The organism is Pseudoalteromonas translucida KMM 520, from assembly GCF_001465295.1.
Taxonomy (GTDB): Bacteria; Pseudomonadota; Gammaproteobacteria; order Enterobacterales; family Alteromonadaceae; genus Pseudoalteromonas; species Pseudoalteromonas translucida.
This window is the reverse complement of record NZ_CP011034.1, coordinates 922743-1038085: the sequence shown is the minus strand read 5'-3', so window position 1 is coordinate 1038085 and position 115343 is coordinate 922743. Positions and strand designations below refer to the sequence as shown.

The 115343-nt window shown below is 41.5% G+C and carries 106 protein-coding genes, 1 tRNA gene and 1 pseudogene (2 of these 108 cut by a window edge); 31 read left to right on the top strand and 77 right to left on the bottom strand.

What is annotated here, in order from left to right; all coding sequences use genetic code 11:
* From PTRA_RS04845 to PTRA_RS04825, 5 genes are all read left to right on the top strand, one after another.
* A protein-coding gene (locus tag PTRA_RS04845; RefSeq protein ID WP_058372898.1) for a vWA domain-containing protein crosses the window boundary here: on the top strand, positions 1–1240 show its 3' portion. The gene continues 638 nt to the left of window position 1, outside the view; 1240 of the gene's 1878 nt are visible here — the last part of the coding sequence; the start codon falls outside the window, past its left edge; it ends in the stop codon at positions 1238–1240.
* On the top strand, positions 1234–2880 hold the full coding sequence (locus tag PTRA_RS04840; protein ID WP_058372897.1) for a BatD family protein: 1647 nt from the start codon (positions 1234–1236) through the stop codon (positions 2878–2880). The genes PTRA_RS04845 and PTRA_RS04840 overlap by 7 nt, the downstream gene beginning before the upstream one ends.
* Before the next feature lie 101 nt (positions 2881–2981).
* Positions 2982–3497, top strand: a complete 516-nt coding sequence (locus PTRA_RS04835; RefSeq protein WP_231613562.1) for a sigma-70 family RNA polymerase sigma factor — start codon at positions 2982–2984, stop codon at positions 3495–3497.
* Complete coding sequence (locus PTRA_RS04830) at positions 3497–4255, top strand: DUF3379 domain-containing protein (RefSeq protein WP_058372896.1); 759 nt, start codon at positions 3497–3499, stop codon at positions 4253–4255. Before PTRA_RS04835 ends, PTRA_RS04830 begins: the two co-directional genes overlap by 1 nt.
* Positions 4256–4414: 159 nt before the next feature.
* On the top strand, positions 4415–5266 hold the full coding sequence (locus PTRA_RS04825) for a Tim44 domain-containing protein (protein ID WP_058372895.1): 852 nt from the start codon (positions 4415–4417) through the stop codon (positions 5264–5266).
* 74 nt (positions 5267–5340) lie between these two features.
* On the opposite strand, the gene PTRA_RS04820 is transcribed toward PTRA_RS04825, so the two are convergent.
* The 4 genes from PTRA_RS04820 to PTRA_RS04805 all read right to left on the bottom strand — a co-directional run bounded on the left by PTRA_RS04820 (position 5341) and on the right by PTRA_RS04805 (position 9904).
* Positions 5341–6534 (bottom strand): amino acid aminotransferase, encoded by a 1194-nt coding sequence (locus PTRA_RS04820; protein ID WP_058372894.1) that lies wholly within the window; start codon positions 6532–6534, stop codon positions 5341–5343.
* Positions 6535–6921: 387 nt separating this feature from the next.
* Positions 6922–7581: a GAF domain-containing protein gene (locus tag PTRA_RS04815; protein WP_058374526.1), complete on the bottom strand. Its 660-nt coding sequence runs from the start codon at positions 7579–7581 to the stop codon at positions 6922–6924.
* Between the two features lie 55 nt (positions 7582–7636).
* Complete coding sequence (locus PTRA_RS04810; protein ID WP_058372893.1) at positions 7637–9286, bottom strand: SpoIIE family protein phosphatase; 1650 nt, start codon at positions 9284–9286, stop codon at positions 7637–7639.
* Between the two features lie 312 nt (positions 9287–9598).
* Complete coding sequence (locus tag PTRA_RS04805; protein ID WP_011327642.1) at positions 9599–9904, bottom strand: STAS domain-containing protein; 306 nt, start codon at positions 9902–9904, stop codon at positions 9599–9601.
* A 130-nt stretch (positions 9905–10034) separates the two neighbouring features.
* Here PTRA_RS04805 and PTRA_RS04800 point away from each other — a divergent pair, with 130 nt between their 5' ends.
* Positions 10035–10364 (top strand): SUI1 family translation initiation factor, encoded by a 330-nt coding sequence (locus PTRA_RS04800; protein ID WP_011327641.1) that lies wholly within the window; start codon positions 10035–10037, stop codon positions 10362–10364.
* Positions 10365–10379: 15 nt separating this feature from the next.
* Here PTRA_RS04800 and PTRA_RS04795 read toward each other — a convergent pair whose 3' ends face one another.
* Entirely contained in the window at positions 10380–13388 is a 3009-nt protein-coding gene (locus PTRA_RS04795; RefSeq protein WP_099046586.1) for a bifunctional diguanylate cyclase/phosphodiesterase, read from the bottom strand.
* A 438-nt stretch (positions 13389–13826) separates the two neighbouring features.
* Here PTRA_RS04795 and PTRA_RS04790 point away from each other — a divergent pair, with 438 nt between their 5' ends.
* Positions 13827–14987 carry a chorismate mutase gene (locus PTRA_RS04790; RefSeq protein ID WP_058372892.1) on the top strand — a complete coding sequence of 387 codons (1161 nt, stop codon included), beginning with the start codon at positions 13827–13829 and terminating at the stop codon, positions 14985–14987.
* Between the two features lie 58 nt (positions 14988–15045).
* On the opposite strand, the gene tyrA is transcribed toward PTRA_RS04790, so the two are convergent.
* Positions 15046–16179: a bifunctional chorismate mutase/prephenate dehydrogenase gene (gene tyrA / locus PTRA_RS04785; RefSeq protein WP_058374524.1), complete on the bottom strand. Its 1134-nt coding sequence runs from the start codon at positions 16177–16179 to the stop codon at positions 15046–15048.
* A 307-nt stretch (positions 16180–16486) separates the two neighbouring features.
* Between tyrA and PTRA_RS04780 the strand changes: the two genes are divergently transcribed.
* Positions 16487–17320 carry a mechanosensitive ion channel family protein gene (locus tag PTRA_RS04780; RefSeq protein ID WP_058372891.1) on the top strand — a complete coding sequence of 278 codons (834 nt, stop codon included), beginning with the start codon at positions 16487–16489 and terminating at the stop codon, positions 17318–17320.
* 748 nt (positions 17321–18068) lie between these two features.
* Here the strand turns inward: PTRA_RS04780 and rplS are convergent.
* The 5 genes from rplS to ffh form a co-directional block, all read right to left on the bottom strand.
* Positions 18069–18428, bottom strand: coding sequence for a 50S ribosomal protein L19 (rplS, locus tag PTRA_RS04775; RefSeq protein WP_011327636.1), 360 nt, complete (start codon positions 18426–18428; stop codon positions 18069–18071).
* Between the two features lie 33 nt (positions 18429–18461).
* Positions 18462–19229 (bottom strand): tRNA (guanosine(37)-N1)-methyltransferase TrmD, encoded by a 768-nt coding sequence (gene trmD, locus PTRA_RS04770; protein ID WP_011327635.1) that lies wholly within the window; start codon positions 19227–19229, stop codon positions 18462–18464.
* The gene (gene rimM / locus PTRA_RS04765; protein WP_011327634.1) at positions 19229–19765 is read right to left on the bottom strand and encodes a ribosome maturation factor RimM; all 537 of its coding nucleotides are present in this window, start codon (positions 19763–19765) and stop codon (positions 19229–19231) included. Before rimM ends, trmD begins: the two co-directional genes overlap by 1 nt.
* A 17-nt stretch (positions 19766–19782) precedes the next feature.
* A complete protein-coding gene (gene rpsP / locus PTRA_RS04760) occupies positions 19783–20031 on the bottom strand; it encodes a 30S ribosomal protein S16 (protein WP_011327633.1) in 249 nt (82 codons plus the stop codon).
* A 261-nt stretch (positions 20032–20292) separates the two neighbouring features.
* Entirely contained in the window at positions 20293–21672 is a 1380-nt protein-coding gene (gene ffh, locus PTRA_RS04755; RefSeq protein WP_058372890.1) for a signal recognition particle protein, read from the bottom strand.
* 252 nt (positions 21673–21924) lie between these two features.
* Between ffh and PTRA_RS04750 the strand changes: the two genes are divergently transcribed.
* Positions 21925–22731 (top strand): cytochrome C assembly family protein, encoded by an 807-nt coding sequence (locus PTRA_RS04750; protein ID WP_058372889.1) that lies wholly within the window; start codon positions 21925–21927, stop codon positions 22729–22731.
* 61 nt (positions 22732–22792) lie between these two features.
* Positions 22793–24061, top strand: coding sequence for an HlyC/CorC family transporter (locus PTRA_RS04745; RefSeq protein WP_157756039.1), 1269 nt, complete (start codon positions 22793–22795; stop codon positions 24059–24061).
* Between the two features lie 59 nt (positions 24062–24120).
* Here the strand turns inward: PTRA_RS04745 and PTRA_RS04740 are convergent, their stop codons facing one another.
* The gene (locus PTRA_RS04740) at positions 24121–24732 is read right to left on the bottom strand and encodes a transglycosylase SLT domain-containing protein (protein WP_058372888.1); all 612 of its coding nucleotides are present in this window, start codon (positions 24730–24732) and stop codon (positions 24121–24123) included.
* Positions 24733–24865: 133 nt separating this feature from the next.
* Positions 24866–26443: a glutamate--cysteine ligase gene (gene gshA, locus PTRA_RS04735; RefSeq protein ID WP_058374522.1), complete on the bottom strand. Its 1578-nt coding sequence runs from the start codon at positions 26441–26443 to the stop codon at positions 24866–24868.
* Between the two features lie 427 nt (positions 26444–26870).
* On the opposite strand from gshA, the gene PTRA_RS04730 reads away from it, so the two are divergent.
* Positions 26871–28418, top strand: coding sequence for a methyl-accepting chemotaxis protein (locus PTRA_RS04730; protein WP_058372887.1), 1548 nt, complete (start codon positions 26871–26873; stop codon positions 28416–28418).
* A gap of 61 nt (positions 28419–28479) precedes the next feature.
* Here the strand turns inward: PTRA_RS04730 and clpB are convergent, their stop codons facing one another.
* From clpB to rluD, 3 genes are all read right to left on the bottom strand, one after another.
* Entirely contained in the window at positions 28480–31056 is a 2577-nt protein-coding gene (gene clpB / locus PTRA_RS04725; protein WP_058372886.1) for an ATP-dependent chaperone ClpB, read from the bottom strand.
* Between the two features lie 97 nt (positions 31057–31153).
* On the bottom strand, positions 31154–31888 hold the full coding sequence (gene pgeF, locus PTRA_RS04720) for a peptidoglycan editing factor PgeF (RefSeq protein WP_058372885.1): 735 nt from the start codon (positions 31886–31888) through the stop codon (positions 31154–31156).
* The gene (gene rluD, locus PTRA_RS04715) at positions 31888–32865 is read right to left on the bottom strand and encodes a 23S rRNA pseudouridine(1911/1915/1917) synthase RluD (protein ID WP_058372884.1); all 978 of its coding nucleotides are present in this window, start codon (positions 32863–32865) and stop codon (positions 31888–31890) included. Before rluD ends, pgeF begins: the two co-directional genes overlap by 1 nt.
* 141 nt (positions 32866–33006) lie before the next feature.
* Here rluD and PTRA_RS04710 point away from each other — a divergent pair, with 141 nt between their 5' ends.
* The gene (locus tag PTRA_RS04710; protein ID WP_058372883.1) at positions 33007–33771 is read left to right on the top strand and encodes an outer membrane protein assembly factor BamD; all 765 of its coding nucleotides are present in this window, start codon (positions 33007–33009) and stop codon (positions 33769–33771) included.
* A 60-nt stretch (positions 33772–33831) separates the two neighbouring features.
* Here PTRA_RS04710 and glnB read toward each other — a convergent pair whose 3' ends face one another.
* Entirely contained in the window at positions 33832–34170 is a 339-nt protein-coding gene (gene glnB, locus PTRA_RS04705) for a nitrogen regulatory protein P-II (RefSeq protein WP_011327621.1), read from the bottom strand.
* A gap of 160 nt (positions 34171–34330) precedes the next feature.
* On the opposite strand from glnB, the gene PTRA_RS04700 reads away from it, so the two are divergent.
* Both PTRA_RS04700 and PTRA_RS04695 read left to right on the top strand, forming a co-directional pair.
* Positions 34331–34879: a GspH/FimT family pseudopilin gene (locus PTRA_RS04700; protein ID WP_058372882.1), complete on the top strand. Its 549-nt coding sequence runs from the start codon at positions 34331–34333 to the stop codon at positions 34877–34879.
* A gap of 75 nt (positions 34880–34954) precedes the next feature.
* A complete protein-coding gene (locus PTRA_RS04695; protein ID WP_058372881.1) occupies positions 34955–35491 on the top strand; it encodes a GspH/FimT family pseudopilin in 537 nt (178 codons plus the stop codon).
* On the opposite strand, the gene PTRA_RS04690 is transcribed toward PTRA_RS04695, so the two are convergent.
* The 13 genes from PTRA_RS04690 to murJ all read right to left on the bottom strand — a co-directional run bounded on the left by PTRA_RS04690 (position 35492) and on the right by murJ (position 50383).
* The gene (locus PTRA_RS04690) at positions 35492–35902 is read right to left on the bottom strand and encodes a type IV pilin protein (protein ID WP_058372880.1); all 411 of its coding nucleotides are present in this window, start codon (positions 35900–35902) and stop codon (positions 35492–35494) included. It lies immediately after the preceding gene.
* Between the two features lie 10 nt (positions 35903–35912).
* Complete coding sequence (locus tag PTRA_RS04685) at positions 35913–39119, bottom strand: pilus assembly protein (protein WP_058372879.1); 3207 nt, start codon at positions 39117–39119, stop codon at positions 35913–35915.
* A 1-nt stretch (position 39120) separates the two neighbouring features.
* Entirely contained in the window at positions 39121–39624 is a 504-nt protein-coding gene (locus tag PTRA_RS04680; protein WP_058372878.1) for a hypothetical protein, read from the bottom strand.
* Positions 39612–40613, bottom strand: coding sequence for a PilW family protein (locus tag PTRA_RS04675; protein WP_058372877.1), 1002 nt, complete (start codon positions 40611–40613; stop codon positions 39612–39614). The genes PTRA_RS04680 and PTRA_RS04675 overlap by 13 nt, the downstream gene beginning before the upstream one ends.
* 1 nt (position 40614) lies before the next feature.
* Positions 40615–41175, bottom strand: a complete 561-nt coding sequence (pilV, locus tag PTRA_RS04670) for a type IV pilus modification protein PilV (protein ID WP_058372876.1) — start codon at positions 41173–41175, stop codon at positions 40615–40617.
* Between the two features lie 142 nt (positions 41176–41317).
* A complete protein-coding gene (locus tag PTRA_RS04665) occupies positions 41318–42019 on the bottom strand; it encodes a LytR/AlgR family response regulator transcription factor (RefSeq protein WP_058372875.1) in 702 nt (233 codons plus the stop codon).
* Entirely contained in the window at positions 42016–43050 is a 1035-nt protein-coding gene (locus PTRA_RS04660) for a sensor histidine kinase (protein WP_058372874.1), read from the bottom strand. Before PTRA_RS04660 ends, PTRA_RS04665 begins: the two co-directional genes overlap by 4 nt.
* Before the next feature lie 47 nt (positions 43051–43097).
* Positions 43098–44027, bottom strand: a complete 930-nt coding sequence (ispH, locus tag PTRA_RS04655; protein ID WP_058372873.1) for a 4-hydroxy-3-methylbut-2-enyl diphosphate reductase — start codon at positions 44025–44027, stop codon at positions 43098–43100.
* Positions 44027–44467 (bottom strand): FKBP-type peptidyl-prolyl cis-trans isomerase, encoded by a 441-nt coding sequence (fkpB, locus tag PTRA_RS04650; protein WP_011327610.1) that lies wholly within the window; start codon positions 44465–44467, stop codon positions 44027–44029. Before fkpB ends, ispH begins: the two co-directional genes overlap by 1 nt.
* Complete coding sequence (lspA, locus tag PTRA_RS04645) at positions 44464–44964, bottom strand: signal peptidase II (RefSeq protein ID WP_058372872.1); 501 nt, start codon at positions 44962–44964, stop codon at positions 44464–44466. The genes fkpB and lspA overlap by 4 nt, the downstream gene beginning before the upstream one ends.
* A gap of 10 nt (positions 44965–44974) precedes the next feature.
* Entirely contained in the window at positions 44975–47803 is a 2829-nt protein-coding gene (gene ileS, locus PTRA_RS04640; RefSeq protein ID WP_058372871.1) for an isoleucine--tRNA ligase, read from the bottom strand.
* A 29-nt stretch (positions 47804–47832) separates the two neighbouring features.
* Positions 47833–48759, bottom strand: a complete 927-nt coding sequence (ribF, locus tag PTRA_RS04635) for a bifunctional riboflavin kinase/FAD synthetase (protein ID WP_058372870.1) — start codon at positions 48757–48759, stop codon at positions 47833–47835.
* Positions 48760–48844: 85 nt separating this feature from the next.
* Positions 48845–50383, bottom strand: coding sequence for a murein biosynthesis integral membrane protein MurJ (gene murJ / locus PTRA_RS04630; protein ID WP_058372869.1), 1539 nt, complete (start codon positions 50381–50383; stop codon positions 48845–48847).
* Between the two features lie 295 nt (positions 50384–50678).
* Here murJ and rpsT point away from each other — a divergent pair, with 295 nt between their 5' ends.
* Positions 50679–50939, top strand: a complete 261-nt coding sequence (gene rpsT, locus PTRA_RS04625; protein WP_002958225.1) for a 30S ribosomal protein S20 — start codon at positions 50679–50681, stop codon at positions 50937–50939.
* A gap of 174 nt (positions 50940–51113) precedes the next feature.
* Here rpsT and PTRA_RS04620 read toward each other — a convergent pair whose 3' ends face one another.
* Positions 51114–51497: a response regulator gene (locus PTRA_RS04620; RefSeq protein WP_058372868.1), complete on the bottom strand. Its 384-nt coding sequence runs from the start codon at positions 51495–51497 to the stop codon at positions 51114–51116.
* Positions 51498–51601: 104 nt separating this feature from the next.
* On the opposite strand from PTRA_RS04620, the gene PTRA_RS04615 reads away from it, so the two are divergent.
* Positions 51602–52045: a hypothetical protein gene (locus PTRA_RS04615; RefSeq protein ID WP_058374521.1), complete on the top strand. Its 444-nt coding sequence runs from the start codon at positions 51602–51604 to the stop codon at positions 52043–52045.
* A gap of 106 nt (positions 52046–52151) precedes the next feature.
* Positions 52152–52397 (top strand): hypothetical protein, encoded by a 246-nt coding sequence (locus tag PTRA_RS04610; RefSeq protein ID WP_011327603.1) that lies wholly within the window; start codon positions 52152–52154, stop codon positions 52395–52397.
* A gap of 211 nt (positions 52398–52608) precedes the next feature.
* On the opposite strand, the gene PTRA_RS04605 is transcribed toward PTRA_RS04610, so the two are convergent.
* The 16 genes from PTRA_RS04605 to PTRA_RS04530 all read right to left on the bottom strand — a co-directional run bounded on the left by PTRA_RS04605 (position 52609) and on the right by PTRA_RS04530 (position 69424).
* Positions 52609–54186 (bottom strand): amidase, encoded by a 1578-nt coding sequence (locus PTRA_RS04605; RefSeq protein WP_058372867.1) that lies wholly within the window; start codon positions 54184–54186, stop codon positions 52609–52611.
* Positions 54186–55067 (bottom strand): SDR family oxidoreductase, encoded by an 882-nt coding sequence (locus tag PTRA_RS04600; protein WP_058372866.1) that lies wholly within the window; start codon positions 55065–55067, stop codon positions 54186–54188. The genes PTRA_RS04605 and PTRA_RS04600 overlap by 1 nt, the downstream gene beginning before the upstream one ends.
* A gap of 14 nt (positions 55068–55081) precedes the next feature.
* The gene (locus PTRA_RS04595; RefSeq protein ID WP_058372865.1) at positions 55082–56233 is read right to left on the bottom strand and encodes an acetyl-CoA C-acetyltransferase; all 1152 of its coding nucleotides are present in this window, start codon (positions 56231–56233) and stop codon (positions 55082–55084) included.
* A complete protein-coding gene (locus PTRA_RS04590) occupies positions 56230–57294 on the bottom strand; it encodes an acyl-CoA dehydrogenase family protein (RefSeq protein ID WP_058372864.1) in 1065 nt (354 codons plus the stop codon). Before PTRA_RS04590 ends, PTRA_RS04595 begins: the two co-directional genes overlap by 4 nt.
* Positions 57295–57305: 11 nt before the next feature.
* Complete coding sequence (locus PTRA_RS04585) at positions 57306–58469, bottom strand: acyl-CoA dehydrogenase family protein (protein ID WP_058372863.1); 1164 nt, start codon at positions 58467–58469, stop codon at positions 57306–57308.
* 8 nt (positions 58470–58477) lie between these two features.
* On the bottom strand, positions 58478–59230 hold the full coding sequence (locus PTRA_RS04580) for an enoyl-CoA hydratase family protein (protein ID WP_058372862.1): 753 nt from the start codon (positions 59228–59230) through the stop codon (positions 58478–58480).
* A gap of 3 nt (positions 59231–59233) precedes the next feature.
* Positions 59234–60349, bottom strand: coding sequence for an NAD(P)H-dependent flavin oxidoreductase (locus PTRA_RS04575; protein WP_058372861.1), 1116 nt, complete (start codon positions 60347–60349; stop codon positions 59234–59236).
* Between the two features lie 2 nt (positions 60350–60351).
* On the bottom strand, positions 60352–61221 hold the full coding sequence (locus PTRA_RS04570) for an enoyl-CoA hydratase (protein ID WP_011327595.1): 870 nt from the start codon (positions 61219–61221) through the stop codon (positions 60352–60354).
* Positions 61221–62027 (bottom strand): CoA-transferase subunit beta, encoded by an 807-nt coding sequence (locus PTRA_RS04565; protein WP_058372860.1) that lies wholly within the window; start codon positions 62025–62027, stop codon positions 61221–61223. The genes PTRA_RS04570 and PTRA_RS04565 overlap by 1 nt, the downstream gene beginning before the upstream one ends.
* Before the next feature lie 14 nt (positions 62028–62041).
* Positions 62042–62917, bottom strand: a complete 876-nt coding sequence (locus tag PTRA_RS04560) for a CoA transferase subunit A (protein WP_058372859.1) — start codon at positions 62915–62917, stop codon at positions 62042–62044.
* Positions 62917–63807, bottom strand: a complete 891-nt coding sequence (locus PTRA_RS04555; protein ID WP_058372858.1) for a VOC family protein — start codon at positions 63805–63807, stop codon at positions 62917–62919. The genes PTRA_RS04560 and PTRA_RS04555 overlap by 1 nt, the downstream gene beginning before the upstream one ends.
* 192 nt (positions 63808–63999) lie before the next feature.
* Positions 64000–64935 (bottom strand): bifunctional OB-fold nucleic acid binding domain-containing protein/MaoC family dehydratase, encoded by a 936-nt coding sequence (locus PTRA_RS04550; RefSeq protein WP_058372857.1) that lies wholly within the window; start codon positions 64933–64935, stop codon positions 64000–64002.
* Between the two features lies 1 nt (position 64936).
* Entirely contained in the window at positions 64937–66148 is a 1212-nt protein-coding gene (locus PTRA_RS04545) for a thiolase family protein (RefSeq protein ID WP_058372856.1), read from the bottom strand.
* Entirely contained in the window at positions 66148–68016 is a 1869-nt protein-coding gene (locus PTRA_RS04540; RefSeq protein ID WP_058372855.1) for a long-chain-acyl-CoA synthetase, read from the bottom strand. Before PTRA_RS04540 ends, PTRA_RS04545 begins: the two co-directional genes overlap by 1 nt.
* A gap of 20 nt (positions 68017–68036) precedes the next feature.
* Positions 68037–68672, bottom strand: a complete 636-nt coding sequence (locus tag PTRA_RS04535; RefSeq protein WP_058372854.1) for a nuclear transport factor 2 family protein — start codon at positions 68670–68672, stop codon at positions 68037–68039.
* An 8-nt stretch (positions 68673–68680) separates the two neighbouring features.
* Positions 68681–69424 carry an SDR family NAD(P)-dependent oxidoreductase gene (locus PTRA_RS04530; protein ID WP_058374520.1) on the bottom strand — a complete coding sequence of 248 codons (744 nt, stop codon included), beginning with the start codon at positions 69422–69424 and terminating at the stop codon, positions 68681–68683.
* 270 nt (positions 69425–69694) lie between these two features.
* Here PTRA_RS04530 and PTRA_RS04525 point away from each other — a divergent pair, with 270 nt between their 5' ends.
* The 3 genes from PTRA_RS04525 to PTRA_RS04515 all read left to right on the top strand — a co-directional run bounded on the left by PTRA_RS04525 (position 69695) and on the right by PTRA_RS04515 (position 73641).
* On the top strand, positions 69695–70549 hold the full coding sequence (locus PTRA_RS04525) for an alpha/beta fold hydrolase (protein WP_058372853.1): 855 nt from the start codon (positions 69695–69697) through the stop codon (positions 70547–70549).
* 42 nt (positions 70550–70591) lie between these two features.
* On the top strand, positions 70592–72712 hold the full coding sequence (locus PTRA_RS04520) for an oxidoreductase (RefSeq protein ID WP_058372852.1): 2121 nt from the start codon (positions 70592–70594) through the stop codon (positions 72710–72712).
* 140 nt (positions 72713–72852) lie between these two features.
* Positions 72853–73641 carry an SDR family NAD(P)-dependent oxidoreductase gene (locus PTRA_RS04515; protein WP_058372851.1) on the top strand — a complete coding sequence of 263 codons (789 nt, stop codon included), beginning with the start codon at positions 72853–72855 and terminating at the stop codon, positions 73639–73641.
* Between the two features lie 90 nt (positions 73642–73731).
* Here the strand turns inward: PTRA_RS04515 and PTRA_RS04510 are convergent, their stop codons facing one another.
* Genes PTRA_RS04510 through PTRA_RS04475 form a run of 8 tightly spaced genes read right to left on the bottom strand, consistent with a single transcriptional unit; the run spans position 73732 to position 81778 of the window.
* Positions 73732–74844 (bottom strand): acyl-CoA dehydrogenase family protein, encoded by a 1113-nt coding sequence (locus PTRA_RS04510; RefSeq protein WP_058372850.1) that lies wholly within the window; start codon positions 74842–74844, stop codon positions 73732–73734.
* The gene (locus PTRA_RS04505; protein ID WP_058372849.1) at positions 74844–76043 is read right to left on the bottom strand and encodes an acyl-CoA dehydrogenase family protein; all 1200 of its coding nucleotides are present in this window, start codon (positions 76041–76043) and stop codon (positions 74844–74846) included. Before PTRA_RS04505 ends, PTRA_RS04510 begins: the two co-directional genes overlap by 1 nt.
* Before the next feature lie 14 nt (positions 76044–76057).
* On the bottom strand, positions 76058–77227 hold the full coding sequence (locus tag PTRA_RS04500) for an acyl-CoA dehydrogenase family protein (RefSeq protein WP_058372848.1): 1170 nt from the start codon (positions 77225–77227) through the stop codon (positions 76058–76060).
* Between the two features lie 9 nt (positions 77228–77236).
* Positions 77237–78412 carry a lipid-transfer protein gene (locus PTRA_RS04495; protein ID WP_058372847.1) on the bottom strand — a complete coding sequence of 392 codons (1176 nt, stop codon included), beginning with the start codon at positions 78410–78412 and terminating at the stop codon, positions 77237–77239.
* A gap of 17 nt (positions 78413–78429) precedes the next feature.
* Entirely contained in the window at positions 78430–78840 is a 411-nt protein-coding gene (locus tag PTRA_RS04490) for a MaoC family dehydratase (protein WP_231617931.1), read from the bottom strand.
* On the bottom strand, positions 78821–79954 hold the full coding sequence (locus PTRA_RS04485; protein ID WP_058372846.1) for an acyl-CoA dehydrogenase family protein: 1134 nt from the start codon (positions 79952–79954) through the stop codon (positions 78821–78823). Before PTRA_RS04485 ends, PTRA_RS04490 begins: the two co-directional genes overlap by 20 nt.
* Positions 79954–80940 (bottom strand): OB-fold domain-containing protein, encoded by a 987-nt coding sequence (locus tag PTRA_RS04480; RefSeq protein WP_208855516.1) that lies wholly within the window; start codon positions 80938–80940, stop codon positions 79954–79956. The genes PTRA_RS04485 and PTRA_RS04480 overlap by 1 nt, the downstream gene beginning before the upstream one ends.
* Before the next feature lie 55 nt (positions 80941–80995).
* Entirely contained in the window at positions 80996–81778 is a 783-nt protein-coding gene (locus PTRA_RS04475) for an SDR family oxidoreductase (protein WP_011327576.1), read from the bottom strand.
* Positions 81779–81939: 161 nt separating this feature from the next.
* On the opposite strand from PTRA_RS04475, the gene PTRA_RS04470 reads away from it, so the two are divergent.
* On the top strand, positions 81940–82725 hold the full coding sequence (locus PTRA_RS04470; protein ID WP_058372845.1) for an enoyl-CoA hydratase: 786 nt from the start codon (positions 81940–81942) through the stop codon (positions 82723–82725).
* Between the two features lie 138 nt (positions 82726–82863).
* Here the strand turns inward: PTRA_RS04470 and PTRA_RS04465 are convergent, their stop codons facing one another.
* From PTRA_RS04465 to PTRA_RS04445, 5 genes are all read right to left on the bottom strand, one after another.
* Positions 82864–84024, bottom strand: coding sequence for a helix-turn-helix transcriptional regulator (locus PTRA_RS04465; protein WP_058372844.1), 1161 nt, complete (start codon positions 84022–84024; stop codon positions 82864–82866).
* A gap of 287 nt (positions 84025–84311) precedes the next feature.
* Positions 84312–85379: an alkene reductase gene (locus PTRA_RS04460; protein WP_058372843.1), complete on the bottom strand. Its 1068-nt coding sequence runs from the start codon at positions 85377–85379 to the stop codon at positions 84312–84314.
* Positions 85380–85388: 9 nt separating this feature from the next.
* The gene (locus tag PTRA_RS04455; protein ID WP_058372842.1) at positions 85389–86159 is read right to left on the bottom strand and encodes an SDR family NAD(P)-dependent oxidoreductase; all 771 of its coding nucleotides are present in this window, start codon (positions 86157–86159) and stop codon (positions 85389–85391) included.
* A 90-nt stretch (positions 86160–86249) separates the two neighbouring features.
* Positions 86250–87320 (bottom strand): ferredoxin--NADP reductase, encoded by a 1071-nt coding sequence (locus PTRA_RS04450; RefSeq protein ID WP_058372841.1) that lies wholly within the window; start codon positions 87318–87320, stop codon positions 86250–86252.
* Between the two features lie 14 nt (positions 87321–87334).
* Positions 87335–88555 carry an acyl-CoA dehydrogenase family protein gene (locus tag PTRA_RS04445; protein ID WP_011327570.1) on the bottom strand — a complete coding sequence of 407 codons (1221 nt, stop codon included), beginning with the start codon at positions 88553–88555 and terminating at the stop codon, positions 87335–87337.
* A gap of 568 nt (positions 88556–89123) precedes the next feature.
* Between PTRA_RS04445 and PTRA_RS04440 the strand changes: the two genes are divergently transcribed.
* Positions 89124–91481: a TonB-dependent receptor gene (locus PTRA_RS04440; RefSeq protein ID WP_058372840.1), complete on the top strand. Its 2358-nt coding sequence runs from the start codon at positions 89124–89126 to the stop codon at positions 91479–91481.
* Between the two features lie 138 nt (positions 91482–91619).
* Here the strand turns inward: PTRA_RS04440 and PTRA_RS04435 are convergent, their stop codons facing one another.
* The 9 genes from PTRA_RS04435 to rlmE form a co-directional block, all read right to left on the bottom strand.
* Positions 91620–93233: a GMC family oxidoreductase gene (locus tag PTRA_RS04435; RefSeq protein WP_058372839.1), complete on the bottom strand. Its 1614-nt coding sequence runs from the start codon at positions 93231–93233 to the stop codon at positions 91620–91622.
* 159 nt (positions 93234–93392) lie between these two features.
* Entirely contained in the window at positions 93393–94190 is a 798-nt protein-coding gene (locus PTRA_RS04430; protein WP_058372838.1) for an SDR family NAD(P)-dependent oxidoreductase, read from the bottom strand.
* Between the two features lie 245 nt (positions 94191–94435).
* Positions 94436–94520: transfer RNA gene (locus PTRA_RS04425), tRNA-Leu, on the bottom strand.
* 85 nt (positions 94521–94605) lie between these two features.
* Positions 94606–94959: a preprotein translocase subunit SecG gene (gene secG / locus PTRA_RS04420; protein ID WP_058372837.1), complete on the bottom strand. Its 354-nt coding sequence runs from the start codon at positions 94957–94959 to the stop codon at positions 94606–94608.
* The gene (tpiA, locus tag PTRA_RS04415; RefSeq protein WP_058372836.1) at positions 94941–95717 is read right to left on the bottom strand and encodes a triose-phosphate isomerase; all 777 of its coding nucleotides are present in this window, start codon (positions 95715–95717) and stop codon (positions 94941–94943) included. The genes secG and tpiA overlap by 19 nt, the downstream gene beginning before the upstream one ends.
* Positions 95718–95789: 72 nt before the next feature.
* A complete protein-coding gene (glmM, locus tag PTRA_RS04410) occupies positions 95790–97139 on the bottom strand; it encodes a phosphoglucosamine mutase (protein ID WP_011327565.1) in 1350 nt (449 codons plus the stop codon).
* A complete protein-coding gene (folP, locus tag PTRA_RS04405) occupies positions 97140–97985 on the bottom strand; it encodes a dihydropteroate synthase (protein WP_058372835.1) in 846 nt (281 codons plus the stop codon).
* Between the two features lie 98 nt (positions 97986–98083).
* Positions 98084–100030 carry an ATP-dependent zinc metalloprotease FtsH gene (ftsH, locus tag PTRA_RS04400; protein WP_179808221.1) on the bottom strand — a complete coding sequence of 649 codons (1947 nt, stop codon included), beginning with the start codon at positions 100028–100030 and terminating at the stop codon, positions 98084–98086.
* Between the two features lie 57 nt (positions 100031–100087).
* The gene (gene rlmE, locus PTRA_RS04395) at positions 100088–100717 is read right to left on the bottom strand and encodes a 23S rRNA (uridine(2552)-2'-O)-methyltransferase RlmE (RefSeq protein WP_058372834.1); all 630 of its coding nucleotides are present in this window, start codon (positions 100715–100717) and stop codon (positions 100088–100090) included.
* Positions 100718–100805: 88 nt separating this feature from the next.
* On the opposite strand from rlmE, the gene yhbY reads away from it, so the two are divergent.
* Positions 100806–101102 (top strand): ribosome assembly RNA-binding protein YhbY, encoded by a 297-nt coding sequence (gene yhbY / locus PTRA_RS04390; protein WP_011327561.1) that lies wholly within the window; start codon positions 100806–100808, stop codon positions 101100–101102.
* 76 nt (positions 101103–101178) lie between these two features.
* Here the strand turns inward: yhbY and PTRA_RS04385 are convergent, their stop codons facing one another.
* Positions 101179–101700 (bottom strand): SixA phosphatase family protein, encoded by a 522-nt coding sequence (locus PTRA_RS04385; RefSeq protein ID WP_083497537.1) that lies wholly within the window; start codon positions 101698–101700, stop codon positions 101179–101181.
* A gap of 7 nt (positions 101701–101707) precedes the next feature.
* The gene (locus tag PTRA_RS04380) at positions 101708–102853 is read right to left on the bottom strand and encodes a serine hydrolase domain-containing protein (protein ID WP_058372832.1); all 1146 of its coding nucleotides are present in this window, start codon (positions 102851–102853) and stop codon (positions 101708–101710) included.
* A 114-nt stretch (positions 102854–102967) separates the two neighbouring features.
* On the opposite strand from PTRA_RS04380, the gene PTRA_RS04375 reads away from it, so the two are divergent.
* The 6 genes from PTRA_RS04375 to PTRA_RS04350 all read left to right on the top strand — a co-directional run bounded on the left by PTRA_RS04375 (position 102968) and on the right by PTRA_RS04350 (position 108689).
* Positions 102968–103786: a hypothetical protein gene (locus PTRA_RS04375; RefSeq protein WP_058372831.1), complete on the top strand. Its 819-nt coding sequence runs from the start codon at positions 102968–102970 to the stop codon at positions 103784–103786.
* A gap of 92 nt (positions 103787–103878) precedes the next feature.
* Positions 103879–104736, top strand: a complete 858-nt coding sequence (locus tag PTRA_RS04370) for a MipA/OmpV family protein (protein ID WP_058372830.1) — start codon at positions 103879–103881, stop codon at positions 104734–104736.
* The gene (locus tag PTRA_RS04365; protein ID WP_058372829.1) at positions 104726–105112 is read left to right on the top strand and encodes a DUF3019 domain-containing protein; all 387 of its coding nucleotides are present in this window, start codon (positions 104726–104728) and stop codon (positions 105110–105112) included. Before PTRA_RS04370 ends, PTRA_RS04365 begins: the two co-directional genes overlap by 11 nt.
* 12 nt (positions 105113–105124) lie before the next feature.
* Complete coding sequence (locus tag PTRA_RS04360; RefSeq protein WP_058372828.1) at positions 105125–105829, top strand: response regulator; 705 nt, start codon at positions 105125–105127, stop codon at positions 105827–105829.
* A gap of 6 nt (positions 105830–105835) precedes the next feature.
* Positions 105836–107134: an ATP-binding protein gene (locus PTRA_RS04355; RefSeq protein WP_058372827.1), complete on the top strand. Its 1299-nt coding sequence runs from the start codon at positions 105836–105838 to the stop codon at positions 107132–107134.
* A 199-nt stretch (positions 107135–107333) separates the two neighbouring features.
* Positions 107334–108689, top strand: a complete 1356-nt coding sequence (locus tag PTRA_RS04350; RefSeq protein WP_011327552.1) for a sodium-dependent transporter — start codon at positions 107334–107336, stop codon at positions 108687–108689.
* A 51-nt stretch (positions 108690–108740) separates the two neighbouring features.
* Here PTRA_RS04350 and PTRA_RS04345 read toward each other — a convergent pair whose 3' ends face one another.
* Positions 108741–109190 (bottom strand): GNAT family N-acetyltransferase, encoded by a 450-nt coding sequence (locus PTRA_RS04345; protein ID WP_058372826.1) that lies wholly within the window; start codon positions 109188–109190, stop codon positions 108741–108743.
* A 167-nt stretch (positions 109191–109357) separates the two neighbouring features.
* A complete protein-coding gene (locus PTRA_RS04340) occupies positions 109358–110101 on the bottom strand; it encodes a sporulation protein (protein WP_011327550.1) in 744 nt (247 codons plus the stop codon).
* 309 nt (positions 110102–110410) lie between these two features.
* Here PTRA_RS04340 and PTRA_RS04335 point away from each other — a divergent pair, with 309 nt between their 5' ends.
* Together PTRA_RS04335 and PTRA_RS04330 are read left to right on the top strand one after the other, a co-directional pair.
* On the top strand, positions 110411–111982 hold the full coding sequence (locus PTRA_RS04335; RefSeq protein WP_058374517.1) for a cation:proton antiporter family protein: 1572 nt from the start codon (positions 110411–110413) through the stop codon (positions 111980–111982).
* Between the two features lie 266 nt (positions 111983–112248).
* Entirely contained in the window at positions 112249–112470 is a 222-nt protein-coding gene (locus PTRA_RS04330) for a DUF3820 family protein (RefSeq protein ID WP_041454363.1), read from the top strand.
* Positions 112471–112628: 158 nt separating this feature from the next.
* Here the strand turns inward: PTRA_RS04330 and PTRA_RS04325 are convergent, their stop codons facing one another.
* The 4 genes and pseudogenes from PTRA_RS04325 to PTRA_RS04310 form a co-directional block, all read right to left on the bottom strand.
* On the bottom strand, positions 112629–113870 hold the full coding sequence (locus tag PTRA_RS04325; protein WP_058372825.1) for an ATP-binding protein: 1242 nt from the start codon (positions 113868–113870) through the stop codon (positions 112629–112631).
* A gap of 26 nt (positions 113871–113896) precedes the next feature.
* Positions 113897–114589: pseudogene (locus PTRA_RS04320) on the bottom strand (response regulator).
* A gap of 14 nt (positions 114590–114603) precedes the next feature.
* Positions 114604–114978, bottom strand: coding sequence for a DUF3019 domain-containing protein (locus PTRA_RS04315; RefSeq protein ID WP_058372824.1), 375 nt, complete (start codon positions 114976–114978; stop codon positions 114604–114606).
* Position 114979: 1 nt separating this feature from the next.
* Positions 114980–115343: the 3' portion of a MipA/OmpV family protein gene (locus PTRA_RS04310; RefSeq protein ID WP_058374516.1), read on the bottom strand. 488 nt of this gene lie beyond the right edge of the window; only the last 364 of its 852 coding nucleotides appear in the window; the start codon falls outside the window, past its right edge; its stop codon occupies positions 114980–114982.

Sequence of the window (115343 nt, the reverse complement as noted above, 5' to 3'; positions counted from 1 at the left end):
CCAATACCGATTAAATATTTACGGTGTAGGCACTGCCCAAGGTGCGCCAATTAAATTACCCGAAGGCGGATTTTTAAAAGACCACTACGGGCAAATTGTAGTGCCGACTATTAATACCAGCCAACTAAAAAACTTAGCTACAAACAGCGGCGGTAAATTTGCCAGTTATCAGCCAAGTAGCGCCGACATTGCTGTTTTTGCACCTAGCGCTAATGGCGAATTATTAAAAGATGAAAAACAAAACCATGCGCTTTGGCGTATAGACGCCGGTATTTACGGCTTGTTACTGCTGCTACCTTTAAGCCTTTATTTATTTAGACGCGCGGCTTTGCTGAGTGTGTTTTTAGTGTTTAGCTTTTTACCACAACAAAATGCCTATGCCGTAGAGCTGCCCACTGTTTTAAAGAATACCGACCAGCGGGCACTTGATGCTTATAACAATAAAGATTATGAGCAAGCAATAACAGCCCAATCGAGCCAATTAAAAGGCGCTGCGCTTTATCAGCAAGGGAACTTTGAGGCCGCGGTTAATCAATTTAGTGATGATAAATCGGCAACCGGTTTTTATAACTTTGGTAACGCACTTGCTAAAGCAGGCAAGCTAGAGGAAGCAATTAATGCTTACCAACAAGCTCAAGCATTACGCCCTAACTTTACACAAGCCGCAGATAACCAAGCACTGGTTGAGCAATTACTGAATCAGCAGCAAGAGCAACAAAACCAAGACGGCGGCGAATCACAAGACGGGCAAAAAAGTGATGAGCAAAACCAACAGCAAAATTCTGATGAAGCCAAGCAAGATCAGCAACAAAATGATGAACAAGGCGAAGCGCAAAGCGACAGTGAAAAAAACAGTGACGATAAGTCGGATAAAGACTCTGAGCAAGCACAAGAGCAATCTGATCAGCAAAATAAACCTGACATGCAAGCTGAGTCGCAAAACGAGCAAAGTGAAAATCAACCGGCCGAACAGCCAAACGATAACGCCGAGCAACAAAGTGAGCCACAGGCTGTAAACGAAGCTGCGCCCGACGAGCAACAGCAAACTGCCGAGCAACAAGCGCAAGCAGTACAAGCCAGTGAGCTGACTAACGAAGAAAAAGAACAAGCACAGCAGCTTAACCAGCTGCTGCGAAAAGTGCCCGACGATCCCGCTATTTTATTACGGAATAAAATGCAATTAGAAGCCCAAAAAAGACAATATCAACGTCGCCCCACAGGAGTAGAAAAGTCATGGTAATGCGATTATTTTGCTGTTTATTGCTATTAAGTGCGATGCCATTGATGGCTGCCACCAAACTCGAAGCCAGTGTAAATAAAAACCCGGTGTTAGCGGGTGAGTTTTTTATTCTTAATATTACAGTAGACGACACAATTAAAGATGAACAACCCGATACCTCCATGCTGTTAAAAAGCTTTGTGGTTGGCCCTACTAGCTTAAGTACCCGCACCAATATTATAAATGGCAGCATGAACAAGCAAACCACTTGGTCGGTTAAGCTAATGACCCGCCGCGAAGGTGAATACACTATACCGTCGTTTACTGTTGCGGGGCTTAGCTCGCAGCCTATTACTTTAAAAGTAGCCAAGCGCGCAGCTGATGCCGATAAAAATAACGATATATTTTTAAAAACATCGCTCTCAAGTAAATCTTTGTTTGTACAAGAAGCCGGTGTTTATACGCTTAAACTTTATTTAGCCAAAGAGCTACTTGACGGCAGCTTAGGCACGCCAAGCATGGAAAATGCACAACTTAGCCAATTGGGTAAACAAACAGAGGATTATGAACTGGTTGACGGTAAACGTTATTTAGTAATTACCCGAGAGTATTTAATTCAGCCGCAAAAAAGTGGTGACTTCACTATTACCGGCCCTGCTTTTCAAGGCCGTGTGCAGCAAAATTACCGCCAGTTAGAAGTATCGGCGCTTGGCAATGATCAACAAATAGAAATAAAGCCTATACCAAGTAATTACAATGGCGCTTGGCTGCCTAGTGAGTTAGTAAGTTTAGATGAGCAATGGCAACCAGAGGATAATACAGTTGAGGTAGGCACTCCTATCACACGCACAATTACCTTAACGGCACTTGGTGTAACCAAAGAGCAACTCCCCGAAATATCAATGCCCGATATTACAGGGATCCGTAGCTACCCAGATCAAAAAGAAAATAACAATGCGGTGCGTAACGGCCGTGTAGTATCGCAGCAAATTGCCTCTTATGCTTTGTTACCACAAACACCCGGCACTTATACGTTGCCCGAAATAAAACTGCCCTGGTATAACACTAAAATAAATCGTATTAGCTTTGCCACTTTACCAGAGCGCACTATTACTGTGATCCCTAGTAGCAATGCTGCTAATCCTGTGATTATAAATGATTCGAAAAATACCAATAACCAAGCAGCAGGACAAAATAGTGTAGATGCAACTAACCCACAGCAAATACAAAGCTCAGCACCATTATGGTTAATAGTTGTTGCTGTACTGGGCTATTTATTATGGATTGTGACTGCAATTTTTTATTGGGTAAGCCGTTCTACTCAGAATGCGCATGTAGCAACTACAACTGATAAAACGCCCGCGCTGCCTAGTTTGAAAAACTTATTACATGCAGCAAATAAAAACGATGCAAAAATGTTTTATAGCGCATTAAATATATATGCAAAAACAGTAACTAAGCAAAATATGGGCGCTATTGATACTTTATGCCGTGCTATTAATGATGCAGAACTAACTAATAATGTGATGCAGTTACAAACACAATTATACAGTAATAAAAAAACAACCAGCGATCTTACAGCTATAGTTAAATTACTTAAAAAGTATCAGGCTCAAACATTAAAGTCGCAACAAGCTGTATTAAAAGACCTTTACCATTAAATTTTAATGCGTGTAGACCTTTTATTATATTAAATAATATTTCACTAAAAAAAGAACTTATGTTTGGAAATAAAAAATCGAATAATCAGGTCTTAATTGATATGGCACAAAAGCAAAAGCGCTACGAAGCCTTGGTTCATGTTTACCATAAAGAGCTTTACCGCTTTGCCTATTGGTTATGCCGTGATCCACACATTGCCGATGACTTAGTACAAGAAACTTTTTTGCGTGCCTGGCGCTCGCTCGACTCTTTGCTGGATCAAAAAGCAGCAAAGTCGTGGTTACTTACGATTTTACGTCGCGAAAACGCGCGACGATTTGAGCGCAAACAATTTGATTATAGCGATATAGAAGATGAATTATTGGTTGATGAAAGCAGCCACTCTTTAGACGATGAAATGGAGCAAACTGTTATTCAGCGCCAAATTGCACTCTTGCCTGATGAATACAAAGAGCCGTTATTACTGCAAGTAGTAATGGGCTGCTCAGGCGAAGAAATTGCAAATATACTCGATTTAAATAAAAACACGGTAATGACACGTCTCTACCGTGCTAGAAACCAACTTAAAGAGGCTTTAAGCCGTGATGATGAGCAACTTAAAGGGGCATCAAAATAATGGATGAGCTTGAGTTTCGTCGCCGCACTATTGCGCAGCCAAACGATATTGATAATGAGCTTACCGAGTTTGCTAAAGACAACTCAGAGCGACAGCGGTTTATTAACGACATGAAAGATTTTGATAAATACTTACAAAGTGCAGCTAATGACGTTCCGGTACCTGAAAACCTAGCCGAGCGAATTCTTTTAAACACCTCTTTAAAAGAAAAAGCACAGCAACAAGCGCAAATACCGGCTAATAAAAATGTTATTGCATCGCGATCGCGATTTAAATTTGACCGAGTACATTTAGCCCTAGCCGCTTCATTTGTTGTTACTATAAGTGCATTCTTTTTTAGTTCTGGGCAAAATACCCCCTATGGCGCAGGTGAGCATGCTTTAGCTCACGTTTATCACGAGATAAATTCTCTCGATAAAACACAAGCAATTAGCCTGCAAAGCGTGAATGAAAAGCTCGCCTTACTTGGCGGACAATTAAGTGAGCTACCCGGTAAAATTACTTACGCTATGTTTTGTGACTTTAAAGGGGAGAAAGGCATACATTTAGTGTTTGAATCTGACTTTGGCCCTATGACGGTATTTATTGTGCCGACTAAAAATAAAGTGTTTGAAATGGGCTCTGACGATTTTCATGATGACAGATTTGAAGGCCATATTAATAGAGGCCAACAAGCCGATACCGTATTAATTGCCAGCTTAGGTGCGCCGGTAAATATGTATAATGAACGTGTTTCTGGCGCTATTCGCTGGCTTTAACCTTGTAGCTTATTGCACCGCTTAGACCTGCTAAGCGGTGCGCTTAATGTTTAGTAATTTACGCCTGCCCCTTAAATATTACCAACCAGCCAACTGATTTTTAAAGTAAATAATATTTCTATAGGTATAATCGACACTTTATTTTATTTAAGGATTTTCATGAAGAATTTTGTCGTTATTTTATCTTTGTTGGCATTGCTAATAACTGCAAGCTTTGATGCGCAAGCACGTAAAAAGTTTGGTAGTAGCAAGCGTGGTAAAACTCCAGCTACGCAACAAACCGCACAAAAGCAACAAACAGATACCAAGGCAGTTGCGCCTGCGGCAAAGCCAGCATCAAATAAAAAAGGCATTATGGCGGGTGTATTAGGTGGGCTGCTTGCTGGTGGCTTAATTGCTGCTATGTTAGGTGGTGATTTTGAAGGGTTTCAGCTACTAGAGATGATTTTACTTGCAGGTGCTGCCTTTATAATATTTAAACTTGTTCGTGGCTTTATGCGCGCAAGGCAGTCCCCTCAACTAGCCAGTGCTGGTATGTCACAAAATGCATTTAAACAAGCGCCTATTGAGCATGAACAAACAACAAGTACAGGATTTGCTAATAGTACTGCGCACGGCGACGATGTGCCTTTTAACTTACCGCCTGGCTTTGATACAAACGGCTTTTTACAAGGTGCTCGTGAGCATTACCACACACTACAAAATGCATGGAACGAAGCCGATTACCATACTATGGCTGAGTATTTAAGCCCAGAATTAGTGGCAGAATTTAAAACAGAGCGCGAAGCAATTACAAGCGTAGCTACTGAAGTAATGTTTATAGATGCAGAACTAGTACGCGCAGATACGCTGACTGACAAGTGGCAAGTAAGTGTGCGCTTTAAAGGTAAGTATCGCGATTTAGCAGATAAACAAGAACAACCTATTTTCGAAATTTGGCATTTAGAGCGTTTAACGCTTACTGATGCACCTTGGTTAATTGTTGGCGTTGAAGATTTAATAGACGCATAGACTCTAAATACGAGGCAAAAATAAACCGCACTAACCCAAGGTTAGTGCGGTTTTTTAGTTAAATAATTTAACTATTATGACTTACATACATCGGCAACTGCATTTGCAAAGTATTCAATATTTGCATCACTCACGCCCGCTACGTTTACACGACTTGAGCCAACAATATAAATGCCGTACTCTTTTTGTAGGCGAGTAATTTGCTCTTTATTAATTCCTAAGAAAGAAAACATACCGTGCTGACGCTCAATAAACGAGAAGTCTTGCGCTATGTCTTTAGTCGCTAGCGTTTCTTTAATTAATGTACGTAAACCATTTATACGGCTACGCATTTCATCAAGCTCTTGATGCCACATTTGCGTAAGCTCAGTGCTGCTTAAAATTGTATTTACAATGTCGGCACCATGCGCTGGCGGCATTGAATAAATACTTCGTACAACACTAAGTAATACTGAGTTTGAAATATCAGCAGTTGCGCTGTCTTTTGCAATCAGTGAACACGCACCAATACGTTCGCGGTAAAGACCAAAGTTTTTAGAACATGAAGAACAAATAATTAACTCTTCAACTGCGTCAGCTAAAATACGTAAACCACGTGCATCTTCTTCTAGTGAAGAGCCAAAACCTTGGTATGCAATATCAACAAGCGGCGTAAAGCCCACTTCTTTTGCAAGCTCAGCAACTACCTTCCACTGTGCTTCGTTTAAATCCATACCACTTGGGTTATGACAACACGCATGTAGTAAAACTACATCGCCTTTAGGCACTTGCTTAAGCGTGTTGATCATCTCATCAAATAGTAAATCTTTATTTTCGTAATCGTAATAAGGGTATTCTTTTACTGTTAAGCCCGCTGCTTCAAATAAGCTAATGTGATTAGCCCATGTTGGTGTAGTTACCCACACTGTTGCTTTTGGATTACAACGCATAATAAATTCAGCAGCAACACGTAATGCCCCAGTACCACCTGGCGCTTGCGCCGTACGTACACGGTTAGCTAGTAATGTTTTGTGCTCACCTAATAGTAAGCTTTCCATTTTTTGACAGTAATCTAAATTACCCGCTAAACCAATATAAGATTTGCTGGTTTCATTTTCTAAACGAAACGCTTCTGCTTTTTTTACCGCTTTAAGTACCGGTGTATTGCCTAGCTCATCTTTATAGACACCCACACCTAAATCAATTTTATTAGGGTTAGTATCTTGCTTATAGGCCGCCATAAGGCCAAGAATAGGATCTGTGGGTAATGGTTTTAATACTGAGAACATTGACTATCTCTTATCATTATTTAGGGGGTTGGTGTGAGCTTAAGCTTATCATAAAAACACGCTATGTTGACTAGTGTTATTCGTACAAAAAAGTGAGGAATTTTAATACAGCATGCCATTAATACAGTTAATACCTTTTGCATGCAAAAATCATTATTAAAAACCTCAACATAATAGATTTGTGTTATTTAACCTGGACTCTGGTTAAGAGATTTACTAACGTATTGAATCATAGTTATATTTAATTTTATTTTCTCTAGCCAGAGGTTTTCAGTGAAAACAAGGCGAATTTACGCGTCAATAGCTGGCCTATTGCAAGTAAATTCAACGCAGTTAGCACTGAAAATCGCTGCTTGAGATAAGTTTATTATCCGCAGATCAGGTTATTTAAACTAAAAATTGAGGGATTTTAATACAGCATGCAATTAGAACTGCGAGGACTTTTTCATCAAAAAAATCATTATGAAACGCCTCAGCATCAATAATCCCTACGCATTCACCACTACTATTAAATAAAGGTAAGCACACCTCAGACTTAACCTTTGGGTCGCAAGTATAATACTCCCCCCCTTGGCTTAAGTATTGCTCAACATTATTAATAATACGGCCCGTTTTAGAGAGCGCAACTTGCACGTTGTTACTGCCCGCGGCAAAAGCGGCTGTAAGCGGAAAAAGCGGCCTACTTGGCGCGCCATGATAAGCTAACTTTAAAAGCTGTTTACCTTGTGCAGTATCGTGTGTTTGATAAATACCATACCAATCAACCCCAGTTTGCTGCTGTATGTAGTTTACAATAGCCTGTAAGTTAGCAAGCTTAGTTTGCGTTTGCTCATTGTTAGTTACGTAAGTAGTTAACTTAAACGGTTCATCTTGCAGATAACCAAATAAACTACATGCTCCGCCCTCACCTAGCTGTGGAATTTGATACTCCCAGCGAACTTCAGGCAAGCTATTGCTTACAAGTGCTTGCTCAAGCGCTGTTAGCTCTGCTGAAATTAAACGGGTGTCGGCACTGAGTTGTGCTTGTTGTAAATAGGAATCAATCATTTGGCCATCCATACTTCTATAATGCGCAAATATTAGCATGGATTTTTTTACAGTGCTAGCTCAACTTATAACACATTTCAACTTGGTTCCCGCTGCTGTTATAAGTCACTCTCTGTGCTATTTCACCAAGCAGTGACAGCCCGCGGCCAAACTCAGCTGCGTCATCAAACAGGGTATCTTGATGGTGAGTGTACCCGCAGCCGCTGTCGCAAATAGTAAAGTATAAGCTCAGGCTATCTGGGCAGTAACTTACCTCTATAGAGAGTTTTGCATGACTAAGTTCTGCAAGTTTTTTTGCGCGCAATTCGTAATATTTAAAAAAGCCATCATCTTGAGCTTTTAATTGTGAGTCTAATTTAAGTACACCATGATCAAGCGCATTATTGTATGCCTCCGATAGGAGTAAAAATACATTCGCTCTATGTGCTTTTAAGCCACTAATACTGCTAAGTATATTAACTAAATCATAAACCGGATCGCTGTTTTTTATTTGCTTCGAATCTAAACTCAATGACATATTAAACGCTAATTTAGAAAATGCTTCTCTGGGTTCAGGCTTTACACTTAGTGGCAAACAATTAAGTAACACTATGCTTATATCGTCTTGTTGTTTAGTGCCATCAGCAAACTGATTCACGCTATTAACGATGTTTTCACTGCTGATCATCGGGTTCATTTTTAAGGTTTCGATAAAGCGTTGTTCACTAAAAAAAACACCTTGCTTATTCGTTGTTTCAATTATGCCATCGGTTGCAAGTACAAGCCGTGTTTGCTCATTTATTTCAAAGTGAATAACCTCATGTTCAAACTCTTGATTGTTTAATATACCCAATGCCATATGTTGCGATTCGAGCGTTTTTTTAAGATTACCTTGCTTATCTATTAAGTAAGTGTCGGGAAGTCCGCCTAGCCATGCCGATATACTTTTACCCGATGCACTTAGCTCTATAATAGTTGCTGCGCAAAACATATGTCCGGGCAGTAAATTATATAATAATAAATTTAATTCGCGGGCAATGTCGTGTACCGCCATGCCTTTTTTAACCATAGTGTAAAACACACGCGATGCAGGTAAAGCGCCTATTGCCGCCGCCAAACCATGACCGGTAAAATCACCCAACATGCAATATAAATTACCTATAGGACTTTGCGCGACTAAAAACATATCGCCGTTAAACATGGTGGCAGGCGATAAATTAAAATCGAGGTGGGTTTTAAATTGATCTTGATTTTCGAGGGAGTTATTAAAAATATGCTCAATAATTTCATACTCTCGCTCACGCTGATTTTGATGCTCCTCAAGTAATATTTTTTGCTGATTAGCCTTTTTACTTAATTCACGGGTTCTGCAGTGGGCTTTAATTTTGGCATGTAAAATTACTTTTTCGAACGGCTTTTGAATAAAGTCATCACCACCAACTGCTAAACAACGCTCAAAGCTGGCGTGATCATCCAGTGCCGTAATAAAAATAATAGGTAAGTGAATATCGTTAAAGCGTTGTTTTATTATTTTTGCCGTTTCAAAGCCATCCATAATAGGCATTACTACATCAAGTAGCACAATATCAATTGGGGTTTGCGAGAGTATTTTTAGAGCAGCAACGCCATTATACGCCAAAGAAACTGTATAGCCTTCTTGTGTTAATAGCCTTTGCAGTAATATTCGGTTAAGGGCTTGATCGTCAACAACTAAAATATGCATCATAGGGCCTATTTATCTTTCGAGGTTAAATTTTCAGCAGTATGTTTGGTATTTAGGCAAAGCAGAGCCTATGTAGTGTGGTTATTCCCCATAAATAGGCGATAACGCAGCATAAATGCCAAACATGCGCTGCCCTTTGGGTTCTTTCTAGGGACGATTAACTCTTTGTTGTTCGATTTTTACTTATTCTTACATGGATGTAAGCCAGTAGAATAACGCAGGAGCAGTTATCGAGCCCACTAGGTTACAAACCTCGCGCCGCGATTTAATCGCCCCTAGATTGAACATATTTTAATCCTGAAAGGTCAACAGGCCCTAGTTAATATCAAACTTTTTATCAAACCGAGATATTTGTAATATTTTTTTTAATTGTGGTTGGCAGTTGCTGATCTCAAATTTATTGACCTGTGTATCTATGCTTTTTTGCATATTTAGCAGCATACCTAATGCTGAGCTGTCCATGTAATCGGTTTCTCTGAGGTCGATAATTACTTTAGTGATGCTTTTATCTATTTGCGCATACGCTTGGCGAAAAGATTGCACTAAATTAAAGTCAAACTTACCCTTTATATGTATTGTTAACGTAGCTGCATCGGCCGATATACTTTTAGTTAAACTCATATTATGTCCTATTAATATTCTTTGAATCAAATATAACTGTTTAAAACTAATTAGCAAAAATAAAAACATCAATACACAAATTTGCTATTATTTACGCCATTGTTTGATTCAATTTTTGTATAGGTTAATGATGAGCGATAGTCACTTAGTATATTCAACACAAACGGGGCGAATAGAGCAACCAAAACCAGAGAAAGAAGTTGCAGGTAAACTATTTAAAGACGGGTTTGTGCGTATTGAACGCCAAACAAAAGGACGTAAAGGTAAAGGCGTTATGCTAGTAGTTGGAGTCGATCCTAAAGAGCATGATTTAAAAAAATTAGCTAAAACACTGAAAAGTAAAATGGGCCAAGGCGGCGCAGTAAAAGACGGTCTTATTGAAGTACAAGGTGATGATCGCGATAAACTAAAAGCTATTTTAGAAAGCTTAACCTTTAAAGTAAAAATTGCGGGTGGCTAAACCCGCAATTTAATTTTATTTTTCGTCCTTCGCCATTTGCTCTAATCGTTCAAAAAGCGTGGGTAAATCGCACTCTGCAATTGGCGGGCTAAAATAATAGCCTTGCACTATGAAGCAATTGTTATTTTTCAAAAACTCTACTTGCTCCACAGTTTCTACCCCTTCGGCAACCACATCGAGTTTTAGTTTTTGTGCCATGGCTATAATTGCCGCTGTTATTGCCATATCGTTATTATCGTCTGGAATGTCTTTTATAAATGAGCGGTCAATTTTAAGAATATCCACCGGAAAACGCTTCAAGTAACTTAATGAAGAGTAACCAGTGCCAAAGTCATCAATAGAAATAGAAACACCGAGTCCCTTTAATTCGTGTAGTTGTGCTATAGCGGCTTCTACATTGCCCATCAGCATACTTTCGGTTAATTCTAAATGTAGGCTTTTAGCCGATACCTGTGTACTGGCTATTATTTTTTTCAGGGTAGGTAATAAGCTGGCATCTTTAAACTGTCTGGCCGATAAGTTAATCGCAATATTACTCGCTCTACCTTGGCGCTCTAACTTAACTGCAAAATTACACGCTTGGTGTAATACCCATTCTCCCAATTCAACAATTAAACCGGTAGCTTCTGCAATGGGTATAAATTTAGTAGGTGCAATCGCCCCTTCAGTTGGATGAAACCAACGTAGTAATGCTTCGTAACCCACTACAAGCTGAGTGCGGCTATCAATCTGCGGCTGGTAATAAACCGTCAGTTGTTTATCTTTTATCGCTTGGCGTAGCTCGTTTTCTATAAACAAGCGCTCATTTGCCGCAGTATTGAGCTCTTGGCTATAAAAGTGAAAGGTGTTGCGCCCTTTTGCTTTTGCTTCATACATGGCTAAATCGGCATGCTTTAACAGTTGGTCTTCTTCTTGGCTGTCGTATGGCGCCATAGTAATGCCTATACTGGCACTAATAATAACTTCGTTGCTGCCAAGTTGAATAGGCTCATTGAGGGTTTTTTGAATGGTATTTGCCACTTCGGTTGCATGCTCTTGATGCTCAATGCCACTGAGTAATATAGCAAACTCATCACCGCCTAAACGCGCAATAGTATCCTCGGCTCTTAGTCGCTGCTTTAATCTATTTGCAACTTCAACAAGTAATTGATCGCCTGCATTATGGCCTAGGGTATCGTTAATACGTTTAAATTCATCTAAATCAAAATAAAACAATGCAAAGGCATAATGTCCGCGTTCAGCGAGCGCCATCGATTTACGTAACTGCATTCTAAAAAAGGTACGATTAGCAAGCCCTGTTAAAGTATCAAAATAAGCAAGCTGCTCCATTTTACGCTGGCTTTCTTTAACAAACGAAATATCCTGCGCAGAGGCTACGTAACTGGTAATTGTTCCGTCATCTTCACGAATAGGTGAAATACTTAAAGAAACCCAAATAGGCGCTTTATTATTGCTTGCAATTAAGGTGTCGCCACGCCAACAATTACGACTGCGTAAATCAACATCTATATCATCAATTAATATAGCCATTTCGCTCGCAATAATGCTTAATAAAGGCGAACGATTAAAGTGCTCCTCTGAAAAACTGGTCATTTCGAGCATTTTAGGATTTACATATTCAATGACAAAGTTTTTATCGGTGATCACCACACCAGTACCAGAAAACGCCACGGCTTTGGATAGTCGCCTGGCTGCTTTTTCTGCAATTTCTTTTTCAATAATACGCTGATTAAGCCCATCTATTAGCTTTCTGATTTCAATGGTCATGTCTTTAAATGAGCCGTTGAGAGTGCCTATTTCATCTTTGTTTTCTTTTGGAAACTCTATTTGTAACTGGCCTTGACCAAAATTGGTAACAGCATAAACCAAAGAATGTATACGCCTAAGTACTAGCTGATAAAGTGCTTGATGTAAGAGTAAGGCGACTAAAATGGCATATAGTATAAATAGCCCAAAAAACTTCATCTTTAAATCTGCTAACGCTGAGAATGTTGAAGAACGCTTTTTATATACCCCTACATACCAATCTAAGCCATCTACTTTATGAATATTAATAATATGCGCTTCATTATTTAATTTGAATGAGTCGGCATATTCGGGCAGTTGCATTTTAATCGCATCATCTACAATTACTTGTAATGTGGGATCAATAAAGTCCTCAGGGAGTAGCTGTTTACCTGCTTTACCATATTGTGCATAACTTGATTGGGTTAAATTGGGGTGCGCTAATAACTGCCCTTGGCTGTCAAATACCACTAAGTGTTTTTCTTTGCCACCAATTGCCAGTTGCGAAATTAATGTTTTTAGCGCGATGTCGCTGCCAGTAACACCTAAAAACTCACCCTCTTTATAAATAGGAACCGTTAAGCTAATAGCCCATTTTTGCCATATATTATCGTAATAAACTTTAGACCAAACAGGCCTATGTTGAGGATTAGTAAGCGCCTTAGCGTAATTAAAGCGCGTACTTTGTGTAAATGTATAATTAGCTGGCGCATTTAAAGCCTCGTTAGGCGGCGCTATGCGAATAAAGTTATCTTTCGTAATTAGGTAAAAATTAAAAAAATCTTGAGTAAGTGTTGGCGATATAATTTTCCAGAGCGTTTCAGAGTCTGATATTAATTGTTTATAAAAAGGGGTATAGCTAGTTTGTGGGATAAATGCAGCCGAAAGCCCATCAGTAGAGGCGCTGCGTACCGTACCGTCATTATTGAATTGCAGCGTATTTACTTTATTGTTTATTAACGATAACTGATCACTAAATAGCTGCTCACCTACGACTATATTTGCTTGCTCAGCAACTTTGATTTTAGTGTTAATTAAGTTTTTGAATTGTTTTATAAGTAATTCGTTAGATTGCTTTAATACTTCATGCTCTTCAAAAACCAGTTGTTTTTCTTCAGATTTGAGCATTAACGCAGCTGCACACACTCCAGCAATTAAACATATTGCAGAAATCAACAATGACAACTTGACGCTAAGTGAGTTTATCCCGAAACGAGATGGGGGGCGTCGATACACCACAGGCTAACCTTTTTATTATTAATAATTATTATTATTTGAACCAGTAATAGAAATATACCAGATCCAAGATCATATTTATAAATTATTTGTAAACTATATAAAAAAACAAAAGGGAGAAGACAAATTTATGCAACAATCACGGCTTATTACAAGTAAATCCAACACAATTAACGTTGAAAATAGCCACTAGAGATAGATTTATTTTTCAGAGCTTAAGTTATTTAACAAAAGCGCTGTTGACATTAACAGTAACTCTCCATACATTATCAGCATGAACATTACTTACGCAGTTACTTTTTTTTCGTTTTTTAGCTTCTTTATATAGAAGAGGCTGAACTGTTTGTGAGATAAAATCAATCGAATAGCAAAGCCTCCCAACCGGGAGGCTTTTTTGTTTTTGCTGTATTAACAGCATACTTTTGGAATGAGGAAAGCCAAATGAGCAATGACGTACTAAATACACTTCGACACGATATAAATGAGATAGATTCTGATTTACTGGTTTTACTAGCCAAACGACGTCGTATTAGCCATGGTGTGGTGGAATATAAAATAGCGAACAATAAACCGATTCGTGATGAAGCCCGTGAATTAGCACTACTAGAAAAACTAATAGGTTATGGTAAATCGTTAGGTTTAGATGCCTATTACGTAAATAATGTTTTTCAAACTATATTGGAAGACTCAGTATTACATCAACAAGCTATGCTGCAAAAAAACCTTAACCCCGACGCGTTAAGCGAAACCCATCGAGTTACGTATTTAGGTGGGCAAGGCTCATACAGCCAGTTGGCCTGTCATAAATATTTTAGCCGTCGCCCTGGTAAATTAGTTGAAATAGGCTGTAGCTCGTTTGACGAAATTACCGGTAAAGTAGAAAACGGCCAAGCCGATTTTGGTTTGCTACCTATTGAAAACACCAGTTCAGGCAGTATCAACGAAGTATTTGATTTACTACAACATGCACAAGTGTCTATTGTTGGTGAAGTAACGCACAGTGTTGAACATTGCTTACTTGCTAACCCAGATACTGAGCTTAGCCAACTTACAAAAATATTTGCTCATCCGCAGCCATTTGCGCAATGTAGCCGCTTTTTACAAGGCCTTGGTGAGCTACAACACGAAACCTGTGACTCAACTTCAAGTGCCCTGCAATCAGCATTAAACACGCCAAACAGTGCCGCTATTGGCTCTGCCCAAGCAGGTAAAAATGTAGGCCTCGAAGTGATTAAATCCAACTTAGCAAACCAAAGCGAAAACCACAGCCGCTTTATTGTTGTAGCGCGTAAGCCATTGCAGGTATCAAAGCAAATACCCACTAAAACCAGCTTAATTATGGCCACTAAGCAGCAAGCGGGTTCACTTGCCGATGCATTAATGATTTTTAAACAACATAAAATTAATTTGGTTAAGTTAGAGTCTCGCCCTATGCCGGGTAACCCATGGGAAGAAGTGTTTTACGTCGACTTAGAAGCAAACCTTGCCGACAGCCAAGTAAAAGATGCATTAGAGGAGCTAAAAGAGTACACCCAGTACGTACGTATTTTAGGCTGCTACCAAAGCGAAACGCTTCAAGCTGTGAGTGTAAATACGCAATAGAGAGCAAGGCTTATAATGTAAAAAGGGCTTGATTAAGCCCTTTTTTGTTTTACCCGTTTTAATCTAGCACTTTTGCGTCATTCGCTTTATTTAACAAACTGCGACTTTGGGTTAAAAAGTGTGCTGTCGAATCTGAAAAATAAGCTTTCGCATCAGCAAAGGCATCAATAAGTGCGGGCTTATCTCCTGCTTTTAACTTTTTAAGTGTGTCTGCAAAAGTCTGTTGATACTGCGCCAGCAAGCTCTCTACATTATCAAATTGCGCCAGCATAATATCTGAATATAACTCTGGCGATTGCGCAAATAAGCGCCCAACCATCATTAACTCTAATTGATAAATAGGTGATGAACAGCTGCGTAGCTCTGCTAGTGTATGACTTTGTTTTGCTAAAAACTGCCCATATACAAAGGTAGTTAAATGGCGCATTACCTGAATTATTTGCATTGCTTCGTCGTGTTTTTTCGCATCAAGTTCAACTAGCTGGCAACCCCATACTTGCAACTGTGCTAACAAGCCCTGTGCAACATCATGGTCACGCCCTTCACACACCACCACTGTTTGCTTAACCCAGTGCGAAATATCTGGGCCAAACATAGGGTGCAGCCCTACAACTGGGCCGCTATGCGCTGCTTTTAGTGCTTTAATTGGCGCTTGCTTAACTGACGTTATATCTACCAACAAACACCCTTCATCTAACTTAGGTAGCTCAGCAACTACCGTTTCTAACGCATTAATAGGTACACTTAACAGTACTAATTTAGCGCCCTTTAAAATTGCTGCAGCGTTTGCTTGATCTTGCTTATCAAGGGTTTTCACTTCGTAACCAGAGCGCTGAAATTGCTTGGTAAATAATTGCCCCATCGCACCTTGCCCACCCACAATAACAATAGGTGACAAATGCGGTGCAGCACACGCGAGTTTAGCTTGCTGGTTTTGATACGCTTCGCGCATCATGCGCCTAAGAATATCTTCAACTAACTCTGGGCTTACTCCCTGATTAATTGCTTCTTGGCGCCTTGCAGCTAATAAATCAGCTTCACGGTCGGGTGCATGAAGTGGCGCACCAGTTTGCTGCTTTATTGCACCAATTTTTTGAGTAAGCGAATTACGCCTTGCCAGCAATGCCACCAACTGTGTATCACACTCATCAATACCCACTCTTAACTGGGCTAAATCATTTATATCCGCCACTTGCATACCACCTTAAAAAGCAAAAATGCCAACTTAAGTTTACATAAAAGTAAACTAATCAATACGATAAATACTAACAGGATCAATAGCCTGATAAAAGGCTAAATAAGTAAAAGGTTAAGTTGAAAAACAATACATTGAGAAGCACCGAATACCTTTAGGGTAAATATTGATTATTTACCCTAAAGCCGCAGTCAATAAAAGCAAATCAGCAAGCTAAAAAGCCTGCGTTTTATTGCATAGTGGAGTTATCACGTTTATTCTTATATTATTCAATATAGTAATTAAAATAAACAGGACCCACAAAATGGAAGAAGTTTTAGGAACAGATGTAGATGCTTCACAATTAATAGACCAAGCCATATCACTCGTTATGACTTACGCACCAAAATTTGTGCTCGCTATTATTACTTTACTGGTTGGCCTATGGCTGATCAACCGCTTTATTAAGGTTTTAGATAATCGACTAGGCAAAAAAGATCCAACACTAAACAAGTTTTTGTGTGGCTTAATTAGCGCTATAGTAAAAATTATGCTACTTATTTCGGTGGCCTCTATGGTGGGTATCGAAACCACCTCATTCATCGCAGTAATTGGTGCTGCAGGCCTGGCAATAGGTCTTGCACTGCAAGGCAGTCTAGCTAACTTTGCTGGCGGTGTGCTGTTGCTAATATTTAAACCGTTCAAGGTTGGCGATACTATCGAAGCACAGGGCTTCACGGGCGCAGTTGTCGAAATTCAAATTTTATACACAGTAGTAGATACCTTCGATAACCGCCGCATTGTTATTCCAAACGGCAGCCTATCAAATGCGGCACTAGTAAACGTGAGTATTTATGACAAACGCCGCTGTGATATGACCTTTGGGATTTCGTATAACGATGACATAGATACGGCAAAGGCTATCTTAAAACGCTTATTTGAAGAAGACGAGCGCTCTTTAACAGAGCCTGGACCGCGTATTTGTGTTGCCAGCCTTGGCGATAACTCAGTTAACTTAATGTTCCGCGCTTGGGTTGCCACAGGTGACTTATGGCCTTACTACTGGGACATGCAAGAAAAAGTGAAAAAAGCGTTTGATAAAGAAGGTATTTCTATTCCTTTCCCACAACGCGATGTACATGTTCATAACGTTAAGTAATTTATATTGTGCATAGGTTCAACTAGCCTAATAACATAGTCGCGGTAAGGTCGTATAAAGCGCCCTTACCGCAATCTTTACTGCCCACCCAATACCCTTCAAGTTATAACCTAATTACACTTAGCGCCCTCTTTTTGAGCGATTTTCATCATCCTATTTCCTTAAAAAACCTGAGCTCCGGATAATAAACTTATCTCAAGCAGCTATTTTCAGCGCTAACTACGTTGAATTTTCTTGCAATAGGCCAGCTATTGACGCGTAAATTCGCCTTGTTTTCACTGAAAACCTCTGGCTAGAGAAAATAAAATTAAATATAAATATGATTCAATACGTTAGTAAATCTCTTAACCAGAGTTCAGGTTTAATACTATAATCCATCAGCCGTTTTTTATTTGTTGCACTTTATTTATTTGGCTTAGGTGTATTGAGCTTAAGTTTTGCTTGAGCAAAATTATTACTATGCTGGCGTTAATTGGGTTATTACGTATTCTGCGGGTAAGTTAAAAAGGTGTTAAAACACGCATTGATGAAGATTTTATCGGGGTGAACTTTGTGTTTAGCAATAAAGGAAGCCTAACTATGCCAGTAAATATAACTACAGTGCTGCTTCTAGTCCAACGGCTGTGGTTTTATCTTTAGTTTGAGTTTGAGCTTTAGCATTTAGCCTGAAATTTTATGTTATAGAAACCAAAACGGGTTGCAACCCGAAGGATGCAACCCGTTTTTTTGCGTTGATAAACAGCGCGTATTAGTTAAGTTTTTCTCTAATACGTGCAGATTTACCAGAACGCTCACGTAGATAGTAAAGCTTAGCACGGCGAACTGCACCGCGACGCTTAACTGTTACGCTATCAATAAGAGGGCTGTGCGTTTGGAATACACGCTCAACGCCTTCACCGTTCGAAATTTTACGAACTGTGAATGCTGAGTGAAGACCACGATTACGCTTAGCGATTACAACACCTTCAAAGGCCTGTAGACGCTCTTTAGCACCTTCTTTTACTTTTACCTGTACAACTACTGTATCACCAGCGCCGAATGCAGGTACGTCTGTTTTAAGCTGCTCATCTTCAAGCGCTTTAATAATATTTTGGTTTACTTTTGCCATTATGTTTCTCACTTTCCTAGGTGTAACTGTCTTCTAGCCACAAGCTTTTTGGTACTCTTGCTGAAATTTCGCGAGTAATACCGCTTGCTCCTCAGTCAGAGCTAGGTTATGCAACAAGTCAGGACGGCGTAGCCAAGTTCTGCCTAATGACTGCATAAGCCGCCATTTTGCTATCTCTTGGTGGTTTCCGCTGAGCAATACAGCAGGCACCTGTTTGTCGTCCAATGTTTCTGGCCGTGTATAGTGAGGACAATCTAACAAGCCATCCGAAAATGAGTCTTGTTCTGCTGATTGGTTATGACCTAATACGCCAGGCACTAATCGCGCTACTGCGTCAATTAATGTCATGGCTGGTAGTTCACCACCACTCAAAATAAAATCACCAATTGACCATTCTTCGTCAACGTATGACTCTATTATTCTCTCATCTATACCTTCATAGCGACCGGCAATCAAAATCAGTTTTTTAGAGCTTGCGAGTTCGCTAGCTCCTTGCTGATCTAGTTTGCGCCCTTGTGGGGACATATAAATTACTTTAGCACCATCACCTGCAGCTTTTTTAGCCTCGGCAATCGCTTTTTTTAATGGCTCAACCATCATTAACATACCTGGTCCGCCCCCGTAAGGACGATCGTCCACGGTTCTATGCTTATCTAAAGCGTAGTCTCGCGGATTCCAGCAGTTAAAATCAATTAAGCCACTTTTTACTGCGCGACCGGTAACACCCTGGTCTGTAATAGCGTCAAACATGTCAGGAAAAAGGCTTATCACCCCTACCCATAATGAACTCGTTTGCGTCATTAAAACCCTGGATCCCAGTCTACGGTAATTTCTCTTGCGTCGTGTTTAACTTCGATAATAACTGTATCAGTTAAAAACGGAATTAAACGCTCAGCTTGACCAAATGCATCTTTACTGTTTGCTTTCACAACCAGTACGTCATTTGACCCTGTCTCCATTAGGTCATCAACAATGCCTAAATCGTAACCTTTATCAGTTACAACCGACATGCCAATGAGATCTCGCCAATAAAACTCACCTTGCGGGAGTTCTGGTAATTGCGCTGAATCCATTGAGATTTCTGCGTGGGTATAAGCCACTGCTTCGTCTCGATCGTTTACTTGCGCAAATTTAGCGATAAAGCCTTTGTTGTGGCGACGCCAGTCGACCACTTCTAAGGTCTGCCATTTACCTTGCTGCCCTATCAACCACGGGCTGAAATCGAAGATCCCTGCGGGATCATCAGTAAATGAATGTACCTTAAGCCAGCCCTTTATACCATACGGGGCACCGAGCTTTCCTACGACAATTATTGATGAGGTGTTCTCTTGACTCATGGTTACACTTACGCCTATTAAGCCGCTTTACGAGCGTCTTTTACTAACTTAGCTACGCGATCTGAAAGAGACGCGCCCTGACCTACCCAGTGTTCAACACGTGGTAAATCTAAACGAATTTTTTCTTCTTGACCTGCAGCAATTGGGTTAAAAAAGCCTACTTTCTCGATGAAGCGACCGTCACGCGAGAAACGGCTATCCGCAACCACAATTTGATAGAAAGGGCGTTTTTTAGCGCCACCACGTTGCAAACGAATAGTTACCATACCGTCCTCTATAAAGATTGACTGTTTTCATTAATAAGATTTACTCCCCAGAATGGGGAGCTGGGGAATTGTACGAGTTTTTAGCAACAATGCAAGTAAGAAGTGATGCTAAAAGCCAGATTAGTAGGTTAAAGCGTGATCCCAACTTTAAATTAGCGTTAATAGCGTTTAGCACGCATAATTTATTCAACAAAAAAGGAGCTATTTGCTCCTTTTTATATATTTTATATCGTTACGTTTAAGCTAACGCTAAACTCAACTTTAAAATTTAGGGCCACCGCCACCCATCATGCCCGGCGGTAACATACCTTTCATGCCGCGCATCATTTTGGTCATGCCGCCTTTGCCTTTCATTTTTTTCATCATTTTTTGCATTTGGGTAAACTGTTTTAGCAGTTTATTAATTTCTTGTACTTGCGTACCAGAACCTGCTGCAATGCGTTTTTTACGTGACCCTTTAATGATTTCTGGGCGGGCGCGCTCTTTTTTTGTCATTGAGCTAATGATGGCTTCCATTTGAATAAAGGTTTTATCGCCCATTTGGCCTTTAACGGCATCAGGTAAGTTAGACATGCCTGGCAATTTATCTAGCATCGACATCATGCCGCCCATGCTTTTCATTTGCTTAAGTTGATCCGCAAAGTCATCAAGGGTAAAACCAGCGCCTTTAAATACTTTTTCAGCAACTCTGGCAGCTTGCTCTTTATCTACTTTCATTTCGACTTCTTCGATCAATGAAAGTACATCACCCATGCCTAAAATTCGTGACGCTATACGGTCAGGGTGGAAAGGTTCAAGTGCATCAATGCGCTCACCCACACCCATAAATTTAATTGGCTTACCGGTAATATGACGAATAGATAAAGCAGCACCACCGCGTGCATCACCATCAGTTTTAGTTAATATAACACCGGTTAGCGGCAGTGCTTCATCAAATGCTTTTGCTGTATTTGCCGCATCTTGACCTGTCATTGCATCTACAACAAACAAGGTTTCGATTGGGTTAATTGCTTTATGAAGGTTTTTAATCTCATCCATCATGTCGCTATCAACGTGCAATCGACCTGCAGTATCGACTAATACCACATCAATAAATTTCTTTTTCGCATGAGAAATAGCTGCGGTTGCTATATCAACCGGCTTTTGCGAAATATCACTTGGGAAAAAATCAACACCAACTTCAGCGGCGAGCGTTTCTAGTTGCTTAATTGCTGCAGGGCGGTATACGTCGGCACTTACTACAAGTACTGATTTTTTCTTGCGCTCTTTTAAAAACTTAGCCAGTTTAGCAACACTGGTGGTTTTACCAGCACCTTGCAGACCCGCCATCATAACAACCGCTGGGGGTTGTGCATTTAGGCTTAGCTCTTCGTTGGCTTCACCCATGGCTTTTTCGAGTTCTTCACGTACTATTTTTACAAATACTTGGCCTGGGCTTAAGCTTTTTGTAACTTCAACACCTACCGCACGTTCTTTAACTTGTTTTACAAAATCGCGAACAACGGGCAACGCCACATCGGCTTCTAAAAATGCCATGCGCACTTCACGAAGAGTGTCTTTAATATTCTCTTCTGTTAGGCGGCCACGGCCACTAATGTTTTTTAAGGTTTTACCTAATCGTTCTTGGAGATTCTCAAACATATTACGGTTCCGATAAGACGTTTATACCAACCCAATTAAAGCGCCTTTAACTCTGCGCGCTGTATTAATAGAATTAATATTATTAAATTTCAATTAAAAGCAGTATACCGTAAATGGTGTCTTACAATACAGTGTTCAAGTGCAGCTTGTTGAGTTTCTTTTTTTAAGGTCTATGCATTTGCTTTGCTATAAAATACAATGGCTATATAACAATCATTAATTATTTGACTCAAATTAAGTGGCCCAAGCACAATGCTGATTATTAGCTTAACTATTATTGCCAGTTTATTTTATGTGTTAGCAACGTCTTACGTGCTCTCACGGTTGTTTCATCAACAAGGCCCTAGCCAAAAGCTAACTATTATATTGAGTACTGTGGCTATTTTGGCGCACATGCTGTTGTTAGTAAATTCGGTTTTTAGAGCTGACGGGCAAGATTTAAGTATTGTCAATGTGGCGCTTTTAACCTGTTGGGTTATTGTGATTTCTGTCACTACGGTATCGTTAAAGTTTCCGGCGACCTTATTATTGCCGGTCGTGTACGGCTTTGCTGCACTATTAACTATGGCAAGCTTGTTTATACCACACCATGTTTTACTGCAAAGTATTGATGTTGACGTGGGCTTAGTAACCCATATTTCGTTATCATTACTCGCTTACTGTATTTTAATTATTGCTACTTTATATGGCGTACAATTTTACTTTATTGATAAGCGCTTAAAGCGCAAAGACTTAGCTATTGTACACAGCCATTTACCACCACTAATGGTGGTTGAACGCCAACTGTATCAGTTAGTTAATTTAGGTACTGTATTACTCACTTTGGCACTATTGTCGGGATTTGTGTTTCTCGATGGTATGTTCGCCGCTCAATTTATCCATAAAACGACATTATCGCTTGTTGCATGGTGTATTTTTGCTGTGATCGCGCTTGGCCATATGAAAAAAGGCTGGCGTGGTAAACCTGTGGTTATTGCTATTATGGTTGCTGCTTTTATTCTTACACTGGCTTATTTTGGCAGTCGTTTTATACAAGAAGTTATTCTAAATAAATTTTAACTTGACTCTACTAACTCACTCTAGCCTAATACACGCTAGTTTATAATAAAAGGATCCATCGTTGGACGCCATATCGACCAGTACCTTGTTTATCATTTTAGGTTTTTTGGTACTTTTTTCTGCTTATTTTTCTGGCTCAGAAACCGGAATTATGTCAATCAATCGTATACGCCTGCGACATCTCACCAAAGAGAATCATCGCGCTGCTAAACGTGTCAGTAAATTACTTAGTCGTCCGGATAGGCTCATTGGTTTAATTTTAATCGGTAATAACTTAGTTAATATTGCCGCTGCACAAGTTGCTACTATTATTGGTATTCGTTTGTACGGTGATTTAGGTATTGCTGTAGCAACTGGTGCGTTAACCTTAGTAGTACTTATTTTTGCAGAAATAACCCCAAAAACACTTGCTGCTCTCTACCCTGAAAAAGTTGCTTTCCCAAGTTCTATTGTGCTTAAAGGATTGCTAAAAATCCTTTTCCCATTTGTCGTTGTTATTAACTGGCTAACCAACGGTATATTGCGGTTATTCGGTATTAGTGCGGCACAAATAGATGAGCACAGCATGAGTAAAGAAGAGCTAAAATCAGTGCTTAATGAGTCTGGTGCACTTATTCCTGCGCGCCACCAAAGTATGTTGACCTCTATTTTAGATTTAGAACAAGTAACCGTTGAAGATATTATGATCCCACGTAACGAAATTGTGGCCATAGATATTAACGATGAATGGAAACTTATTAGCCGCCAACTGACTCATGCCCAACATACGCGTGTATTGCTATATAGAGATAACATAGATGACGCGGTGGGCTTTATTCATTCGCGTGATGCGCTTAGATTACTTACAAAAGAGCAATTTGATAAACCATCGTTGCTACGCGCGGTACGTGAAATTTATTTCATTCCTGAAGGTACATCACTAAATACACAGCTATTAAAATTTCAGCAATCTAAAGAGCGTATTGGCTTGGTAGTCGATGAGTACGGCGATATTCAAGGTTTAGTTACCCTAGAGGATATACTTGAAGAAGTGGTAGGCGATTTTACCACCACCCAAACTCGTACGCCAAGCGAAGAAGTAACCACACAAACCGATGGCTCGTGCATTGTAGATGGCGGTGCTAACGTGCGCGATTTAAATAAAGAAATGGGCTGGGAGTTTCCACTCGACGGGCCTAAAACACTCAGTGGCTTAATAGTTGAGTATTTAGAAAACATTCCTGATGCCAATTTAAGTTTGCGTATTGCCGGCTACCCTATTGAAGTACTTGAAGTAAAAGAAAACATGATAAAGCTGGTGAAGATACAGCCGAAAAAACGTAAAAAATAAACTAAAAAAGGAGCCAATTGGCTCCTTTTTTGTAGGCTAAATAAATACAACAGATATTATTAGCCAAAAAACAAGCGCTCTAACCACCCTTTATTTAAATCTGCTTCACAGCGTTTTAACTGCGCACCATAACGGCTCGCACGGTGTTTTACTTTATTAGCAACACCCATTAACCATTTTTTCTTTTTGTAGGTACCGCGCTTGTAACCGCCCCACCCTTCGTGATAATTAAGATATTGACCGTAGGCATCCCATTTAGATACGCCGTTTATTTTATGGGTTTTATAAGCAAACCAGCCCATAAAGTCGATAGCATCATCAAAGTCGTCTCTATCGGCGCCACTATTCTTACTTTCGCGAATATAATCAGACCAGGTCATCGTTTTTGCTTGTGAGTAGCCATACGCAGAGCTTGCTCTACCGGTAGGAATAATCCATAAAAAATACTGCATTGGTGGAGCTGCGTCATGTTTAAACGAGCTTTCTTGGTACATCATACTCATAAGTACGTGCTTGGGAGCGCCCCATTTTTCTTGAGCATCTTTGGCACCAAAGTACCAACTTCTTTTTTCTTCAAAAATCTTACAAATATCATCCGGCTGTTTTGGCGGAGCGGTGGCGCAACCGGCTAAACTAAGCGCTAATGATAAAACAACTACATTTTTTTTCATTTGGTTTATCTCGCTGAACTTTTGCAAAAATCAGTAGTCTGATTTTAACAATGCAGCAGAGCAGCATTGTTTCTTCCCTAAAATAATTACGCAGCTACCTTGAGCTGCGTTTTTTTTGCTTAAAACTAACTATTTATTTAGGATCAAAATAAGCATTTAAAAATGCGGTAAATGATACTGAGTCACTTTGCTCAATAGCACGCTGAGCGTCGTTAGAGCGTGTAACTTGCTCCTCTAACCATTGCTTTGAAAACACTTGATAGTCTGCAGCTTGATGACTTTGCTTATACTTTTCAGCAATTGCTAGCGCATAATGGCCGTTATCTAGCCCAGAAGCTTCTAACTCAGCTACATAACGCCCAGAATATGTAAGTCCTGGGTTATTAATCCAAGTTGCCATGCGCTCAATAGTACTTGAATAGTAACTAACGCCGTAGGCACTATCCATGTATTTTGCCACTTCACTTAATTGCGAAAATATATCTTCACCCCATGATTGAAGGGTACGCGGCTGATTAAAGTAATTAAGTTCAAGGTCTTTTTCTCGTCCTTTATTTACTACTGTATCAAGATTTTCTGTGCTGCGCGTTTGCTCTTCCCAATCCATTGCTGGTGAATCTTTTAATAAACAGTAGGTTAAAAACACATCTAAAAAGTGAAACTGCTCTATATCTATGCCCACTTCACTAAATGGATTAACATCCAATGCACGAATTTCGACATATTCAATACCGGCTCTAAGTAGTGCATCTGTTGGTGTTTCACCATTTTTAGCATTACGTTTAGGGCGAATTGGCGAATAAAATTCGTTTTCTATTTGCAGAATGTTTTTATTTAACTGTTTTGGGTTTTCGCTGGTGTAATCGTCAAGATTGCCGTAAATATCTGAAGGTGTGTTAATTGATTTTTTCAAACCAGCTACGTATTCATCTAACGAGTTATACATTACACGCAGTGATGATTGTGCGCTATTGGTGTAACCTAAGTTACCTAAGCGCAGCGCAGTGCCTACTTCTAAATACAGGGTGCCTTTACCTAGCTTTTTAAACGGTAAATCGGTTTTTCTACCCTGTAAAAACGAGCTACATAACGCAGGAGATGCACCAAATAAATAACTGATCAGCCATAATTCACGTTTAAAATTACGAATAAGCGCTAAGTAACCATCAGATATAAAATCTTCTAAACTAAGCTCGCTATTTTTTAGCGTATGTAATGACTGCCACAATGAATCAGGGAACGAAATATTAAAGTGCACACCAGCAATAGCTTGCATCATACTGCCGTAACGGTTTTTTAGCCCTTCACGGTAAAGTGTTTTCATTTGCCCCACATTTGAACTACCAAATTGCGCAATAACTATGTCGTCTTGATGTTCAATAAAGCACGGCATACTAATAGGCCAAAGTAATTCGTCACCCATTTTTTCTAGGGTAAACTTTTGTAAGTCTTTTAATTGCTGTAGCGTTTGTGTAGACGATTCACTAACTGGGGTAATAAATTCAAGTAACGACTCTGAAAAATCGGTCGTAATTTGGCCATTGGTAAGCGCACTGCCCACCCCTTCTGGGTGTTTTTGTGCAGAGATAACGCCATCACTTTTAATTCTTAGTGACTCACGCTCAATACCACGTTTTATACCGTTAATTGCATGTTTATGCTGCGTTACTGAAAGAGCGTCAAGCGCGTTTGTTAGATCATGTGTTGCCAAAAAATACTTCCTCGAGCCAAGTGGCTTAATCATAAGGTTATGGGGTCTAATTACCTATACTCAAGATAAATACTAAGAAAAAATACTATTTATAGCTCTATTGTATCTGCTTTGCTTTAAACACGCTTTATTTAACGCCATAAACGATAATCTTGCCATTGCTATACAAAATATACAATTGCTTTGCACTATTATTTATCTTATCAAAACAAAAGCTAACTGTACTAAAGTAAATAATTAGCTAACTATTAGCCGTATTAGTCCCATACTGGTATGTTATATATAGCTTATATAACTTTAATCTTGATTTAGATCACAAATATAGGCAATAAATATACCGAGTGACCTTCATAATGGGATTACCCTACTACCGCTTTATATAAGCAAGTATAATAATAAGTATTACAAAGGATGATTAAAGAATAATATGCGTCGTAATCAAAGCTTAACAAATGAAGAAGTGACCTTCGAAGAACAGCAAGAGCTGGTATCAACAACTGACTTACGCGGAGTGATTACTTATGCTAATCAAGCGTTTTGTACTATAGCAGGGTATGATATAGCAGAACTTATGGGTAAGAACCATAGTATAGTGCGCCACCCTGACATGCCAAAAGCTGCATTTAAAGAAATGTGGGAAACATTAAAGCAAGGCCACTCTTGGCGCGGCGCAGTTAAAAACCGTTGTAAAGATGGCCGCTATTACTGGGTTGATGCATTTGTAACCCCTATTTTTGAGCACAGCCAATTAATTGGTTATCAATCTGTAAGAACCAAATTAAGCCCAGAGCTAAAACGCCGTGCAGAACTATTTTACAATAAAGTAAATGCTAAAAAATCATTCTTTAATTGGCGCGAGCGCACAAGCTTAAGACAAAGCCTAAGTGTATTTGCTTTATTATGTTGGTTAGTTGCAACTGCTATATGGGCTTCATTTGCTATTGCACTAATTAGCTTAGTGGTTTGCTTAGTTATACTTGCTTTAAATTATGATGAGCTAATAACAACGCCAAGAATATTGAATCAGCAAAAACAACAAGCCGACTCTATATCTCGTTATATATATAGTGGCCGACACCCTCACAGTATTAGTGATTACAGAGAGCAAATGCTGAACGCTAAATTACGCACTGTACTAGGGCGTATGAAAGACTCGACCTTAAGCTTTAATGATATTGCTTTAAATTTAGATCAACAATCAACGCTTACAGAGCAAGGTATTTCATCGCAAGGCTCGCAGCTTGAGCAAATAGCATCTGCAATGGCGCAAATGAGCTCGACTATAGGTGAAATATCAAGTAACACCTGCACCACTGCCGATAAAGTAAGTGTTACTTATCAAAGTTGCTCCGATATAAAAGTACACATTGCCGATAATAATGCCATGGTTTCTGATTTAGCCGTTCAGGTAGAGCAAGCAGCAACAACGGCTAATAGCCTAGCTTCAGAAGCCGATAAAATTGGCCAAGTAATGAGTGAAATAGAAGGTATTGCCGAGCAAACTAACTTACTTGCGCTAAATGCTGCAATAGAGGCTGCAAGAGCAGGGGAACATGGCCGTGGTTTTGCTGTAGTTGCTGATGAAGTAAGAGCGCTTTCATCAAGAACACAAAATGCCACTGCGCAAATTCACAGCTCAATAAAGGAAATTCAAGACACCCTGTTTAGCTGGTCAAAAATAATGCAAAATACGAAACAACAAGCCGACAGCTGTGTAAATACTACAACGCAAACACAGCAAGAGCTTGATAGCATTTTCACTCAAATTAGCGAAATAGCGCAACTTGCTACTGGCATTTCGGCTGCTGCAGAAGAGCAACAAGTAGTGAGCCACGATATAGGTACTAATGTGGAGCAGATTAAAAACTTAGGTGATGATAATTTAAACTTAAGCTTTAATGTTGCCAGAGGCGCCGCTGAGTTAGTTGAAGGTTCAAGAAAGATCAACGACTTACTGCTTACTTTTAAAATTTAATTATAAACTCTAATAAAAAAGCCGCTATGTTAGCGGCTTTTTCGTTTTTACTTTATAACGCTTAACGGCTTGAAAACACTAAACCGTCGTCATTTGCATCAATTACAACAACACTGCCTGGCATATAATCACCATTGAGTAACTTTTGTGCTAATGGATTTTCAATCGTTTGTTGAATAGCTCGTTTTAACGGACGCGCACCATAAACCGGATCAAAGCCACTTGCAGCAATACGATCTAAAGCAGCGTCGCTTATTTCGAGTAAATAACCCATTTGCGTTAAACGCTCTCGTAATTTAATCAACTGAATGTCAGCAATTTCTTTAATGTGCTCGTTAGCCAGTGGGTGGAAAACAACGGTTTCATCAATACGGTTAATAAACTCAGGTCTAAACTCATTGATTAAAACATTCATCACTTTTTCTTTCAAAGTAACGTAATCGTTATTACCCGCTTGCTCTTGAATTATATCTGAGCCTAAGTTTGAGGTCATGATGATAACGGTATTTTTAAAATCAACCGTGCGTCCTTGACCGTCGGTTAAACGTCCATCATCTAAAACCTGTAGCAAAATATTAAACACATCTGGGTGGGCTTTCTCTATTTCGTCCAATAAAATAACTGAGTAAGGTTTACGACGAACGGCTTCGGTTAAATACCCGCCCTCTTCGTAGCCAACATACCCAGGAGGCGCACCGACTAGACGTGCCACTGAATGTTTTTCCATAAACTCAGACATATCAATACGCACCATGGCACTTTCGGTATCGAACATATATCCGGCGAGTGCTTTGGTTAGTTCTGTTTTACCAACCCCGGTTGGGCCTAAAAACAAAAACGAGCCAATTGGGCGGTTAGGATCGGCAAGCCCCGCACGTGAGCGACGAATCGCATTAGCCACCGCTACAACCGCTTCATCTTGTCCAATTACTTTTTCATGCAGCTTTTCTTCCATCTGCAATAGTTTTTCTCGCTCACCTTGTAGCATCCGTGATACTGGAATACCGGTCCAACGCGAGAGTATTTCGGCTATTTCATCTTCGCCCACTTGGTTTTTTAACAAAGTCATTTCTTGCATTTCTGCTTGCGATGCTAAATCAAGTTTACGCTCAAGCTCTGGTATGCGGCCGTATTGTAGCTCCGACATACGCTGTAAATCGCTGGCTCTTCGAGCTACATCTAAATCAAGTCGTGCTTGTTCTAGCTCAGCTTTAATAACCTGAGTGCCTTGTAAAGATGCTTTTTCGGCAGTCCATATCTCATCAAGTTCATTGTACTCACCTTCAAGATCGGTGATCAGCTCTTGCATTTCTGTACGGCGCTTTAAACTTGCTTCGTCTTTTTCTTTAGCAAGTGCGTTATCTTCTAGTTTTAATTGAATAATACGACGTTCTAACTTATCTAACGACTCTGGTTTTGAATCAATTTGTAGACGAATAGAAGAGCCCGCTTCATCTATTAGGTCAATCGCTTTATCGGGTAATTGACGGTCACTAATATAACGATGCGACAATTGCGCAGCAGCAACGATAGCAGGATCGGTAATTTCTACAGAGTGATGTAGCTCGTAACGCTCTTTTAGGCCACGTAATATAGCAATCGTGTCCTCAACCGAAGGTTCCTCTACCAATACTTTTTGAAAGCGACGCTCAAGGGCGGCGTCTTTTTCAATGTATTTACGATATTCATCAAGGGTGGTTGCACCTACGCAATGTAATTCGCCACGGGCAAGCGCCGGTTTTAGCATATTGCCTGCATCCATTGCGCCATCACTTTTACCTGCGCCTACAATAGTGTGTATTTCATCAATAAATAAAATCACTTGGCCTTCTTCTTTAGCCAGTTCATTTAATACTGATTTTAATCGCTCTTCAAATTCGCCACGATATTTAGCACCGGCCACCAGCGCGCCTAAATCAAGCGAAAGTACCCGCTTGTTTTTTAATCCCTCGGGTACTTCACCATTAATAATACGCTGTGCTAAACCCTCGGCAATCGCGGTTTTACCTACACCTGGTTCACCTATTAATACTGGGTTGTTTTTAGTTCGGCGTTGTAAAACTTGAATTGTTCGGCGAATTTCATCATCTCGACCTATAACCGGATCAAGCTTACCTTGCTCTGCACGTTCGGTTAAATCTATGGTGTATTTTTCAAGTGCTTGGCGTGTTTCTTCGGCATTTGGATCATCTACCTTTTGCCCACCACGCACTGCATTAATGGCCGTTTCAATTTTGTCGGAGGTGATATTTAAGGTTTTAAAAATATTACCCAGCGGGCCTTTATCGTCGCAGGCTGCTAATACAAACAGTTCGCTAGAAATATATTTATCTTTACGCTTTTGCGCATACTTATCGCATAAGTTGATCAAGGATATAGTGTTGTTCGATAGCTGCACATCGCCGCCTACGCCTTCCACTTTAAATAGTTTTTCTATTTCTTGGGATAGCTTAGTATTAAGCTCGTCAGCACTAACACCTGCTTGCGCTAATAACGCGCGCACGCTTGAGCCGCTTTGCTTTAACAAAGCATACATTAAGTGTACCGGCTCAATAAATTGATGATCACGGCCAAGGGCTAAAGATTGCGCATCAGAAAGCGCAGACTGAAATTTACTGGTAAATCTATCTAAACGCATTGGGGTTACCTATTAATAAAACTCATTGCTTAAATAATGGGTATGTTAGGGGGGTTGTTCAAGGTGTTGCAGAAAATATAATCATTATATTGATAAATTAGTTGCGCCAGATCAAGCTTGCCATACGTCCGGTTTGGCCGTCGCGTCGGTACGAAAAAAACTGTTCAGTTTGAGAAACCGTACAGTGCTCACCACCGGTAATATTTATAATCCCTAATTGACGCAATTGAATACGTGCAAGGTGATAAATATCGGCAAGGTACTTTTGGTTTGCACACGCTTTAAACGCTTTGGCAAACAAAGGGTTTTGGGCGTTAAACAATGCAAACACCTCGCTACCTACCTCAAATTTATCAGGCCCTATTGCGGGACCTAACCAGGCACTTATTTCACTTTTTTTGGCATTAAAGCAGTTTAGCGTATTTTTAATTACACCTTGCTCTAATCCACGCCAACCAGCATGTATGGCAGCTACTTCTTTGCCATCGTTACTGGCAAGTAAAATAGGCAAGCAATCGGCGGTCATTATTGCCAAAGGCTGAGCAACTAGTTGTGTATATAGTGCATCTCCTTGATGGTGAGCGGTAAATTTAAATTGCCCATCAATAATGAGTACATCGCTACTATGAACTTGATCTATCCATACAGCACTATTTGGTAAATGCTTATCCAACAAAGCACGATTTTTTAATACCTGTTGTTTATTATCACCAACATGCAGCCCTAAATTTAAACTCTTAAATGGCGCTTCTGAAACACCGCCTACACGTGTGGTACTTAATGTACTCACACCTGTTATAGGGACTTGCCATGCTGCTGATAAAAACTGCATTATCTATCTATGTCTGGATTAGCTTTTGTGTCTTCACGCAGTGCCAGTGTCATAGCAACCATGTCATCTGGAATAGGTGCTTGCCAGGTCATCATTTCACCCGTAATTGGGTGCGCAATACTTAACTTAACCGCATGTAATGCTTGGCGTTTAAAGCTACGCAGTAACTCAAACAACTCTGGCGTTGCTCCTTTAGGTGGACGCGGACGGCCGCCATAAGACTGATCACCAATAAGCGGGTGATTTAAATAAGCCATATGCACACGTATTTGGTGAGTACGACCGGTTTCAAGGCGTAAACGTAAACGTGTATGAGCACGAAACTTTTCAGCAACACGGTAATGCGTAATCGCTGGCTTACCCTGTTCATGTACATCCATATGCGTACGTTGCGTTGCATGGCGGCCAATAGGCTTTTCAACCATACCACCAGCGGTCATTGTGCCATTGCAAAGCGCTTCGTATTCACGCGTGAAATTTTCACGTTTTTGCAGTGCGGTTACTAAATGCGTTTGTGCCGGAATAGTTTTAGCTACTACCATAAGGCCAGTAGTGTCTTTATCTAATCGGTGCACAATGCCCGCGCGAGGTACATTAATAATTTCTGGGTGGTAATGTAGCAATGCATTTAGCACTGTGCCATCTGGATTACCTGCACCAGGATGAACTACCAACCCCATAGGTTTATTAATTACCAAAATATCATCGTCTTCATAAACAATGTTTAATTTGATATCTTGCGCTATGTATTCGCGAGGTGCTTCAATGGTTGTTTCAACATTAAGTACTTCACCACCAAGCAGTTTAGTGCGCGGTGTGTTGAATATTTCGCCATCAACGGTGATTTTATCATCCAAAATCCACGTTTTTATCCTTGATCGTGAATAATCAGGGAACAATTGTGCTAATACTTGGTCTAGACGTTTACCACCTAAATCGGTTGGAACGTCGGCTTGAAGAGAAATTTGCTCTGACATTAGTAATTTTACCCAATTTACCAGTGCAAGCTTTGCTCGACTGGGTTAGAATCGCTTTTAATAAAAGCATAATATAATACGCATAGTTTACTCGGTTTTACCGACTTGGCCTAGCCGTAGACAACGAAGGTAACAAATAAAATGATAAATAAAATAGGGAAACGTGCATTCGCCATTGTTTTTTCAGTTTCAGTGCTTAGTTTAGGTGCTTGTTCGTCGGCTCCTGACCAAGAAGATATTCAACGTGTACCTAATAAATCGGCTCACGCTTTGTATGAAGATGCTAAGCAAACTTTAGATTCTGGTTTATATGCACGCGCAATCGAACTTTTAAGTGCAATTGACTCTCGCTACCCGTTTGGCCCATTTTCTAAACAAGTACAAATGGATTTAGTGTATGCGCATTACCAATCGAGTAATACCGAGCAAGCACTAGCAACAATCGACCGCTTTATTCGCTTAAACCCAAATCATAAAGATTTAGACTACATGTATTACATGCGTGGATTAGTTAACATTAAAGCCGATAAAAACGCATTCCAAGAATATTTTGGTGTTGATAGAGCTGACCGCGATGCTAACCGTACACGTGTGGCCTTTACCGATTTATCAACCTTGGTTAAGCGTTTCCCACAAAGTGACTACGCCCCAGAGGCAAAACGTCGTTTAGTGTGGTTGTTAAACCGTATGGCAAGGTATGAGCTAAAAGTGGCCACTTACTATTATGAACGTGAAGCCTACTTAGCAGCAGCTAACCGCGGTAAGTTTGTAGTAGAACATTACTCGCAAAGCAGCTACTTAAACTCTGCACTTGAAATGATGGAAAAAAGCTACGATAAGCTAGGCTTAAGTGAGCTTAGTGAGGACGCTAAACAAACACGAATTTTTAACAGCAGAAATAAATAATTAAAAAGGCGCTTACTAACTTGAGTAAGCGCCTTTTTAGCGTACTTGTTGTAATAAAGCTTAAATCGCTTCTTCATCTTCCTCTGCAGTACGAATACGCACAACACGCTCAACTTCAGTGACAAATATTTTACCATCACCAATTTTTCCTGTTTGTGCCGTTTTAATTATTACCTCAATTGCACGGTCAACATCATCATCGCCCAGTACAATATCTAATTTAACTTTAGGTAAAAAATCAACCATATATTCCGCACCACGATACAACTCGGTATGGCCTTTTTGACGCCCAAACCCTTTAACTTCAGTTACTGTCATACCTGTAATGCCTACTTCCGATAGGGCTTCACGCACATCATCAAGCTTAAAAGGTTTAATGATTGCTTCTATTTTTTTCATATTAATTACTTTTTAAAGCTACAGTTGCCTCGATTTTAGACAATCACAAGGCTCATAGCAAACAAAGTGACTGTATTACGGTGATAAAACAATCTGCCATGCTATGATTATGCTAATAAAAATAGCTATACTAAAACAATAAGTAATCTACGGGATCAATATGAAAAAAATACAATACGGATTCACTTTACTAGAGCTAATGGTGACTGTGGCTATTGTAGGTATTATTGCCACCATTGCATTGTGGAACAGTAGCGACATGCTAGAGGAAAACCGCGCCGAGAACTTTTTATTAGAACTAAAACGTAATATTAGTTACGCGCGCTCGCAAGCGGCAAGCACCGATGAGGTAGTTATACTGTGTACAGGTCCATACGGTAAAGTAAAAAGAAACGAAGAGTTTAGCTGCACAAAAAAATGGGATGAAAACCGTGTAATTACCGTATTTATCGATATGGATAACAATTTAACCTATAACCCTTCAACAGATACTATTCTACGCGCAATGAATAAAATAAAGGGTAACGATAAAGTTCAATTTACGGGTAATGAAAAAAGTCTGCGTTTTAACACCAGTGGCCGTATTACCACAAGCCCTGGGGATTTTATATATTGCCCTAATAGCGATAACGAGAATAATAAGGCACTAACCGTATCACAATCTGGCACTGCTTTTTACCTTGGCGATACAGCGCAAAAATGCAGTTAAGGGTAAACCTTACATTGTTATTTTTTGATTGTTTACTAAACTAAAATAATCACTTCTTAATTTAGGACTTCAGGGATGAAGTTAATCGCAGATTCAACAAAAAACCGTGGTACAACCCTAATTGAAGTAATGGTAACAATTGCTATTGCGGCTATTATTAGTCAGTTTTCTATGTGGTTTTTTCCTGACTTTCTGGCGCTAAACCGTGCAGACAACCAGGTTAACTTATTACATCGCAATATAAACTATGCTCGCCTTTACGCCATAGAAAACGGTACATACGTTACTTTATGCGCGTTAAAAAACAATGAATGTCAAAAAGGTGATTGGGGGGAGAAAATATCGTTATTTATCGATAACGATAAATCTACTTCTCTTAATAACGATGAGCTAATACTAAGCACCTTTGAACACACCCATGAGTTTGATAGCTTAGAGTACCCACGAGAGGCACTTACTTTTAGGCCCGATGGCTCATTAAACGGTTTTCAAAATGGGACTTTTATATATTGCCCTAATAGCGATAAAGCCAATCTGGAAGGATTGGCTTTATCTGTAAGTCAAACTGGCAGAATACGTATTAAATCGACTGATAAATGTCAGAAGAAATAGCTACCTTCCCCAGCAGTAATCTACATCACCACTGCCAGTTTTTCCTTTAAGCCCAGTGTCGGTAATCCATATCTCTTTACAACTTTTGTCCCCTTTCACCGAACCTGCAATAGGCTTTGCTGTGATTGTAAATGTATTTTTATCAACGACTTTAATCGTTAATTCAAAATGCCCATTCTCTGTTTTACTTTGAATTCCTAAATCACTCGCTAATTCTGTATATTCTCTGTTATCTACAAAGTACTGCTCTTCTTTATTAGCTGCATCTAATAATGCAGCAACTGCCTCTGCACGTGAGGCACGCTTTACATATTCTGTATAATTAGGCAGTGCAATTGCTGCAAGTATGCCGACGATAGCAACTGCTATCATCAGCTCAATTAAGGTAAATCCATATTGTTTTTGATTCATTTAAAGTCCCTTAGTCTTCTTCATCAGGTATAATTTCGTCATTTTCTTCGCGCTTATAGATGTAAGTTTGCTGGGTTTTAAAACCAAAACCGATAGACTCCTTGTTTACTAATTGTATCTTTCCGTCTACCACCTTTAGCCCCGGCCCAATAACATCCACTGGTCTCATTGGGTTTTGAGCATCTTTCCCTTTTATACCCGGACCAATTAAATAAAACTGACTTTCCAGCTTAACTTCAATATCAGTATTACCATCACATTTACCGTCATTATTCGTATCAGCGCAAGAATTACCTTCACCAAAATAAAGTTGTGGCGTATCGGGTACATCGTAACTAGTAGCAAACTTTAACTTATCGTAAACCTTAGTACCATAAAGTAAGTGAAACGCATAAAGCGAGCCTCCACCACCACTAAGTGAACACTGATTTACTGTTGCTGTATCAGAAGCCGGAGTAAACGAGGTAAAATAAGCCACTCCGCCCACTACTGTAGCTGCGGCAAGTGATTTTTCACCGGTCGCTAATTCATACCGCCAACCTTTAACTTTAGCTAAATCAGCCTCTAGCTCAATAAACCCATCCACATCGTCTAATAAATTACTAAATGGGTCGCTATTCATCAGCATTAAATCAGATGCCTTGATTGTTGCTGGTGCCCCAGTTTTAAATGACTTAGTCACTGTATTTTCATCTCTAATCATAAATAACTGATCTTGCTCGTTAGTATCAGTTGGCTTAGAGCGATTGCCACTGCCTATCACTATGGCATCGTAAGGTGTATCTAAACGCGTAGTGATTGTTTTGCCATCTTTAGTGGTTTGCGTCACTTTACTAAACATAGTACGTGCAACTAATGGCTTGTAAAAAAAGCGTCTATCTTGAGTGGCACTTGTACTACCTAGCTCAGCTAATTTAAAATGGCTGAACTCACTAGTATCACTACCCGGCATATCAATCCGCCAAATATTACCACCAGTATCCGAGGCATAAATCCTATCTATATAGCCATCATAATCAGAGTCGAGTGTGGTTAAATCGGCTGCAATACTGTGCTTGCCTGTAAAGCCATTTTCACTGGGTGTTAATGCCCAGACTTTTTTACCTGTTTTAGCTTCAACAATATAAATACCGCGACCAATCTTATCCTCACTACGAATAGCAGCATCTTTATTTGTATCGTAACCAGCACCAAATACAAGCAGTGGCTTATCGCCAAACGCTTTTATGTAGGCAATTTGTGGTTTAGACCAACTTTGAGCAAGTTCAGTAAAGTCGCCTTTCCCGCCTTCTATTGGTTTATCCCAGAGTTTTTTTGGGGCATTTGGTGCTGTAATATCTAGTGCATAGTAGTTGTTACCACCACGGCGCATTCCCGCAAACGCCCATACTTCATCGCCTTTACTTGCATCTATAATGCCGTCATTTAATCCTTCACCGTTTAAACTTTTATTACTAAAATAAACACTGATTGCTCCATCCATGCCATAAACTTTAGTTTCAGCGCGGTTTTCTCGTAACGGTTTTATATTGTTGTATAATGCGGCAGGAATAAATGCCCAACTTTCACTCACCGTGTTATCACTGTCTTTAAACATATGTAAAAAGCCAGCGTTAGTGCCTATCAAAATACGTATATCATCATTACCATAATCAATCGCTACCGGTTTAGAGTGCAGCGGGTCACCAAAAATATCATGGCGCTGATCGACTGTAGCGCCATCGTTATCTTCATCATCGACATCAATGCCCCTGGCCCATTTGATATCAGAGCTAGAAAGCGTTGCATCACCACCAAATAAATCGCCTAAATCGCTAACAATCGAGGTATCAAATTCAACAATGCCGCCTAACAGTTTATTTGTATAGAGCTTACGACTTTCTGGATCGCGGGTCGCTAAGTGTAAATTAACGCCCCCTTGTGCCACCGCGTTACCATCGGCAGGTTGGCCACTAGGTAACCAAAATGTTTTCGCGTCTTTACTAATTAAACCATTTTCATCGAGCGCGGCACTACCGGTTGAGTCAACCACTTGGCTACCGCTTACTTTTAATTTTTTTAAGTTACCACTCCAACGCGCGCCGGTTTCGGGATAAAACATCGCAAAGTAAATCGCATCACGACTTCGGGTTTGATCCACGTTATTACTCGCCACCGACGGTGACGAAAAACTGTCGTTCACTTCGCGTATTTGCGAAATAGTATTTTTTAACGCATCCGACAATTGTGCTGAGGTATTTGCATGTAAGTATTGCCCGCCACCATATTCTGCCGTTTTGCCAAGAATCGTTTTACCTTTATCACTCATTCCGGTACCAAAGCCTATGGTATACACCCGTCCTTTATCGTGTACTTCGGTAGTGGCAGGGTATAAGTCAACCTCTACGTCTTTAGTTCCATGGATCACTTTGGCTAATGCTGCTAAATAGTTGCTATAAAATACCGGCGGATTCTCTGAATTAAAGGTATCTTCATACAGATCTTCGATATCTTCATTGCTCTCGGAGTCATTGGTTGGATCGCCGTCACTCATCAAAATAATATTTACGCTATTATCGCAACGTAAAGGCTCCCCTGAAATTGGCATAAAAGGAGATTTATAGACTTCAGAGCTTGATGAGGTTTCAGCATTCAAATCTCTGTTACTTACATCTTCTGCATAATCAATATCTTGACCTGTAATGTAAAGATAGGCTTCCCACAAAGTTTCACTTAGCGGAGTAGATCCGCTGGCTGGCAAATTATCAATTTTGTCTAATAAAAACTTTCGCTCAGCAGCTATTCTTGCTAGTACATAGCCTCCATCGCTGCTACGAAGACGCATTAAACCAAAGTCTATATCGACGTTATCATTTACAAGTTGAGTAATTGCATTACGAGCAACATCAATCCGCCTATCATGACATTCAGCCACATATTTATTATTCTTTTCGATATAGCACTGTTCACTATCTGAGTAACTGCTTTTACTTTCAAAACAAGTGATACGGTCATATTTATTATTTTTATTTTGCTGTTTGATATAACAACTCTGATTATCGCCATTAATAACACTCCAATCCATACTACCTGAAGTATCAAAGATAAATAGCACCCTTGGTTTTTCATTAGTTTCTACATCATAATTTACATAAAGCTCTATATCTTCAGCAATAGCCGACATACTACTGGCCAATCCCATCAATGAGGCTAACACTATGTTTAATTTAAATTTCATTTTAAATCCCCTTACCTGTGCTAGCCATTTCTTGGGCTACACCAGTAACTATGGTTAGTTGATGCTTACTTTTTGAGCCATATTCTATAGTGGTAGCTACTTGCACCATATTGCAGGATACTCCTGCGGTAAAATTAAATCGGCGCGGACACTCTAAATTCATTGCGCCTTTATTTAGGTTAATCATTTTACTTTGCATGTCATTGTGCTTAGCGATCACCATGCCATTATTATCGCCCGCTGAAATAGTGGTTACTTCGTCTGGGGTTAAAAAAAACTGATTGCCTGCCCCCTTATTTGCTTCGCCCGAAATCATCCGCTGCACTTCGCCAATCAACTCATTTTCAGCAACTTCACGCTCTTGAGCTGCATTGGTAATTTTAATATCTATAGTGCTACTACTCATTAATGTTACAGCGATGCCTGTTACAGCTATTACCATTATTAATGCAGTAATAAGCACTACACCCTGCTGTTTTTTCGGTATATTATTTAAATGCGCCATAAGTTAGCCCCCACATTATTTAAACGAATAGTGGTAGTAAATACCGTACGTCTGTAATTATCGGTAAATGTTAGCTCTCGTTTATTGCTATCTTCACCCAGTATATATTTTTGATTTTTAATTTTAATTCCAGGATCGGGTTGCAATGCTCTAATCAATAAAAATAGTTGTACGGTTAAAATGCCTTTTCGGTTTTCCCAATCAGCTGCGGTCATCGCATCTATACTTCTGTATGTATCTACTCGGCTATCGCTAGTTGTATCTAAACCAAATACAAAGCGCATGTCTTCAACCCCTTCCATAATCGTTTCAGTAGTAATATTTCCTGCCACTAAACGTTTTCTCATTAACGCCGGCACTGTCAAGCTTTGATTATTTACTGTATATGTTTGCTCAGAGATATAATATACATGATGGCTATAAGGCCATACTGTCGCATTTGTATTTAATGTACCTGGTGCAACTATGCCACGCACAAATTGTGCACGTTCTTGCTCTGCAATAAAGTAGTTTTGATTTATTTGTGTTTCATTACTCCCCGCCTCTACCGTAAGCTGATTTCCTTGCAAAAATTTAAGCTGGAGAATATCGGTTTTTTTTATCGGGTTATTAATGCAATTAAGCTCTTTTGTACCATCGGCTGTTTTTGCATAAATAGTTCTAAAATTACTGGTGCTGGTTAAATCAGGAAAACTGCCGTTATTTAACCCCTCAGTGCAATCGCTCGCAGCTGCTGGGGTAGCCAATGTGGTAGTATTGGCGATAGTGAACGAGTCATCATAGTATGTACCCCAAAAACCAATTTGCTCAATATCGCGCTGCATTATATTAATTGCAAGGCGACCAGACTCTTGCAGTTCGCCTATGGTCATAGTGTCTTTAGTAGTTACCTTCATACCAATATAAGTAAACATAACGCCACCGAGTACTAACCCACCTATAAATAGCGAAATCATTACTTCTATGAGCGTAAAACCTGTTTGTTTCATGCTAGCTCCTCACATAAATATAGCTAGTTAATACCACTAATCGACGTTTTTTATCTGCAGTACCACAGCTAATACCTCCAGTTGCATCACTTGCTTTAAACTCTTGACGACCTTGCCAAGAGATTATTACCTCTAAATTAAATGCCTTACCACCTGTTGCTGCTAATAGTTTAGGTTCAATACAAACAGTTGCTCCATCTAGTGAGCCAGTATTTTCTCGGGCACGAATTGCGCGTTTCCACTGTTCAATATCGAGTAACGCTATTTGTGCCGCAGTACATGAGCCAGAAAAACACGTAGTTGACGATGCTATTGGCGTTTCACTGGTTAATGTTTGTTTATAATGAGTAGCTAACTGAGGACTGTCGTTTGCTCGAATGCGCTGAATAATGTCGTTACCTAGCGCCACAGCAGCGGCGCGCTGCATAGAGTCGAAACTAGCTTGCTTAGCTTTTGCTTGCAGTGCAACGGCGCCTAACAAACCAAAACTGAGGATGATAAAGGCAATAAGCACTTCTATTAAAGTGAAGCCTTTGTGCCGATTAATTGGGTGTGAATGCATAATAAAACCAAATAAATATTATCTGATTATAAGTGTATGCGATTAAAACATAGATTCAAGAACTACTAAGACTAACGGTTGATTTTGTTGATAAACGGTTAATAAACACTACTTTTGTAAAAGTAGCTTTATAATAAATGAGTTAACCTAAGGTAGATTTAACTGTTTTTAGCTCGCGGCGACTAACCGCTAACAGCTCTTGGCAGTTTTGTAGTTCAATAGCATGGCTACCGCTACTTAGTGAGTGCAGAGCAATCACCTTATTTTTATTTACTAACGTATTACGGTGTACCTTTAAAACATGTGTGGGGTAAAGCGCTTCTAATTGTTTTAAGCTTTTATCTATAAGCGCACTACCCCCTTTAAATACCATTTTTGTATATTTTTCTTCAGCAGCAAAATAGTAAATACACTCCATTTCTATGCTTTTTAATGTACCCGCGAGCTGATACATAATTTTTGCTGTTTGTTGTTTTTGTATATGTACTTTATTTAAGCGCCCTAGTTGCTCTACTACTTTTTGTAATGATTGCGCCGATACAGGCTTTACTAAATAACCCGCCGCATTTAATTGCAATGCGTCTAGCGCGTGCTCGGGGTGGGCGGTAATAAATACTATAGCGGGTGGAACTGCAAGCTTGTTGAGCTCATTTGCCACCTCCAAGCCATTAATACCCGGCATATCAACATCTAAAAATACTAAGTCAGGCTGATTTAGTTTACTTAACGCAAGTGCTTCTGCGCCATTGCTCGCTTCATTTTGTACAACTATATTTTGAGCCGCTAATAAACGTACTAAACGCCCTCTAGCTAATGGTTCATCATCAACAATAACTACATTCATAATTGACTCTCAACATGTTTAGGGATCACTACTTTCACTCTAAATACGCCATTTTTATTAGCAATAGTGAGCTGCGCTTTACCCTTATAATAAATATTAAGTCGTTGGCGAATATTTTCCAGCGCCATGCCGTTACTTGGCCGCGTATTAGTGGTTGCCACGCTTATTGGGTTAGTGACTATAATAGTTAAATAGCCACTTGTAATATGCAGCTCAACTTTAATGACAGCGCCTGTTTCGCTCGGCTCTACGCCATGGCACACGGCATTTTCAATTAAAGGCTGCAAAGTTAAACAGGGAATGTTAAGCGCGGGAAGCTCATTGGGTATTTGCCAATCAAGCTTTAAGCGGCTACCAAAACGCCATGTTTCTAGTGCAACATATTGCTTGCTAAGGGTTATTTCGTCCTCTAGTGGCACACTTTTCCCAGAGCGCATTGCCGCTTGCGATAAAGCTGCTAAGGCTAAAATAGCCTGCTCGGCTGCGGTTGCATCATGATGAGTAAGCTCTGCTGCGGTATTTAAACTGTTATATAAAAAGTGTGGGCGGATACGTGCTTGTAATGCATCGAGTTCTGCGCGGGCTAGCGCTTTAGTTTGCAGCTCTTTTTCAAAATGAATTAATAAAAATTGGACAAATAAAGCAGTCAGTAAAGCCACTATAATACAATTACGAAGTGTGAAATAAATTAGGCTATTTGTATCATCTATATCAAAAGCAAAATGAGAAAATAAAATACTAAAAATGCATGTAGATGATAAAAAGGAAACAAAAAACAAACTTAACTGAAAAGTTTGAGTACGTTTTTGTAAAAAAAACCTACAGAAGTATAAAGAAGAGGTACTAACTAACACTATTAAGTGTAAAAATAAGCTTATTATTCCAAGGCGAAGCCAAATATCACCTTCTACATTGGGTGCAAAAGCCAGAACAATAGCAACAACTTGCGATACAACTAATGAGGCGAGTACGCCTCGCTCATTAAAAAGAGCCGAAAAAAGCAACCCATCCACTTGTGGCGATTTGCTCATAACGGCTCCTTTTTAAGCTAATAAATTAAATATATATTTAATTAAGATTAGCGCAGCTCAATAGGAACAGCAAATACAATGTTCTCTTCTTCGCCAGGGTTTTCAGTAACTTGATTGCCACCAAGTTCTTTTAAGCGGGTTATAACTTGTTGCACTAACACTTCAGGTGCAGATGCTCCTGCGGTTACCCCAACAGCATTAACGCCAGTAAACCATGACTCTTGCACGTTTGTGGCATCGTCAATTAAATAAGCTTTAGTGCCCATTTTATCGGCAAGTTCACGCAAACGATTTGAGTTAGAGCTGTTTTTAGCGCCAACTACTAACAACACGTCTACTTTGTCGGCTAAGTCGCGAACGGCGTCTTGACGATTTTGCGTTGCGTAACAAATATCATCTTTACGCGGCCCATCAATAGCAGGAAACTTAGCACGCAGCGCATCAATTACATCAGCCGTATCATCTACCGAGAGCGTTGTTTGGCTACAGTAAAATAAGTTGTCAGCATTTTTTACATTCAACTTAGCGACGTCTTCTACGGTTTCTACTAAATAAATACCGCCGTCGTCATTGCTGTACTGCCCCATGGTGCCCTCAACTTCTGGGTGTCCTTGGTGACCAATTAAAATACACTCTATGCCTTTGCGGCTCGCACGGGTTACTTCCATATGTACTTTAGTAACCAGTGGGCAGGTAGCATCAAATATTTTTAAGTCACGGCGCTTTGCTTCGGTGCGTACCGCTTGCGATACGCCATGTGCACTAAATATAACTATACTGTCGTCAGGTATCTGATCAAGCTCTTCGACAAATACCGCACCGCGGTTTTTTAAGCCATCAACCACATAGCGGTTATGCACCACTTCGTGGCGTACGTAAATTGGCTTTTCAAAAATATCTAAAGCGCGCTCAACAATACTAATTGCGCGATCAACCCCTGCGCAAAAGCCTCGTGGGTTGGCTAGTAATATTTCCATTAACCTTGCACCTCAATAATATCTACTTCAAAGGTTAAACGCTGACCCGCTAACGGATGATTAAAATCAATCGTTACCGACTCGCCTTGTACTTCGCGTACTAAACCCGGAAGCTCGGTACCGTCAGGCTGAGTAAACGCTATTATAGCGCCTACTTTAGCTGGGGTTTCTGGGCCAAATTTACTGCGATCAACATAGTAAATGTTATCTGGATTTGGCTGACCAAATGCATCTTCAGGTTCTAGCTCAAAGGTTTTGCTCTCGCCTGCGTTTAAGCCTAATAAACATTTTTCAAAGTTAGCTGTTAAGCTACCATCGCCCATAGTTAACTTAGCAGGCTTGTTATGCACTTTGGTTGAGTCGGCAGCAGAGCCATCTTCTAACTTAATAGAAAAATGAAAAATAACCTGTGAGTTTTCACCAATTACAGCTTGGCTCATGCTTTATGCTCCTTCGGACTTTCGCCTGTAAAGGCATCAAATAATAATAATGCTGCACCAATACAAATAGCGCAATCTGCAACATTAAATACCGGAAAATGTGAGTTTTCATAAAATACGTGTATAAAGTCAATTACATAACCGTATGCAATACGGTCGTATAAGTTACCAATTGCACCGGCAAGTACCAATGAATAGGCAGCACATAATACTTTATTAGTTGCTGGCAGGCGTTTTAACCACCACACTAGCAATCCACTAATAGCAATTGCAATTGCACTTAAAAACCAACGTTGCCAACCGCCTGCATCACTTAAAAAACTATAAGCGGCACCATAGTTATGTACATAAGTAATACTAAAAACAGGCAGTAAATTAATCGACTCTTGATAAGCCATACTACTTACAACAAGTGTTTTACTAGCAAAGTCTACTACTAACAGTAGTAGACTTAACCATAGCCACACTAAACCACTTTTTTGGGCTAGTTTGCTCACTAATTAACTCCTAAGCGAATTGACGCGTCTCGCCTTCACCGTCAACATTGCTTACACAGCGACCACAAATTTCAGGATGAGCAGGCTCAACACCTACATCAGCGCTATAATGCCAACAACGCTCACATTTTTGTGCATCTGTTGCAGCAACACTAATATAAAGACCTTCGATTTCGGTAGTTTGTGTATCTGCCGGCTGGCTATCAACTTCGGTTACGTTTACTGCAGATGTTAAAAATACAAAACGCAGTTCGTCACCAAGTGCTGATAATTTAGCTGCAAGCGCTTTGCCTGTATATAAATTAACAGTTGCTTGGAGCGTTGCACCAATCACTTCTTCTTTACGTGCAGCTTCTAATAAGCGGTTTACTTCATCGCGCACTGTTAGAATTTCTAACCAATCATCGTTGCTAAATTGGCTGTTAGTAGGAGCTTGCAAGCCTTCGTACCAGGTTGATGTAAATACGTAGTCACTACGCTCACCCGGTAATGCTTCCCAAATTTCTTGGGCTGTAAAGCTCATAATAGGTGCCATCCAACGCGTCATTGCTTCAGCAATATGGTAAAGCGCTGTTTGACAAGAACGACGTGCGTGGCTGTCACTCTTAGCTGTGTATTGGCGGTCTTTAATTACGTCTAAATAGAACGAACCAAGCTCACCGGTACAAAAGTTCATTAGCTTTTGCGTTACTAACAGCATTTGGTAGCTATCGTAGGCAGCTAAAATTTCTGTTTGTAATTGTGCAGCACGGCCAACAATCCACTTATCAAGCTCAACCATGTCATTAACAGCTACTTGATCTGTTTTTGGATCAAAGCCATTTAGGTTAGCTAATAAGTAACGACTAGTGTTACGAATACGGCGGTAACGATCTGCTGAGCGGTTAAATATTTCATCCGATACCGTCATTTCTGCGGTGTAATCGGTAGAGGCAACCCACAAGCGTAAAATGTCAGCACCTAGTTTATTCATCACATTTTGTGGTGAAATAACATTGCCTAACGACTTAGACATTTTGCGGCCATTTTCATCAACGGTAAAACCATGAGTCAATACTTGGCGGTATGGTGCATGGCCGTTAATAGCAACCGATGTCATCATAGACGACATAAACCAACCACGATGCTGATCAGAACCTTCAAGGTATAAATCGGCAGGACCAGTTAAGTCTTCACGTGCATCTACAACACACGCGTGCGATACGCCCGAGTCAAACCATACATCGAGAGTGTCTTGCACTTTCATGTATTGCTTAGCATCTTCTTCACCTAACAGTGTCGCTGGATCTAAATCGTACCATGCTTGAATACCTGACTTTTCAACCAGTTGTGCAGCTTGTTCAATTAATTCTTGCGTATTTGGGTGAATAGCACCCGTGTCTTTATCAGCGAACAATGCAATTGGTACACCCCAAGTACGTTGGCGTGATATACACCAATCTGGACGGCCCTCAACCATGTTTGCAATGCGGCTTTCGCCCCACTCTGGTAACCACTGCGTGTTTTTAATTTCGCTTAATGAGTCTTGACGCAAATTAGCCTGATCCATACTAATAAACCATTGCGGTGTAGCACGGAAAATAATTGGCGTTTTATGACGCCAGCAATGTGGGTAACTATGCGTAATAGCATGGTGATGCATTAATGCGCCATGCTCTTTAAGCACTTCAACAATGCTCGCATTGGCTTTAAACACATGCTGACCGGCAAATAACTCAGTGCCTGCTAAGTACACACCATTTGCGCCAACCGGGTTAGCCACTTCTAGTTTGTATTCAAGTCCAGCCACGAAATCTTCTTGACCATGTCCTGGAGCCGTATGTACAACACCCGTACCTGAGTCAGTCGTAACATGCTCAGCTACAATTACCGGAACATTAAAGTCGTAAAATGGATGTGCTACTTGTAAATTTTCAAGTGCCGCGCCTTTAACGTAACCTAATACATGAAAGTTATTAAAACCAAAACGGTCCATTGCATCTTTAACAAGTTCAGAGCCTAAAATTAAGCGTTGCTGCTTACCTTCGTCTTCAACTTGTACTAGTGCATATTCTAATTCTGCATGTACTGCTACTGCGCGGTTAGCCGGTAGTGTCCACGGCGTGGTAGTCCAAATAACAGTACCAACTTTACCTGTACCTTTATGACCATCGGCTAAATCAAACGCACTTACTACTGCGTCTTGGTCGTTAAAAATAAAGCGTACGTCAATGGCTGGTGATTGCTTATCTTGGTATTCAACTTCGGCTTCGGCTAAAGCTGAACCACAATCAGTACACCAATGCACAGGCTTAGCACCTTTATGTAAATGGCCTTTTTCAATAATACGACCAAGTACACGAATAGCATTCGCTTCAAAATCAAAGTTCATGGTTAAGTAAGGCTTGTCCCAATCGGCAAACACACCTAAACGTTTAAAGTCGACCTTTTGACCTTCAACTTGCTTTTTAGCGTATGCACGGCACTTTTCGCGAAACTCGCTCGCAGTTACTTTAACGCCTGGCTTGCCAACTTTTTTCTCAACCATTAACTCTATTGGTAAACCATGACAATCCCAACCAGGTACTAATGGCGAGTCAAAGTCAGATAAGGTTTTAGACTTAACAATAATATCTTTTAATATTTTATTTACTGAATGGCCTAAATGGATATCGCCGTTTGCATACGGAGGTCCATCATGCAAAATAAAGGTTTTTTTACCTTTTTTAGCACTGCGAATTTGACCATATAGGTCGTCTTCATACCATGCTTTAAGCATTTTTGGTTCACGTTGTGCCAAATTGCCACGCATTGGAAACGGTGTTTCCGGTAAGTTCAAAGTATGTTTATAGTCGCTCATTAATCCTACATTCCGTATCTATCGGCTACCTAATTTAAACCAAAACACTGCTTAGCGGCGGCAACGTCAGTTGCTATTTGCACCGTTAATTGTGTTAATGTCTCGAATTTTTTCTCATCGCGGAGTTTTTTAATCAACTCCACATGCATAAATTGTCCATAAATGTCTTGTGCAAAATCAAAAAGATGAACTTCTAATAAGGCACGAGTTCCATTAAAGGTGGGCTTATTGCCTATATTGGCAACCCCATAAACTTGTTTTCCAGCTATAGTTGCTTGCACAGCAAACACCCCATTTACCGGGCAAACTTGACGTTTAAGCGCTATATTTGCGGTTCTAAAACCCAGCTCTCGGCCGCGTTTCCAACCATGTATAACACGTCCCGAAATGGCATAGTTGTGGCCAAGCATTACCTTTGCAGTGCTTAAGTCACCAGCGGCAAGCGCTTCACGAATTAAAGTACTGCTTACTCTAGCATTTAATTGGCGAAAACTCGCGGTGCTTTTAACATCCATGCTCGCTTGTTTGCCCATACTTACAAGTAAGTCAAAATTACCTTGTCGCTGCTTGCCAAACCTAAAATCATCACCAACCGTTAATGCCTTAACGCCTAGCTTTTTAATTAAAATATCACTAACAAATTGCTCTGCATGCATATTTGCAAATTGCTGATTAAAGCTAATACAAATAACTCGTTCAATACCTAACTCGCTGAGCAATAGCAGTTTATCTCGTAAGCGAGTTAAACGCGCTGGCGCATTACTTTTAGCAAAAAACTCTTGTGGTTGGGGCTCAAACAACATTACCGTACTAGGTAAATTATTTGCTTTAGCATCAATAAGTAAGCCTTTTAATACTTCAGCATGACCTAAGTGAACACCATCAAAATTACCAATAGTAAGCACACAACCAAAATGTTGTGAGCGAATATTGTGTATACCTCTAATTAACTCCATGCCACCCAATGCCTTTTTAAGCGAGTTATTAATTCACAACTCAAAATTGAATGAAGTTGCAGAGTTGCCGATTATAATCTTTTTTTTAGTTCGATTCAGTAATTGCTACACTTTTTATCGTATTTAGTCGCACACCCATCAAAAATAACAGCGTAAAGTAACTTAACCCTGCAATTGCTAGCAACACTAGGAGTAAAATAACCTGTTCGCTAAAGTGCCAAGTCGTCCAACTATACTGCTCGCTGGTAAACCAAACCAGTAACCCCATAACAATACTTGCAACAAAGCATTTAAGGGTAAAATATAAGCTCATTGACGAAAACTGGTACACATTTTCTTTTTTAAGCTGCCTGTAAAGCAAAAATGCATTACAACTTGCCGACATTGAAGTGGCTAAGGCCAATCCTAAATAGCCAATAAAAGGCGCAAGCATTATATTAAATACCATATTAAGTACCAAGGTAATAATACCAATGCGCACTGGGGTTTTAGTATCTTGACGGGCGTAAAATCCAGGGGCTAATACCTTTATTAGCATAAAGCTGACTAAACCAACCGAATAAGCCATTACCCCTAAGCTCACCGCTTTAACATGATCAATCCCTGCTTCTTTAAACGCACCATGATCAAACAACACGGTAATAATAAGCGGGCTAATAATCATTAACCCTATCATAGCAGGCAGCCCTAAAAATATTACAAAGCGTACCCCCCAATCTAAGGTATGCTGAAAATCACTGCTTTTTTTACTGCTATGTAATTTTGACAGTGCCGGTAAAATAACCGTTGCTATACCAATACCAAATAATCCCAGCGGAAATTCTATTAAGCGGTCTGAGTAATACAACCAAGCAATTGAGCCGGTCATGAGTAATGAAGCAATAACGGTATCGAGCAATAAGTTTATTTGGCTAATAGAGACCCCAAACAAAGCAGGCAGCATTAATTTACGTACTTTTTTTACATTTTCGTCTTGCCAAGCCCAGCGCGGGCGCGCCAACATTTTTGCCCGATATAAAAAAGGTAACTGAAACAGTAATTGCACCACACCACCAATAAATACACCTATGGCTAATGCATAAGCACCTACCGAAAATTGGTCATGTAAAAAAATAGCACACGCAATAATAGATACATTTAATAACACTGGGGTAAACGCAGCCACAGCAAAGCGGTTGTATACATTCATAACCGCCCCACTTAGCGCCACAAGGCTGACAAAAAATAAATACGGAAAAGTCAGCTTTAACAATGCACTGGCAAGCTCAAACTTTTCGCCATCAGGGCCACCTTGCCACCAATCTATAAACCAACCTGTACCAAATAGTGCAGCAATAACCGGAGACGCAACCACACCTACAATAGTCACTATTAATAAAATAGTGCCTAAGGTTCCTGCTGCTTGCGCAACAAAAAGTTTAACCTTGTCGTCGCCTTGCTGCTCTTTTATTTCGCTTAATACAGGTACAAATGCTTGAGCAAACGCACCTTCTGCAAATAAACGACGTAAAAAGTTAGGAATTCGATTAGCAAACAAAAAAACATCGGCCGCAGCACCGGCTCCCAAGAGGTTTGCAACAACCGCATCGCGAACTAACCCTAAAATACGCGATATCATTGTCATACAACTAACAATCATACCGGAGCGAAATAAACCTTTTGACACCGCAAACCCACACTAAAAATCATTAAGATAAGTAATTATGCCATAGTCTTTTTTATAAATCGCTTTAAAGCACTAGGCTGAATCCTCATGCTTTGTTACAATGTCGATATTAACTGCTAGAGCGGCAAATTGATGTTCGTTATAAGGAGCAGTTTTTCTTGGATTGTCAAAATTAAATTGACATTCATGATAAAAACAGGCATATTCCACGGCCTTTAATTTAAGCTTTATTTAAGATTGTTAGGAGCAAACCTTGGCTAACATCAAGTCTGCAAAAAAACGCGCTATTACAAGCGAAAAAAACCGTCAGCACAACGCAAGTCGTCGTTCAATGATGCGTACTTACTTCAAAAAAGTAATCGTAGCTATTGAAGCTGGTGATAAAGAAGCTGCACAGCAAGCTTTTTCTGTTGCTACACCTATCCTAGACCGTTACGCAACTAAGGGTCTAATTCACAAAAACAAAGCTGCTCGTCATAAGAGCCGCATAGCTGCTAAAATTAAAGCACTATAATTTGTTTTTGCAAGAATATAAAAACCGGCCTTGGCCGGTTTTTTTTTGCTTTATATTTAATATTTACAGCATTAAACAGGTATGTAGCCAATTCACACAGCACAATCATCACATATTCTTGTTTAGGGCAGTTGCGCTTAAATAAGCGCTTTTAATAAAATGGCGCGTAAGTTATTAAACCCCTTCTAGCTCGGGATAAAACTTTTTCAGCATAGCTGCTATTTTTTTAGGAGAAAAAGGCTTTACCACAAAACCCTTGGCTCCTTTATCAATCGCATCTTTAACATTTTCAACCCCTGAGTGCGCCGACACCATAACCACGATTGTTTCTGGGTTCAGTTGATTAATTTGCTCAATTAACTCTTTACCATCGCCATCAGGTAACTCTATATCTAAAAAAATCATGTTATAATTTGCAGCACGACACTCATTAATACATTGTGCGGCAGTTGATGCTTCTTTTACGTTTTCTATGCCTAAATGCATCAATGTTTGGCTTAAAAAGCTGCGCACAGTACTAACATCATCAACGATTAAAATTGCAAGCTGCGTGTTCATATTTGATCCTTATAGGCTAAAAGCAATGTTTGCAAATGCTATCATTTGCTTTAAATACAGTTATTTATTATAGAGAACTACACCAAAAAGGCCAGATTTGCTTTATGTCTACAAATACAAAAAAACAATCATTACTAGGTAAATCATCTAGAAGTACAAAAACAACAAAAAACAAGCAAAACCGCAGTACGGCTACAAAGCCCAATAATATTAAACAAAGTGCTAATACTGCAGCTAATAACAAGGCAGTACAAAAGTCTAAAAGCGGTTTACTGATCACGCTTGGACTATTACTATTTATAATAATTATAATCCCTAAGCCAACACTGCTTAGTTATCATAAATTAGGCATGGTAAGTAATAGCATTTATTGGCCAGGGGTATTTGGTTATGGCGCAAGGCTCCTCGATTCAAACTTACAGCCACAGTTAGATAGTAAGCGTAAGGCACTTTATTTATGTACTGATACGGTTAACTCAAATAGCTGTCAAAAATATAAAGTAATTGCCGATAATGGCGTTATTGCGGCAATAAAAGCTTTCTTTTAGCATTAAAAAAACTAATCTGAAAATTTAAAATTACTTGGTTGAAAGGTGTGCAAAAGATCAACATAATGGCGCTCCTTTTTTCAACAAATGAACTATTGAAACTACCATGCTAAACGAGCTAGATTGGCTTTTAAACACGATATTACTTGCACTAGGTTTAGGTGCTTTCTTTATTAACCAACTCACATTACTGCGTATTGCCGCGGTTAGTGCCTGTGGTTTGCTATTTTTATCATTTAGCTTAGATCTTATGTCGTCGAGTATTGTTTCGAATATGAGTTTGGTGTTAATCAATACATTTTATTTGTTTAAAGTTTATACTTTTGGGCAATTTACTGTTACCCAAAATTAAGTACTTCCCCTTAGAATATTTTATAGCCCAGCTTAGCTGGGCTTTTTTTTGCCTAATATTTAACAACCAAGCTAATTGCAGCTGCCGCTAACTCATTATTATAATTAACTGCGACTGAATTACCGCCGTATAGTCACTAGTTTTTACAACTAAAAAAGAGCCTAGTTGGCTCTTTTGTTGTTTACTGCTTAGCATCTCTATATTTTGTGCTTTAGCTTAATATAGGCGGCCTTTTATCTGCCCACGGTGCGGCTTGCTCTAATTGCGCGGCCAGCGTAAGCAACTGCGCCTCACTGCCATACGCACCGGCAAATTGCACACCAATTGGCAAGCCATTCTTATTCCAATGCAGTGGCACCGACATTGCTGGTAAACCTGTCATATTAAATAACGCTGCAATGGGTGATGCTTTTAATACCTGTTGCACAAATGAATCGTAGGGTTGATTTAAACTGAGTTCACCAATTTTTGGTGGTGGCGCTGTGGTCACTGGTGTCAAAATAAAGTCGTAGTCGTTAAAAAACACATCAAAAGCTTGTCCGCCCTGATCAAAGGCACTGCGTGCCTCCAACATTTGCTGAGCTGTAAATTCTTTAGCCCGCTGCAAGTGCCCCCAAACAATGGCTTCAAACTCGTTTTCACGTGCTGCACGCCCTAGTTTTAATTCTCTAGCTTGTACTGCATTAAGCATGCCGCTTGAAGTGGCTATGCCCATGCCTTTAAACATCTGCTCAAGTGGCAAAGTTGGCTGAGCTGCTTCAACAATGTGGCCTAAGCTAGTCAGCAATTTAACGGTTTTATCTAAGGCATCGGTACAATCTTGATGCACAGGGTAACCAAATGGATGGCTTTGCATTAATGCTATTTTAAGACGCTTTGGTTTGGCGTTAACCGCAGCTAACATATTATCGTTAGGCAGGGTAATACGCGACCCAGGCTCTGCCCCTTGCGTTAGCTGCAGCAGCAATGCACTGTCGCGCACACTGCGGGTAAGCGCATGATGAACCGATAACCCCATTGAGCTTTCTAGGTTAGTGGGGCCAGAGGCCACCCGGCCACGGCTTGGTTTAAGCCCAAATAGCCCACAATGCGATGCAGGTATACGAATAGAGCCGCCACCATCGCTACCATGAGCTGCGGGTAAAACTCTCGCTGCAACCGCCACCGCAGAGCCTGCCGATGAGCCGCCACTACTATAGCGGGTATCCCACGGGTTAAGCGTGTTGCCATGCAAGCTCGACTCACCTGTAGGCGTTTGACCAAACTCAGGGCTGGTAAGCTTAGCCATAATGTTTAGTCCCACGGCTTGATAGCGATTAACTAAGGTTGAATTTTCAGCCACACGGTTATCTTTAAAAAAACGACAACCATTAGTAGTAATAGTACCGGCCATAGTTACGCCTAAATCTTTAAGCGCAAACGGTACACCTAACAGCGGTGCGCTGGCCATTTTAGCTGTTCGCTGTGCAGTGCTTAATTGGTTTAACTTTTGTGCTTGCGCGCGCGCTTGCTCAAAATGATTAACGGCAATCATATTAAGCGCAGCATTTGCTTCAAACCGTGCAATTGCACTGTCGGTTAATTCTAATGGACTAATATCGCCTTGGCGTAATAAATCCGCCATGGTCGACATGTCCCAACTGTCGTAGTCACCAAGCGGCTGTTTAGTGGTGTTTACTGTTGCAGCCGCCGATGCTTGACTTGCAAGTGATAAACCTAGCATAGACGCACCACCAATTGCGCCGCACGCCTGTATAAGTCGTCGTCTATCTAAATCTATCTTAGTCATTATTTACTACCCCATACCTTTTGTGGTGCCACAGCTTGGGCATTTAATTGCTCAATCACGCCGGCAATTTCATTTACATTTAAGCGTGCGCCTTTATCAATAGTGGGGCCAGTACGCCAGCCATCACATAATGAGATACGACCGCCTTGCGTTTCAAATATTTGCCCTGTTACGGCTGTCGATGCCTCACTACCTAACCAAACAACCAGCGGCGCTACATTTTCGGGGGCCCAGGCATCAAAACTATCATCTTCTGGTTTTTTCACTAGATCAGGCATTGCTGATTCGGTCATTGCGGTGCGTGCTGCCGGTGCCAATGCATTAGCGGTAATACCGTAACGCGCCAATTCCGACGCTTGTACTAAAGTAAGCGTCGCAACGCCGCCTTTTGCTGCAGAATAATTTGCTTGCCCTACCGAACCTTGTAAGCCCGCGCCAGAGCTGGTGTTAATAATACGTGCAGCTACTGGGTTACCCGCTTTTGACTGATCGCGCCAGCGACGGCTTAAAATATTAGCTAAACAAAAATGTCCTTTAAGATGCACTCGCATTACCATATCCCAAGCATCTTCATCCGAATTAACAAACATACCATCGCGCAATACACCAGCATTGTTAACTAGCACATGCACTTCGCCAAAGGCGGCAATGGCATCATCTACTATCTGTTGCGCCGTAGCCTTGGTAGTAATATCGCTGCTATTAGCAATCGCTTTACCGCCGGCAGTAATAATTTCATCAACCACTGCTTTTGCAGCATCAAGGCGAATGTCGTTCACTACCACATTGGCGCCTTCTGCGGCAAAGGCAAGTGCATAAGCACGGCCTAATCCACCGCCACTTCCGGTAATAATAACTGTACGCTGTTGGCAAATACCCATACCTTTCTCCTTAATTATAATCGTTCAATGATAGTGACATTAGCTAAACCGCCGCCTTCGCACATTGTTTGTAGGCCATAACGCCCGCCTGTACGCTCTAATTCATGTAATAACCCGGTCATTAAACGCACGCCCGTAGCACCAAGCGGATGGCCAAGTGCAATAGCACCACCATTAACATTAGTTTTTTCATGGCTGTAACCGGTTTCTTTTAACCATGCCATTACTACAGAGGCAAACGCTTCATTAATTTCCACTAAATCAATATCATCAAGCGTAAGATTCGCTTTTTTTAATGCCGCGATAGTAGCTGGAATGGGCGCTCTAAGATGCCAAATAGGGTCATCTCCCAGTACGCTAACATGATGAATACGCGCTCTTGGGGTAAGGTTATATTTTTTTAATGCGCGCTCAGACACAATAAGCATTGCTGCTGATGCATCGCACACTGAGCTCGAAACCGCAGCTGTAATACTTGGGTAAGTAGGGTCAACCGGCTCAAGTTCAGCCATTTTAGCCAAACTACTTTCTCTAGGTGTTTCATCAGCTGTTAATCCTTCAATCGCCACTATTTCTCGATCAAAGCGCCCCTCTGCTGCTGCCGCTAATGCACGGCGGTGACTTTCTAGGGCAAACACTTCCATATCGGCGCGGCTTATACCCCAATGATCGGCAATGCGCTGAGCGGCATAAAACTGATTTACCGGCGCATCGCCAAAGCGTGCATCCCACAATTTACTCTCTGCAAACGGCGTACTAAAGCCAAGTGGTTGCCCGGCTAACATGGCTGACGAAATAGGAATTTGCGTCATCGTTTGCACGCCGCCTACCGCTATCACATCTTGCGTGCCGCTCATAATCGCTTGCGCAGCAAAATGCACGGCTTGTTGCGATGAGCCACATTGTCTATCAACCGTAGTACCCGGTACATTCATGGCCAACCCTGCCGCTAACCAACTGGTGCGGGCAATGTTTCCTGCTTGCGAGCCTATCGTGTCTACACAGCCAAAAATTACATCATCGTAATCTTCTGCGGGTATGTTATTGCGCTCAACCAAAGGTTTTAATACTGCTGCACCTAAGTCTATGGCATGTACATGGGCAAGGCCGCCTTTGCGTCTGCCTGTAGGTGTACGCAGTGCATCTACAATATATGCATGGGTCATAGTATCGCCTCAAATGTTTTAGAAGGTGCCAGATCGACATCAGAATTAAGCACATAATTTTGCACTCGTGCACGATGAAAAATACTGTCACCCCAGGTGTTATTTAATGCCCAACTGCGTTTCATAAACATTTGCAGGTCTACTTCCCAGGTATACCCCATAGCACCGTGAATTTGAATCCCGTGGCGCGCTGCAAGTGCTGCTGCTTCGCTGCAAAAATTACGCGCTTGTGAAACATGCACGTCAGTTAAAGGGTGGTTATTTTCTAGTGAACACGCCGCGCGATACAGTACCGGTTTTGCAATTTCAATTTTTCCTGCTACATCGGCTAAATGATGCTTAACAGCCTGAAAGCTACCAATTGCTTTGCCAAATTGTTTACGCTGTACACTATAATCAACGGTTAAATCGAGCATGCGCTGCGCTAAACCGAGTAATTGCCCAGCAACCGAGAGCGCCCCGCGATTAAGCGTGTCATTCCATATTTTTTTGCCCGCCTCGCCCTGTGCAATACAGGTTTCGGCTGTTGGCTGCCACGTCACTTGCGATAAGCGGCGCGACGAATCAATACTTAAATTAACGACGTTATTTACTTGATCACGCGGTACTAAATGCACTTCATCTGCATGTTGCATAAGTAGTACTTGCGCTAAATGTGCATCCGATACCAGCTCACTGCATTGATGGCCAATAGCTAAGCGCAGCTCGCCATCGCAAATTTTAGCTAAGTAATCAGCTTTACAGGCTACGCTATCATCAAGGGCTGAAAATACGCCACTGCCTACATAAGCCGTATCGGCAAGCGAATCTGGAATAGCGTAATAACCTAGCTCTTGGGTCATTAATGACCACGCTATATCGCCCATTCCCAAACCGCCAAACTGCTCTGGCACTGATAGCGCAGTAAGCCCTTGCTCTGCCATTTTATTTCTTAATTCGGGAGAGCGACCCGCGTCGGTTTCCCATATTTCGCGTAGTGTTTCTGGTGCTGCCTCAGTCATTAAAAAACGGCTGATAGCTTCACGAAACATTAATTGGTCTTCAGTAAAGGTAAAATCCATAGTTTCACTCGCTATCTAGGTAGGCCAAGCATACGCTCAGCAACAATATTTCTTTGAATTTCATTGGCACCCGCATAAATTGGCCCAGCTTGAGAGAATAAAAAGCCGTTTAACCAATAACCATGCTCCTCACCAAGTGCTGCTGATGAGAGTAACTCACCACACGTGCCCAAAATATCCATCGCCGTTTGATGAATAAGTAAATCTAGCTCTGACCAAAACACTTTATTTAGGCTCGATTCAGCGCCAATTTTATCGCCATGACTAATACGCCCTACAGTGTTGTAAGCCGACAGCGCATAGGCTTCTGCATCAGCCCAACATTTAGCCACCGCAGCACCAATGGCTGGGTCGCGATCGGCAGCCGCTTTGTTATCGCGGTACAGCTGCACTAGTTTGCGCACAGGTTGCTGAAAACGCGCCGGTGAGCGCAGCAACAAACCACGCTCAAAACCTGCCGTTGCCATTGCCACATGCCAGCCTTTGCCTTCTTCACCAATACGGTGTTCAACCGGCACTTTCACGTTATCAAAAAATATTTCTGCAAAGGCATCTTCCCCATCCAACGCTTTAATTGGGCGAATAGTTACGCCCTCTGCATCCAGCGGTACCATTAAAAAAGACAAACCATGATGGCGCTGCGAACCTGCTTCTGAGCGAAACAAGCCAAATGCCCAATCGGCATAAGTAGCACGGGTAGACCAGGTTTTTTGGCCATTCACAATGTAATGGTCGCCATTAAGAATTGCTTTACTGCTAATGTTGGCCATATCTGAGCCAGCATTGGGTTCAGACCAGGCTTGCGCCCACATGTCTTCACTTGATGCCATACGCGGTAAAAAGTGCGATTTTTGCTGCTCCGTACCAAATTCAAGTAAAGTAGATCCAAGTAATAGCTGGCCATTTTGATTTACTCGCCCAGGTGCACCTGCGCCGTAATATTCTTCTTCAAAAATAAGCCAGTCAATTAAGTTACACCCGCGGCCGCCATATTCTTTAGGCCACATAACCATAGAAAAACCCGCTTTATGTAGCTTGCGCTCCCATTGACGATGCAGCTCAAAGCCTGCTTTGGTGTCGTAAGTGGGCAGTTTTTCTGCAGGTACATTTTCTGCAAGCCACTGACGCACTTCCATACGGAAATTTTGTTGCTCTGTTGTATAAGTTAGTTTCATAGTCGGCCTCAAAAATTCACTTCGCGTTTGTCTACAAACGCGCGGCGGGTTTCAGCAGAATCTGGGCTGGTATAAGCTTGCAGCGTAAATCCTTGCTCCCAACGGTATTTAGCTTCTAGGTCACCGTCTTCAACACCATTTAGGCTTTCTTTAGCAATGCGGATCATATCGGAGCTTTTTGCTGCAATTTTGCTGGCAATTTCCAGCGCGGTGTCGCGTAACTGCTCTTTAGGTACAATGCGTTCGATAAAGCCGTATTTATCGGCATCTTGTACCGAAATAGTTTCGCCAGTAAAAAACAAATAACGTACTTTTTGCACCGGAAATAAGCGCTGTAAATGCGCGCCGCCACCCATAGCGCCACGATCTACTTCTGGTAGCGCAAAAGTGGTACATTCTGACGCCACCACAATATCGGCCGCACCAGTAATACCAATACCGCCACCCAGCACATAACCATGCAGCGCAACTATTACAGGTATTGGGCACAAATGTACCGCTTTAAACGTTTCGTAATTGCCGGCATTAACGCTAACAATACGCTCTGGGTATTGGTCCAACTCTTTAATATCAACACCGGCACAAAAACCACGCCCTTCTGAGCGAATAATTAATACCCGTGCTGCCAAATTTTTACCAATACTGTTGATCAGGTCGGCGAGCGCTTGCCATTCAGCACTGTCGAGTGCATTTACCGGTGCTTTATTTATAATTATTTCGGCGATACCGTTTTCGATATGGCTTTTGAATGCTGGGTTCATAGCTTAGGCCTCTTCTTCGACTGACCGGTTAGTCCGGCGGGTTAACAATTGCTCAAGGCAGGTGTCTGCCTCGGCGATAATTTCGTTTATTAGTGTCTCAACGCTAGGTAAATTATTTATTACCGCCGCTACTTGGCCGCTGGGTAAAATACCTTCGTCGGGTTTACCTTCAACCATAGACTTTTGAATTAACACTGGTTGATTAGCCGACATTACCAATGTTGCTGCGGCTTTAGGATCTTCACGCAGACCATTAAAAAATACTTTGAGCATATGCAGCGATGTCATGCCGGTTTCTTTTTGCCAATGGCGCGCACTTTTTAGTGCCAACCATAAGCGCTTAACACCGCCCGCGCGCTCTAAGTCATCAATAAATGGCGTGTTGATCATCCGATGACGCAGGCCATCTACCGCGGTAGAAATACGAATATCGGCACTGTCTTGGGTATCAAGATAACGCTGCTGGGTAACTTTTGGTGTGGGTGCATCGCAGGTCAGCAAAAAGCGCGTGCCCATTGCCATACCTGCAGCGCCTGCACCTAATACTGAGGCCAAACCGCGTCCGCACGAAAAGCCCCCAGCCGCAATTACTGGCACCGACACCGCATTTAACACTTGCGGTAACAAAATAGTGCTCGGTACGCTACCAGTATGGCCGCCCCCTTCACTACCTTGAATAGTGATCATATCGGCGCCCATAGCAACCGCTTTTACGGCGTGCTTTACTGCGCCTACGGTGGGAATGCACAGCACACCTGCCGCTTTGAGTCGCTCAATAGTGGCTTTATCTGGGCCACGCCCGTAACTCACCGCACGGAGTTTGTAGCTAATGGCTAAATCAAGACATTGCTGCGCGTTTTCTTGAAACATATGAAAATTAAGACCGAAATTACTGGTCCCAGTGGCAGCAATTACTTTTTTTATGGCACTTTCTACTTCTTCAGTGTTCATCGTCGCGCCAGCTAAAAAACCAAAACCGCCCGCACGTGTTGTTGCTATTACTAAATTTGCATCAGAGACCCAGCCCATCGCCGTTTGAATAATCGGATAACGACAGCCCAGTGCCTCTGTTAACGGCGTATTCCAACGGCCATCGGCATTATTGTGCTCTGTGCTCATATTTATTTTTCCTTGGCTGCTGATTTATTGGCTTGAGCCATCGCTTTCGCGTCAAAGCCACCTAAGCGGTCACCCGATATTGTTTCGTTATGCGCATGCGCAAAATGATGCAAACCAAACGCCATATCCATGGTTGAACGTTTACCCATTAAATCTTCGGCGTTATTAATTACTTGCTTAGTTAATTGCAAACCCAGTCGTGGCATTTGTGCAATCTGATTAGCTAAAGTAAAGGTCGTCTCTTCTAAATTATCCCTTGGCACTACGCGATTCACCATGCCCATTTGATAAGCACGGTCTGCCGACATACGATCACCCGTAAATAAAAACTCTTTGGCGATACGTGGGTTAAGCTCGTGCACATGCGCAAAATACTCAACCCCAGGAATACCCATGCGCACGACCGGATCAGAGAAAAATGCTTTGTCATCGGCAATAATTAAATCACATACCCACGCCAGCATTAAGCCACCAGCCACACAGGCACCTTGTACCATAGCAATCGTTGGCTTAGGTAAATCGCGCCAGCGACGGCACATTCCTAAATACACTTCGTGCTCGCGGGCATATAAAAACTCACCGCCGGGCTTATTAGCGTGATCGTAAAAAAGGTTAGTACGATCAAAGCTTTTATCAACATCGCGCCCAGGGGTGCCAATGTCATGGCCGGCAGAAAAGTGCTTGCCATTGCCGGCAAGTACAATTACTTTTACTTCGTCGTCGTTACACGCAAGCTGAAAAGCCTTATCTAGCGCGTAGGTCATTTGTGAGTTTTGCGCGTTGTTATATTCAGGACGATCCATGGTAATAACCGCCACTTGAGCGCGCACTTCGTATAACACTACGTCATCTATTGTTTGAACTTCACTCATTACGACTCCTCTGGGCGTACACCCGGTGGGTTGTCTTTTAGCTGTTTAGCTCTAATATTGTGCGGATCCAATTTAGCAATTAACGCTAACTGCTCAGCTGTAGGTGCTGGTGTGGTTGGGGTGTTTGCCTCAACGTGAATTTCAAAGCCTGTTTTTTCAATTACTTCTTGTACAGTCACACCAGGGTGAACGCTCACTAAACGCAATTGATGCTCTGGACCTTGCCAATCCATCACACAAATATCGGTGATCACTAAACGAATATCGACATCCGATAGCTGATAACCTTTTGGCAAACGTGCTGGGTTGTAACCAATTGAGCACACCACATCACATTCTTGCTCTACAAATACGCGTTTACTGTGGCTTGGCACAAAAAACGAGTTAGCATGGCTAATTGAGTTACCCGGTAAACCACGTACACCTAACATTTGTATTTTAGGTTTGTCGTAGTCGCCCCCTAGGGCTGAAATATTACTTTGCCCGTACTTATCAATTTGCGTTGGCCCTATCATGGCGTGGCGTTTACGGCTCCACACATTGTCAAAAATGCGTGAAAAGCCCATCCATGTTTCGTTACGCTGTACAAAATCATCGCCACGTGCGCCAATCGGATTTGGCTCACTCAGTAAGTAGGCTTCTGAGTCTGTCATCATTAAATCTGGGTTGTTAGTACTCATAGAAATACTCGCCGCTAAACGCGGAATAACCCCAATGCCGGTGGCAAGCACTTCACCATCGTTATCAAATGCGGTTGCTGCGGCACAAATCATTAATTCTGCCAAGCTGTATTGAGTTGCTGTCATTTTAATGTCCTGCCTTAGTAACTTGTGTTAGGGATTTGACGGATCGCATCGATGCCGCCTAATTTAGCTTGATACTCTTGCTCTGATTTATTGTTAATAAATTCATCAAAGTAAGCACTAAAGCCGCCTTCTTTTGCGTATTTGTTATATTGCAGCAAATGTTTATTATCAATGCCGTAAAATGGCGGACAACTGCTTGGATGCGCGCCACCAGGTACTTCACTTACGGCTGTTGTTAAGCTGCGCTCCCAAAATACTTTATCTGCCGCTGTGCGATCATAAAAATGATCGCTGCTAACCAGCTTGTCGCAGGTGACATAGCTTTTATTTGCTGCGCGTACAAACCAATCGTCTAGGTAATGATCTGGACCTGAAATCTGGCACACACCACGCTCATCAGCATGATCAACATGTACCAGTGCAGCGTCGAGTTTAAGCGCTGGCATTGCCACCCATTCTTTATCGTCATAGGGGCTATCAATCACTTGAATATCTGGGTTATGTGTAAGTACATCTGTACCTAAACCAACTTGAGTTGGAATGTAAGGACAGCCCCACGCCGCAGCACGAAGGCCAAGTAACAACATACCTTCGTCAATTTCCATTAGCTCAAGCTCGCCTTGCTCGCGAGCTTTACGAAAAAAAGGTTCTAGTGGAATAAAGTCTAGCGATACAAACGCAAAGATTAATTTTTTTACTTTGCCAGCTGCGCATAACATACCCACATCGGCGCCGCCATACGCCACAATCGTAAGATCTTTAAGATCCGACTTTATAATTTCGCGAATAAGTGCCATAGGTTTACGGCGCGGGCCCCAACCACCAATGCCAATTGTCATGCCATCACTTAGTTCAGCCACCATTTGCGCTGTTGTTTTTACTTTATTCATTATTTTTCTCCTACTGAGAAATCGTGGCCCCACAGGCTCACTCGGCTAAATTCAAAAGCACAATGCTCTTCCCAGTTTTCAACTTGCAGACCACCAAAGCCATACTCTAAATCGAAGCCTGATGGTGTTTTCATATAAAATGAGGTCATTTTGTCATTAAGATGCTGACCTAAAGTGGCCGACAGCTGTACTTGATGTTGTTGTTGTCTGTCGTGAGCGCGGCCTACTTCTGTCATGTTTTCAACTTCGACCATGGCATGCACGCAACCGCTTGGTACCGGAAATTCACAAATAGCTAAACTGTGGTGACGTGCGTTACCACAATGCATAAAGTAAATGCGAATTGGATCGGCCTCTGGTGCGGGTTTAAAGTTAAATAAATCTGATAATTCAAACCCTAATACGTCGGTTAAAAACGCAAAGGTTTCATCAAAATTTGGCGCAGGTAATACGGTGTGGCCCAGGCCCATATCGCCGGTAATAAAAGCGGGTACACCTTGAGGAGAAGTAAACGGTTGGCAGTCTGAAACATGACCCCAATAAAGTTCGTGGCGATTACCCGCGGGGTCATTAACTATGAGTATATTTTGTACGCGGCGCTGCTCACATAAGGCTTTATTAGCCTCTTCAAAGGCAATGCCTTTATCAAGTAATGTTTGTTTAGCATTGTTGTAAGCTTTCGCACCTGTTAGTTCCCAACCAGAGGCAAAATAGCGTTTGTCTGCGCCGGGTATAACCAACATGCGGTATGGGCGCTCATCCATTTTGATGTAGAATCCACCATCGTCAGTTGGCGCCGTCATCATCCCTAATACTTGCTCTGCGTAGTGTTGCCACTCGTGTGGAGCGTCAGTCTGTGCTACGAAATAACCTAATGCGCGAATATCCATGAACCCTCTCTTACAAAATTGTGATTAGGTTCATTATTAGGGCAAATTACTAATGCTTCATCGTCCATTGAGACTAACCAAAAAAACGAAAAAAAAGCATTAAGAGTCATAAACTTAAAACTAAAAAAACAAAAAGCCGCTGAGCAATAAAGTTGCTCAGCGGCTTTATATTTACCAAATTATTTACTGTGTTTAGCGGTACAGGATCACCAAATCGTTGATCACACTTGGTTTATCATTACCAACCACATGGATGTTCATTTCTAGGGTTAATTGCACCCCTTTGTGCGACACGCTAATGTCTTTTACCTTACTACGGCCATAAATAGTTGCGCCCGCAGGCACTGGCGCAGGAAAGCGCAAACGGTTTGAGCCATAGTTAACCATATTATTAAAGCCGATAATTTCAAATGGCAGTGCAATCGTTAAACGCGACTGCAGCACTTGTACTAACGAGCCATGGGCAATGGTGGTTTTAAACGGGCTATCTGTTTTTGCGCGCTCAGGATCGGTATGCAACCAGTAATCATCCCCCGATAAATCGGCAAAGGCGTTAATCAGGTCTTGATCAACAACAACCACGTTACTCCAGTCGGTATATTTATTATCGGCCAGTGCATAAAGCGCAGCAAGGTTACTTAGCGGTACTTGTACTTGCCCTTTGTCGTTGCGTTCAAGCCCATTGAGCGGATTGGTATATTCACGCACCCCACCGGCATTATTAATAGAGGTAAAACGTAGCAAGGTATCGCCATCACTACTCACTTTATCAAACACCGCTTTAACAGGCATGCCTATTTTAATGTCTTGCTCTGCCACATCTATTAACGTGGTATTGATACGAACGCCTTGAGCTAGTTCGACCACAGCTAATGCTTGCGGCATTTCGTCACTAAACTCTGGCATAGTTGGAATACGTGTAAGGGTGTATGAATATAAGGTGCCCTCACCGCTCACTTGCTGCCACTGCAGCTCATGCGCTAAACAATGACTACAATGATTACGTGGAAAAAACACCCACCCTTCACACTGCTTACATTGCTGAATTTTTAACTGGTTTTCTTTTAACGCCTGCCAAAATGGTGCAGAAATTTTTGTTGCGACTGGCATAGGTTTTAACGTTGCCATACTAGCCTCCTTGTAATATCAATGCGCCCTGCTCACTCATCACGCCACCGGTGCCACTAACAAATACATTGTCACACCTTTTTAGCTGACGTTGATCGGCAGAGTTTGAAATTTGATGGAAAGCCTCAATAACTTGAGAATAACCACCCGCCGCCGCAGCTTGGCCAAAACTAAGTTGCCCGCCATGGGTGTTCATCGGAAAGTCGCCTTTAAAGGTAAGGTTATGCTCTTTAATAAAGCGCATGCCTTCCCCTTTAGGGCAAAAGCCAGCATCTTCAAGTGATAACAACACAGTAATGGTGTAACAATCATAAATTTGTGCTGCATGTATATCTTTAGGCGACAGCCCAGCCATAGTAAACGCACGCTTTGCGGCTTCGGCAACTGGCGTCACTGTCATGTCTTGCGCATACGATGGCGATTTAAATGATAAACGCTCACCAAAACCAGTAATAAATGCAGGGCGTTTTTTCGCTCTTGCAGCCACTTCTTTAGAGGCCACAATAACCGCCGCGCCACCCGATACCGGCATGACTATTTCTAGTACATGCAGTGGGTCGGCTACCATTTTAGAAGCTAATACTTCTGCAATTGTTAGCTCTTTGCCTTTAAAAATAGCGTCTTTATGGTATTGCGCATTAAAGCGCTGATCGACTGCTATTTTAGCCATAGCTGCTTGATCGTACCCATATTGCGCCGCGTAACGCTGTGCAATCATTGCATAACCGGTGTTTTGTCCCATGTGACCATAGGGCAAATCAAACTCAGCTTCTGGCGCGCCAAATGCCGTACTGTGACCGCCATAACGCATAGCTTGCGTCATCCAAGCTGGGTCTTCATTTGGCGCCATTGGTGCCATGCGAGCGGGAATAACACACAGTACCGCTTGGCATAACCCCAGTTCAATCGCGGCCGCTGCACGCCAAATTTGTGCAACTGCGGTACAGCCACCCAAATCAACTACTTCGGCAAAGTTTACTTCTATTCCTAAATATTCAGCAGCCATTGCCGGCACAAATACTGAAGCCTCGTGAAAATGTGGGCCATTAATAACCAACCCATCCAAATCACTTTTTTGTAGCCCTGCATCTAATAATGCTTGATTTGCTAAGTCGGCCACTTGTTCTAAATGAAACATTTGCGGCGCGGTTTGGTATTTTTCTGGTTTATATTGCGCCGCACCAACAATCGCGGCGTTTCCTGCTAAGCCCATTATTTTTCCTCCTGATTGCTACAAAACGGTAAAAATCCTACTGCTTGCAACGCATTTTCACAGTACGGCTGATAACAGCCTAACTTATCGTTACGTATATAAATTGGTTCATTACACGCTACTGGGTCATAACCTTGTTTTTGTAAGTCGACTTTACGCAGTTTATAAGTTGATGTCATGTCGGCGGCTTTGCTTACCCTTACAAACTGAGGGGCAGCGTAATTAGGCACTTTTTCTATGGTTAAAGCATAAAACACATGCGGATCAAACTGCCTGCCTGGTTGCATAACAATGGCCGCCATACCTGCTCGACCTTCATTTTCAGGAACCTGAACGCCATAAATATTAACCAGCTCGGCGCCATCGTACTCAGCCAAAGCGGTGGCCACTTCTTGCGAAGATACATTTTCACTTTTCCAGCGATAGGTGTCGCCAATGCGATCTACAAAGTAAAAGTATCCATTTTCATCGTAGCGCAGTAAATCACCTGAGCGCCAGTAAGCGTCACCTTGCTGAAATACATCACGCAAAATTTTCTGCTCAGTACCTTGTTTTGAGGTATAGCCCTCAAAACGGCCACCACCAAAATCAGGCATGTTAATGATCATTCCCAGCCCTTCCCCTACTTCGCCGGGTTGGCATAAAACATAATGCCCGTTAGCATCTTTAACATGAGTTTCGGTTTCGGTATCAAATTTAACTAATCTAAAATTGGTGCGATCCCAGCGCGGCACTCGGCCACACGAACCAATATAGTTATCTAAGTTAAGTAAGTTAGTATTCGCTTCTGTAGAGCCCCACCCTTCTAGCACGTCCATTTGACCAAAGTACTCAAGCCAACGATGCCAACTGGTTTCGGTTAAACCAGCTCCTAACATGCAGCGCAGTTGATGATCTTTTGGCTTAACTCCCGTGGCCTCGGCGTAGTTAAGCAGGTAGCGGCAAATCTCACCTATGTATTGGCAAACTGTAATGTTATGCGTTTGAATATCAGGCCAAAATTGTCTAACACTAAATTTGCGCCTAACCACTATACTTGACCCCGCCGCGAGCGCAGTTGAAGTCACTGAGGTGGCTGCAGCGCCGTGGTATAAAGGTAAACAACAATAGAATACGTCATTTGGTGTGGCGTCAATGGTTTCAACCATCACATCACCCGAGGTTAACCAACGCATATGGCTGTAAATCGCCGCTTTAGGTAACCCGGTCGTGCCTGAGGTAAAAATAAGTAAGGTTGGCGTTTCGCCCACGGTTGAGCCACGTGCCTGCTTACAACTTGTACCACTGCGCGCAGCAACATCGCTATCAAAGCTGCTATCAATCCACTGAGGAAGCACTGGTTTATCAACTACTTCATCATCGCCTACTAGCCAAATTGACTTATTTGCCAGCTCTGGTGTTTCAATAAAACGCTGCACACATTCTTCACCAACAATAACGACATTGGCATCTGTGGTGTTAATTGCATGTTCAAGCACGCTGCCTTGTACTTGGGTGTTAATAAAAGCGACCACTACGCCCAGCTTGGTTAAGCCAAACCACGCAAAGAAAAACTCCGGGCGATTTTCAATCGCAATCGCGCACACATCACCTTCCATTAAGCCGCGTGCCTGTATTGCTTTTGCAAATTTACTTGCTTGGGCATCTACTTCACTGTAGCTGTAGCTTTTTCCTTGATAAATTAAAAATGGCGCATCGCCTTGTGCTGCTGCTTGCGCTTCAAGGCGGTCGGCAATGCTGTACTTTTGCGACGGACTAACCGAGCGTACTGCTAGTGCGCGCTTATCCATTTTTTGTTGTGTAGCGGCTCTAGATACTGGCGCGTTGTCGAGACTTCCAGCATAAGGAATTTTATTATTATCCAACATATTATCTCCTTTGGTGTTAATCAACGAACGCGGATTTTAGGTGCTGGGGTATCACCCCGCATGGTGCGCAAAAACTGTTCAAGTGGTGCAGGAGTTGCCACTTCGGGTAACTCATCGGGGTTAGGTCGATGCTGCCAAAACGACTGCCATGATGGGAATAAATCATGAAAGGTGCCGGTGTACGGTTCGCGACCCGGCCAGCGCATTTTCATATCGCCAATTGGCGCTGAATTTATATCGCTGGCATACCAGTAACATGGCAGACGGCGGCGGAAATACCACACCCCATCAATGCGTTGGTAATCATCCCAGTACAGCATTTGCATCAGTACCCATTCACGCCCGGTTTCATGCTCATTTTTAGAGTACACAACACCAATGGCGTTGTTCTCATCAACAAACTCAATAATGTGCTGCCCTAAATGATGCGACGTGCCAGTAAATTGATCGCGCAGGGTTGAGTCAACCCAGGCTTTTAAATGAGCTCGGCCGCTTTTCCCCCCCCCGACACGTACATCGGGAGCAAATAAGCCTACATGTGCGTCAATGTCACGCATATCTAATGACAACGAGTATTTACCCGCGAGCTGACGAATTGACTCTATAGACTCTAAGCGGTCAATTCGTTGTTCAAGGCTTGAACTTAAATCACTCATATTCACTCCTAGATAAAGGCCATGCCGCCATTTACTGCTATATTTTGGCCGGTAATAAAGCCAGAATCATCACACGCTAAAAAGCTCGCTACTTTGGCAATGTCTTCACCTTCGCCCATGCGCGCTAATGGAATAGCCGCGATCATTTGTTGCGTCCACTCCTCTGGAATATCGGCCATCATTGGTGTATTGGTTGGCCCTGGTACTATGGTATTTACCCGAATACCTACTGGCGCTAGTTCGCGTGCCATACTACGCGTAAGCCCCATAACACCGGCTTTTGATGCACAATAATGACTTGGGCCTTCGCCGGTTAATGCCGCCGTGCTGGAAACATTAATGATGCAACCCGATCCTTGGGCTTGCATAACTTTCGCCGCCTCACGACAACATAAAAAAGTACCGGTTAAGTTAACTGCAATCACTTTGTCCCAGTGCTCATCTGGGGTATCAACAAACGCATCAATAGAGCCCACACCAGCCACATTAATAATGGCATCGAGTCGGCCAAATTTTTCCACTACAGCGGCAATGGCATCACGTACTGAGTCGCTTTTTGCTATGTTGGCAGTAATAGCCACAATGTTGCCGGCAACGTTTGCATTTAATTCATTAACGCTGGCATTTAATGTGTCGGCGTTAATATCTACCGCAGCGACATTAGCCCCTGCAGCAGCAAAATAACTTACTATTGATTGGCCTATGCCTTGCCCTGCACCTGTTACTAGCACAACTTGATCCTGATGTTTCATTTTTATCCCCTTGCTTTTCTCAAGCCAATTTGGCGTATCTAGAGCAACATTTGCAGTCGCACCAATATTAATTTTCCAATTCATACTGGGATATGTAATAAAAACCAGCATCGTCCAATAAGACTAAACTGCACAAACAAAACACTGGTCTAAATGGACGATGTTTTAAGCAAACGAGCAACGCAGTATTGAGTAGGAAAACTATATAAATAAGCAGAGGTGGTGAGCGTTCATTACCTTGTTAGCAAGGCAAAATTAGGAGTAAGAGTTTTGAATCAGCAAACAACTAATCCAGAGCAAACACAGGATTTACCGTTACCACTGGGACACTTTGTTACCCTAGAAAGCGGCCTGAAATTACATTATTTAGAGCAAGGCCAAGGCCCTATTGTTATTTGGCTTCATGGTAGTGGCCCAGGAGCAAGTGGTTTTAGTAACTTTAAAGGCAATTATCCTGAATTTGCTGATGCGGGCTATCGTAATATTGTGCTCGACTTACCTGGTTTTGGCCGCTCAGATAAACCTGATGACGTTAATTACGATTTAGCTTTTTTTGTCACAGCACTAAATGGTTTTATTAACGCTCTTGATTTGCCTAAGGTGACTTTATTAGGTAACTCTTTAGGCGGCGCTATTGCGCTGGGCCAAGCACTTGATTATCCCGATACGGTAGAGCGCCTAATTTTAATGGCCCCGGGTGGTGTTGAAGAGCGCGAAACTTACTTTGAGATGGAAGGTATAGTGCGTATGGTAGAAGTATACAGCCGCGGCCCTATGGGAGTTGATCAAATGCGCGAAGTTATGTCGTTACAACTTTTTGATTCAGCTGTACTTTCTGATGATATATTAGCAGAGCGCGCTGCAGTGGCAGTAACTCAACCCGCTAATTTATTTAGCACTATGATGGTGCCAAACATGACCGAACGCCTTGGCGAGCTTAACTGCCCAGTGCTTGGCTTCTGGGGCACTAACGATAAATTTAATCCACATCAAGGCATGCATAAAATTTTGGATAACGTACCAACAGCGCGCTTTATTATGCTTAATCGTTGTGGTCATTGGGTACAAGTAGAACATCAACGCCTGTTTAACAGCAGCTGTATTGATTTTTTAAAACACGGCTAATACAGCACCTCAAAAAACATAAATAATAAGAGGTAATAATCTATGTCACATTATCAGCACTTGCTTAAACCAGGGAAAGTAGGCGGCCTAACGCTGCGTAACCGCATTATGATGGCGCCAATGGGCTCTAATTATGCGGACCCTGATGGCCATTGTAGTGAGCGTATTCAAGCTTTTTATGAAGCCAGAGCAAAAGGCGGTGTGGGCCTTATTACTATGGGATCTATTGCTATTGCGTTTCCCGCAGGAACTGCCGAACCTTATCAGGTGGGTATTTCTAAAGATGAGTTTATTCCTGGATTAAAAGCACTTACCGAGCGGGTGCATAAGCATGGTGCAAAAATTGCGGTGCAATTACAGCATGCTGGTAAAACGGCAGTACGCGATTTAGCAGAAGGCCGCGAGCTTTGGGTGCCTTCACTACCCCCTGCGCCACCACAAAGCGATATTATGCAAGCGGTAACACCAACAGAATTAAGTACCTTTGTTAGACCTCCAGCAGATAAACCCATCACCATAAAAGTAATGGAAAAAGCCGATATTGTCCAAATGGTGGAATGGTTTGCCGCAGCGGCAAAACGTGCCCAGCAAGCGGGTTTTGACGCGATTGAACTGCACAGCGCGCACTCGTATATTTTGGCGGGCTTTTTATCAAGCTACTATAATAAACGCGATGACGAGTATGGCGGCAGTATTGAAAACCGCGCACGTTTATTGCTCGAGGTAATAGCAGCAATACGCGAACGTGTTGGTCAAGATTTTCCATTGTGGGTACGCCTAGACGCGCACGAACTCAACACCCCTGGCGGTATTACCCTTGAGGACTGTATTGCAGTGAGCAAAATGGTTGAACAAGCGAGTGTAAATGCCGTTAGTATTTCTGCTTATGCTACCTTAACCACAGGCTCTGCATTTACCGCCGCGCCGCTAGTACATAAACCAGCAGGCTTTTTAGATTGGGCTGCTGCAGTGAAGAAAGAAGTATCTATACCGGTAATTGCCGTTGGCCGCTTAGAGCCCGATATTGCCGATGCAGCTATTGCCAGCGGTAAGTGTGATTTTATTGCAATGGGACGTAAATTATTAGCCGACCCTGAACTTCCTAATAAACTCACCGCAGATCGTGAAGCTGATATTCGTCCCTGTATTTATTGCTATGTATGCGTAAGCCAAGTATTTATTAACCAGCGGGTTAAATGTGCAGTTAATGCGGCAACAGGTAAAGAGTTTGAACTAAAAGTAATAATGACCGATAAGCCCAAACATATTGTGGTAATTGGTGGCGGGCCTGCTGGCATAGAAGCTGCTGTAACCGCCAGTGAACGAGGCCATAAAGTAACCTTGTTAGAGCGCAGTAAACGCTTAGGCGGCACATTATTTTTTGCAGCGCTGGCCTACCCCGAAAATGGCAAGTTACTCGACTACCATTTAAGGCAACTAGCGCAATCTAAGGTTATAGTAAAACTCAATACCACAGCGACTCCTAAATTAATTAGTACACTAAATGCCGATGAAGTGTTTGTAGCAACCGGCGCTAGCCGTGGCATGCCCGATATACAGGGTTGTGAGTTAAGCCACGTTTGGTCTGGCGAACAACTTAGACAGTTACTTACCGGCGAAGTAAGTACCTACACCAGTAATAAGTTAACTGCGCTACAGCGCTTAATGTTAGGAGCCGGCAACGCCCTTGGCTTAACAAAAAACGTAGATAAATTACAACGCTTATCGCATTTATGGATGCCACTTGGCAAGCGCGTCACTATTGTTGGCGGTGGCTTAGTAGGTTTAGAGTTAGCCGAATTTTTAGCTGAGCGTGGCCGTGAAGTAACCGTTATAGAAGCCGGACGTAACTTAGGCATCGAGCTGAGTATTGTTAGGCGTTGGCGGGTACTTGATCATGTTAGGCAATTAGGCGTTACTTTAATTACTCAGGCAGACGTTACTGCTATCGATACCCACGCTGTGCACTATAAAGTAGACGAGCAACCCCGCAGCTGCCTTGCCGATACCGTAGTAATGGCAACGGGTATTACCACTGATAATAGCTTAACAAACAGCTTAATTGCAGCTGGCCATACAGTAAAAGACATTGGTGATTGTAATGACGTTGCCTATATAGAGGGTGCAATTAGTGCCGGTTATAAAGCTGGCTTAAGCTGCTAATAGCGACTAATTACTAATACTTTTAACATAGGGGCACTCGCCCCTATTTTATTACCATAATTAAAGCTGCTGCCTTTTTATGGCTCAGCAAGAACCTCAGCAATAATACTTTGCAACTATTTTAAAGCGAGAAACTAACAATGAAAAACGCTACACATTTAATCAATAAAGTCGCCTTAGTTACCGGTGCCGCACGGGGTATTGGTAGAGCAATATGCCAAGCACTGGTTGACTCTGGAGCCACAGTTATAGCCACTGATATTTTAACTGAAGAGCTTAACCAAATGGCGCAAGAACTTGGCGACAAGGTTACGCCTATGACACACGATGTAACCGATGAGCTACAATGGCAGTCGATCGTGTCGGCAACTTTAGAAAAATACCAAAAAATAGATATTTTAGTTAATAATGCGGGGATTTTACTGTTCGCAACGCTCGAAACCACAGAGCCACAGCAGTTTCGTAAATTAATCGATATTAATATTACTGGCACCTTTTTAGGCTTACATAGCGTGATCCCCTGCATGAAAAAAGCCGGCAGTGGCGCCATCGTTAATATTTCATCAGCCTCGTCTATTTTACCTAACAATGGCACAGGTGCGTATGCTGCCAGTAAATATGCAGTAAGAGGGTTAACTCGTACCGCTGCGCTTGAGCTAGGCCCGTTTGGTATACGTGTAAATAGCGTGCACCCTGGCGCTGTAAATACCCCCATGACTAACCCACAAGGGCTAAGTAGCGAAGAGTTGAACCCACGCTATAAATTTATTCCTCAGCAACGTGGTTGTCAGCCTGAAGAAGTAGCCAATATGGTTAACTTTTTAGTCTCGGATCAGGCATCTTACTGTAATGGCACCGAAATGGTGGTAGATGGCGGCTTAACGGCTGGTCAATATTATTATGGTGTACCTGGCGCACCCGCACAGTAATAGCGCATAAGTTACTCAGCGTATTAACAAAAAACCAGCCAACAGTGAATAACTGCTGGCTGGTTTTTTATGTTTAACTCTAGGTGAGCTTTAAGGCGCTAAAGCTGCAAACCGCGCTTGGTGGTAATCGGCATCACCAAGGCACATTTGTGCTACGCGAATACGCTTTAGGTAAAGGCCAATGTCTAGCTCATCAGTAACCCCAATACCGCCATGCATTTGCACCGCTTCACCGCTGATTAAGTCGGCTACTTTTGAGAGTTTCCATTTAGCTAAACTAGCGCTTGAGGCTAAGTTTGCGTCAGCCTTATCAGCATCCGAAAGTGCGGCTATAACACAAGATTGAGCTAATTCTAACTCTACATAACAGCGTGCTGCACGATGTTGTAATGCCTGAAAAGTACCAATTTTCACACCAAATTGTTCACGTACCTTTAAATATTCTATGGTCGTATCAAACAGCGCTTTAATAGCACCAAGCATTTCAGCACTTAAACATAAACGACCTAAATCGAGTGCTTGTTGCAGTGCTTTTAAGCTATTGCCAGCGTCGCCTAATAAGGCTTCTGCGGGTAGTTTTAAGTCATTAAAAGTAAGCTCGGCGTAATTGCGCGCATCGATAAGGTTAAGGCGCTTAACCTTTACTTGCTCACTAAATGGCACAATAAACACACTACAGCCAGCGTTATGCTGCGCCGCAACTATCCAACCATCGGGGCTGACACCATCAATAACCATGGTTTTTTTACCATTTAACACAAAGCCATCTACCACTGTTGTTGCCGTTGTTTGCATGCTGTCGGGATCGTGTCTTGCGTGTTCGTCAACCGCTAAGGCTAGGCGTTTTTCACCACTTATTATTGCGGTTAACCAAGTTTGTTGCTCTGCGTTGGCAAGTTGTTGTAATAACGAACCACACAGGGTTACTGACGATAACATTGGCGAAGCACTCAGGTGTTTACCCATAGCTTCAAATATTGCGCCCATTCCTTTATAACCAAAATCTAGGCCACCCAGATCTTCGGAAAAAGTAATTGCTCCCCAACCAAGTTCCAGCATTTGTTGCCAAATTTTTTCATCAAAATTAACTGCGGTTGGCTTATCGCGTAATGCGCGCTGCGCTGCGACAGGGCTTTGCGCACTTAAAAACTCTTCGGCGGTATCTGCCAACATGCGATCGTCTTCGCTATATACCATACTCATCAGCTTACTCCTTTATTTTCAGGTAATTGCAATACACGCTTTGCTATCACGTTCAGCTGAACTTCTGAGGATCCGCCAGCTATGGTTTGCGAAAAACTATTTAGCCAAGCGCGAGTAATGGCTTGCTCTTGCTCGCTAAAGCTATCATCTTCCCAACCTAAACCGCGGTAACCCATCGCATCGAGTAATAATTCAAATTTAATTTTTTCTTGTTCGGTATGCACTAACTTCATAATCGACATTAAACCAAAACAGCTTTGCCCCGCTTGCATTTCTGCACCTAAGCGTTGCACCGTTAAGTTATATGCCTGCTCTTCCATATTGGCTGCAACCGCCTTATTTACAAGCGCGGCTTCACTAGCGCTGTGCGGCGCAGGCATGTAATCGCTCATTAGTGACATTAAGTCAAAGTGCGTGGGTAATTGAAACTCACCAAATTTAGACATTGCGCTGCGTTCGTGTTGCAGCAATTCTTTAGCCAATTTCCAGCCGCCATTTAGCTCACCTATAAGGTTTTCTTTAGGCACGGCTACATTATCGAAAAACACTTCACAAAAAGAAGATTTACCGCTAATTAAATCAATAGGTTTGGCTTGCACACCTTGGCTGTGCATATCGAGGAGTAATAAACTTATGCCTTGGTGTTTAGGGGCTTTAGCATCGGTGCGTACTAATGCGTACATCCAATCGGATTTGTCACCATAAGAAGTCCAAATTTTACTGCCATTAACTAAGTAATGATCGCCTTGATCAACCGCGCTGGTGCGAATACTGGCCAAATCAGATCCGGCATTTGGCTCACTAAACCCTTGGCACCAACGTACTTCACCGCGGGTCATTGGTGTTAAAAACTGTTGTTTTTGCAGCTCAGTTCCGTGCTCTAACAGCACAGGGCCTAACATCCAAATACCTAAATTAATTTGTGGCGGACGACACTTTAAACGGCGCATTTCACTTTCTAATACGCTGTTTTGTTGCGCGGTTAAACCACCACCACCGTACTGCGTTGGCCAACTAGGACAAAACCAATGTTTGTCGCGCATACTATTAAACCACTGGCGTTGATCATCAAAAGTGAAGTTAACTTCACTCCCGCCCCAAATGAGCTCGCCATCTGGCGTTGGTGTGCGCAGCGACATAGGGCAATTTTCCTCTAGCCAAGTGCGGACCTGCTGGCGAAATTCAGTTAACTCACTCATGCTGTTATCTCCTGTTAGCGCACTGCGCGTGGCATACCAATACCAAATTGGGCTATTAGTTCTCTTTGTAACTCATTAGCACCACCACCAAAGGTTAAGGTAACCGAGGCACGCACTTCGTATTCCAGCTCACCCATTAAAAATGACGCGGCAGAATCATCGCGCACCATGCCATTCATTCCCACAATATCAATCAGCTTACGCAGTATTTCAATTGAGCATTCTGAGCCATATACTTTAGTAATTGACGCCAGAGCAATATCCATATGGCCTTTTTCTAAATCGGCGGCGATACGAAAGTTAATTAAGCGCATGGCTTCTAACTTAGCGTAACACTCAGCTAACGCTGCGCGCACCCAAGGATTATTAGCAGCAGACTTGCCTTGCTCATCTGCGGTATTAGCCCACAAATACACTCGGCGAAATAATCCAACCACTTTATCTGACCACGATCCTAAACCTAAACGTTCATGGTTAAGTTGCGAAGTAATTAAACGCCAACCGCCATTTAATTCACCCACCAGCATTTCTTGAGGTACTTTTACGTTGTCGTAATAAGTAGCCGCGGTTGGGTTTGAACACGTTGGAATAACTGTGCTGCTAAAGCCTTCACTTTGGGTATCTAAAATCATAATAGAAACCCCCTTGTGACGCGCCAGCTCTTGATCAGTCCGTGCCGCTAACCAAATATAGTCGGCCGACTCAGCGCCTGAGGTCCATAGCTTATTGCCATTAACAATAAAGTTGTCGCCCTCTAAGCTAGCTTTGGTTTTTAAAGTGGCTAGATCAGAGCCCGCATTTGGCTCTGAATAACCAATAGCAAAATGAATTTCGCCATTAGCAATACCCGGTAAAAACTTTTCTTTTTGTAACTCAGTACCGTATTCCATTAACGCAGGACCTACTGTGCTAATAGTAACAAATAGTAGGGGCGCGCCTGCAATATTGGCTTCTTCAAAAAAGATTAGCTGCTCGGTGGCTTGATAACCTTGGCCGCCGTGCTCTTTTGGCCAACCAACAGCTAACCAGCCGTCTTTACCCATTTGACGTACAACCTTACGGAAGTCTTCGCCGCCTTCACTGCCTCTTAGCTTTTGACGCAGTTCGGGTGTCATTAATTGAGAAAAATAATCACGTACTTCTAGGCGTAACGCCCGTTGTTCTGGTGTTAAATCAATGAACATTTTGCACTCCTACTCTGCGCCTAAAATTAAGCCGCTGGTTGGTACACCAGTGCCCGCTGTAACGAGTACATTTTCAACATTATCAACTTGGTTTACTGCTGTACCACGCACTTGTCGTACTGCTTCGGCCACGCCATTCATACCATGGATATAGGCTTCACCTAACTGTCCTCCATGGGTATTAATAGGTAACTTACCACCACGCTGATGATGACCTGCGCGAATAAACTCCTTTGCTTTACCACGTTCCACAAACCCAAACTCTTCAAGTTGTGGTAATACAAAAGGGGTAAAGTGATCGTAAATAATCGCGGTTTGAAAATCATCAGGCCCTAGGCCTGATTGTGCATAAAGCTCTTTTGCTACTATGCCCATTTCGGGTAAACCGGTAATGTCGTCGCGATAATACGAGGTCATACTTTGCTGACCTTCGGCAATACCTTGCGAACCGGCTTTAATTACTACAGGTTTATTTTTTAGCGTTTTTGCACGCTCAACACTGGTAATAATCATTGCTACCGCACCATCAGATTCTTGACAACAATCAAGTAAATGTAGCGGCTCACAAATCCACTTAGACGCTTGGTGATCGGCCAAAGTAATTGGTTTTTCGTAAAAGAATGCCGCAGGGTTAGTTGCTGCAAAGTCACGTGCGGCAACCGCAACAAGACCAAAATCTTCTGATGTAGCGCCATACTCATGCATATAACGCTGTGCAAACATACCCACCCAACTTGCAGGAGTATGAAAACCATGGGGCATGTAATAACCGTAATTCACATTTTCAAAAATAGGGGTTGATGAAAAACCATAATCGCCAGTACCAAAACGATACCAAGAACGCTCGTTCATCGCCCGATATACCACTACGGTTTTAGCCACACCACTGGCCACAGCCATTGCTGCATGCACTATAGGTGCACACGCTGCGCCGCCGCCATGAGGTATTTGTGAAAAAAACTTAACCTCTTTACAGCCTAATAAACGCGCAATTTCGTACTCTGGTACTTTATCAACTGAGTAACTACTAAAGCCATCCACTTCACTGGGATCAATTCCCGCATCTTTTAAAGCTGCTAATGTTGCCTCCATGGCTAAACGTAATTCAGTACGCCCTGAATTTTTAGAAAACTCTGTGGCACCCAGACCCACAATGGCAGCTTTACCACTAATTGACTCATTCATCTTGTCTCTCCTAAATTTTATGGCAATACCAATTGCACGGTACCTGTAACATGCATGCCGTATTTATTTTTGCCGGCTAAACCTACATCCACAGTGCGGGTTGTGGCATCGGTTGCGGTTACTTCGCCCATAAAGGTCATAACATCGCCAGGGTAATTAGGCATACCTAACTTAATATCAATATTTTTTAAACGACTTTGTGGGCCGCTCCAGCCTTCTACATAACTTTGCACTAAGCCATTAGTGGTTAAAATATTCATAAAAATATGCGGTGAGCCCAGCGCAATAGCGGCATCTTTATCGTGATGGCCTGGAAAAAAATCACGCGTTGCTAAAGCCCCATTAGAGATAAGTGCCACGGTAATTGGAATCGCTTTTTCAGGTAGCTTGTCACCTACGTTTATGTCGTTAAATTGCATTGTTTTCATCAAGGTCATATTTCCACCCCAGCTTATTATTTTCGGTTAAGGCATCGCCAAGTTTTGCCAATAATGCGGGACTCCCGCCCAAGTTTAGGCTAATAGCCCGGCCCCAATAGAGGTATCGGTAGATAACGTAACTAACATCTACACCAAAACCGCCATGCACATGCTGCGCTTTGTGGCCAATAGAATGACCCGCTTCGCAGGCGTGCCACGCTGTTGCTAACGCTTCGTGATCGCAGCCTAAGTTGTTATCAAGGCGATAACACAACTGCCATACATTGCTACGTAATGCCTCAAGGGCAATTTTGGTATCGGCCATGGTCATTTGTACTGCTTGAAAAGTGCCTATAGCGCGACCAAACTGTTGGCGCTCACTAATATATTCAACAGTTTTTTTAATTTGCGCTTCACTTACACCTAACTGTAACGATGCTAAAGAGGCGAATATTCTTGGCACTAACCAGTCATTAGCTTTGCTATCGAGTAACGCTGCATTATTTACAAGCAGGTTATTTAGTTGTAAGTCTGCAACTTCTTCGCCTTGGGTCATCTGCCCTTTAACTAGGGTTAAACCTGGCGCTGTTGTTGCCACTAGTGCCCAGCGTGTTTGCTCATCAAGGGTCAGTGGCAGTAAAACAAAGTCAGCGAGTCCTGCAACTGCAACCGACTGCACCAAGCCATTAATGCTTAAGCCGTCATTCGTTTTTTCTACGTTGAGCGTCGCTTCGCTGTGAGTATTTACTAAGTTAAATGCCAGCGTTAATAAGTTTGTGCCCTCAGCCGCTGCTTGTGCAGCAGTTTGTAGCTCTGTACCCGCAAACTTTGCAATAGCAGTGGCCACCAGCTGATGACGCCATAAAGGAACTTGCCCTAACGCCCCGCCTTGCGCCTGTAACACTAAGCTCAGCTCGGTCATACCCAAGTCAATGCCACCAATTGCTTCGGGAATAATTACCCCATGCAGCCCGGTTTCTATACACGAGTTCCATAACTGCGTCATGGTGCCTTGGCCTGCTTCGTCATAATCACGAAGAAAGTCATCGGTACAGGTATCGGTAAATAAGCTATTGGCCATTTCTGCAATGGCTGATTGCTCTTCGCTTAAATTAAAATCCATTACGACTCCTTAGTTGGAACAAGTCTAAATTGTGGCAAGGTCAGCTCACCATCAAATGTGTGATATTCGACTTGCACTTTTTGGCCAATTTTAGGGGCTACACCTTCTTCAACTCCGATTAAGCCTGCAGGAATACGTACGCCTTCCTCAAGCTCAATCAAACCAATAGGATTTGGGCTATCAAATGGGGCTACATGTGGGTAGTGCATTATCACAAATGAATACAGCTCACCCTTACCGCTAGCTACTTGGTAATCGAGTTCAAACGAATGGCAATGCATGCACACAGGTGCTGGTGGGTGTTGTAATTTGTCGCAGCTTATACAATGTTGAATACGCAGCTCTTGCTCGCTAAATCCTTCCCAAAAGAAGCGGTTATCATCGCTGATCCCAGGCTTAGGACGTTTTCTGGCCGGAGCCTCTTTAGCGGGTGCTGTTTGCTCAGGTTTTTGCGCCGGTTTAAACTTAATGACTCTAAACATCATGTCGCCCACTTTTTCGTCGGCTTCACCATTGGTTTTTTCTGAGAAATAAGTCATTTTTAGCGTGACAAAAAAGCCGGTGCCCAGTGCGGTGGTTTTTTCTTCACTGATGCTATCGAGTACTGTGGTGTAATAAAGCTTTTCACCCATAGTAATGTAGCGATCAAACGTTAAATTAGAATTAACGGCCACGACCGCTGGGTAGCCATTTTTTTCAAGTATTTCGAGCACGCCATACGGATTTTCGGTAGTTGAACCCGGTGCTAAAATTTTGTCACCAAAGCCCGCTAAACACCAACTTTGTAGCATTGCTGGTGGTGCTACTAGTTGCCCATACTCGGTTGTTGCCGCGTAGTCTGCATCGGTGTAAAGTGGGTTTTCTACCCCCATAATTTCACACCACTGACGTACCATAGCTTCATTAACCTTGTCCCACGCATAGATACGACCATATTGTCGCCCTATCATCGCTTCTATTTCTGCAAACCATTCATATTTAGCCAATGTTCGTCTCCTGCATTTATCAAGATAAATTCTAAAAATTAAAATTATTAATTATTTAGTTAGTTTCGCTAGCACTAAGAAAAGCGGGCATTTCACCGCCGCCATTTAGCAGTAAATTACAGCCACTTGCATAACTTGCTTCTGCTGAAGCTAAAAACAAACAAGCGTTAGCAATATCATCTGGTTGCGCCATACGCCCTGCAGGAATTGTTGCGCTTACTGCGGCAATTCCGGCCTCGTCACCGTAATGCAGGTGTGAGTTTTCGGTATGTACTAACCCTGGGCTTACCGCCACAACACGCACTTTAGGCGCCCACTCTACTGCAAGTGATTTTACTAAAGATAAAATACCCGCTTTAGCAGCGCCATAAGCCGCCGTACCTGGTGAAGCACGCATGGCACTAATACTGCCTATAAAAATAATGCAGCCACTGTTATTTGCTTGCATAATTTCGTTTGCTTGCTGTGCTACGTTTAACGGTGCAATTAAATTAAGCTTAAGAATAGCCTCATGAAAACGAGGAGATGCTTTGTCTGCCAAAGCAAACGGACTGCCACCGGCATTATTAATAAGTACATCAAGCGTGCCATATTCTTTTACTATGGTGCTAAACATGGCCGCGGTGCTATCAATGTCTTTCACATCAGCTTGAATAAAGTGTGCCTGACGAGTTTTTCCATCAAGGATTACCTGTGGTAGCTGCTCTACTTGTTCACGACCACACACTACTACTTTAGCGCCTGCCGACAAGAAACCTTGTGCTATACCAAGGCCAATGCCTTTAGTACCGCCGGTTATGAGTACCACTTTATCTTTATAGTTTTTACTCGCATGCATAATTAAGCCTTGTCATAAAATAATTCCATAAAAACAGTGTACAGGCAGTATTAGATAACCAGCTTCGTCTAAATGGACGATGCTGTGTTTGGCGACAACAAGTGACAATAACAACATAGAAATTTTACTGTGCGTTGCCTAGCAATGTTTTGGAGTAATGAATGACGGATACAAACGAGCCTAGCGTTTTACTAAGTTTCCCTGAGCCTGGTGTGGCCGAGTTAACGTTAAACCGACCCAGTGCCACCAATGCATTAAGCTTAGAGCTGCAAACATTACTATCTAAGTACTTTACTGAGCTGGCAGACAATAAAGACATTCGCTGTATTTTATTAACCGGTGGCGACAAAGTATTTGCTGCAGGCGGCGACATTACTAGCTTAATAGATGCAGACCCAATTGAGATTTACCAACGCCATACAGAGCGACTATGGGCACCTATTGAGCAATGCCCAATACCTGTAGTTGCTGCAGTAAATGGCTACGCGTATGGCGGTGGCTGTGAACTGGCCATGTTGGCCGACATTATTATTGCCGGTAAAGGCGCAAGTTTTTGCCAGCCCGAAATAGCCATTGGCATAATGCCGGGTATTGGTGGCACGCAGCGTTTAGTACGTGCAGTAGGTAAAGCTAAAGCAATGCAAATGGCGCTTACAGGCAAGCCTATTAGTGCTTACGATGCTTGGGTAGGCGGACTGGTAAGTGAGCTGTGCGAAGATGAAGATGTATATAAACAGGCACTAGCAAATTGTCGTCGTATAGCACGTATGCCTCCGCTAGCGGCAGAGCAAATAAAAGAAGTTATTTTAGCAGGAATGGACGCTCCACTTGCCAGTGCTATGGCGCTGGAGCGCAAAGCAAATGCGTTATTATTTGCATCAAAAGATCAACGTGAAGGTATGGAAGCGTTTTTACAAAAACGCCATCCTGTATTTAGCGGAAAGTAAGGTTACTAGTTTTTTATTACCCATTTATTTAAATTAATTAACACTCCCCTTTGTTAATTTTAGCCAGCATTTAGCTGGCTTTTTTTTGCCTACTCGTTTTTACTTTAAGGTAAGGCAGGAATCGTTTTGTAATATAGTCTACAAGCTATTTCTGTCGTCGTAGCCCAGCGCAGCGACACTATTTAAAAACAATCTAACTAACTCTGTTTGCCTGCGTACACCGGTTTTAGAAAATATAGAACGTAAGTGAGCACGCGCTGTGTTACGGCGAATATTTAGCTCTTCGGCGGCTTCTTCTAACGATAAACCATTAGTTAACTGCAGTGATAACGCAGTTTCTGCCGGCGTTAAACCAAATAGCTTTTTCGATATTTCAATACTGGTGGTCGATTTACCTACCGCATCGCGAATGTAAATTACGGCCTTGTTTTGCCCTTTACCTTCAGCCCAACCTAATGATGGAATAACTTCAATTACTACACCAAGAGCTATTTCGCCTGATGGACGAGTAATCGACATTGCCTCTGGCATAGTTTGCTTGCCATCGGCATTAGCAAACGTTGCTTTAATTAAGCGTTTTAACTCGCGATTATCACTGTTATCTTGCGCGGTTAGTTTACCGCCAATTATTTTAAGCCCGTCTTCGGCATCGAGTATATGGCTAGCAAATACGTTTTTATCGAGTACTTTGCCATGCTCATCAATAGTAATAGTAGCAATAGACAAACGACCAATAGCACGAGAATATAACGAGCCCAAAGAGGCACTACTATTGAGTTGTAAAAAGGTGGTAATTGCGCGTCTAAAATGCGGGATAAGTAACTCTACAAACGCTTTATCAGCTGGAGAAAAATCTTCTTGTGCATCGGTTCGCGTAACCCTAAACCTTAAATGACCAACATTAGGGGTGCTAATATCGGCAGTTAGTACATGGTATATGTTATTTTTTTCGCACCAGTGTTCCCTATATGATGAGTTTTTCCATTCGTTTTCATCCATAAAATCCGCAACAGTTAACACGGTATCAAGTGGTTGATCAGCAAAAGGGGTTAATTTATATTGATAGGGTAAATGCTGAACGGTGTCCCCTTCTTCTAAGCCTTCACCTACTGCGATCATTAATCCCAAATCGTCTTCCTCGGGAACTTTTAATATTAAGGTGACATAGTTTGCTTGAAGTATGCTTTGGATTAGCTTAAGAGGGATATTCCAACTTGAAGAACTGGTATCTGCCGACGCTTCGTATAATGCATTTATTAATTCATTATATGCATCGAGACTTATATCTAATTGTGCCATTTTTCAACCTATAGTTATTTTTTTTGATTAAAACTTGAAAATAAAACAAAAAAATAAGCATGCTATATTATTAATTTATACTGCTATTTAATATTTCACTTACTCCACTATCACCGTTATTAGCAAGGTTTGCAAGTGACTCCTTGATTATCATTTAGTCTAACTAAAGTAATATTAATCTATTTTAACGATTAAGTTTATTGTATGAAAACTATGACAAATGATGAAATGAGACTACTGAGTGTTGCTGTACCTATTATGTTGCAACACTCAATAACAGTACTCTGTTATGCGTTTGGATAATCGGTGTAGCCTGCCGCACCAGGGGTATAAAGTGTTTCACGTTTAAACTTTGCCAGCGGTAATTGCGCTGCAAAGCGTGTTACTAAATCGGGGTTAGCAACATAATGACGAGCAAATGAAACCGCTTCGGCTTGATTTGAAATAACAGCCTCAGCAGCAGACTCACCATCAAAACCATCATTAATAATCAGAGCGCCTTTAAATGCTTCTCTGCCCATTTTAAAGGCGTCGATATCGGCTGTCGGCGCACGCATGATATGCAAATAAGCAAGATCTAAATCGGCCACCGCATGCAGTAAAGCCAAATGACTTTCTGCTGGATTTTCATCTTTGGTATCGTTAAAGCGGTTTCCCGGATTCATCCGTAAACCAACTCGCCCTGCGCCAAATATCGTTGCCATAGCTCGTATACATTCACTGGCAAATTTAGCGCGTGCTTGAGCGCTACCACCAAATTCGTCGTTGCGTTGGTTTGAATCAGAACACAAAAACTGCATAGGTAAGTAGCCACTGGTGCAATGCAGTTCAACACCATCAAAACCAGCTTCTTTTGCATTTTCGGCAGCTTGACGATGCTCATCTATTACTTGCCACACTTGCTCTGTGGTTAAGGCCTCAGGCATATCAAATGGCTGCATACCCGCACTGTCGGTATACACTTCGCCACGGGCTTTTATTGCTGAAGGAGCAACAGTAGCTATATCACTACCTTTAATATGGTGCGAGCCAATACGCCCTGCATGCATAATTTGCAGCACTATTTTACCGCCCGCCTGATGCACTGCATCAGTTATCTCGCGCCATGCTTGAATTTGCTTTGGCGTTTCTATTCCCGGTTGACGATTATATGCTTGCCCTGTAACAACAGGCCACGAGCCTTCAGCTACAATCAGCCCAGCACTTGCTCGCTGTGCATAATAGTCACGCATTATGCTATTAGGTGTGCCATCTGCATCAGCGCGATTACGCGTCATTGGGGCCATTATTACTCGGTTTGCTATTTCTATATCACCCAATTTGCATGGGGTTAATAGTGGGTTCTTTGTGGTCATACAATGTCCTTAATCTAAAGCGGTTACCAATACTGCAGTACGGCCACCATCAACAGGTAAAGAAGCCCCTGTTATATAAGATGCGTCATCGCTGGCTAAAAAGGCAATTGCACTGGCTAGCTCATCAGCGCGGCCAACACGGCCCATAGGAATAAGTCTGTTAGTATTATTAAGCATACCTTCGTCACTTAACATACCTGCCGTTGCGGGGGTTTCTACTACTGCGGGTACTACCACATTAACGCGAATATTGTGCGCTGCACCTTCTGCCGCAGCCGCACGTGAAAAGTTAACTACTGCTGCTTTAGAAGCGCTATATCCGGCCATCATCGGCGTACCTAATTCACCACAAATAGATGAAATATTAACAATAGCACCGCCTTTTTCTTTCATTAATTGCATTGCTGTTCGGGTACCCCAAAATGTACCGTCGACCGAGGTTGTAAAGTTGCTATGCCACTGTTCGGTGCTCATGTCTTCAATTGCCCCATACGAAAAGGCCATGGCATTATTAACTAAAATATCGAGGCCACCATATTGCTGCGCCGTTTGCTCAAGCGCTGTAACAAATGCTTGCTCGTTGCTTACATCGGCTTGTACTGCATGGGCGTTACCGCCTTGCTGGCGAATAGTCGCTACTACTTCGTCTAATGGTGCTTTACTGCGACCACAAATAATTACTGTGGCGCCCTCTTGTGCAAGTCGCTGTGCAGTAGCTGCACCAATTCCGCTGCCACCACCTGTTACGAAAGCGACTTTATCTTTAAAACGAGATTGCATGGGAAATTCCTTATATCGGAAATGTGCAAACAATGTTGCACTGAGTGAATGAGTGATAACGCGTTGCGTTACTGATATTAGTATTAGGTATTAAGTATATTTGAGCTTAAGTTCACTGGTTAAAGGCACTGCTTGGCAACTTAGCGTTAAGTTGTTTGCTAAATCTTTTTCATCGAGCACATCATTATTATTAAGTTTTACTTGCCCTGACACCACTTCACACATGCACGAGGCACACATACCCTCGCGACAAGAGTACGGCAATTCAATACCTATTTTTTCAGCTGCATCGAGCACGGTTTGCCCGCTCTCACAAGCAATAACATAATGTTCGCCATCAAGTTCAAGTTGTATTGTTGCCGCTGGCATATTTGTTTCATCAACAACAAGTTCTGCATCATTGTCTTGAATCGGTGTTTCTAATAAATTGGCTGGTACCGGTTTTGTTGTGATTTTTGGCACTGCACTAGAAAAGCGTTCAATATGAATACGACTAGCAGGAAATTTAGCGGCTTTAACGGCCAATTCCATTGCATCCATAAATGGCCCAGGGCCACAAATAAAAGCACGTCCTTGTTGCATACCATCGGCTAACGAAGTTAACAGTGACAATGAAGGAATACCTTGTAACGAATCTAATAAATGAATTACTTCAAGACGCTCTGGGTACTGCGCCGATAATGCCTTAAATGTTTGTTGAAATATAACCGAGGCTTCATCGCGATTAGCGTATATAACCCGCACCTTTCCAGTGCCATTAATTAACACATGTCGCAAAATAGACAACACAGGAGTAACACCACTGCCCCCTGCACATAACAGATGATCTTCAGCTAAATCTTTTGGCACAAACAGCCCAGCAGGTTGCATCACTTCTATATTACTACCCGCTTTAAGATTATCGCAAATCCAGTTTGAACCTCGCCCGTCTGCTACACGCTTAACCGTGACACGTAATCCTGTATCTTGACTTGGCGTGCTCGACATAGAGTAACAACGCATCAAAAACGCCCCTTCATAAGGGAGTTTAAGGGTCAAAAACTGACCCGGCTGATAGTCAAATTGCTCGGTTAACGATGCTGGTACGTCAAATACAATAGAATTCGCATCAGCGGTTTCTTGTATTACTTCAGCAACAGTTAAATTATGATAACGAGACATAGCGACTCCCTAGCTTATACAAAAGGATCTGAGTTAGGTAAACCTAGCATTACAGTGCCATGTGCACGCATGTAAGTATCTGTATTGTTAGCAATATGGCCACGAGACTGATTTATATCGCGAAAAATTCGCTCAATCGGGTTACCTTTATAAGTTCCCGACGCTGCACAAGCGCGCATAATCTCGTTAATTCTTTCACTACACTGTTTAGGTACAGCTGCAGATTGCGCGCGCTGTAGTAAACGGTCATTAACCGGCATCATTTCGCCATTTTGAGTATGCTTAACCACTTCTGCAAAATTACGAAACAACACCAGCTTTAACTGATCACTGGTCATTATTGCTTCGGTTACTGCCATTTGTGCATTCACGTCTTCTGCTGTTTTACCACCGTGTTTACCCACGTGTTCAGCGCAGCGATGACGAAACTCAGTAACAGCGCCATCAAGTGCGCCAATACACGCGGTAGATACAGCACGCTGAAATATTTGCACAAATGGGATACGGTATAACCAGTTATCATTAATCGCGCGCCCTTTACAAGCTGCATCGCTGTAGTCATTTGTTTGATGGGTGCGATACTCAGGAACAAATGCCCCTTCAACCACAATATCGTGACTACCAGAAGCGCGTAGTCCAAGTACATCCCAGTTTTTTACCACTTTAAAATCAGATTTAGGTAATAAAAATGTTCTATGTTCCAGCTCTTTACTGCCTGGTGATTTAGGCACTAAGCCACCTAAAAATATCCATTCACAGTGTTCTACACCGCTTGAAAAACCCCAACGGCCTGAAAAGTTAAAACCACCTTCCACTTTTTCTACTTTGCCCACTGGCATATAAGTAGAAGCAATTAATATCTCTGGGTTTTCAGCAAGCACTTCTATTTGTGCTCTTTCATCAAACAAGCCAATTTGCCAGTTATGTACGCCAATAACACCATAAATCCAAGCGGTAGACATACAGCCTTGCGCTAGCGTCATTTGAATAATATAAAATACTCTAGGGTCAAGCTCATAGCCGCCCCAACGTTTAGGTTGTAAAACACGGAACAAACCTGCTGCAATCATTTCTTTTATTGTTTCATCAGGTACTTTACCGGCAGTTTCGGCAGCTTGGGCGCGCTCAAGTAAGTTAGGAACCAACTTCTCTGCCGCTGCGATGAGACGATTAGCTTCTGGTGTAAGAAAATCATCTGAGATACCTGTAATATCAATTTTATATGGAACACTCATGGTTGTTATCCTTCATAGAATTAGCGCGCAATTGCACTGGTTAAACTCACCAACTTGCTTAACACCAGATTTTCACACTAGCCACTATCTCTCATCGTCAATATGGACTAAGCACTAAAACTTCCAATTAATTGCGGCTCATTACCAGTCTGGCTGCCTTACTGATAGCTAAATAAAAAATAACTGAGCTTTTATCCGGGCAGTCAATTATTTTTGCTTTCTCTGCGGTTAGTGATTTTCTTTATAATAAATTCAAACACTTAAATATAAACAATACAGTTTTTGCAACTACAGCTATTTATCTCCTAAATAACCGAATAACAGCGACCACGCTTAGCGCTTGAGCTATTACGATAACATTTGACTTTCATCATGGCTAAATTACGCCTAGTCCAAATGCGTGATGCTCAACAGATCACTTATCGCTACTTTCAAACCGCAGTGTAAAAAAAGTACAACAAAATAGCGGTTAGGCATTTCCTCTTTGATAAGCTTTACTCAATGAGGTTTGCAGTAGTTAGTGGATGCCTATCGCTGAAATAAATATAAAAATCATCGAGGAAGTGTAATGAATTTAAATGACAATAGGTTTACATCAAATCTCACTATAAAACCGTTAGCGTTTGCTATTGCATGCGCTGTATCTGGTCAGGCATTTGCAGCACAAGAACCAGAGCAAGCCGAAGTTAAACAGACCGCCGTTAAAGGCATTGAACGTGTTTCAGTAACAGCCCAAAAACGTATTAGCACATTACAAGAAACGCCTATTGCCATTACCGCTTTTAACGCAGAAACAATAGAAAACCTTGGGATTGAAGATATTAGTGATCTAAATGCGCAAGCACCTAACGTTAGAATAGTTCCTCCATATGGCAGTACTTTTAACGTTGGCATGGATATTCGTGGGCTAGGTACGGCAGAGCCTTCATTAGCTATCGACCCTAAAGTCGGCATTTATTTAGATGGCGTTTATTTAGCACGGAACTCTGGGGCTATTTTTAATATTGTTGATTTAGAACGCATGGAAGTACTGCGTGGTCCGCAGGGCACACTGTGGGGAAAAAATACTACCGGTGGTGCGCTTAACTTAGTCACTAGCAAACCATCAGATGACTTTCAATTTAAGCAAAAAATTACTGCAGGCAATAACAGCTTACTTAGCTCAACCACATCAATTGATACCGGCGCACTTGGTGATTTTACCGCCAGGCTAACTTACATGACCAGTGAGCATGATGGTTGGGCTACCAATACCTTTGCAGGCGCAAAAGAAAAAAACTTAGGTGCAGAAGATGTTGATGCATTGCGTGTCGCACTGCGTTATGCCGGTGATGATTTTACCGTTAACTACAGCTATGACAATACTGATGGTAGTTCAGTCGCTATGCCTGTACAAATTAGCAATGTACGCCCGCAATATACAGATCCAAATGTACCCACTATGGACCTATCTACGGGTAAGCTCTATGCCGGCAACGTGTTTGCAATGATGGCCGCCAATGAGAAAGCGCCTGGTCGTCAAACCGAGTTTGAATTAGATCAACATGGTCGTGAGTATGTTGATATTGAAGGACATAACTTAACAGTTGAGTGGGATTTTTCTGACAACCATACCTTTAAATCTATCAGCTCAATTCGCAGTTATGACTCTGATTTAACAGAAGGTTACGATACCGATGGCGGTGCTTATTTTGCTCCAGCTTTAGATTTCAGTACTTCGCCACCAAGTGTTGACGCCAGTGATGTTATTGCAATTCCAGCGTTTCAATATACTAGTGTGAAGTCACAAGAGCAAAAATCACAAGAATTTCAATTACTAGGACAGTTTTTAGAAGGTGATTTGAAATATGTAGCCGGTTATTATTACTTTTCTGAAGAAGGTGAAGAGAATAATCCATGGAACATAGGTATTTTTACTGGCCAAGGCGCTAACGTATTATTTAGTAAAACGCTGCCTTTTGGTGCGTTTTATAGTGTAAAAGCTAAGTCATCTGCTCTTTTTGCTAATGTTGATTATAAATTAACAGATGAGCTTAACGTAGTTGCAGGGATACGCTACACAGATGATACTAAATCACTGACTAACGTAGCAAAGTATGATGCTATGTTAAAAAACGATCTGCATTCAGAGACTAATTGGTCAAAAACAGTGGGATCACTGCTCTTCAATTATGTATTCGATCAAGATTTAACTATGTATGCCAGTATCTCGCAAGGCTATGCTGCAGGTGTTTACAACCCGGGTTCTATCGACCGATTTGCTTATCTTAATCCAGCAAATATGGGCGAAGCTAACTACGAAGGTACACTCACACCGGCAGATCCTGAAGATACTACTGCGTATGAGGTTGGTGTTAAAGCAATGTTGTTAGATGATCGCTTAATGCTTAATACCGCAGTATTTTTTAATAGTAATACCAATCTACAAAAAACTGTGTTCGAGGGCAATATTCGTCGCTCGCTTAACACCGGTGAGTCTGAAAATATGGGGATTGAAATAGACGCTAAGTTTGCAGCAACCGACAATTTATTCTTTACTACCAGCCTAGGTTACTTAGATACAAAATACACGGATATTACTTATACCGACAACACCTCTTATTCTGCATCTGTTGCTATGGATTGGACTATAGCTGAGCTAGATTTCGGTAATTTAGCATTAAATACTAACTATGTAATGGTAGATGAATATCAATTTTCTGTATCTGATCCAAGCTTAGTGGGTGATAACTATGCGCTACTCAATGCACGCCTAACGTTATCTAATATCAAGGTAGGTGAGCGTTCAAACCTTAAAGTATCGCTTTGGGGGAAAAATATTACCGATGAAGAGTACACTGTATTTGGCTCAAACTTTAACTTTTTTGATGCACAAGTATACGGCACGCCAAGAACCTATGGTATAGATGTTAGTTTTGAGTATTAATTAAACAATTATTATAGTGAAAAGGCCTTAATATTTATTAAGGCCTTTTTATTTATAAGTAACTAGATTGTGCAGTAAGGCACCTTTCAGAATTTAAATTTACTGATATGATCCTACCAAAATAAATTAGGCACTTATTCATAGAGTAGCTTTGTCTGAGTAACTGCGTATTACAAAATCTGCGCACTTCTCACCAATCATCACACAAGTAGCATGCGTATTGCCACTTATCAAATCGGGCATTATCGATGCATCAGCTACTCGTAAATTATTAATACCGTGCACCATTAATCGCTCATCCACCACAGCCATTGGATCAGAGCCCATTTTACAGCTACCAGCTAGATGATGAACCGGTTCCCCCGTATTTTTGATGTATTCTAAAAGAGAGTCGTCACTTTGTAGCTTTTCACCTGGCTCTGCTTCGCCATCAAGCATTGCTGCAAGAGAGGTTTGCTTGAGTATATGTCTGGCTTTACGAAAGGCTATCAATGATAATTTCTGATCGCTTTGGCTAGCTAAGTAGTTTAACTGTATTTGTGGTGCTTGTTTTTCATCAACAGAACTTAAGTGGACACTGCCACGGCTTGTTGGGCGAATAAGACAACTGGCGACCGTAATTGCGTTAATAGGCTGCATATTACCGCGAGCATTTATTTTAGAAGCTGCGGGGGCAAAATGTATTTGTGCATCTGGTGTTTTAAGTTTATCAGATGTTTTATAAAACACGGCCATTGTTGCAGCCGAATCGCCAAGAAATCCCTTACGAGTAAATGCATATCTGATTAAGTTTTTAATTAAGCCAATACCTTTTGCTTCACTAAAGTAAGTTTTAGTATTTTTTACACGCTGTTTTATATAGGTGTTCCAATGATCTTGAAGGTTTTCTCCAACCCCTTGTAAATCTAATTTGACCTTTATACCTAATGCCTCTAGACGTTCCTTTTGACCTATGCCTGAACGCTCAAGCAACAGTGGTGAGTTGATAGCACCAGCACTAATAATTGTCTCGTGATTTACCCTAAATACCACGTCCTTGTTTTTAATCTGCGTTTTTATTTGTACAACGCGGTTATCATTAAATATTAACTGTTTGACGCGTGCGTGGGTAATAACTGTTAAGTTTGTCAGCGTACTACCGGCTCCCAAAAATGCCCGAGCACTACTAAATCGGCGGCCGTTTTTAATGGTACGTGGAAACCAACTAATACCTGCTTGTGATTCTCCATTCACATCAAAGTTAAACGAATGCCCGGCTTCAATTGCGGCAGCGCTAAATGCCTGATGAATAGGAAACTCATCATCAACAACACTTACCCATAAAGGACCATTTTCGCCGTGATAATTGTTAGCACCGCTTTCGTTGTGTTCTGAACGTATAAAATAAGGCAATACATCACTGTAACTCCAGCCTGTATTCCCCTGCTGCGCCCAACGATCAAAGTCCTGTTTTTGACCACGAATATACACCATACCGTTAATAGAACTGCATCCACCTAATACTTTGCCACGGGGTAAATCCACAATACGATTGTTTAAAAAGCGTTCTGGGCACGTTTTAAAGGCCCAATTATTTTTGTGCGGTTTTAGTAAAAATGCAAAACCCATAGGTATATGGATCATTGGACTGTTGTCAGTACTGCCTGCTTCTAGCAACAGCACCTGTAACGAACTTTCACGCGCAATACGATAAGCCAATGTACACCCTGCAGAACCGGCGCCAACCACAATTACGTCATATTGAGTTTTCATTGCTTACTTCCATTGTTGAGGGTAATGATACTTAAAATCTAATATGGTAATACACCATAATTTGGCAGGTAGAATATAAAGCTCTATTAATTATAACCTTGCTGTAATTGCGCTTAATTTTCCTAGTACAAAGCAGCAAGATCATATGAGACTCGATTATTATTTAGGCAGGTTTAGCTCGCGCGCTAATTTTTGTGCGGAGATGGTACTGTACTGCAGCTCATCTGCTGCAGAATTATCTGCAATCCATAATAGTACATTACCTATTTCATCCGGTTCGGCTACAGCCTGCTGTAGGCCTTTAATACCCTGATCGCCAATAGTCGCTCTTAGCGTTTCAGTGTTAACAACTCCCGGGTTTACTGTAAAAGCGCGAATACCTTGATGACCATGCTCACGGCAAATAATACCCGACAGTCGCGACACCGCAGCCTTACCTGCACCGTATGCATAACCCCAGCCCCCTTTCGATGCAGGAATAGGCGGATCTTTTTCACCCGCTCCCGAGGTTATATTTATTATACAGCCGCTTTGTTGCGCTAACATACTTGGTAAAACAGCTTGTGCTATTTGCACTGGCGCACCTATGTAACCTCTAGCAACTTTTTCAAGGGTTTGCTGCGTTACATCCAATAAAGAAGCATTAAGGCCAGCACCTTGATAAATAGCATTATTAACAACCACGTCAATTTTACCAAAGTGTTCAAGCACCTGCTTTAGAGCACTTGCAACGGAGTTAAAATCAAGTAAATCCATTTTTAGCGCAATGACTTCACAACCTAATTGCTCCATCATTTGGGCTGTTTGTTTTAAACTCCCTTGCGTACTTTGCTGTGCTACCTCACTATCTAATTCACGAGCTGTTATTGCTACTCGATAGCCTGCTTTTGCAAATGCGATGGCAGTTGCACGACCAATACCTCTACTGGCACCTGAAATAAACGCTACTTTTGACACAAATCATCTCCTATTTTTAATTCAACTTAGCATCAATTTAGCATTGCGGCATAGTTTAAATGGACCAAGGATTTTATTGCTATATAAAAATGCTACGTGACTGATTGCACAAGTAATAACCTGCGTACTAAAAGCATCTGTTGTTAGATTAAATGAGTGTTGTAGTGAGGAAGTTTTGTGGTAATAAGGATTAACTTTAGCTAAAAGCAAAAAACCCAGTAACGTTAGTTACTGGGTTTTAAATTTGGTGCGGATGGGGGGACTTGAACCCCCATGCCCTAAAGCACCACCCCCTCAAGGTGGCGTGTCTACCAATTCCACCACATCCGCATTTTTTAAGCTTGCGCTTAGGTGTTAAACTTTATGATTTATTTGAGGAGTATAAATCGTTTAACGTTTTAGCTTTTACGCTAAATTAATTTGGTACGTCAGAGCGTTGCTCTTTCGAAGATGTAACTGGCACATCTTCTTCAACAGGAATAACTGTTTCTACAGCGGGTGCTGCTTCAAGGTTTTCCCATTCATCAGTCTTTTTAATATGACTTGCAGTAAGGTTACCCAATACTATGCTTAATACAAAAAACACAGAGGCTAAAACTGTTGTTGTTTTAGTCATAAAGTTGCCTGCGCCTGATGATCCGAAAACAGTTGACGAAGCACCTGCACCAAATGAAGAACCCATATCGGCACCTTTACCTTGTTGGATTAAAACCATTCCAACAAGCGCTAAAGCTACAACTAAATAAACTACTAGTAAAATTTCGTACATTTATACGGTCCCTTTTGCACTGTTGCACTGTTGCAGATAGCAGTAAATGAATCTGCTTTTAAACTTGCGCCACCAATAAGGCCGCCGTCTATATCTGTTTGTGCAAATAATAATTCGCTATTTTTTTCGTTAACGCTACCACCATACAAGATGGTTAGCCCTTGTGCTAAATCGCTGTTTAATGAAGCGATTTTGTCACGGATAAATTTATGAACGCTTTGTGCCTGTTCTGGCGAAGCAGTCTTACCTGTGCCTATGGCCCAAACGGGTTCATATGCTATCACAGAATCTTTGAGTGCTGCTACACCTAATTTTTCAATTACTGCATCAATTTGTGCAGCAACTATTTGTTCTGTTTTACCGTTTTCTTGCTCACTTTCGCTCTCTCCAACACATAAAATTGGCGTTAAACCAACTTGTTGTGCGCGAGCAAATTTTGCAGCTACGACATCATTACTTTCTTTGTATATACTACGGCGCTCTGAGTGACCTACTAATACATATTGGGCGCCCAACTCTTTAACAAGTTGCGCATCAACTTCACCAGTAAATGCACCGGGTGTATTTTCTGACACAGTTTGAGTTCCCGTTGAAACACCGCTGGCTATCATTGCTGACACTAACGGAAACGGAGGAAATAAAACAATGTCTATCTCGTTTGATTTAACATTGTTAATAGCATCAGACATTTGTTTAACCAGCTCTAAAGAGCCATTCATTTTCCAATTGCCTGCGACCATCGCCTTGCGTGCTGCCATTTTTCCACTCCACATGAGAAAGCGGTCGAGATATTAACTCGACTCGCCCAAAGTTACAAGAGGTTATTGTTATCAATCAGTTTGTTTGCTCATAGATTCGACAACCGCGGCTATTTTTTCTGCGCTGTCGATTACTAACTTCTCTTGCTCGGCCTCAACCATAACACGTACAACAGGTTCAGTGCCTGATTTGCGTAGTAACACACGCCCCTTTTCACCTAAAGTTTGCTCAACCTCAGCTACTGCGGCTAATACTGCAGGTGCTTTTGTCGGATCAGTGCCTGGGGTGTAACGCACGTTAATCATTTTCATTGGGTACTTAGTAAAACCAGTACCTAAGTCTTGTAATGTTTTATTTTGCGCAACCATAGCAGCCAGTACTTGCAAGCTTGAAATAATGCCATCACCGGTGCTAATTAAATCAAGGTTTAATACATGGCCCGAGCTTTCGCCGCCAATAGTCCAGCCTTTCTGTTGTAGCAATTCCATTACATAACGGTCGCCTACTTTACTGCGTGCAAACTCAATACCTTTGGCTTTTAATGCATTTTCAAGGCCCATGTTTGACATAACAGTGCCAACAACACCACCACCTAAATTATCATCTTGCGCTGCTTGGCAGGCAATAATGTATACTAAGTCATCACCATCAAACACGCGGCCATTATGATCAACCATCATTACACGGTCGCCATCGCCATCATAGGCAATGCCCACATCGGCATTATGCTCAAGCACTTTACGTTTTAGTGTATCTACGTGAGTAGCACCGCATTCATGATTAATATTTACACCATTGGGCTCACACGCATGCGTGATTATATTTGCACCTAGTTCGCGCATTACTGATGGGGCAATATGGTAAGTTGCGCCATTAGCACAATCGAGTACGATCTTTAATCCTTCAAGCGACAAGCTTTGTGGAAATTGGCTTTTACAAAATTCGATATAACGACCATCAGCGCTAGTTAAGCGACTTGCTTTTCCTAGTTTATCTGACTCAACACAGGTCATTGGCTCATCAAGCATGGCTTCAATTTCAAGCTCTACTTTATCATCAAGCTTTAAACCGCGGCAATTAAAAAACTTAATGCCGTTATCGTAATACGGATTGTGCGACGCACTAATTACTATGCCGGCCTCGGCTCTAAATGTTTGTGCTAAATAAGCAATCGCAGGAGTTGGCATAGGGCCTAATAACACCACATCAATTCCTGCAGCAATTAACCCTGCTTGTAATGCGGTTTCTAACATATAACCTGAAATGCGGGTATCTTTACCTATCATCACTTTTTTAGTGCCGTTTTCTGATAGAACACGGCCCGCTGCCCAACCTAGTTTCATTGCAAACTCAGGATTTATAGGATGCTCACCCACGAGCCCGCGTACACCATCGGTGCCAAAATATTTTCTTTCTTTCATTTAAAGTACTCCTTGTTTGCAGGCTTGTAGTACGTTAAGCACGTCTGCGGTTTCTTTTACGTCGTGTACACGAATAATATGCGCACCATTTTGTGCTGCGATTAATGCGCCCGCTAAACTGCCGGCCAATCGCTCATTTGTATTTCTGTTTAATAAGTTGCCAATCATCGACTTACGCGACAATCCCGCTAATAACGGTAAACCAAACTGATTAAAGTCATTAAACTGCGCCAGTAGTTGGTAGTTGTGGCTGAGTGTTTTACCAAAACCAAAGCCAGGATCAAGAATAAGTTGTGTTTGCTTAATCCCCGCTGTTTTACACGCAGCAATTCGTTGACTAAAAAACTGTTTTATATCTGCAAATAAATCATCATAGTGCGGCGCTGCCTGCATGCTGCGAGGTTGGCCTTGCATATGCATTAAACACACCGCAACATCAGGAAACTGCGCCACTACGCTCAGCGCGTCGCTTTCTTGTAATGCACGTACGTCATTAACAATATCGGCCCCAGCTAAAATAGCTTGGTGCATTACTTGTGCTTTACTGGTATCAATAGATATAACGCAATCACTGTTTTCACGAATTGCTTTAATCGCTGGTATTACACGTGCTAATTCATCTTCAAGGCTCACATCAGGAGCACCTGGGCGAGTCGACTCACCGCCAATATCTATAATTTTCGCCCCGTCGTCTAACAATTGCAGCGCACGCTGCAACGCAATATCAGGGTCTATAAACTTCCCGCCATCTGAAAATGAATCGGGAGTAACATTAAGTATTCCCATAATTACTGGATTTGCCAAACTGAGTGTACGTTTGCGAGGCAAGTTTAGTAAATTATTCATGATGACCTTTTTTTGTTTGAATTAGCTGAAGTTAACTTTATACGTTTGATACAAAAAAGCCCCGAGGTTCGGGGCTTTTAGTTTAGCTATTTTAACGATTATTCAGCTTTATCATCAAGGTTTGTTTCATCTTTTTTAGCTTCATCAGTTGGTTTTTGATCTTCATCAACTAATTTTTCTGCTGAAACATCTTCTTTAACTGGCTTTTTTTCATGGCGGTCATGCGCATCGCGTGGTTCACGAACTTCTTGGCGCGCCATTAAATCATCAATTTGCTTAGCATCAATCGTTTCGTACTTCATCAGCGCATCTTTCATTGCGTGTAGAATATCGATATTTTCTTTTAATATCGCTTCTGCTCGCTGATAGTTACGATCTGACAACAAACGTACTTCGCTATCGATAATTTTAGCCGTTTCATCTGATATACTCATAGAGCGACCACCGCCCATGTACATATCGTTTTGATCTTCTGCGTAAAGTAGTGGGCCAAGTTTTTCACTTAAACCCCAGTGCGTTACCATTTTACGGGCAATATCACTTGCACGTTCAATATCGTTACTGGCACCTGTGGTTACTTTATCTGCACCATAAATAAGTGCTTCTGCGATACGTCCGCCATACAGGCTTGAGATCATCGACTCTAGCAATTCTTTCGAATGGCTTACACGGTCTTGCTCTGGCAAGTACATAGTTACACCTAGCGCACGGCCACGTGGAATTATAGATACTTTATAAACAGGATCATGCTCTGGCACCATACGACCAACAATAGCATGGCCAGCTTCGTGGTACGCTGTCATTGCTTTTTCTTGTTCGCTCATCACCATGGTTTTGCGCTCAGCGCCCATCATGATTTTATCTTTAGCCGCATCAAACTCAGCCATACTTACAACACGTTTATTACCGCGTGCCGCATAGAGTGCAGCTTCGTTTACTAGGTTTGCTAAATCAGCACCTGAAAAACCCGGTGTACCACGCGCAATTACAGCCGCTTCAACGTTGTCACCTAATGGCACTTTACGCATATGTACTTTAAGAATTTGTTCACGGCCACGAATATCAGGTAAGCCAACTTCAACTTGACGGTCAAAACGACCAGGACGAAGTAAGGCTGGATCTAATACGTCTGGGCGGTTAGTTGCAGCAATAACGATAATACCTTCGTTACCACCAAAACCATCCATTTCTACTAGCATTTGGTTTAGCGTTTGCTCACGTTCGTCGTTACCGCCGCCCATACCAGCGCCACGTTTACGACCTACAGCATCTATTTCATCAATAAAGATAATACAGGGTGATGCTTTTTTAGCTTGCTCGAACATATCTCGTACTCGAGATGCGCCCACACCAACAAACATTTCAACAAAGTCCGAACCAGAAATAGTAAAGAACGGCACTTTTGCTTCACCAGCAACGGCTTTAGCAAGTAACGTTTTACCTGTACCAGGAGGACCAACCATCAACACGCCTTTAGGAATGCTGCCACCTAATTTTTGGAATTTTGATGGGTCGCGTAAAAAATCTACCAATTCTGATACATCTTCTTTTGCTTCATCACAACCAGCAACATCGGCGAAAGTGGTTTTTATTTGATCTTCGCTCATTAAGCGCGCTTTGCTTTTACCAAACGACATTGCCCCTTTACCGCCACCGCCTTGCATTTGACGCATGAAAAATATCCACACACCAATAAGCAGTATCATAGGGAACCAAGAAATAAATATACTTGCTAAAAATGACTGCTCTTCAGGTTTAACCCCTTTCACATTCACGTTACTTTTTAACAAATCATTTAAAATGTCTTTGTCGTAAATTGGCATAATCGTTTGAAAACGTTCGCCACTGGTTTTAGTACCTGTAATTGTGCCACTGGTACTTTCAATTGCCACTTCTTGTATAGAGCCACTGCGGGCATCTTTAACAAATTGACTATAACTAGTTTGACGATCTACTTGATCGCCGCCATTAAAGCTCTGAAATACTGACATCAGCACAACTGCAATAACCAGCCAGAGTATTAGATTTTTTGCCATATCGCTCAAGGGGTTAACCTCTTGTATCCAATTAATTTAAATTCAACTAAACGCCCAACAACTGTACTACAGTTTATATCCAGTCGCTACTATATATACTTCCCGTGAACGGGCGCGCGAGGCATCTGGTTTACGTATCTTCACTGCTTTAAAACTATTACGTACATCTTGCAAGAACTGATCAAAGCCTTCACCTTGGAATACTTTAACAATAAATGCACCATTTTTCTTTAGTACTTGATTACACATATCCAGTGCAAGCTCGACCAAATACATGCTACCAGCTTGATCAACTGAATTGTTACCACTCATATTTGGTGCCATGTCAGAGAGTACCACATCAACATTTTTACCATCAATACGTTTTAACAATGCACTTAACACTGCTTCTTCACGAAAGTCGCCTTGTAAAAAGTCAACACCCGCTAATGAATCCATAGGGAGGATATCGCACGCTATAACTTGGCCTTTATCTCCTACTTTTTCTGCCAAATATTGTGACCAACTACCCGGTGCAGCCCCTAAATCAACAACAGTCATGGCTGGGCGGAGTAACTTGTCTCTACTTTGGACCTCATCTAATTTAAAAACAGCTCGAGAACGCCAACCTTTTTTTTGCGCCTCTTGAACATATTTATCATCAAAATGTTCTTTCAGCCATCGCTGTGAACTGGCTGACTGTTTTTTATTTGTCATAAATTAACACGCAACTAATTAGTAATATTCTTTAGATGGCGGTAGAATACCCTTAATTCAAGCCATATTCAGCAAAATTTGTATAAACATGACATTATCAAACAAACAAAAGCAGTTTTTAAAAGGTCAGGCACATAGCCTCAAGCCTGTAGTTTTACTAGGTTCTAACGGTTTAACCGAAGGCGTAGTAGTAGAAATTCAAAGCGCATTAGAAATTCACGAATTAATTAAAGTGAAGGTTCCAACTGATGATCGCGAAACTAAAGCGCTCATTTTTGAAGCAATAGTGCGTGAAACTGGCGCAACTAAATTACAATCAATTGGTCACACTATTGTGCTTTATCGCCAAAGTGAAGAGAAAAAAATTAAATTACCGCGTGGCTAAACGCCTACTTGTAGGATTTACCCGGTAATATAAAAAACCAGCATGTGCTGGTTTTTTATTATCTGTCACTTTTAAATTAATTATTAAAATCCATAGTGAGTTCACTGACCCTATATTGCGGTACATCTTTTGGGGTTTTATCGCGTATTTTGTCTAGTATGTAATAGCGCGAAAACTCATCTTCAGACATAGCATTAATCGCCCCATTTGAAAGCAATGCCGTAAGTTCAGGTGTGGTATTACTGTGCCCCACAACAATTACAACCCCCTGTAATTTTAGTAGTTTACTTTTAAATAAAGCTAAATCACCTGCATCATACACTTTTACTGTAGTGTTAAAGTAAGTAGCCATTGGCGCTGCTGTTTGTAGTGTACGCTTATAATTACTACTAAATAGCTGTACGTTTTTATGTTGTTTTACTAACTGTAGCAAATACTGTGCGCGTTGTGCTCCAAGCACTGTAAGCGACGGATTTTTACTTGCTTGCTTTTCACTGTGGCGAAATAAATAAATTTTATCTGGGGCGGCAAATACAAATTGGCTATTAAACACCATAACCAGTAACACCAAAATTAAAAGCCTTTTATCTTTAACCATCATTTTTTTAGCCTCGCTTATATTTAAGCACTCTATTTATAAACTCTGTTGTAAGTTCATTTATAACCCCGGTTTCGGCATTTATTATTAAGCTAAAACCCACATTTAAATGAGGGAACACCACTAAATCGGTGCGATAACCTTGCACCCAACCACTATGGTAATAAAGAGTTTCATCATCGTAGTTATATACCCGCCAACCTAGCCCATAATAAGCCTCACTAAGATGACCCTTCCATACTCGTCGGTATTGCTCTTTTTTGGTATGCGTATAGGGACGTGTTTGTACCGCTAATGCATCAAGCGATAATACATTTGGATACTGGCCTAATTGCGCCTTTAGCCATATTGCCATATCGGCGGCACTGGCATTTATGCCTGCTGCGGGCGCTACTTTATAATAATTTTTTTTCAGCTTAGCGCTATACCAACGTTTTTTCCCTCTTACATGTGGAAATGCGTAGTTTTTATCTTGCACCATAGCGTCGTAGCCTAAACTAGTATCATGCATTTTTAATGGCGTAAAAATGGCGTCATTTAGCCACTGAGAGTAGCTTTTATGAGTGCTCCTTAAAATTACATCGTCAATTAAACTAAACATCACATTTTGATAACCATAACACTGCCCAGGATCGCATATGGGCGCTACCGTAAGTAGCTTTTCAACAATATCTGGATAACTCATTCGTGATTCAATTAGGTTATCGTAGGCGTTGGGAACTAAGCCACTAGAGTGACTTAAAATATGATAAACCTTTAAATTATCTTTGTAGTCGGTGTTAGCAAATTCAGGAATATATTCGCTAATAGGCTGGTACAAGTCTATTTCCCCTTCGCTAGCAAGCTTAGCTGCTAACGATCCTGCAAAGGTTTTAGACACCGATGCTAATCTAAAACGTGTATGTTGATTAACCCTTTGAGAGCTACCCACTTTGGTATAGCCCATGGTATGAATATAATCACTCGACTGCATATTAACAATCGACAAAGCCGCGCCAGGTATACCTTTTCGTTTAAGCTTTTTTTCTGCGTAACGCCCATACTTTTTTACAAATGCAGGCCAATCCGGATCTACATTTGCAGCAACCGCTGAGTGGGTTATTAAAATACAAAAGGCGAGCAGGTAATAAATCGGGTAATTAAGGTACTTCATCGTTGGCTGTTTTTTCTTTTTTTAATTGCTTCTATGCACATAATATCATGAACTTTTATCAAGACTAACGTACAATATGTTGATTATTGGCCTTTTACTGAGTGTAAAGTATTTATGCGTTTTTTAGTTGTATCACTTTTTATATTGTTTTCATCGGGTTGCGCTATAACCACAATAAAAAATCAGCCTGCTGAGCCATTGGCAATGCCCTTAAAACCAATGTTAAAAAGCCAAACATACCAACTGGAGTATGAGGCGCAACATACCTCGCCTAAAGTAAAGTCTGTGCAATTACCAGCTCATAAAGTAATGAAAAACCAAACGGTTAAAATTGTTACCGACAGAGTAAGTGTAACCGACACTTTACTGGCGCAAATAAGCCAAGCGCTCAATGACAAACAACTAAAAGTAACGACTAAAAACGATAGTGATTACACACTTGCTATTCATCAAGTTGATCTAGCGTTTACCGATGACAGTAAATACACGTTAAATCAGCCTAAACAACCTTATGCGCTGTACTCTAAAGTTGCACAGCAATTTCCAACCCAGCAGTGTGCAACTATTTTAGCGCAAGTTAGTATGCGCTTAACACACAAAGCCTCTGGTGATGTGGTTTGGTTTGCAAAATCATCTTTAGATAGCACTAGCTTTCATCGTGAATCACTGATTTATAGCTTTACTGAAGAGCAAAAAATTACTAATGAGCTTGAAGTAGTCGCCTTTGTCCACCAGCAAAATACCGAACAAGCACGTTTAGCACGCGCCGATGCAAATACAAAGGTAACTATTCCTAAATACAATACAATGAGCCAGCTTAGCACACTTACTAAAGTGCAAGGCCCTTGTACTCGCACAGAAATAAGCGCTTTAACACCAATGATGCAGTTTTATTTAAGCAGTATATTAATCGACAAAATTAAAGTGATATAAGCGTAAGTTAAACACTACATTTTTTTACAGGCTTTAAGGAACGTTTAACAATATACTACGCTTTATAACCATTACTTATTTAGGTTCCAAGGATGAAGCACTCAATATTTAGCCATTTTTTATGTTACACCTGCTTATTATTTGCCTGTGTATTTAGTGCCCACAGTACTGCCAGCAATCGCTATTATGCTGATAACACCTTAGAGCCTATTCAAGGCTTTGCATGGGACTGGAGCGCCGGTGCTGGTTATTATATTGAAGACTCTTACCTTATCGGCATGGACTCCTATGACGATGGTATTGAATTAGATCTCAGCCTTGCGGTTTCTTTTGATAACTTTTATCTCGATTATGATCATAACCAGCTCAGCGGCGGCCTTGTTATAGGCTACAGTCTAATTAACAAATATAATTGGGAGCTCGATATAATCGGTGCTAACGCCCAAGCAGGATTTGGTCAAAAAGGCTTGGGGTTTTATAACAATGGTGTGGTTGAGGAATTGCGCGGCATTAAAAAGCGTAAATATGACTTTAATACAGGCCTTAGATTTACCCACAGATTTGATGGCTCACAGATTTCTATTGAATTTTTGCATGATATTTCAAACGCCCACAATGGCTGGGTATTTAATTCTTTTTTTAGCAAAATACAACCTTGGCGTAACTGGGAGTTTCGCTCTGGCATAGGCTTTAGCGCCTACTCTGCTGACTTTACTAACTATTATTTTGGTATTGAGCAAAGTGAAGTTACCTTGCTGCGCCCTGCTTATAAAGCCAATGCCAGCAGCAGTATTATGCTTGAGTTTCATGCTGAGTACCCGCTTAATCAAGACTGGGTGTTTTTAGCCGGCTGGTTAACGACTTTATTTTCTAAAGAAATTGACGACAGCCCTATTATTTCTCAAGGTTACCAACACAAAGCCAAGCTAGGCGTGCGTTATGTATTTTAGACGCTGGTGTTATTTACTATTAGCTTATCCTGGCACTTTACTCGCCGAGGCGCCCCAAGAGGTAACCGCGCTTAGTGCGATACCTAATACCTGCGTGGCACTACGTGAAGGCCGCCACTGTTATACTGAGGTGGTTTTATCATGGCAGCAGCCCACAATAGGTAACTACTGCTTACGAGATGCCACCTCTAAATATATTATGCAATGTTGGCTTAAGCAGCAACACGGCGTTTTTAATTATGCATTTGACTCTGAGCAGAGCTTATCATTTGAATTATTTGATAGTAATACTGCAAAAGTCATAGCCACCACTGAAGTAAAGTTACAGTGGGTTTATCAAAACAGGCAAAAAAAACGCCGTTGGCGATTGTTTTAATAAGGAAGTCTTGTGGATAATTACGGTACTATTTTACTCGTTGAAGATGATATTTCTCTAGCACAATGGGTGGCTGAATATTTAACAGAGCAAGGCTATCACGTACATGTTTGTCATCGCGGTGATGAAGTTATTGGCCAAGTTAAAACCTTGAAACCGCAGTTAATACTACTGGATATTATGCTTCCTGGACTAGATGGCATAAGCGTTTGTCGCGAGCTACGTAGCTTTTATCAAGCTCCTATTATTATGCTAACAGCTCGTGATGACGAAATGGATGAAGTGATTGGCTTAGAGGTAGGTGCCAGTGACTACATAATGAAACCGGTACGCCCTCGTGCATTGCTAGCAAGAATAAAGTCAGCCCTTAGACTTACCACCCAAAGCAGCCAATCTCATAAACAACATAGTATTATTAATGTGGGGGCTTTGAGCATTAATAGTGAGTCGCGAAGCGTTAAACTTAACGATATCGATATAAACATATCTAGCGCTGAGTATTTATTGCTGCATTACTTAGCCAGTAACGCAGGGCAAGTTGTATCGCGCGATGCAGTATTTAAAGCAACCAAAGGACGCGAGTACGACGGCCTTGATCGAAGTGTTGATGTACTTATTTCTGCGCTGCGTAAAAAGTTTAATGACGATCCACAAAATCCTGAAAAAATTAAAACAATTTGGGGACGAGGCTATTTACTCGTTGCCACTGCTTGGTAGCTACAAATGAAAAAGTTTTATATTGCACTGCTTAGCAGCGCACTGCTTTCGATTATTGTTTTAGGCTGGCTTATTGACGCTTTTAGTCAAAATACACACGCCCCCTTAGACGAATTTAGCATGCAAAGTAAAATGATTGCAGGGTTTAGCAAGCAGCTTGCTACTCTCCCCCCTGCACAGCGCAGTAATTATATTATAAAGTTAGCTAACGACTTTAGCCTGCCGCTTACCTATAAGCTAAACGACACCTTAGCGCTTAGCCCAGCCTTACTTATGCAAATGCAAACCCATGGTGGATTAATTTTAGAGGGCGAACAAGGCTTTCATATGCTTTATAGCAACCAAGCATTAAGCCCTTATCATTTATCTATGCGCCTCGATAACTCATTTGAAGCAGAGCAACGCGACGATATTATTCTAACCTTATTATTTTACGCTGGCCTGTGTGTATTTATGGGCTTTATTATTTATCCCTTAGCCAAACGCTTGAGCGTGTTAAATGAAGCAGCTAAAAAATTTGCATCGGGTGATGTTAAAACTCGTATCAAAGTCTCTCATTTTACGTATATAAAAGATGTAGAACTCACCTTTAACCGAATGGCGAGTCAAATAGAAAAACTGGTTGCTGAAAACAAGCTCATGGCATCGAGTTTATCCCATGATATTCGCACCCCCATAGCTTGCCTGCGATTTGGTTTAGATGCCGCAATAGATAGCAATGACATGCCAAAAGTGAAGCAATATTTAACCCGTATGGAAAATGACTTAGACCACATGGAGTCTATGCTAAAAAGCTACCTAGCCTTTGCCACGCTAGAACAAAACGCCAATCGCTTAACCTACTCTGCAACCCATATGCGCAGCTACTTTGAAGATATTTTAGCGCAGCTATCGCCTAAATTAGACTCCCACAAACTCAGTGTGCAACTTAATAGCAGTAACGATGTTATTTATGCCGACTTACATTGGCTTGCCAGAGCCGTTACTAATTTAATTAATAATGCCTGCGACTTTGCTCTGCAACATATTTATGTAAGTGCCACTGTTAATGAGCAACACATTATTATTACCGTAGAGGACGATGGCCCAGGTATAGCAGCTGAAAACTTTAGCAAAGTATTTAGCCCTTTTTTCCGCGAAAACAATCACCGTAATCGAGCTGATAAAAGTTATGGCCTCGGATTAGCAATTGTTGAAAAAGTAGCTGATTGGCATCACGGCCGTGTTTATGCAGGTAAAAGTAAGCAGTTAGGCGGGGCTTGTTTCACCCTAAAAATAGCCCAACAACACCCTAGTGTAAAGTAAAGGCTACACACTGTAAATTAACAATTATTAAACAATATCAAGCTGTTAATTTTTAGTTTTAAGTTACTAAACTAAAATCTATGTTCATAACACAGAGTTTAATAAAGTAATTGTGCAAGATCAGCAAATTAGCACTTTTTATTTTTTTACATTTCCAGTAGATTGTCTGCGCCGTCACAAAATAGAGAAGTACAATAATATGAGTGCAGTAAGAGGCGAGTTTAGCTCTCGCTTTGGTTTTATAATGGCCGCCGCAGGATCTGCTGTAGGTTTAGGTAACATTTGGGGTTTCCCTACACAAACCGCGAGTAATGGTGGTGCCGCATTTTTAATTGCGTATTTAGTACTGGCATTTTTTTTGGCTTATCCTGCTTTAATGGCGGAGCTAATGATTGGTCGTCATGGCCAAGCAAATGCGGTCTCTTCACTTAGAAAAATATCAAATAAACCTTGGCAAAAACATTTTTCTTTTGCGGTTGGTTTTGGCGGTATTTTATGTGCTGGCTTTATTTTAAGCTTTTATGCCATCGTTGCTGGTTGGATGCTAAGTGCAACAGTAGAACCTATTACAACGTTAGTGGGCGCAAACTCTGCATCTGCTTGGCTAGGTGAGCAGTCACTTAGTAGAAACATCATTTTCACTATGATTTTTATTGTACTAACCGTTGCTATCATTAGTCGCGGCGTTGAAAACGGAATCGAAAAATGGTCAAAACGTTTAATGCCTGCTTTGCTCAGTATTTTATTTGCATTAATTATTTATGTAATGACCCAAGATGGCGCTATTGAAGGCTTAAAGGCATATTTAGTCCCTGATTTCTCGTCTATTTTTGATGCTAACTTGTTAGTCAGCGCACTAGGCCAAGCATTCTTTTCATTATCACTCGGTACCAGTGTAATGATTATTTATGGCTCGTATATTAGTAAAAAAGAGAACTTAGTTTCGTTAGGTGCTTATGTCACGCTTATTGATGTATTTATTGCTTTTGTCGCAGGGTTATTAATCATTCCTGCTATGTATGTAGCACAAGCACAAGGGATTGAGATTTTCTCACCGACTACCGGAAAGCTCCTCTCTGAAGACACATTAGTATTTCAAGTATTACCTGCACTTTTTGATGGTATGGGTGGTATGGGGTTATTTGTTGGCTTTGCGTTTTTTGCGCTAATGAGTATTGCAGCACTTACCTCCTCTATTTCAATGCTCGAAGCGCCGGTATCTTATACGGTAGAACGCTTTGCAATGTCTCGCTTGCAAGCCACTTGGGTAATTGGTGCATTAATCACCCTAGTGAGCATCACGATAGTGTGTAACTTAGAGTTACTGTTTGGCTTAGTGATCACCTTAACCACTAAAGTCGCGCAGCCATTATTAGGCCTTATGTGTTGTATATACGTAGGCTGGATTTGGTCAAGAGGCTCATTACTTAAAGCGATTCAAGAAGGTAACCCTGAAGTACACAATACCTTATTTTGGAAAGTATGGCCTTGGTACACTAAATTTGTATGCCCACTGGCTATAGGCTTGGTATTTTTACATTCATTATTAAGCTAAAGCTAGCCTCTACTCTTAACAGCAAAAAGCCCACATTGTGGGCTTTTTTGATCAACGCACTAGTTGTAAAACCATATCTTGATGAGCAATGCCATCTTCTAAATATTCAGCATTAATACTTTCAAATCCGAATGAGCGATAAAACTCTAGTAAATACGTTTGTGCACCAATATAAATATCACGCTCTGGCCATTGGCTTTTACAGCAGTTAATAGCCTCAGTAACCAATTGCTGAGCCAATCCTCTGCCTCGCTCCTCTTTAGAGACTAACACGCGACCGATCGCACTGTATTTTGCGTTTTTTTCGTAGCATCGAGCATAAGCTTGTAGCGTATTATTTTTCACAGTGTAAATATGTAAGGTACTTGGTGCTATATCATTATCATCAAGTTCTGGGTAAGGGCACATTTGCTCAACTATAAATACATCTACGCGCCCACGCATTATGGTAAATAAGGTTTGTGTATTGAGCGCAGTAAAAGTTTCACATTTAAACGCCATTGTAACTCCTGTAGTTGGCTCTAATGGACATAAAAACTTATACGCTTAGAGCTAGGCATAATAGCAGTAATGCAGTTAGGGGCTTAATTAACCGCTATGCTACATAATAAAATGGCTTAAAACAAAAACCCAGCATAAGCTGGGTTTGTTTTAAGTGATTACCTACCTTAGGTAAATAATCGCTCTAACTGATCACATAATTGCGAGAGGTTAACATGGTCGTGCTCTATGGTTAAATCTACATAACCATCGCCTTTAAATGCTCTATCTAACTCAATTAACACATGAGTTTTGTGTGCTTCTGGAATAAATGACAATTCAATTTCTTTCACCCCAAATAAACTGCGGCTGTTAGGCTTGTATTCTAGCTCTTGGTAACAACCAGACACAGATTGAAACGTTGATGCCCGCAAGTGGCCTTTTTCAACATCTGCTTTAGTTAGGCTAAAGCCTAGCTTTTCCATGGCCTGCATACACGTTTTAACGGCTTCGTTGGGATACACATGTAAATGGTCTTTATCACTTGGATCAAGCGCTAAATCAATGTCTAGCCCTGTTTCAAGCCAAACATAAGATTGGTTATACCCTGCATTAATTTCAGTGATCGGTGTTTCTGAATGCAACCGTGCTTGAAAAGGAATAGTTTTAACTTCTCCTGGCTCTACCGTGCCTATATCTGTAATGCGCCACTGCTCTATAACGTGGTTGGTAAAATAGTCACCGTCTTCATTTGATGCTTTAACTCGCGTCATTAATAGTAAATCTAACCCTGCAATTTCTTGGCTTACATCACCAGCTGTAATAACGATTTGTGCATTAAATAATTGCCCAGGCTGGAGGTGCTCTGTTTCTAAAATAGTGTCTACTTTGGCGGCACCAATACCAACCGATGCTAAAATCTTTTTAAACATATTTTTCTCCTTAAGCTGAGCGGCTCTATAATGTACTCTAACTTAAACTTCGTCGTTAGCGCATCTTAACCACATTTAAATGCTCTTGTCAGTGAAAAACTACTATTTACATGCTGTTTACGATTAAATAAGTGCTAAATGTCCATTTTTCATACGCAATAGAGCAAGTATTTGATTAAACGGCGCTTAAGCCTAATCTTTTAAAAAGGGCTTATTGTATGAATAAAATGATGGGTATTTGTATATTTATTTTCAATGGTATTGATTTTTCGTTACACTAAACCTCCCAATGAAGTGATATTTATAATTATGGAACTAATTTACTTTGCCGCCGCGTTTGTGTTTGGCTTTGCTGTTTATCAGCTAAAGCTCCCTCCTCTTATCGGTTTTTTACTTGCGGGATTCGCGCTTAATTTAGCGGGCTATAAAAGCACCGAGTTACTCAACACCATTGCTACCTTAGGCGTTACGCTTTTATTATTTAGTATTGGTTTAAAGCTAAAAGTAAATAGTTTAATGAAACCACAAGTGTGGGCTTCTGCTACTTTACATATTATTTTGAGTAGTGCGTTATTTAGTGGCTTTATGCTATTACTTAGCCTATTTGCACTGCCATTATTTGTTGATTTGAGCTGGCAAAGCGCTTTATTAGTTGGCTTTGCATTGAGTTTTTCTAGCACAGTTTTTGCTGTTAAAGTGTTAGAAGAGCGCGGCGAAATGGGCAGCTTACACGGAAAAGTAGCCATTGGCATTTTAGTTATGCAAGATATTTTTGCCGTGGTGTTTTTAGCTATTAGTACCGGTAAAATCCCTAACATTTGGGCTTTGGTACTTATTATTTCACTGCCGCTAGTGCGCCCCGTTATGGGGTGGATACTAAACCGCTCTAAACACGGCGAACTACTGCCATTATTTGGGTTTTTCTTTGCACTTGTGGCTGGTTATCATGCATTTGAGCTAGTTGGTTTAAAAGGTGATTTAGGGGCACTAATAATAGGTATGATGATTGCGCCTCATAAAAAGGCCAGTGAACTTTCTAAGTCATTACTTAATTTAAAAGATATTTTATTGGTTGGCTTTTTCTTAACAATAGGTTTAAACGCAGAGCTTACCACCAGCTCATTACTGGCCGCGTTATTATTGGTGTTAGTATTACCAATCAAAACGTTTTTATATTATGTGCTAACAAACATGTTTAACTTACGCGCTCGCACCTCATTGCTAACCACTTTTAGTTTAGCTAATTATAGCGAGTTTGGTTTAATTGTTTGCGCTGTAGCCGCCTCTACTGGCATGATCACCTCTGAATGGTTAGCCGTTATTGCAATTGCCGTATCAATTACCTTTATTATTGCATCACCTTTAAATAAACGCTCCAACGAAATATACGTAAAAATAGAGCGCTGGCTACTAAGGTTTGAAAGTAAAACCCGTTTAGCCGAAGAGCTGCCTGTTAACCTTAACGACACTAAAATTGTTATATTTGGCATGGGCAGAATTGGCACTGGTGCTTATGAAACAATTAATGCTACCCACCCACAGCTAGTTGCAGGTATAGACATAAAGCCTGAGGTAGTTGATAAGCACATAAAACGCGGAAGAAATGTATTAATAGCAGATGCGACCGACCCTGACTTTTGGCAGCGCGTAAATCACTCTCGTGTTGAAATGGTCATGCTAACAATGCCACAGCATATGCAAAATATTTTTGCGTTAGAGCAATTAAAAGCATCGGGTTATAAAGGGCAAGTTACCGCTATTGCTAACTATCCTGATCAGCAAAAAGAGTTAGAAGATATGGGTGTAAATTCTACCTATAACTTTTACTTAGAAGCCGGTAGTGGTTTTGCTGAGCACGTTAAACAAAAATTATTTTCGTAAAAACAACACTCTAATTTTAATTTACATTCTTTTACAAGCTAATTCTCTAACATAGAAAAAAGCAGGTAAACTAAAGACTATTGGTAAATATTAGCGCAAGCACCTGCCCTTAATTAGACTCCAGCTAACGAAGGGCTTACTAATAAATATATTAATCCAGAGGGCCTGCTCCCTCGTTAAATAGGCTGTTACTTGCCCGTCACAGCCTATTTTATCTCTTTAATATGCCTTACACTTAGCTATGTTTTATAAAACCTTTAAAGCCAATGGATCCTACACAGCTAAAAATTGCCGTTAATACTATTATGCCCTTTGGAAAGTACGCAGGCCGCCCTTTACTGCTTTTACCCGAGCCCTATTTAGTATGGTTTAAACAACAAGGGTTTCCCGACTCAAAGCTAGGCAGCCAACTAGCCATGATGTATGAGGTAAAGCTCAATGGCCTAGAGCAAATGTTAATGCCATTATTAGAAAAGAAAAATAATTAAATTAAGAACTTTTTTATAAAGGGGCTGTCTATTACTTTGCTACTTGTTGATTTTGATTAAAATCCAAAAAAGCGCCCTTGTTAACAAGGGCGCTTTTTTATTGAGTGTTTTTATCTGCGTACTTTCATTTATGTACTTTTTATTTTTTATAAAAGCGGCTATTTATTAATCGGTAAGCTGACAATAAATTTAGCTCCGCCTAAGCTTGAATCTTCAATTGTACACTGACCTTGATGCCAAGAAATTATTTTACTGACAATGGCCAACCCTAAGCCAAACCCACCGGTTTTTTTATCTCTACTTTTATCCAGTCGAGTAAATGGCTTAAATACGTTTTCACGCTCAACTTCAGCAATACCATTGCCATCATCTTCAACAATAAAAACTATATTATTAGCTTGCGCTAATAAGGTTATTTGCACACTTTTATTGGCGTGCTTTAAAGCATTACCTACCAAGTTTTGCATTATTCTCGCCATAAAGTGACTGTCGCAGCGGTAATTCAGTTCATTGGGCAATGTAGTGCTTAACTTTATTCGCGTATCAAAACTGAGCTTTTCAACCACCGTTTTAACCACTGCCACTAAATTACAATTGATCAGCTGTAAACTCGGTTGCTGTGAATCTAAGCGCGCATACTCAAGCATTTCAGAAACCAATGCCTCAAGTTCATTTATATCGACTTGCATATTAGCTAAGTATTTTTCGGCTTTATCATCAAGCATTCGGTCTTGAAGCATTGCAATGGCAAATTTTAACCGTGCCAGTGGCGTTCTAAATTCATGCGATACCGATGAAGTAAGCTCTTGCTGCGCGGTTAATAAAAATTCAATTCGCTGCTGCATCACTTGCAAGGTGCCCGTTATGGGTAAAAAAAATGATTTAGAGCTATCGGTTAATTGAAAGTCCTGTGAGCCACCTACGGCCTCGCATGCATTACGCAGTTTAGCAAAGTCTCGCCACAGTAAAAAACTCCATAAACCAACAGGAATGCCTACTATTAATAACAGCAATAAGTAGGGTAAAACAGAGCCAACGGGCTTAGCTGCACCACCTATAGGACCAACCTGTAATAGTTGTGTGGCGTTAAGTTCAACATACCAAACTATGCGCTGTTGTTTGTCATATAAATAAAGGTAGTGATTTTTAGATAGCTGAGCTTGTTGCTCGGCGGGTAATATTAAATCGCGCTGAGCAATCACTTGGCTAGAAAAATGGTTTTTTAGCTTTGTAAGCCCATTAGGGGTTTGCGATAATAGCCACAAAGACTGGCCAAACTCATCGTCGAGTAACACCTGCTGCTGCGACTCTTCATATGGCCAAAGCTGTTCAATTACCCCGCTGACAATAAATAATGAGACAATAATATACACATACAGGCTTATAAACAGCTTGCCCATTAATGCAGCTTAACACTAAGCATTAATTACATATCCCACGCGTCAGAAACAAATAAATAGCCTTGTCCCCAAACGGTTTTAATCCGATAAGGTTTGTCGCTGTTATCGCCCAGTTTTTTGCGAATTCTTGAAACGCGTACATCTACGGTGCGATCTAGGCCATCGTATTGTCGCCCTATCATATGTTGGTGCACATGTTCGCGGCTCAATACTTCTCCGGCATTTGATGCTAGTAGCCAAAGTAATTCAAATTCATGTGAGGTTAGAACTATTTCTGTGCCCGACAACTTAACAATACGGCTGGTTTTATCAATAAATAAATCGCCAAATTGCAGCTCTTCGGTGGCTTTTAAATTAGGTTGCCCACGGCGTAATAATGCGCTAATTCTTGCTAATAATACACGTGGCTCAGCCGGTTTAATAACATAGTCATCAGCGCCTAGCTCTAGCCCTATTACTTGATCAAAGTCTTCACCTTTGGCCGTTAACATTAAAATAGGAGTGGTGTATTTATCACGTACTTGTCTGCAAACACTAAAGCCATCTTTACCTGGCAGCATTACATCTAAAATGATCAGGTCGACGGGATTACTTTCAAGGTAAGCAAACACTTCATCACCACGATCTAGTACGTCGACTTCTAAGCCATTATGTTCGAGGTAATCTTTGGTTAATTACTGTAAACCAAGATCATCTTCAACAAGTAATATTTTTGGCATTTACTACTCCTAAATTAAAAAAAGCTCCACGGTGAACGCAACCGATACTGTTTTTTAGTATGGGCACTTTGTACTTCAACGAGTACGCTCGCAAGTGAGTCACCGGTGTGAGGATTGATCAGGGAGTATATGGTCTCCACCTGAACACGCGCTTTATAGCTAAACTGACCAGAACCTTGCTGTTGCCAGCATTGTATTTGCGTATTTTGTTGATACAAACACACATCTTTAACCGCTGACTGCCGCCATTTAAATTGCAAATTGAGATCGCAAAAATCATGCTGTTCAGAGACAACACAAACTTTAGGAGATACATCAAGAGTTGTTTGCGCCACGCTAACGCCACTAAGTAGTGAAGAAATAAACACAAAAAAGATTAAATACTTCATATTAAAAAGTATGTTCAAATCCTATAAAGGCAGTCGTTGAATAATGACGTTCAAACAGCGGGCTACTATCCATAGCCGAATAGTCATAATATGCTAAATGAAAACGAAGAGCGTTGGCCTTGCTAAGAGGCCAGCGGGCATCGATTTTAGCATAAGGTTGCCAACTACTACCAACTACTATTTTACCTAACAGTGTTTCATCGCTGTTTAAACCGTAATAATAGTCGTTTAATTGCGCAGACTTATAATTAACCCCTATGGTGGGCTTTAATTGTAAATTACCTACTTGCCCATGGTACTGCCATTGGATTGCAGCTCGCCAACCATTATAAGCAGAGTTTACATCGTGCAATGCTTGCACGGAT

Excerpts from the sequence above, each read along its gene's own strand:
- PTRA_RS04840 (WP_058372897.1), top strand. The coding sequence starts at position 1,234 with ATGGTAATGCGATTATTTTGCTGTTTATTGCTATTAAGTGCGATGCCA.
- PTRA_RS04835 (WP_231613562.1), top strand. The coding sequence starts at position 2,982 with ATGGCACAAAAGCAAAAGCGCTACGAAGCCTTGGTTCATGTTTACCAT.
- PTRA_RS04830 (WP_058372896.1), top strand. The coding sequence starts at position 3,497 with ATGGATGAGCTTGAGTTTCGTCGCCGCACTATTGCGCAGCCAAACGAT.
- PTRA_RS04825 (WP_058372895.1), top strand. The coding sequence starts at position 4,415 with ATGAAGAATTTTGTCGTTATTTTATCTTTGTTGGCATTGCTAATAACT.
- PTRA_RS04820 (WP_058372894.1), bottom strand. The coding sequence starts at position 6,534 with ATGTTCTCAGTATTAAAACCATTACCCACAGATCCTATTCTTGGCCTT.
- PTRA_RS04815 (WP_058374526.1), bottom strand. The coding sequence starts at position 7,581 with ATGATTGATTCCTATTTACAACAAGCACAACTCAGTGCCGACACCCGT.
- PTRA_RS04810 (WP_058372893.1), bottom strand. The coding sequence starts at position 9,286 with ATGATGCATATTTTAGTTGTTGACGATCAAGCCCTTAACCGAATATTA.
- PTRA_RS04805 (WP_011327642.1), bottom strand. The coding sequence starts at position 9,904 with ATGAGTTTAACTAAAAGTATATCGGCCGATGCAGCTACGTTAACAATA.
- PTRA_RS04800 (WP_011327641.1), top strand. The coding sequence starts at position 10,035 with ATGAGCGATAGTCACTTAGTATATTCAACACAAACGGGGCGAATAGAG.
- PTRA_RS04790 (WP_058372892.1), top strand. The coding sequence starts at position 13,827 with ATGAGCAATGACGTACTAAATACACTTCGACACGATATAAATGAGATA.
- PTRA_RS04780 (WP_058372891.1), top strand. The coding sequence starts at position 16,487 with ATGGAAGAAGTTTTAGGAACAGATGTAGATGCTTCACAATTAATAGAC.
- rplS (WP_011327636.1), bottom strand. The coding sequence starts at position 18,428 with ATGGCAAAAGTAAACCAAAATATTATTAAAGCGCTTGAAGATGAGCAG.
- trmD (WP_011327635.1), bottom strand. The coding sequence starts at position 19,229 with ATGACGCAAACGAGTTCATTATGGGTAGGGGTGATAAGCCTTTTTCCT.
- rimM (WP_011327634.1), bottom strand. The coding sequence starts at position 19,765 with ATGAGTCAAGAGAACACCTCATCAATAATTGTCGTAGGAAAGCTCGGT.
- rpsP (WP_011327633.1), bottom strand. The coding sequence starts at position 20,031 with ATGGTAACTATTCGTTTGCAACGTGGTGGCGCTAAAAAACGCCCTTTC.
- ffh (WP_058372890.1), bottom strand. The coding sequence starts at position 21,672 with ATGTTTGAGAATCTCCAAGAACGATTAGGTAAAACCTTAAAAAACATT.
- PTRA_RS04750 (WP_058372889.1), top strand. The coding sequence starts at position 21,925 with ATGCTGATTATTAGCTTAACTATTATTGCCAGTTTATTTTATGTGTTA.
- PTRA_RS04740 (WP_058372888.1), bottom strand. The coding sequence starts at position 24,732 with ATGAAAAAAAATGTAGTTGTTTTATCATTAGCGCTTAGTTTAGCCGGT.
- PTRA_RS04730 (WP_058372887.1), top strand. The coding sequence starts at position 26,871 with ATGCGTCGTAATCAAAGCTTAACAAATGAAGAAGTGACCTTCGAAGAA.
- clpB (WP_058372886.1), bottom strand. The coding sequence starts at position 31,056 with ATGCGTTTAGATAGATTTACCAGTAAATTTCAGTCTGCGCTTTCTGAT.
- pgeF (WP_058372885.1), bottom strand. The coding sequence starts at position 31,888 with ATGCAGTTTTTATCAGCAGCATGGCAAGTCCCTATAACAGGTGTGAGT.
- rluD (WP_058372884.1), bottom strand. The coding sequence starts at position 32,865 with ATGTCAGAGCAAATTTCTCTTCAAGCCGACGTTCCAACCGATTTAGGT.
- PTRA_RS04710 (WP_058372883.1), top strand. The coding sequence starts at position 33,007 with ATGATAAATAAAATAGGGAAACGTGCATTCGCCATTGTTTTTTCAGTT.
- glnB (WP_011327621.1), bottom strand. The coding sequence starts at position 34,170 with ATGAAAAAAATAGAAGCAATCATTAAACCTTTTAAGCTTGATGATGTG.
- PTRA_RS04700 (WP_058372882.1), top strand. The coding sequence starts at position 34,331 with ATGAAAAAAATACAATACGGATTCACTTTACTAGAGCTAATGGTGACT.
- PTRA_RS04695 (WP_058372881.1), top strand. The coding sequence starts at position 34,955 with ATGAAGTTAATCGCAGATTCAACAAAAAACCGTGGTACAACCCTAATT.
- PTRA_RS04690 (WP_058372880.1), bottom strand. The coding sequence starts at position 35,902 with ATGAATCAAAAACAATATGGATTTACCTTAATTGAGCTGATGATAGCA.
- PTRA_RS04685 (WP_058372879.1), bottom strand. The coding sequence starts at position 39,119 with ATGAAATTTAAATTAAACATAGTGTTAGCCTCATTGATGGGATTGGCC.
- PTRA_RS04680 (WP_058372878.1), bottom strand. The coding sequence starts at position 39,624 with ATGGCGCATTTAAATAATATACCGAAAAAACAGCAGGGTGTAGTGCTT.
- PTRA_RS04675 (WP_058372877.1), bottom strand. The coding sequence starts at position 40,613 with ATGAAACAAACAGGTTTTACGCTCATAGAAGTAATGATTTCGCTATTT.
- pilV (WP_058372876.1), bottom strand. The coding sequence starts at position 41,175 with ATGCATTCACACCCAATTAATCGGCACAAAGGCTTCACTTTAATAGAA.
- PTRA_RS04665 (WP_058372875.1), bottom strand. The coding sequence starts at position 42,019 with ATGAATGTAGTTATTGTTGATGATGAACCATTAGCTAGAGGGCGTTTA.
- PTRA_RS04660 (WP_058372874.1), bottom strand. The coding sequence starts at position 43,050 with ATGAGCAAATCGCCACAAGTGGATGGGTTGCTTTTTTCGGCTCTTTTT.
- ispH (WP_058372873.1), bottom strand. The coding sequence starts at position 44,027 with ATGGAAATATTACTAGCCAACCCACGAGGCTTTTGCGCAGGGGTTGAT.
- fkpB (WP_011327610.1), bottom strand. The coding sequence starts at position 44,467 with ATGAGCCAAGCTGTAATTGGTGAAAACTCACAGGTTATTTTTCATTTT.
- ileS (WP_058372871.1), bottom strand. The coding sequence starts at position 47,803 with ATGAGCGACTATAAACATACTTTGAACTTACCGGAAACACCGTTTCCA.
- ribF (WP_058372870.1), bottom strand. The coding sequence starts at position 48,759 with ATGGAGTTAATTAGAGGTATACACAATATTCGCTCACAACATTTTGGT.
- murJ (WP_058372869.1), bottom strand. The coding sequence starts at position 50,383 with ATGACAATGATATCGCGTATTTTAGGGTTAGTTCGCGATGCGGTTGTT.
- PTRA_RS04620 (WP_058372868.1), bottom strand. The coding sequence starts at position 51,497 with ATGAACACGCAGCTTGCAATTTTAATCGTTGATGATGTTAGTACTGTG.
- PTRA_RS04615 (WP_058374521.1), top strand. The coding sequence starts at position 51,602 with ATGTCTACAAATACAAAAAAACAATCATTACTAGGTAAATCATCTAGA.
- PTRA_RS04610 (WP_011327603.1), top strand. The coding sequence starts at position 52,152 with ATGCTAAACGAGCTAGATTGGCTTTTAAACACGATATTACTTGCACTA.
- PTRA_RS04605 (WP_058372867.1), bottom strand. The coding sequence starts at position 54,186 with ATGACTAAGATAGATTTAGATAGACGACGACTTATACAGGCGTGCGGC.
- PTRA_RS04600 (WP_058372866.1), bottom strand. The coding sequence starts at position 55,067 with ATGGGTATTTGCCAACAGCGTACAGTTATTATTACCGGAAGTGGCGGT.
- PTRA_RS04595 (WP_058372865.1), bottom strand. The coding sequence starts at position 56,233 with ATGACCCATGCATATATTGTAGATGCACTGCGTACACCTACAGGCAGA.
- PTRA_RS04590 (WP_058372864.1), bottom strand. The coding sequence starts at position 57,294 with ATGGATTTTACCTTTACTGAAGACCAATTAATGTTTCGTGAAGCTATC.
- PTRA_RS04585 (WP_058372863.1), bottom strand. The coding sequence starts at position 58,469 with ATGAAACTAACTTATACAACAGAGCAACAAAATTTCCGTATGGAAGTG.
- PTRA_RS04580 (WP_058372862.1), bottom strand. The coding sequence starts at position 59,230 with ATGAACCCAGCATTCAAAAGCCATATCGAAAACGGTATCGCCGAAATA.
- PTRA_RS04575 (WP_058372861.1), bottom strand. The coding sequence starts at position 60,349 with ATGAGCACAGAGCACAATAATGCCGATGGCCGTTGGAATACGCCGTTA.
- PTRA_RS04570 (WP_011327595.1), bottom strand. The coding sequence starts at position 61,221 with ATGAGTGAAGTTCAAACAATAGATGACGTAGTGTTATACGAAGTGCGC.
- PTRA_RS04565 (WP_058372860.1), bottom strand. The coding sequence starts at position 62,027 with ATGACAGCAACTCAATACAGCTTGGCAGAATTAATGATTTGTGCCGCA.
- PTRA_RS04560 (WP_058372859.1), bottom strand. The coding sequence starts at position 62,917 with ATGAATAAAGTAAAAACAACAGCGCAAATGGTGGCTGAACTAAGTGAT.
- PTRA_RS04555 (WP_058372858.1), bottom strand. The coding sequence starts at position 63,807 with ATGGATATTCGCGCATTAGGTTATTTCGTAGCACAGACTGACGCTCCA.
- PTRA_RS04550 (WP_058372857.1), bottom strand. The coding sequence starts at position 64,935 with ATGGCAACGTTAAAACCTATGCCAGTCGCAACAAAAATTTCTGCACCA.
- PTRA_RS04545 (WP_058372856.1), bottom strand. The coding sequence starts at position 66,148 with ATGGGCTTAGCAGGAAACGCCGCGATTGTTGGTGCGGCGCAATATAAA.
- PTRA_RS04540 (WP_058372855.1), bottom strand. The coding sequence starts at position 68,016 with ATGTTGGATAATAATAAAATTCCTTATGCTGGAAGTCTCGACAACGCG.
- PTRA_RS04535 (WP_058372854.1), bottom strand. The coding sequence starts at position 68,672 with ATGAGTGATTTAAGTTCAAGCCTTGAACAACGAATTGACCGCTTAGAG.
- PTRA_RS04530 (WP_058374520.1), bottom strand. The coding sequence starts at position 69,424 with ATGAAACATCAGGATCAAGTTGTGCTAGTAACAGGTGCAGGGCAAGGC.
- PTRA_RS04520 (WP_058372852.1), top strand. The coding sequence starts at position 70,592 with ATGTCACATTATCAGCACTTGCTTAAACCAGGGAAAGTAGGCGGCCTA.
- PTRA_RS04515 (WP_058372851.1), top strand. The coding sequence starts at position 72,853 with ATGAAAAACGCTACACATTTAATCAATAAAGTCGCCTTAGTTACCGGT.
- PTRA_RS04510 (WP_058372850.1), bottom strand. The coding sequence starts at position 74,844 with ATGAGTATGGTATATAGCGAAGACGATCGCATGTTGGCAGATACCGCC.
- PTRA_RS04505 (WP_058372849.1), bottom strand. The coding sequence starts at position 76,043 with ATGAGTGAGTTAACTGAATTTCGCCAGCAGGTCCGCACTTGGCTAGAG.
- PTRA_RS04500 (WP_058372848.1), bottom strand. The coding sequence starts at position 77,227 with ATGTTCATTGATTTAACACCAGAACAACGGGCGTTACGCCTAGAAGTA.
- PTRA_RS04495 (WP_058372847.1), bottom strand. The coding sequence starts at position 78,412 with ATGAATGAGTCAATTAGTGGTAAAGCTGCCATTGTGGGTCTGGGTGCC.
- PTRA_RS04490 (WP_231617931.1), bottom strand. The coding sequence starts at position 78,840 with ATGAAAACAATGCAATTTAACGACATAAACGTAGGTGACAAGCTACCT.
- PTRA_RS04485 (WP_058372846.1), bottom strand. The coding sequence starts at position 79,954 with ATGGATTTTAATTTAAGCGAAGAGCAATCAGCCATTGCAGAAATGGCC.
- PTRA_RS04475 (WP_011327576.1), bottom strand. The coding sequence starts at position 81,778 with ATGCATGCGAGTAAAAACTATAAAGATAAAGTGGTACTCATAACCGGC.
- PTRA_RS04470 (WP_058372845.1), top strand. The coding sequence starts at position 81,940 with ATGACGGATACAAACGAGCCTAGCGTTTTACTAAGTTTCCCTGAGCCT.
- PTRA_RS04465 (WP_058372844.1), bottom strand. The coding sequence starts at position 84,024 with ATGGCACAATTAGATATAAGTCTCGATGCATATAATGAATTAATAAAT.
- PTRA_RS04460 (WP_058372843.1), bottom strand. The coding sequence starts at position 85,379 with ATGACCACAAAGAACCCACTATTAACCCCATGCAAATTGGGTGATATA.
- PTRA_RS04455 (WP_058372842.1), bottom strand. The coding sequence starts at position 86,159 with ATGCAATCTCGTTTTAAAGATAAAGTCGCTTTCGTAACAGGTGGTGGC.
- PTRA_RS04450 (WP_058372841.1), bottom strand. The coding sequence starts at position 87,320 with ATGTCTCGTTATCATAATTTAACTGTTGCTGAAGTAATACAAGAAACC.
- PTRA_RS04445 (WP_011327570.1), bottom strand. The coding sequence starts at position 88,555 with ATGAGTGTTCCATATAAAATTGATATTACAGGTATCTCAGATGATTTT.
- PTRA_RS04440 (WP_058372840.1), top strand. The coding sequence starts at position 89,124 with ATGAATTTAAATGACAATAGGTTTACATCAAATCTCACTATAAAACCG.
- PTRA_RS04435 (WP_058372839.1), bottom strand. The coding sequence starts at position 93,233 with ATGAAAACTCAATATGACGTAATTGTGGTTGGCGCCGGTTCTGCAGGG.
- secG (WP_058372837.1), bottom strand. The coding sequence starts at position 94,959 with ATGTACGAAATTTTACTAGTAGTTTATTTAGTTGTAGCTTTAGCGCTT.
- tpiA (WP_058372836.1), bottom strand. The coding sequence starts at position 95,717 with ATGGCAGCACGCAAGGCGATGGTCGCAGGCAATTGGAAAATGAATGGC.
- glmM (WP_011327565.1), bottom strand. The coding sequence starts at position 97,139 with ATGAAAGAAAGAAAATATTTTGGCACCGATGGTGTACGCGGGCTCGTG.
- folP (WP_058372835.1), bottom strand. The coding sequence starts at position 97,985 with ATGAATAATTTACTAAACTTGCCTCGCAAACGTACACTCAGTTTGGCA.
- rlmE (WP_058372834.1), bottom strand. The coding sequence starts at position 100,717 with ATGACAAATAAAAAACAGTCAGCCAGTTCACAGCGATGGCTGAAAGAA.
- yhbY (WP_011327561.1), top strand. The coding sequence starts at position 100,806 with ATGACATTATCAAACAAACAAAAGCAGTTTTTAAAAGGTCAGGCACAT.
- PTRA_RS04385 (WP_083497537.1), bottom strand. The coding sequence starts at position 101,700 with ATGGTTAAAGATAAAAGGCTTTTAATTTTGGTGTTACTGGTTATGGTG.
- PTRA_RS04380 (WP_058372832.1), bottom strand. The coding sequence starts at position 102,853 with ATGAAGTACCTTAATTACCCGATTTATTACCTGCTCGCCTTTTGTATT.
- PTRA_RS04375 (WP_058372831.1), top strand. The coding sequence starts at position 102,968 with ATGCGTTTTTTAGTTGTATCACTTTTTATATTGTTTTCATCGGGTTGC.
- PTRA_RS04370 (WP_058372830.1), top strand. The coding sequence starts at position 103,879 with ATGAAGCACTCAATATTTAGCCATTTTTTATGTTACACCTGCTTATTA.
- PTRA_RS04365 (WP_058372829.1), top strand. The coding sequence starts at position 104,726 with ATGTATTTTAGACGCTGGTGTTATTTACTATTAGCTTATCCTGGCACT.
- PTRA_RS04355 (WP_058372827.1), top strand. The coding sequence starts at position 105,836 with ATGAAAAAGTTTTATATTGCACTGCTTAGCAGCGCACTGCTTTCGATT.
- PTRA_RS04350 (WP_011327552.1), top strand. The coding sequence starts at position 107,334 with ATGAGTGCAGTAAGAGGCGAGTTTAGCTCTCGCTTTGGTTTTATAATG.
- PTRA_RS04345 (WP_058372826.1), bottom strand. The coding sequence starts at position 109,190 with ATGGCGTTTAAATGTGAAACTTTTACTGCGCTCAATACACAAACCTTA.
- PTRA_RS04340 (WP_011327550.1), bottom strand. The coding sequence starts at position 110,101 with ATGTTTAAAAAGATTTTAGCATCGGTTGGTATTGGTGCCGCCAAAGTA.
- PTRA_RS04335 (WP_058374517.1), top strand. The coding sequence starts at position 110,411 with ATGGAACTAATTTACTTTGCCGCCGCGTTTGTGTTTGGCTTTGCTGTT.
- PTRA_RS04330 (WP_041454363.1), top strand. The coding sequence starts at position 112,249 with ATGGATCCTACACAGCTAAAAATTGCCGTTAATACTATTATGCCCTTT.
- PTRA_RS04325 (WP_058372825.1), bottom strand. The coding sequence starts at position 113,870 with ATGGGCAAGCTGTTTATAAGCCTGTATGTGTATATTATTGTCTCATTA.
- PTRA_RS04315 (WP_058372824.1), bottom strand. The coding sequence starts at position 114,978 with ATGAAGTATTTAATCTTTTTTGTGTTTATTTCTTCACTACTTAGTGGC.